Here is a 115343-nt window from a genome sequence, read left to right as displayed (position 1 = left end):
CCGTTACCTAGCGGCTAAAGACTCAAAGAATGCAAAGAAAGCCGCACTGCTTGCTTGTGTGTTGATGTTGTGTGGTGTGTTTATTTGGTTCATGCCTTCTTGGTTCATTGCAGGCCAAGGTGTTGATTTATCAGCGGCTTACCCGAATGCAGGTAAAAAAGCGGGTGATTTTGCTTACCTATACTTTGTACAAGAGTACATGCCAGCAGGTATGGTTGGTCTATTAGTTGCCGCGATGTTTGCAGCGACAATGTCTTCAATGGATTCTGGTCTAAACCGTAACTCAGGTATCTTCGTTAAGAACTTCTACGAAACAATCGTTCGTAAAGGTCAAGCATCTGAGAAAGAGTTAGTAACCGTATCTAAAATTACTTCAGCGGTATTTGGCTTCGCTATTATCCTTATCGCACAGTTCATCAACTCGCTTAAAGGTTTGAGCCTGTTTGATACGATGATGTACGTAGGTGCGTTAATCGGTTTCCCTATGACGATTCCTGCATTCCTTGGTTTCTTCATCAAGAAGACTCCGGACTGGGCTGGTTGGGGTACGCTAGTTGTTGGTGGTATCGTATCTTATGTGGTTGGTTTTGTTATCAACGCGGAGATGGTAGCAGCGGCGTTTGGTCTTGATACTCTAACAGGACGTGAATGGTCTGACGTTAAAGTTGCGATTGGTCTGATTGCTCACATCACGCTAACTGGTGGCTTCTTCGTACTATCTACGATGTTCTACAAGCCTCTATCAAAAGAACGTCAAGCGGATGTTGATAAGTTCTTTGGCAACTTAGATACACCATTAGTAGCAGAATCGGCAGAGCAAAAAGTGTTGGATAACAAACAACGTCAAATGCTTGGTAAACTGATTGCGGTAGCGGGTGTTGGTATCATGTTGATGGCTCTTCTGACTAACCCAATGTGGGGACGCCTAGTCTTCATCTTATGTGGTGTGATAGTTGGTGGTGTCGGTGTTCTACTTGTGAAAGCGGTCGATGATGGCGGCAAGCAAGCGAAAGCAGTAACCGAAAGCTAATACATAGAAACGTTTATAATAGAATGCGACGACTCGAAAGGGCGTCGCATTTTTTATTCTGCGGAACCGGAAAACCGTCAGGTGAAAGATATCTGACCTAAATCACGAAAACTGTACAAAGTGGTTCAATCGAATCGAAATATATTCAATTGTCCTACAATAAGACGTATATTATTGCTAATTCCTTTCAATCAACTTGAAAAATAAGTGAGTTAGAATGAGCGACCAAAAATCTCTTGATGCAATCAGGAAGATGAAGCTGGAAAACGATACTTCAGCAGGTAATCTTGTAGACCTACTCCCTATCGAAGTTCAAACACGTGACTTTGACCTATCATTCCTAGACACCTTGAGCGAAGCACGTCCGCGTCTTCTTGTTCAAGCTGATCAGTTAGAAGAATTCAAAGCGAAAGTGAAAGCTGATGAAGCTCACTGCATGTTTGATGATTTCTACAACAACTCGACAGTTAAGTTCCTTGAGACTGCGCCTTTTGAAGAGCCTCAAGCGTACCCAGCTGAGACGGTAGGCAAAGCTTCTCTATGGCGTCCTTATTGGCGTCAAATGTACGTTGATTGCCAAATGGCACTGAACGCGACACGTAACCTAGCGATTGCTGGTGTTGTAAAAGAAGACGAAGCGCTCATTGCGAAAGCAAAAGCTTGGACTCTAAAACTGTCTACGTACGATCCAGAAGGCGTGACTTCTCGTGGCTATAACGATGAAGCGGCTTTTCGTGTTATCGCTGCTATGGCTTGGGGTTACGACTGGCTACACGGCTACTTCACAGATGAAGAACGTCAGCAAGTTCAAGATGCTTTGATTGAGCGTCTAGACGAAATCATGCACCACTTGAAAGTGACGGTTGATCTATTGAACAACCCGCTAAACAGCCACGGTGTTCGTTCTATTTCTTCTGCTATCATCCCAACGTGTATCGCGCTTTACCACGATCACCCGAAAGCAGGCGAGTACATCGCTTACGCTCTAGAATACTACGCAGTACACTACCCACCATGGGGCGGTGTAGACGGCGGTTGGGCTGAAGGTCCAGACTACTGGAACACACAAACTGCATTCCTAGGCGAAGCATTCGACCTGTTGAAAGCATACTGTGGTGTAGACATGTTTAACAAAACATTCTACGAAAACACCGGTGACTTCCCACTTTATTGTATGCCTGTTCACTCTAAGCGCGCGAGCTTCTGTGACCAGTCTTCAATCGGCGATTTCCCAGGTTTAAAATTGGCTTACAACATCAAGCACTACGCAGGTGTTAACCAGAAGCCTGAGTACGTTTGGTACTACAACCAACTGAAAGGCCGTGATACTGAAGCACACACTAAATTCTACAACTTTGGTTGGTGGGACTTCGGTTACGACGATCTTCGTTTTAACTTCCTTTGGGATGCACCTGAAGAGAAAGCACCATCGAACGATCCACTGTTGAAAGTATTCCCAATCACGGGTTGGGCTGCATTCCACAATAAGATGACTGAGCGTGATAACCATATTCACATGGTATTCAAATGTTCTCCGTTTGGCTCAATCAGCCACTCTCACGGTGACCAAAACGCATTTACGCTTCATGCATTTGGTGAAACGCTAGCGTCAGTAACAGGTTACTACGGTGGATTCGGTGTAGACATGCACACTAAGTGGCGTCGTCAAACGTTCTCTAAAAACCTTCCACTGTTTGGCGGTAAAGGTCAGTACGGCGAGAACAAGAACACAGGCTACGAAAACCACCAAGATCGCTTCTGTATCGAAGCGGGCGGCACTATCTCTGACTTCGACACAGAATCTGATGTGAAGATGGTTGAAGGTGATGCAACGGAATCTTACAAGTACTTCGTTCCTGAAATCGAATCTTACAAGCGTAAAGTCTGGTTCGTTCAAGGTAAAGTATTCGTAATGCAAGACAAGGCAACGCTTTCTGAAGAGAAAGACATGACTTGGCTAATGCACACAACTTTCGCAAACGAAGTGGCAGACAAGTCTTTCACTATCCGCGGCGAAGTTGCGCACCTAGACGTAAACTTCATCAACGAGTCTGCTGATAACATCACTTCAGTTAAGAACGTTGAAGGCTTTGGCGAAGTTGACCCATACGAGTTTAAAGATCTTGAGATCCACCGTCACGTTGAAGTGGAATTCAAGCCATCGAAAGAGCACAACATCCTGACGCTTCTCGTTCCTAATAAGAACAAAGGCGAGCAAGTTGAAGTGTCTCATAAGCTTGAAGGCAACACGCTACTACTCAATGTTGACGGTGAAACGGTTTCAATCGAACTGTAATCCGCTGAAGTAACAGAAGCTAGATACTAAAAACTCCGAGTGAAAGCTCGGAGTTTTTTTGTTTGTCTAGTTAGTTAGTTAGCTAGTTAAGTTGGATAAGTGGCAACCCGATCAGGTTGAAAGAAAACTTGATTGGCCTGGTGGAAACCACCGTCTTAAGTAACTCAAGCACTGAGCCCAGTCTTACAACGGTTTAGTTAGCGTCACGGCGGTTTAGTCAGTTTTACCGTGAACTACCTTCGTCACTGGCTGAGTAAGGGAGTAGTGAACTATACATAGGTAAAGGCGTAGCTTGTTCTTACTAATCGTATGACATTTAACGTATGTTATTTCATCAATAGACGGTTTTTTAGGTGGCATATAGTTCCTGTAAGTACAAAGCGTGCCCCATATTTTCTCGTAAAGTGAACCCCCGTCACAACTTGCGTCTAACCATCAAATCAATGCCCTAAAACTATTGCGAAACGAGAAAGACGTAGTTATTATAATGAGCATATAATCATACAATACTATATTTGGAGTTTGAACATGACTAAACCTGTAATCGGTTTCATTGGCCTAGGTCTTATGGGCGGCAACATGGTTGAAAACCTGCAAAAGCGCGGCTACCACGTAAACGTAATGGATCTAAGCGCTGAAGCTGTTGCTCGCGTTACAGACCGCGGTAATGCGACTGCATTCACTTCTGCTAAAGAACTCGCTGCGGCAAGTGACATTGTTCAGTTTTGTCTTACAACTTCAGCTGTTGTTGAAAAAATCGTATACGGCGAAGACGGTGTTCTTGCGGGCATCAAAGAAGGCGCAGTACTAGTAGACTTCGGTACTTCTATCCCTGCTTCTACTAAGAAAATCGGCGCAGCTCTTGCTGAAAAAGGCGCGGGCATGATCGACGCACCTCTAGGTCGTACTCCTGCACACGCTAAAGATGGTCTTCTGAACATCATGGCTGCTGGCGACATGGAAACTTTCAACAAAGTTAAACCTGTTCTTGAAGAGCAAGGCGAAAACGTATTCCACCTAGGCGCTCTAGGTTCTGGTCACGTAACTAAGCTTGTAAACAACTTCATGGGCATGACAACTGTTGCGACTATGTCTCAAGCTTTCGCTGTTGCTCAACGCGCTGGTGTTGATGGCCAACAACTGTTTGATATCATGTCTGCAGGTCCATCTAACTCTCCGTTCATGCAATTCTGTAAGTTCTACGCAGTAGACGGCGAAGAGAAGCTAGGTTTCTCTGTTGCTAACGCTAACAAAGACCTTGGTTACTTCCTTGCACTTTGTGAAGAGCTAGGTACTGAGTCTCTAATCGCTCAAGGTACTGCAACAAGCCTACAAGCTGCTGTTGATGCAGGCATGGGTAACAACGATGTACCAGTAATCTTCGACTACTTCGCTAAACTAGAGAAGTAATCGACGTACGACCTCGCTAGGGTATCGCTTGTCTTCTGGGCGGCGATACCTTAGCGAGGTTCGTTTTTATCTGCCATATCCAATCCTTTGTTCCCTGTTTAAAATCTTCTACTTCTACTTCTACTTCTACTTCTACTTCAATTCCCTCAGCTACACCTAATCAAAACTCTGTTTAACTCTGCTACTGCCTCAATTCCTGTTTTTTTCTATATCTATATCTATATCTATATCTATTTCTAACGGCAAATTCAAAGCCTTCTAGCACCCACTCGTTCACTCACTTTTCCTCGCAAGCTTAAACCAGTGCACTTAACTGACTGTTGGCGATGGGTTAAAACGGCTCGTATATTGGGTCTGAAAAGAAAGTAAAAAAAAGCCCACACAGCTGGTGACTGTGTGGGCGTATTCGGACTAGCCGTCTGGAAAAACCAATGAACAAGACAAGTAAAATAACGATTAACGAGATCCCCCGACAGTCTCTACATTAAACGTGTTCAATGACCTTAAAGCGCGTTGCTTCAATTACCACTTTGAATTGCACAAAAGCATCCAGAAATAACTTAAGTTATGATTCAAATACACCATACATTAGGGTTTATTGTATTACAAATAAATCTAAGGGTTGAATGCCTTTAGTGAATGGTTGGTTAGTGATAATGTGACTTAAGGCTCACTTTCTAGTCAGCGAGTCGAAATTGATATGAATAATTTAAGTAGAAGCATTATCGGCGAATTTGTTTGGTGTTTATTTAAAAGTCGATCATTTTTCATGATTTACTTGCTCTTTCCCAATCGCGTTAAAAGCCAGGACTCATAAATGATACCTATGTCACAGGGTGGTTTTAGCCAGTTTTAATATGTCAATATCGCTCACAGAAAGTTCCGTTAATTAAACATACAATATTAATTAAAATAATGGTTGTGACGATGAATCGGCATGAACAAGTTTCGCTTCCCGTATCTTCGAAAATGTAAAAAATGACCATTTCATTCGGATGAAAATAATAGACATAGGTTGATGTGGATGATGAGTTTTATGAATTCAAAATTGTCTCTAGGGTTTAAAGGAAAATTGATTTTAATGGTGGCGATCGTCAGTTCTAGTGCGTTGGCATTTACGAACTGGTTTACGCTTGACTTAGCAGCAGACCAGGTAAACCAAACGATTTATAACGAGATTGACCACTCGCTAACGATAGAAATCAATCAAATAGAAAGTACCGTTCAGCGCACTATCGATACCGTAAACTCTGTCGCACAAGAGTTCATGAAATCCCCATACCAAGTGCCTAATGAAGCGCTTATGCATTACGCAGCCAAGCTCGGTGGCATTGATAAAATCGTAGTTGGTTTTGACAACGGCCGTTCTTACACTTCTCGTCCGTCAGAGTCTTTCCCTAACGGTGTTGGAATCAAAGAAAAGTACAATCCAACCACTCGACCTTGGTATCAACAAGCGAAATTGAAATCAGGCTTATCTTTTAGTGATCTGTTTTTCACTAAGAGTACTCAAGTGCCTATGATTGGTGTGACGTACTCATACCAAGATCGCGTCATCATGGCCGACATACGTTTTGACGATTTGGAAACGCAGCTTGAACAGTTGGACAGCATCTACGAAGCCAAAGGCATTATCATCGACGAGAAGGGCATGGTGGTCGCTTCAACAATCGAAAACGTACTTCCGCAAAGCAATATATCTTCCGCAGATACGCAGATGAAACTCAACAGTGCCATTGAACAGCCTGATCAATTCATTGAGGGTGTGATTGATGGTAACCAGAGAATATTGATGGCCAAGAAAGTGGATATTGGCAGCCAGAAAGAGTGGTTCATGATCTCTAGTATTGACCCTGAACTCGCGCTCAATCAGTTGAATGGCGTGATGTCGAGTGCACGCATCCTTATCGTGGCTTGTGTGCTTGGCTCGGTGATATTGATGATTTTGCTTCTAAATCGTTTTTATCGCCCAATCGTGTCACTGCGCAAAATCGTCCACGACCTATCTCAAGGTAACGGAGACCTGACTCAAAGGCTTGCTGAGAAGGGGAATGATGACTTAGGACATATCGCCAAAGACATCAACTTGTTCATTATCGGCTTACAAGAGATGGTTAAGGATGTGAAATATAAGAACTCGGATCTCGATACCAAGGTACTGAGTATTCGCGAAGGCTGTAAAGAAACCAGCGACGTACTGCAAGTTCATACTGATGAAACGGTTCAAGTGGTCTCTGCGATTAACGGCTTGTCTGAAGCATCGAATGAAGTAGAGAAGAGTTCTCAGTCCGCGGCAGAAGCAGCAAGAGAAGCGGCTGTGTTCAGTGATGAGACTAAACAGATTAACACCGTGACGGAAACCTATATCAGTGATCTTGAGAAGCAAGTCTGCACCACTTCTGATGATATTCGCTCAATGGCCAATGAAACGCAGAGCATCCAGTCTATCGTGTCTGTGATTGGCGGGATTGCGGAACAAACTAATTTGCTGGCATTGAATGCGTCAATTGAAGCGGCGAGAGCGGGTGAACATGGTCGAGGTTTCGCGGTGGTTGCTGATGAAGTCCGTGCGTTAGCCAACCGAACGCAAATCAGTACCTCTGAAATTGATGAAGCGTTATCTGGCTTGCAGTCTAAATCAGATGGTTTGGTTAAATCGATTGAGTTGACCAAAAGTAACTGTGAACTGACTCGCGCTCAAGTTGTTCAAGCTGTAAACATGTTGGCGAAGCTAACCGAGCAGATGGAAACAGTAAGTCGTTTCAACAATGACATTTCGGGTTCATCTGTTGAGCAAAACGCCCTTATTCAGAGCATTGCTAAGAACATGCATAAGATTGAAAGCTTTGTTGAGGAACTTAATAAGCTAAGCCAAGATCAGTTGACTGAATCAGCAGAAATCAAAACACTTAACGGTAGCGTTAGTGAGTTGATGAGCAGCTTTAAGGTTTAATCTTTCTAATATTTATATCTAAAAATCAACATACTAAGTTTAGTTGTTGATCTGAGAGCCACTCATTAACTGTCGAGTTTAGAGTGGCTTTTCTGCGTTGTTCTTGAATCTAATTCTACGCAATATCCGTTAATTTCACTTCATTTGCCGCATCTCACATTCTGATAAATAGATAATTGACATAAAATAGTACAAATATACATTATCACTCTACTCTTATGGACAAGTGAGATAAATGTGAATAAGCCAATCATCATCGTTGCGCTCGCTTCGCTCACATACGGCTGCGGTGGAAGCAGCTCAAGCGATAGCAATGACTCTTCTGATAACACCAGTCCAGGTACTTCTTATGGTGTTGTTGCGCCTTATGATATTGCTAAGTATCAAAACATCCTCTCGAGTTCTGACCTTCAGGTATCGGATCCTAATGGCACAGAGGGTAATAAAACTTCTGAAGTTAAAGGTGGGGATTTCGATGGCTACATCAGTGATTATTTTTACGCGGATGAAGAGACGGAAAACCTAATTCAACATGGCGAACTATAAGATGCGTTCAGAGGTTCGTGAGGGAGAAAACTTCGATATCAATGAAACTGGTGTAAGACGAAGCCTGTATGCGGAAATAAGCTTACCTGATATCGAACATGCAATGGCGAGTTCACCCGCTGATCATGATGAAGTGACGTTGCTACAGATACACAATAAGGGCACTGACGAGAATGGTACGGGTTATATCCCTCATCCGCTATTGCGTGTAGTTTGGGAGCAGGAACGAGATGGCCTCACAGGTCACTACTGGGCGGTCATGAAAAACAATGCCATTGACTGTAGCAGTGCTGCTGACTCTTCGGATTGTTACGCCACTTCATATAATCGCTACGATTTGGGAGAGGCGGATCTCGATAGTTTCACCAAGTTTGATCTTTCTGTTTATGAAAACACCCTTTCGCTCAAAGTGAACGATGAAGTTAAAGTCGACGAAGACATCACCTACTGGCAGCACCTACTGAGTTACTTTAAAGCAGGTATCTATAATCAATTTGAAAATGGTGAAGCTACGGCCCACTTTCAGGCTTTGCGATACACTACAACACAGGCCAACGGCTCAAACGATTGGGATATTAATGATTGGAAGTTGACGATTCCTGCGAGTAAAGACACCTGGTATGGAAGTGGGGGTGACAGTGCGGCTGAACTAGAACCTGAGCGCTGCGAATCGAGCAAAGACCTTCTCGCCAATAACAGTGATGTCTACGACAGCGATATTGGTCTTTCTTATTTCAATACCGATGACGGAAGAATGCACTTTAGAGCTGATATGGGATATGGCACTAGTACACAAAACTCTAGCTATATTCGTTCTGAGCTCAGGGAGTTGTATCAAAGCAGTGCTCAAGCGGATTGTAGCACCAGCGATGAAGATACAAGTTGGTATTTGGAGGACACTAGAACGAACGCTACCAGTCACGAGTTAACCGCAAGCTTACGAATTGAAGACTACCCGAACATCAATAATCAAGATCCAAAAGTGGTAGTTGGGCAAATCCATGGTTGGAAGATCAATCAAGCATTGGTGAAGTTGTTATGGGAAGGAGAGAGTAAGCCAGTAAGAGTGATACTGAACTCCGATTTTGAACGCAACAACCAAGACTGTAACCATTGTGACCCATTCAGTGTCGAGTTAGGTACTTATTCGGCAAGTGAAGAGTGGCGATATACGATTCGCGCTGATCAAGACGGTGTCTACTTGGCGACTCATGATTTAGATGGAACCAATACTGTTTCTCACTCAATCCCTTGGGGACAAGATTACCCAGATAAAAATGGGGACACGGTCTCGTTGACGTCAGATTGGACATCGACAGACATCGCTTTCTATTTCAAAGCGGGCATCTACCCACAATTTAAGCCTGATAGCGACTATGCGGGTGAAGTGTTTGATGTGAGCTTTAGTTCTCTAAGAGCAGAGCATCACTGAGTTCTCTGATGTTTGATTAGCCATGTCGGTAATGAAGAAGACCATATTGATTCCTAACAATGTGGTCTTTTTTTGTTTTTGGACACTTACAGTGATGTGTTTGTAGGGACAAATGTTCTGCTTGAACCCTGCAAATACATACGATTACAGCTCGCTTGCTCTGCCCTTGCTAGCTCATTTCGCATTCTAAATTCTTATATATTGTCTTTTATCAATAGGAAATGTGATCCAGTTAAAGTATGGAAAAATCGGAAAGTGTTCCTAGTCTCATTTATCCAACGAAGTGTTTTATTTGTATTATAAGATTACGTAATATTTTCATGTTATCGCAAATACTGATAGGCGAATCGCCTTATAGCTCGTGTTTGCTGATTTAGCTTTCGCTTACGAACGCTGTCTTTGTATTATAATAATGGATTAAATATGAAACAAATTACTCTAAAAACTTTACTCGCTTCTTCTATTCTACTTGCGGTTGGTTGTGCGAGCACGAGCACGCCTACTGCTGATTTTCCAAATAACAAAGAAACTGGTGAAGCGCTTCTGACGCCAGTTGCTGTTACCGCAAGTAGCCATGATGGTAACGGACCTGATCGTCTCGTTGACCAAGACCTAACTACACGTTGGTCATCTGCGGGTGACGGCGAGTGGGCAACGCTAGACTATGGTTCAGTACAAGAGTTTGACGCGGTTCAGGCATCTTTCAGTAAAGGTAATCAGCGCCAATCTAAATTTGATATTCAAGTGAGTGTCGATGGCGAAAGCTGGACAACGGTACTAGAAAACCAACTAAGCTCAGGTAAAGCGATCGGCCTAGAGCGTTTCCAATTCGAGCCAGCAGTGCAAGCACGCTACGTAAGATACGTTGGTCACGGTAATACCAAAAACGGTTGGAACAGTGTAACGGGATTAGCTGCGGTTAACTGTAGCATTAACGCTTGTCCTGCTAGCCATATCATTACTTCAGACGTGGTAGCTGCAGAAGCTGCAATGATCGCTGAAATGAAAGCGGCGGAAAAAGCACGCAAAGATGCGCGCAAAGATCTTCGTTCTGGTAACTTCGGTGTAGCAGCGGTTTACCCTTGTGAGACAACAGTTAAATGTGAAACACGCACTGCGCTACCTCTACCAACGGGCTTACCTGAGACACCTCTAGCAGGTAATGCACCTAGCGAAAACTTTGATATGACTCATTGGTATCTATCTCAGCCTTTCGATCATGATAAAAATGGGAAGCCTGATGATGTTTCTGAGTGGAACCTTGCAAACGGTTACCAACACCCTGAAATCTTCTACACAGCTGACGACGGCGGCCTAGTATTTAAAGCTTACGTGAAAGGTGTACGTACATCTAAAAACACTAAGTACGCGCGTACAGAGCTTCGTGAAATGATGCGTCGTGGTGATCAGTCTATTAGCACTAAGGGTGTTAACAAGAACAACTGGGTATTTTCAAGCGCGCCTGAATCAGATTTAGAAGCGGCAGCGGGTATTGATGGTGTTCTAGAAGCTACCTTGAAAATCGATCACGCAACAACGACAGGTAATGCGAACGAAGTAGGCCGCTTTATCATTGGCCAGATTCATGATCAAAACGATGAGCCAATTCGTTTGTACTACCGTAAACTGCCAAACCAAGCAACGGGTGCGGTTTACTTCGCACACGAAAGCCAAGACGCGACAAAAGAGGACTTCTACCCTCTAGTTGGTGGCATGACTGCTGAAGTTGGTGAAGATGGTATCGCGCTTGGCGAAGTGTTCAGCTACCGCATCGCAGTTAAGGGTAACACGATGACTGTCACTCTAATGCGTGAAGGCAAAGACGACGTAGTGCAAGTGGTTGATATGAGCGAAAGCGGCTACGACGCAGGTGGTAAGTACATGTACTTCAAAGCGGGTGTTTACAACCAAAACATCAGCGGCGACCTAGACGATTACTCACAAGCGACTTTCTACCAACTAGATGTATCGCACGATCAATACAAAAAGTAATCTAACCGAATAACACTTAATACTAAAGCAATCGCAATAGCCTCCAGTCTCAGGGTTTGGAGGCTTTTTTGTGTCTATTGTTTGGGCGTAATATTATGATTTAATTAAGTAAAAGTAGGGAGGCTATCAGTTACACAGAATTTGGGAGATTATCATCAAGCTCATTCATTATTAACTTGAGTCACTATCAGTTTTAGTCACCATTAACCCCCCAAGCGCCGATCACCATTAACCTCGATCATGATTAATCTCAGTTACTAATAGGCCAACTTGTCGCGAATTCAAACCCAAATAATGTCGTGATGTTTATCGAAATCACCATAGCTCGAAAACTTTGACCTCGTTCTCAAGGCTTTGCCAATGCACGAACTTATTATTGTGCGTGGTCTACTTATAAACGTTAGCTCGGCTGACTACTCCCGTACTGTTCTTGAAACCGTCACTTTTGGGTTGTTTAGTAAGACTCCTAGTAACAGCCATAAATAGTGCTTTAACTTTTTCATAATTAGAAGGGTAGGGTTAGCCATCACTCTATTAGCTCTTATGCTTTATGAAATACATAGGTAGGTTCAAGTCGATAATCAAACGACTCTAACAGCTCACGGGTATGCGCTTTAGCGTTAGTTATTTGCAGGCCGTAAATGCTCTGTGACGCTGAATAACAATTTGTGGGTTGAGTATAGAAGTGAGGTTTTTTGTCTATCTATTATAGATGCAGGGCTTTGATAGGGCTAAATATGTCGGCAGGTGTATCCCTTACTAGCAGCATTGGTGCTTATTCAATGTTGAAGTAAAGTTCCGCTGAGTTAGAGAGCTTAACTGAATCGCCAATCTGCTTTTTATTCTTGAGCTGAGAATAAAAAAATCCCTATCAAATTACGTTGATAGGGATTTGTTTTATCTAGCAATCAAGTCAAACTGACTTTCTAGTGAGAACTAGAATAGGTCTGAATCTAGGTTGTCGAAATAGGTGTATGTCCCTTTTGAACCATTGTCACCAGTGTATAGTGCAATAGCGGTTGGGGAACCACCTGCATTTTCAGCTTTTAACCCAGTGTAGTCTGTTCCATCAACATTGACGGTAATGTCTGTATCTACCCATGAAATGGTCACATCTACCCATGTGTCTTTTGAGTATGGCGCAAGGTCAACTTGGCTACCTGTTTCGTTGCGGAATTTAATCATACTAGATGTAAACACAAATTCAGTGAAGCGGCCACTAGATGATGCATCGTTATTAGAACCTAAGAAAATGTATGATGCTTTTACATAGCCATCGCTAGGGATGTATACAGATGTAGAAACAGAGCCAGTTTCCGCTGCGCCATTAGCAAAGTCACGGCCAACGATAGGTTTGTTATTATCAGTGGTTGAGTCCGCACCATCTTCAATGCGTAAAGAATTAGAACCCGACTTGGCAAAGTCACTACTGATCACTGCTGTATTTAAAACCCCATCAACATTTTTTGTTTTGTATACAGAGTTAGCCACATTAATCTGCGTACCTACAGTATAAGAATCGAAGTTGTCTGTCACTTCTCCCGGCTCAGGATCCGGATCTGGTTCAGGTTCTGGCTCAGTACTGCCACCGTCAACAATAACAGTCGCTTCCGCTGTGTTGTTGTACGGATTACCTGACAACAGTTGCCCATTCGGATAGTTATTAAAGTTATCTTCAAACACTAACTCGTCAGTAGTCGTGTCATTCGAATAAACTTTAAAGTTGTCAGCGTTTAACTCGTAGTGTGTTGTGTTAGAAGTATCACCAAGCTTCAATGATACGATAGTAACGGCAGCTTTGTCGAAAGCCTCAAAACCGTTGCCGCTATTGTCGTATACGGTGTCATTGACCTTGAATGTGTAGTAACCGCTCGCCCAACTAATTTCAACCGCGAGATCTTCACCTAAAGTGTAAGTGCCTACAGGCTCATCAGGAATTTGAGGTTTACCGCTACTATCGGTAACCGTGGAACGGTAGAAAATTTCTCCAGAGTTAAAAATGACTTCGCCGTGTAAATTAGTGTTAGAAGTACCAGAAGCGTAGAGACTAATATAAGCGTTGTTACCTGAACCATTCGCTTCTTGCTCGGTGTCTTCATCGACTTGGTAGATTAAGTCAACGGTTACCTTTCCTGATGCGATACTGTCTACTGTTGCCCCTGTGCTGCTGTCAGACAGTTTCAAACGTAGTTCGCCCACATCATTCTTTACACCACCATTGTTGGTGTCTAGAATTTGAACATAACCATTAATGCCACTTGCTTCATTGGCTTCACTTATAGCTTCTTGTACGGCGTCAGTTGCTGTTTGATCAGAGCCAGAGTAGTCAATTCCATTAGTTTTGTCTGAAATACTCAGCACACCTGCGTCATCGAAAGAAAAAACGCCATCTAAAATTTCAAGAGTCGAGGTGCCAGTTTCATAATACGTGAAAGATACTGTTCCGGCTTCTTCATCATAATTATTGGTAGAAGCACTTGCATCTTTAATTGTGTACGTGCCTAAGTCATCATCATCGTCATAGTATTTATGATTACCGTCTTCTTGGAAAACATACACGTTTGGTAGATCTGCGTTAGATGACGCGGATATTGAAGCGGAGTTACCATCACTAATTTGCCAGTAACCTGTTGTTAGTACTGACTCTTGGTTGCCGGCACCAGAATCCGTCGGAATAGGTAAACCATCACTGTTACAACCGAATAATAAACCTGTCGAAAGAGCGACAGCTGTAGCGACTTTAGAAATCTGCATAAAATATTCTCTTTATGATATTAAATCCATATGTAAATCACATAAGAAATAGATAATGAATAGTCGTTAAATATTATTAGGATGAAGCTAATTCTGATTAGAACATCCTAATATTTAAAATAAAGTAATTAAAATATGCCCAAATAAATTACAAGAGGAGAGGGCCATTTTATAGTTTGACTATTTTATTATTAGAATGAGTAAGCAATACCAACACGGTATTTAGCTTCACGATCTTTAGACGATGAACTGATATCAGAAGACCAGATTTCAGCAAAAGGTTTCCAAGAACCGAACTTGTAGTTTACTTTTAAGCCAGCATCCCATTCCCAGTCATCACTATTATAAAGAAGTACGTTATCCAAAGATTTTACATAGTTTGCTTCGTAGGAAAGGCCAAGCTTAGGTAGAGATTCAATTTTGTAAGAACCCGTCAGTGTAACTTTAGACTTTTGAGCTGATTCTAAACGTTCGCCAGTTTCAGAATCTTTGTCACCAAATTGTGTGTGGTTGCGGAAATCAGCATATTCATGACGATAACGAATAGCGGTCGTTAAACCCATGTCTGCTTTATAACCAACGCGGAACTGAGGTTTGAACGTAACCTTCTTCATCTTCCAATCGCCATCATTAGCATTAGGTTCATCCCAATCCCAGGCAATAGGCATACCCATTTGTAGATACCAATTGTTGTCTATTTTGTATGTCGCTGTGTTATCAATCTCAATACCATAGATGTACCAATTGCCATCGTAGAAGCTTTTACTGTTCGCTGATTTAACAGAACCTGAATCTTCATCGTAGTATGAATCATCAGTGTGAAACTTAAGTTCTAGGCCAGTAGAGTGTTTCCACTTGTCTGACAGCTTAAAGCTTTCACCTAGCTTAACTCGGTGTTGATGGCGAGCGTCTACGTGAGCCGTATCACCATTAGTCTTTGTATAATCCGTCGCAGCACGATACTCGTAACGATAATCAAGAGATGCACCAGCAGCTGTGCCCGCTAAAAGAGTACATGCAACAGCTGCAGCAATTTTTGTAACAGAATTCATACCTTTGTCTCACTATTATTTTTTTATTTTGGATACATCCAATGTACCCCTGGCTCACAAACCAATACCTTACGTGGTATTAAATTAATGTATGACAAATATGGTATTTATTCCTAGGGTAGATTTCTGTGAGATCTATCAAAAGTTCCGACTAATGGCCTATTTATATAGCTAAATGTTATGAATATCTCAATTTAAGGCTTACCAATCAAATCAATCATGACTCAGTTCTCATATTAGCAAACCTTGTAAGCTCAGTTGGTTGCATGTGTTAAAATAATACAAATATAAGAATATTCCCACGCTTTCATATCGATATTCTAGTTGTTGTGGTTTAAACATAACGGGGCATGTTGAGGATATAGATATAAACCACCGCCAAATGTTTGGTAAAAGTTAAAAGATGGCGAAATGTAAATTCTATTTATTGGTTGGTTTATTTAAGTCGAAGAGAAAATATTTAGTACTAATTCGTGTTCAAAAGTAGTTTTTGTGCTGAGAGTGTACTCAGTATCTGTTAACAATAAAGGATGAGTCATGTTTAAGAAAAACATATTAGCAGTGGCGTTATTCGCGACTGTACCAATGGTTACTTTCGCAAATAACGGTGTTTCTTACCCCGTACCTGCCGATAAATTCGATATGCATAATTGGAAAATAACCATACCTTCAGATATTAATGAAGATGGTCGTGTTGATGAAATAGAGGGGGTAGCCATGATGAGCTACTCACATAGTGATTTCTTCCATCTTGATAAAGACGGTAACCTTGTATTTGAAGTTCAAAACCAAGCGATTACGACAAAAAATTCGAAGAATGCGCGTTCTGAATTACGACAAATGCCACGAGGCGCTGACTTCTCTATCGATACGGCTGATAAAGGAAACCAGTGGGCACTGTCGAGCCATCCATCAGCAAACGAGTACAGTGCGGTTGGCGGTACACTAGAAGCGACACTAAAAGTGAATCACGTTTCAGTTAACGCAAAGTACCCAGAAAAATACCCAGCGCATTCTGTTGTGGTTGGTCAGATTCATGCTAAAAAACACAACGAGTTAATCAAAGCAGGAACCGGTTACGGTCACGGCAATGAACCACTAAAGATCTTCTATAAGAAGTTTCCTGATCAAGAAATGGGTTCAGTATTCTGGAACTATGAACGTAACCTAGAGAAAAAAGATCCTAACCGTGCCGATATCGCTTATCCAGTGTGGGGTAACACTTGGGAAAACCCAGCGGAACCGGGTGAAGCGGGCATTGCTCTTGGTGAAGAGTTTAGCTACAAAGTGGAAGTGAAAGGCACCATGATGTACCTAACGTTTGAAACAGAGCGTCACGATACGGTTAAGTATGAAATCGACCTGAGCAAGGGTATTGATGAGCTTGACTCACCAACGGGTTATGCTGAAGATGATTTCTATTACAAAGCGGGCGCATACGGCCAATGTAGCGTGAGCGATTCTCACCCTGTATGGGGGCCTGGTTGTGGCGGTACTGGCGATTTCGCTGTCGATAAAAAGAATGGCGATTACAACAGTGTGACTTTCTCAGCACTTAAGTTGAATGGTAAATAGTACATAGCATAACCAATAAGCTAACTAGACGCAGTCCTTAAGGAATATTATCGAAGACCACTTAACCGATTGTTGAGTGGTCTTTTTGTTTTATATGAGCTTTAAGATGACCTTGGTATTAATGTGACCTTGGTGACAATTTGACCTTGGTATCAAAGAGGGTGTACCTGAAGCCTACCAATGAAAAGTACAGCTAAAACAAAACAACCTTGTCAAAAGACAAGGTTGTTTTAGAAAGTTCGAGTAAAGCTCTGGTGGCAATTAGATACGGAGTTTAGTCATACATCAACTCTTTGGCTTTGTTGGCATCAAACTCTTTAAGAGACTTACGAGCCAAGTGACGGAATGGGAAAGCTTTAACTATCTCTTCGAATGGTTGGATAGCAAACGCCCAAAAGATAGAACCGTCTAATCCAAAGATGATCAATGCACACAATGGAATTGAAATTACCCATTGACCAGTAAAGTTGATTTTGAAGACTGCGGTCGTTTTTCCTAGGGCTCTTAATACATTCCCATGAACCGTGTTGTAGCCACGAACAATCGGTAAGAAGATGTAGAGTGGGGCGATAACGGCCAATGCTTGATAGGTAGACTCATCCAAGTTCGGGTAAATGTCACCAATAACCAGACTTAATCCTGCGAACAAGATTGCACACACAAAAGAAATGACAACCGCAATATCAATACTGGTATCGACATTTTTGACTAGGTCATCCATCTTTTTAGAGCCAATCGCTTGGCTGATAGTAATCGCGGAAGAGTGAGCCCAAGCAGTAATAAATTGAGAGACAGCCCTGATCCAAGGCATCACTAAAGTAATCGCAACATACGCGTTGATGTTAAGTTGCGAATACAGTAACTGATAAATCGTTGCGCCAATCAATAGCATGGTTACATTTGCTGCGACAGGGAATATCTCGATAAAGTGACGACGAACGTTTGTCATGAACTCAGATCGCTGGGCGTCTAATTTGAGTGAAATTGCTGAGCTCAAATACACGCAAAGAACCAGATACACAAGGCGAAGGGTGATAGCAATAACACTGCCTAGCGCGGCGCCTTGAACACCAATACCTTCGAAATTCGAAAAGCCGTGAATGAGTCCATAAGAAAGTACAGCGTTGATCGGCAATTCAATCAAATACCCTTTAAACGGTATTTTGGTTCTTCCTAATGCATTAAATAGGGCGATAATCACTTGCGTTAATGCTGTGAAAATGACGAGATACTTTGAGATATCAAGGTAGTGGCTAATTTCTAGGTAAAGGGCTTTATCGTCGGTTAAGGCTTGAATTAAAGGCTGTTCAAAAAAGGTGAGCAGAAACCAAAATATTGTCGCGATACCTAAGTTGATGAACAGACCTGCCCAAAACGCTTTGGATAATGAAGCGGTGATGCCAGAACCCACGGCGCGGCTCAATACTAGCTGAGTGCCGTTTGCCAGCGCCATTTGAATACCGAGTACAAAGGCAACCATAGTCGTCGCAATTCCCATGGCAGCCAAAGGTATTTCACCAAGAGGAGAAACCAGCAGTGTATCGATCATCAACATCGACTGCATCAATATACCGTTTAGGGCTAGGGGCCAGGCGAGAGAGAAATTTTTCCTTACATACGATTGTGTAGACACAAACAACACCTTATGTGTGTAACCGTAAGTTTTCTCTGAGAGGACCCGAGTTCAACATTTAAAGATGAAACACTACGGTAATGGATGGTTAAAAATGGGTGCGAAAACATGACTGACTCGTGTATTGGGATACACGAGTCAGTCTGGTCAATCTTGGTTATGCGATGGCTAATTCAACTCTAGACAGCTTTTGATTTTCATCATCAAGTAAAGCTTGAGAGGCTACTCGAGCCTGATTCGCATTGCCTGACATAATCGCGTCGTATATCGCTTTGTGCTCTTCTAAACAGAAACGACCGCCTTCGGCAGAGTGGTCGATAAATTGTTTGAAAATCGTCGACAGAATGTTCGCGAACGGAATGTAAAACTGGTTACCCGTCGATAAGAAAATCGTTTGGTGAAACAGATGATCGTTGGTTGTCCACTCTTGATAATCAAAGCCGTTTGCCGCGATGGTCATCTTTTGGAAAAGAATCGAAAGCTCTTTGCGTTGCTCTACCGTAGCGTTGGATGCCGCAAGCGCACACGCTTCTGGGTCAATCGCTTTTCTTAAGCCTAAGAATTGAGATAAGAAGGGTTTAGTGTCTTCTAAGTCTTGGATCCAAGACAGTAATTGCGGATCTAAAAAGTGCCATTGCGTTCTTGGTTTGATACGAGTGCCCACTTTAGGCTTTGATTCAATCAACCCTTTTGCTGAAAGCAGCTTAGTGGATTCTCGAAGTGCAGTTCTGCTGACTCCAAAGATCTCACACAGCTCCATTTCGCTAGGTAACTTCTGATTTTCTTTCAACTCGCCAGACAAGATTTTGCGAGCAATTTGTCTCGCGACTTGAACATGAATTCGGCGGCTTGAATCTTCCACCAATGTAAATATTGACATTTAAACCACCTGAAATTGAAACTTTGAAAACAAAAAAAGCCAGACGAATCTGGCGCTTAGTGTCAGTGTATACGTCTAATATAGTGTGAGGTTTTTCCTCATCTACTTGGGTCTGATGACCTTATTTAGTGTGACGATCTTAACGACTTTATATAACTTAATGAGTTTATATAAGTCAGCTAGCTAGGGCGTTATTTGTCCGCCGTTAACATCTAGGATTTGCCCTGTGATGTACCCGCTGCAAGCGTGCGATGCAAAGAAAGCAAATGAAGGGGCAACTTCATCAATATTGCCAAAGCGTCCCATTGGAATATTGTTAGCAATGGTCGCTTTCAGATCGTCGCTCTTGCCATCGTGAAATGCGGTGTCGATAGTGCCCGGTGAAACAATGTTGAAACGGATATTGTCTTGCGCGAACTCTTTCACCCAATTGCGGTGAATGTCGTGTAACCACGCTTTAGATGCGGCATAGATACCAGCACCCACACCACCGCCTTCGCGAGCGGCAATAGAGCCCGTGCTAATCACACACGATGTTTGCCCCGATAGAGCAGCAGATGCACGCAAGTGTGGTATAGAGAACTTAGTTGTCATCAGCGCGGATCGAACATTTAGATTCATCACTCGCTCATAAAACTCGTCATCGATATTTTCTAGACTTGCACGCCCACCAAGGCCACCTGCGTTGTTAATCAACACATCCATGCCGCCAAAATGGTCAGTGAACTCTTTGACTAACCTTTCGCACTCTAATGTGTCCATTAGGTTTGCAGGAAAAAACGCAACATCGCCACCCAATGCGGTGAGTTCGGTAAGAACGTCATCGACTTTTGGGCTGAAAGCACGACTATTGATGCCAATCTTTGCGCCGTACTTTGCAAAAATGCGTGCAGTAGCTAAGCCCATACCAGCAGTAGAGCCAGTAATTAAAATGCGTTTGCCTTTTAAATCGTTAAACATCAGAGTCGCCTATATTGTAGATTATTTGCGTTAATAAATCATACAATAACACTTGCTATATTCAAGAGTGTTCATCTAAAAACTGATCATTACCGACATAAATAGTGAGAGTAAGAGTGGTTTTGTGAGTTCGCGCATACAAAAATGTGTAAATAAGAACTATTTGTATGAATAAATGGGTTTGTTTTGTTTGATGATCTTAACACTTACAAGATTATCAAAATAATGCTCAAGCCTATATTGGTCGTGACCTCACGTTATTCTGATGCTGAGTTGGTAGAGATATTAATCGGTGTTATAGTACGAATTAAATAATACATATCTAATAAGTAAGTAGACACATGGCTGGTCATTTCAATTCTATTTCAGGCTCTAAGCGAAGCCTTCATGTGCAAGTTGCACGTGAAATCGCCCGTGGTATTTTGTCGGGCAATTTGCCTCAAGGTTCTATTATCCCTGGTGAAATGGCTCTGTGTGAGCAATTTGGCATCAGTAGAACAGCATTAAGAGAAGCGGTTAAGCTTCTTACTTCAAAAGGCCTATTAGAATCTCGCCCTAAGATTGGTACTCGTGTTGTTGACCGCGCGTTCTGGAACTTCTTAGATCCACAATTGATCGAATGGATGGACGGTTTAGCTGACACCGACCAATTCTGCCATCAGTTTTTAGGCTTGCGCCGTGCCATCGAACCTGAAGCTTGTGCGTTGGCCGCAAAATTTGCAACTGCGGAACAACGAATTGAACTATCAGAAATTTTCCAAAAAATGGTGGAGATATCTAGCGAAGAGATTCTTGATAAAGAGCGTTGGCTAGATATTGATATGAAGTTCCATAGCCTAATCTTCAACGCGACAGGGAACGACTTTTACTTACCGTTCGGTAATATTTTGACGACTATGTTTGTTAACTTTATTTCTCACTCTTCTGAAGAAGGAAGTACCTGCATTGAAGAACACCGCCAAATTTATGAAGCAATCATGGCGGGGAACAGTGATAAAGCGCGTCAAGCGTCAGCGAGTCACTTGCTAGAAACGAACCACAGGTTACCAATCGCTAGTTAATGGTTTTAAAAAGATTTTTACTTTGAATCTTTGTTGGAACTAATTCATTGGAACTAAAAGGCACACCAGGAAAGCACGTTTAATACGTGCTTTTTTTGTATCTAAATTTGATGGAAACCTGACTGATGTCCAATATTTGACCTATTCTTTGCTGTTTTGTTAAAACCACTAGCAACCAGTCTTGTTAGTTATATAATAATACTAATCAAATTATTGCGAGTGTGATTATGCCTCAGTCTTTATTACCAAATATTCTTCAGTTTATCGGTCAGATAGACCCTTTCGATAAGATCCCTAAAGAAGCGCTGCGTGAACTTGCCTCTAATGTTCAGATAACTTACCTCGGCAAAGGGGATGTGGTTGATCTGTGTGAATCGGGCAAGGAAAAGTCGCTCTATATCATTCGAACTGGCTCTATGGAGCAACGAAAATCGGACGGTGTGCTTCGTGCACGTCTAGGTAGCGAAGACTTGTTCGGTTTTACATTCTTAGATTCTGAAGTTAACGATGAGAAAGGCTACAGAGCCATCGCAATTGAGAACACCTTACTTTATGTGATTCCACACTCGGCACTTCAAACGCTTTTCAAAGCCTTTCCAAGTTGCGCAGAACACTTCGCTTCACAGGCGCAGGTTCGCTTAAAGTCAGCATTGGATGTGGTGTGGTCAAATAAAGAGAAAGGCCTATTCATTCGTAAAGTCGAGGAAGTAGCAAGCGGGCAGGTGGCCATTGTTAAGTCTGAGCAAACCATCCAGTCGGTTGCGGTTGAAATGCTTCATCAACGCTCACCGTGTGCGGTGATCTATGAAGGTGACACCATTGTTGGTTTGATCACCGACCGAGACATGACTAAGCGAGTGATCGCCCACGGTGTCAGCACTGATAGCCTGATCTCAGAGGTAATGACACACTCTCCACTCACAGTGAAGCCGGATGATTTAGTGCTGCATGCTGCATCTATCATGATGCAATTCAATATCCGTAACTTGCCCGTCGTGAAAGAGAATAAGGTCGTTGGTCTCCTCACCACGTCTCACTTAGTTCAAAACCACCGTGTCCAAGCGATCTTCTTAATCGAGAAAATCAAATACGCGGGCAGTGTGAAAACCATGTCTTCGTTTACCCCAGAGCGACAAGCTATTTTTGAAGCGCTGGTGGAAGGCAAGGTAGCACCGGAAACCGTCGGTAAGGTAATGACCATGATCATGGATGCCTACACCCGCCGATTGATTCAGATCGCGATTGATAAGTTAGGCCCACCACCGTGTGATTTCTCTTGGATCGTAGCTGGCTCACACGCGCGTAACGAAGTTCACATGCTGTCGGATCAAGACAGTGCGATTGTACTGGCTGATGATGCGACAGACAGTGACCGTATTTACTTCAAACACTTAGCGATGATGGTGACCAACGGGTTGGCAAGCTGCGATTACCCGTTATGCCCAGGTAAATTCATGGCAGCGACGCCAAAATGGTGTCAGCCACTCAATGTTTGGAAGCACTACTATAAAAAATGGGTCGCAAACCCTGAGTACGAACGCCTACTCAACATCAGTGTGTTCCTAGAGATCCGTACTATTTATGGCAACAGTGAGTTCGAAGGCATTCTTCGTGATGAGCTGCATACCAATATTCGCGGCAACCGTGAGTTCCTAAGTACGCTCGTGAAAGATGCGGTCAATACCAATCCACCTTTGGGTATCTTCAACAGCTTGGTGTTAGAGAAATCGGGTGAGAACAAGAAAACCTTGAACGTGAAGAAATACGCCATCAACTTGATTATTGATTTAGCACGTATTTATGGCCTTGCTGTAGAGTGCGACTTGTCGGCCACTGATGAACGTTTCGCTGCTGCCAATGAAAAAGGCATGCTGAGCGATGACGCATTTAAGAACATTCTGGGTGCTTACCAGTTCATTCTCTCTTTCCGATTTGGTCATCAACTTGAAGCGCTGAAGAACGGGGATGTGCCTGACAACAACATCAACCCAGACAGTTTTGGTAGCTTTGAACGTAAGCACTTGAAAGATGCCTTTAGGATCATTGCTGATCTCCAAGAGGCGGCGAAGATTCGTTTCGGAGCGCGCTAATGAGAGCATTGTTAAATTATTTTCATCCGCTTGAGCGAGTCAAGCGCAAGCGAAAACAATACCTAAACACGGTTAAACTGCCTGAAGCACTACACGATCTTGTTGAACAGCCGTGTCCAGAGATGGCGGACTTGGCCAAAGACAGTGACTATATCGTGTTGGATCTTGAGACCACGGGTCTAGACAGCGAACAAGATCTGATTCTGTCCATGGGTTGGGTCGATGTGGTCAAGGGGCGAATAGACTTAGCGTCCGCCAAGCATATTTACCTGGATAACGATTCGCAGATCAACGCCGAAACCGCCGTGATCAACCATATTACGCCGCAAATGTTGGAAGAGGGCGCTTCTATTCATGATGCGATGCTGACGTTCTTCGAAGCAGCGAAAGGCAAGATTATTGTCGCGCACGCGTGCATGGTAGAAGAGAGGTTCATTAGCCAATATCTTCTTCGTTGCTATGGTTTACGAGCGATTCCTCTGCTTTGGCTAGACACATTGTGTATCGAAAAGAGTATGGAGAAAGCGATCAGCAACCATCAAGAAGTGGATTTGACTCTAGCAGGCACTCGCCAAAGATACGGGCTTCCTGAATACAACAATCATAATGCGCTTGCTGATGCAGTATCAACTGCAGAATTGTTTTTAGCTCAACAAAAGAGAGTTGTGCCTAACGATGACGTGACCGTTGCATTTCTCTATCGGATCAGTCACTAGAGTTAGGAGCGTTAAGTACTCGGCTCTTATTTGAACGAATCGATTTGAAAGGAAAAAAAGCCAGCGATTAAGCTGGCTTTTGTTTAGGTCTAAGAAAATTAGGACAGTAATTATCTTAGATTATTTATATAGCTATCGATTAGAAGCTGTAAGTTAGACCAACACGGCTACGTAGTTCACGAGTCGCTTTAGTCGATGAAGTACTCACATCACCAAACTCTACATATGGTGCCCATTGGCCCATCATGTGGCGAATACTTGCGTTCAACTCGTAGTTGGTGTCGTCGTTGTCGTAGATGTCATATCCATCCGCTTTGTAGTAGTTACCTTCTAAACCAAAGCGCCAGTTTTCCATTGAGTAGTTAACGTTTGCCGTTAGACGGTGGCGACGCTGATTAGAAACGTTTTTATCAACCGTGATTGGTACACCGTCACTATCAACGATAACGTCGCCATTACTATCGAACTGGTACTCTGAGCTGCTCGTGTTTTGTCTCATATCGTAACGGTAACGTGCACTTAGGCTTAAACCGTCAATGCTATCCAATTTATATGTAGCACGAACTTGAGGTTTGTACGTAACACCAGATTCGCGACCTTCAATTGGCATACCGTAAGTCATTGTCCAGTTATCGTTTAGTACATGACGGTAATTTAGACCAAGCTCCCAACCGTTATTCTTCAAATCTTCCATGAATTTACCGTCTTCTCCCTTGAATTTCGCTTCGATATCTACAAGGAAGTTGCCAATGCTATCGCCCAGCTTTACACGAGTAGCGTGTTGATCTGTATGACTCTTGTATTCGTGTCTCATATCGAAAGACGCCGCAGATACAGAGCCAGCAGCGAGTACAGATGCCACAGCAATCACGATTTTAGTTTTATTCATGGTATTAATTCCATATTTATAGGTTGAGTATTGGCCATAATTACAAGCCAAATAGAGTAGTTCTTGTCTTCAATGTATTTTTTTGTTGAAACGATTTCTCAGCCATTTCAAGTTTGTTTTGCATTTAAATAATACAAATATGCTAACGATTTGAAGGTGCATGATCTGTGAATTGGATCGTGTTGTGGAGACAAAACCACTATTTACAAAGGGTTACAAAGTTAGTTTGTCTAGGTAAGTTTATGATTTTTAGTGTTTTATTTGTCTGTTGATAATGGTTTTTAAGGGTTTTGTTCATCAATTAATGTGCGCTACAGCAAAAAATTGAATCTTTAGATGTCATTTTTATTTGTAATACATTATTATTTACTAGCTTTCAGCGGCGATACATATGTTTGACATGTTGAATGTATGCGCATGTAGAGCGTGGATAGGTGAACTGATGGTTCATCTCTGAATTTCCAAGAGTGGATTACAAGTTAAAACGCTTTAAAAGCGAACATGGTTTAAAGGCTCTAAGCGGTTGAAAGGTTATAAAGGTTATAAAGGGTATGAAAGGTGCAAAGCTAAACGTGGTTTAAAAGCTGTAGTGATTTAAAACCTACGGCATTTTGAAACTTAAAGTAGCTTAAAAGCATTCGGCATTTGCTTGAGGTGATTGAAAGCCTCAAACAGAGAAGGATTGAAGTGTAGTAGGCAAGTCAGTGACATAGCCTGCTATATAGGTCTGACTTTGGTGCGATTGGGAACAGTAGCTCTAAACTGATGACAAAAGAAGAAATCGTTGAAATGCTCGTAAGAGCATTTTGATTATTGCTCCCAACTATTCTAATTATAACTTCTGCTTTCCTTTAGAGAGGTAGGAGATGACAGTGAAGATCTGTCTTTGCGCTCATGTTGATACAGGCAACATGGGCGTTTTTTTTGCTTTGAATTCATGGGGTAGTAGGTGGTAGGACTGAGGCGGGATGTTCTTTTAAATTTCCAGAATCATTGGAGTTGATATCGTTGTATTAATATCGATGATTTTGTGTGCTTATTTCACTCTATTAAACTCTATTGAACTAACCGACAAGAAGCACTCATGCGTGATGACATGAATGCGTCTTGGAGTAGGTTTAGTCTATAAAAGGTTAACTTTCCGTCGGCATCCAAACCTGCTTAGACGTGACTTTGTGGTCTTTAAAGGTCAGTTCTTCAACCTTGTCTCCGTTAGCATTCCAGCGAGTGAGTTTCCCGTTTGCTACTTCGCCTTCATCAAATTTCGCTTGGCTGGCCTTATTGCCATTAGGGTAGTAGTCCGTTACCAATCCATCTTTTTGCCCGTCACTGAATTCGGCTGTTAGGCTTTGTTCGCCATTCGGATACCAGCGAGAGGCAACACCCGACAGTTCATTGTCTTTATAGTTGAGCTCCGCTTTTTTCTGTCCGTTTGGATACCAGGTCTCGGCCTTACCTTGCAGTTCACCTTTAACGTAATTCACTTTAGAGGCAACTTGGCCATTTGGGTACCAGTTGGTTTCTAACCCAAGTTCTAGGCCATCGGCAAATTGAGCTTGGGTCGCGACTTGGCCGTTATCGAACTTCTCTTCAAATTGACCAGTAAAGGGTTTTGAGTGGTTTACTTGATAAGCCACACCTTTGCGCATTTGTAAGTAGTCAACAGCATCATCGCTGGTGGCTGCATAGCTCATAGAAGATACCGTACTAAGAGCAATTAAGATTGGAACGTATTTCTTCATAATGACACCTTTTTAATGGACGAGGGGAAAGTGTAACTGGTGTGTTAAAAGCATTTCACTTCCGAGAACCACTGTCAGTATCTAATAATGGTTTTCAAGTTTGCATTAATGACGGACGCATATAGGGAACTTTTTAGAGCAAGTCTTCATTTGTATTTGTAATACAAATGTATCGATGTTATTCATTTTTATAAATTATATTTAGCGATATTTCTGTTGCTTTCCTTCGATCTTTGATCGTGACGAATGATGGTTTTTGTCGATAATTATTCGATAATTATTCGGTTATTAGAGAGATGGTTCATGTTTTTTGGGGTTTTTGTCGAAATTTAGTGCGGATGGCTGCACTCACTTGAGGAAGTATGATCGCAGGCGGTGCAACTTTGAACTCGATCACTTGTATGATTAATTGAGTCTCGGACTGTAAGATCACTGTCACGCATTTGGATTATTGTAGTACAAATGTGCTTGTCATCTATCTATAGTGAACCTAACAAAAAAACATAAATAAAAGGTCTCAAGATGGAACTCAATACCCTGATAGTTGGCATCTACTTCCTATTCTTAATTGCAATAGGGTGGATGTTCAGAACGTTTACAAGTACGACGAGTGATTACTTCCGTGGGGGAGGTAATATGCTGTGGTGGATGGTAGGTGCAACCGCATTTATGACCCAGTTCAGTGCGTGGACATTTACTGGTGCAGCAGGTAAAGCCTTTACTGATGGCTTTGCAGTAGCGATTATCTTCATCGCTAACGCATTTGGTTACTTGATGAACTACCTATACTTCGCTCCGAAGTTCCGCCAACTGCGCGTTGTGACGGTTATTGAAGCGATTCGTATGCGTTTTGGTAAGGTTAATGAGCAAGTGTTTACTTGGTCGGGCATGCCAAACAGTGTTATCTCTGCGGGTATCTGGCTGAACGGCCTTGCTATCATCGCATCGGGTATCTTCGGCTTTGACATGACGACAACGATTATCCTAACGGGTTTGGTTGTATTGGTGATGTCAGTAACAGGCGGATCATGGGCAGTAATCGCATCTGACTTTATGCAGATGGTTATCATTATGGCAGTGACCGTAACGTGTGCTGTAGTAGCGGTCTACCACGGTGGCGGCGTTACACAAATCATTAACGACTTCCCAACTGATTCATTTATCACGGGTGATAACCTTAATTACCTAAGCATCTTCAGCATCTGGGCAGTGTTCATCTTCTTGAAGCAGTTCAGCATCACGAACAACATGCTGAACTCTTACCGTTATCTTGCAGCGAAAGACTCAAACAACGCACGTAAAGCAGCTTTACTTGCCTGTATCCTGATGACGCTTGGTCCAATCATTTGGTTCATGCCTTCTTGGTTCATGGCAGGTCAAGGTGTTGATTTAGCAGCCGCTTACCCTGAAGCTGGCAGCAAAGCTGCTGATTTCGCATACCTTTACTTCGTTCAAGAGTACATGCCTGCAGGTATGGTTGGCCTTCTGATTGCCGCGATGTTCGCTGCAACCATGTCTTCAATGGATTCAGGTCTAAACCGTAACTCAGGTATTTTTGTTAAGAACTTCTACGAGCCGATTCTTCGCCCTAAAGCGACAGAGAAAGAGCTAATGGTCGTTTCTAAACTCACGTCTACTTTCTTCGGCATCGCGATCATCTTGGTTGCACTGTTCATCAACTCGCTTAAAGGTCTGAGCCTTTTCGACACCATGATGTACGTGGGCGCGTTGATCGGCTTCCCAATGACGATTCCAGCATTTTGTGGCTTCTTCATCCGTAAAACACCGGATTGGGCAGGCTGGGGCACGCTAGTTGTCGGTGGTGTGGTTTCTTACTTCGTTGGTTTCGTTATCACTGCTGACATGATCCAAAACTGGTTCGGTTTGAATGAACTGACAGGCCGTGAATGGTCTGACCTGAAAGTGGCTATCGGTCTTATCGGTCACATCATATTTACTGCTGGCTTCTTTGTTCTTTCAACGCTGTTCTACAAGCCATTACCGGCGCACCGTGAGAAAGACGTAGACAAGTTCTTCAACAACCTAGCGACACCATTAGTTGCTGAAAGTAATGAACAGAAGAAACTGGATAACAAGCAACGTCGTATGTTGGGTTCACTTATCGCGGTAGCGGGTGTGGGCGTAATGACTATGTTTGTACTGCCAAACCCAATGTGGGGACGCATGGTATTCGTTCTGTGTGGCTTGATTGTGTTCTCTGTTGGTCTGTTACTTGTTAAAGCAGTCGATGACAAAGTCGAGCAACAAGACGAAGTGACTCCAGCCGAAGGCTAATTTAATACGCATCCTAAATAACATCACGGCCACCTAAATGGGTGGTCGTCATTTTTATAATCCAAACTTTCACGTGAGATGTACGATGAACAAAAAACTATTATCGGTAAGCATTATTAGCGCGTTCACGCTCGCTTTTGCAACTGGCTGTACAACACAAGAAAAAACAGCACCGGTAGTCAGTGTCGCTGAACAAGCTACGCCTGCTATTAGCGAAATCGACCGCAGTTACTTATTGAGTAGTGACCGCTTAACTGAGGTGGATGGCAATACAATAAATGTTGCATCAGAAGAGCAAGTAGCCGCGCTTAAAGCACAATTTGAAAACCTAAAAGATGGCGACGAAGTTGTTATTCCTAACGGTAAATACGCGAACTTAGGTCAAATAACTATTACCGCGAATGACATTACCGTTAAAGCAGAGCAAGCCGGTTCTGTATGGTTAACTGGCCTAGTTCAGTTTGAACTTAAAGGTGATGACATCACGCTAGATGGCTTAGTCTTTACCGAAGGTGGTCCAAACGAAAGATTTGGCGGCGTTCGAATGATGGGCGACAACAACACTTTACAGAATTCAACCTTTTACTACTTTAACCACGCTTATGAATATCAACCCGATGAGCGTCGTTCTGAATACCCGAGATACCTGTGGGTTTCTCTGTGGGGTAAAGACGGCAAAGTGATCAACAACCGCTTTGAAGGCAAACAAAAGCGCGGTACGTTGATTGGTGTACAGAAAGATGATTCTGCAGACAATCACTTGATTGCTAATAACATCTTCATGGATCAGAAACCGAATCAATTTAATGAATTCGACATCAAAGAGGCGATTCGTTACAACGGCAATAGCTGGGAAGCACTTCGTATTGGTGATTCAAAATCCTCTCAGTGGGATTCCAATTCAAAATTCGTTAATAACTTGATGATCGACATGGATGGCGAGCGCGAGCTTGTCTCAGTTAAGTCGGGTGGCAACACAATTTCTGGTAATACAATTTTTGAAAGTTCTGCTTTGATTTCTTTGCGTCATGGTAAAGGAAGTAGTGTTGAAAATAACATTATTCTAGGTAATAAAAAGAACTTAACTGGTGGCATTCGAATCTATGATGAAGACCATGTTATCCGTAATAACTACATTGCGAATACACGTGGGCGTGACGGTGTGATTGAAGGCAATGCTGACCTACGTGGTGGTATTGTGATTAATACAGGTATCATTGATGTGGCAAACGGCGAAGAGCTAGATCAGTCGGTTAAAGGTAAAGAGCTTAACAAACAGTGGACGCCTAAAAACATCACCATCGAGAACAACTCGTTGGTTGATACACAGTGGGGCATTATCTATGGCAATCAAACTCACCGTGTGAGCCTGTTCAATAATGCCGAAGTTGAAAAGATTTATGCCGGTGTTGATATCGCGTTTAATAATAACGTTGTCGACAATTCAGAGTCTCCAGAGTTTGTCAGTGTTCGCGCAACGGAAGATTACCCGTTAGTGGGTGCAACGTATGACAATGAAACATATGTTGGCCAAGTGACAGCATCTGAGCAGATTTCGAGCTACTCGGTTGAGCTGCCAAAAATGACGGTTGAGAATGGCATTAACGCTTACCAAGGCGAAGGTGCAGACGTGTCTAAACTTGCGGTTGTGACGGCTGAAACAGCGGGTCCAGATTACGTGCTTGTGAATACAACTAAGTAACTTATTGGCTAATGCTAAACGTTAAACGCTTAATGGTTTGAGCTATCAAACAAATTTACGATAGCTGTCTGGGTCATTAAAACTTAAAAAGCCTCAACGGGTAATGCCTGTTGAGGCTTTATCGATCTTACATCGTGACCATCTCAATCTTACGTCGTGACTACTGTTATTTATACTTATGCAGCAGATCCCAAGGAATATTGCACAAGTGATGGTCTTCAGGGAACTGGCTAAGGTGATGCTGGTGGATATCGTCACTGGCGATGTATTTGGTCAATGGCAGGATCTCGAGAGCGATTCGGTCTGCATCATCACGAGATGTAATGTAGCACTCGGCTTCCGTTAGGTGCAGGGCGTTAGTGCTGTAAACACCAGTGCGATACTTCTCACCCACATCGACGCCCTGTTTATTGACGCTGTATGGGTCGATGATCTCAAACAGATGTCCCATCAGAATGGTTACTGAAGTGATGCTTGGGTCAAACTCTATCTGGACACACTCCGCGTAGCCATCATAGTCACTATTATTTGATGTACCGTTTTCTGTTGTATTACTTTTTACGGCATCGATTTGTGTCTGTGCGGAGTTTCCATTCGCACGGCCTGCTTCTGTGCTGATGACACCTGGAACGTATTTGATAAATTCTTGTACACCCCACAAGCAACCGCCCGCCAAATAGATTTGTTCCATACTTACCTTTTACTTCTCTGTGTTTGTTGTTCGTTCGATGCGTGAATCAATATAGTGATATGCACATATAAAAAAGCGTGTATACAAAATAAGTGTGCACATAAAAACAAGTGTTTAGGTATTGTAAACCTGTGCGACTGAACAAACATAAGTCTAATAGGATTTGTGATTATATAAGCTAGTATTGCGTTGTCACCACCCCGAATTTCAAGATTAAGTGAGCGTTAACCAACCATGTTTGATCAAATAAAAGATTTCATCAATCCGAGTAAGAATCCAGACCTCACACAGGCTCAGGAATACCAACGTAAGCATCTGCCGACGCTGTGGCTGTTGGGCAAAACGGGGGCGGGCAAGTCGTCGTTTATTCAAGCGGTCACGGGTGATTCCTCTATTGAAGTGGGGAATGGCTTTGCTCCATGCACTATGACGGCAATGTCGTATGAGTTTCCTCAAATTAAGCCGGTAATGCGATTCCTCGATACCAGAGGGTTGGGTGAGGCGGATTATGATCCTAAAGAGGATCTAGAAGAGATCGGCCAAGCGGGTAATGCGTTAGTCGTGGTGATGAAAGCTGATGAGCCTGAACAGTCTGCCGTACTTACAGCTCTGAAACAGATTAAGAAACAAAAGAAAATTAAACACTTGTTGCTTGTTCATACTGCAGTTTTGTCTTCCAATGAAACAGACCGCGCAAGACAAATTCAATTCAACATCAACCAAGTAGAAACGGTTTGGGGTAAGGGATTGGAATCGGTTGCGGTGGATTTCGAAACGGATGACTTGAGCAATAACAGTGGCTCAGTTTACAACTATGACGTTTTGTTAGAAAAGCTGACCAACATCCTTCCTGTTATTGGAATGATGGTGGTAGACAAAGAGCATTCCACTCAAGAAGAAGCCAACTTTGACCAAGTCGAAAACGAAGTGCTTTGGTACGCGGGAAGCGCAGCGGCGAGCGACCTGATTCCGGGTGTTGGTTTAGTGTCTGTACCTGCGATTCAAGCGAAAATGCTTCACAGTTTGGCGAACCAATATGGGGTTGAATGGAACAAGAGAGTCTTCAGTGAGTTGATAGGCACTTTGGGAAGCAGCTTTGCTTTGCAATACGGAATGAAGCTGGGCACTCGACAGCTGATAAAATTGATTCCGGTTTATGGTCAAACGGTCGGAGCGGTTGCAGCCGCAGCCATGAGTTTCGGTACCAGCTATGGTTTAGGTCGTGCGGCTTGTTTTTACTTCTATCATAAGAACAAAGGCGAAGAAGTCTCTGAAAAAGAGATGCAAAAGATTTACAAAGAATCCCTGAAAAAAGGTAAGGCGGCGTCGGGCTATGAAGAAAATTAGAAACCTATTTCGATTATTGGCCGTTCTGTCTAGTGGACGTTGGGGCATTGCTCTGATTTCGGCCATCTTCCCGAGCATCATCATGATGGCCTTTGGTCTTTTCTTGGCGATCAAATATGGCTACCTATTGGAAATGTCGATTGCCATTGCGGTGAGTACCTTGGTGTTCACCATTCCTTTATTCATTTCTAGTCGCTTTTCGCGTAAACCAACTTATAGAGACTCTTCTTCACATGATGAAAGTGACGTTCAACCTGAAGCCGCAGCATCGCCCAAGAATTCAGACATCAATGATGCGCTGGTTAAAGCGTCTGATGAATGGTCTCAAGCAGAGCTATCAATCTGGAACGCCTCGAAACACCATGTACGACAACAGTTAATGGTCGACATCGAGTGGGGTAATCTCGACCAAACCGGTTTAGAGGTACTTGAGTTCGTCGCCAAAAAGTTTGATAAGAAATCACTCGATTTTTCAATCCCTGAAGGGCTGAAGCTGTTTGAAGAAGTGAGCCGACGATACAAGTTAGTGGTACGGGAACATATACCGGGAATTGAGTATCTTAAGGTTTCCTATATCAAAGCGGGCTACGAAGCCTATGACAAGTACGGTGAGCTAGGGCAGAAGATCGTTAAAGCCGCTATCTGGGGCAATCACCTTAAGAATCTGTATTTGAACCCGCTAAAAGTTGTTTCTGATTTAGGTCGAGAGCAAGCGACATCATCTATGACCAAAGGCGTGGTGGATGACATGCAATACGCCGCGAAACAAGCCTTACTCGATGAGGTGGCCGCGGTAGCGATTGATCTCTATAGCGGTCGATTCAGCATTGAAGATGAAGCATTAAGAGCATCTGATGTTTCTGAAATAGATGAACAACGCTTTGCACCAGAATTAGAGCCAGTAAGAATTGTGCTGGTGGGGCAAACAAGCTCAGGTAAATCGTCACTGATTAATGCGCTCAAGCAAGAGCTCGTTGCCGAGGTGGATGTATTGCCATCAACCGACACTTCAACCGTATACAACGCGTTTGTCGATGACAATGATGTTCGAGTGGTTGATCTTCAAGGGCTGGATGGCAATGCCAAAACCGAAGCTCTGATGCTTAAAGAGATGACCCAAGCCGATGTTGTGCTTTGGGTTCTTAAAGCCAATCAATCGGCTCGTGAACTGGATAAGCAATTGAAGGGCAAGTTTGATGCTTTTTATGACGATCCTAAAAACATCTCACGCAAGAAGCCAATCGTTGTTTCGGTTGTGAATCAGGTCGATCGATTAAAGCCTGTTGATGAGTGGCAGCCTCCGTATGACTTAGAGAACCCAACATCGGCCAAAGCGAAGATCATTGCTCAAGCACTCGAATACAATCATATATTGCTGCAGTCTGATATCGTGTTGCCGCTCGCTATTGCGCCAGAAAAGACGATTTTTGGTTTAGAAGCACTCAAGCAGATGCTAATCGAAGGCATAGCTGATGCTAATAATGTGCAAAGAAACCGCCAACGTTTAGAAGCCATGAAAAGAGGGACGTCGGTTAAAGGCCAACTGAACAAAGTAGTGAAGGCCGGTAAGAAGGTAGCACCAAGTGCACTGAAGGCAGCGACACCAAAACTGGCTGAAATGGCCATCAAGCAAGTTGTGAAGAAAAAGTAAGTCATTCACTGCGAATACGGTTCTGGTGGGGCTTGAGGCTCATCAGAACTTAGCTATTCTAGATCGGCGAGTTTTAGTACTTGGCTTTATTAGATGAGAGCTTTTTAGAAAACAGCCATCTTCGCCCCTTATTAGATAAGTATTGAGTTTAAAAGAGATTCGATATTATTAAGTAACTCAACGAACTAGTTTAATAGTATATAAACTGATGGGATTCACAATTTATATGACACGCTATGGTATTTAATTGCCATTCTAAATATTGATCACATTTATACTTTCTTTCGCTGTATTTATAAAACAATTACACTATATTTAAATTTCGGATCACCTTGATTTCAACGTAGGGATATATTGTGAACATGTATCTGAAATGGCAATCAACCACATGGCTAACCTTGTTAGCTTGGTATACCTTAGATCACCAACTCTCGTTCCGCCTTTCTTCAGAGTAGTACCCTCTAGGCGTCACGCGCCAGCAGAGCTCTTGAGCTTTGCCAATCCTGTTAATTTTATCTTTAAGAAACTTCGTAACCCATGCGGCCGCTATTTGTGTTGTTGTGCATGAAGTTCTTATCTATTCGTTATTATTAATTGGATCCTAATCAATACGTTATTGATTAATAAATTATTTCTAGCTATTAATTTTTCATCGTAATTATCACGAGAGTGATCGTGCGTGAAATTAAATTAATGGTGATGACTCGTGACATTTAAAAATAATGAATTTGGCTTTTCCCGTTTAGGCTGAATTTGTTGAAAGGTACTATTATGGAAAACTTCAAGCATCTACCAGAACCGTTTCGTATTCGCGTTGTAGAGCCAGTAAAAAGAACAACCTCTGCATATCGTGAGCAAGCCATTGTTGACGCGGGCATGAACCCATTCTTACTGGATAGTGATGATGTGTTTATCGATTTACTGACCGACAGTGGTACAGGTTCTATTACTCAGCGTATGCAAGCAGCGATGTTAATGGGGGATGAAGCTTACAGTGGTAGCCGCAGTTACTATGCATTGTCGAATGCGGTTAAGGATATCTTCGGTTACGAGTTGACGATTCCAACACACCAAGGGCGCGGCGCCGAGCAGATCTACATTCCTGTTCTTATCAAGAAGCGTGAAATGGAAAAGGGATTGGATCGCAGTAAAATGGTCGCTTTGTCGAACTACTTCTTCGATACCACGCAAGGCCACACTCAAGTGAACTGTTGTGTAGCGAAAAACGTCTACACCAAAGAAGCGTTCGATACTTCAGTGAATGCCGACTTCAAAGGCAACTTCGACGTTGTGAAACTGGAAGAAGCGATCTTAGAAGCGGGCGCTGTCAACGTTCCTTATATCGTGAGTACCATTACCTGTAACTCGGCTGGTGGACAGCCGGTATCAATCGCGAACTTGAAAGCTGTGTATGACGTGGCTCAGAAGTACGATATTCCAGTGATTATGGATTCTGCACGCTACGCTGAAAATGCCTTTTTCATTCAACAGCGCGAAGCGGGTTATCAAGATTGGACAATCGAGCAAATCACGCGTGAGTCTTACAAATACGCGGATGGTTTAGCGATGTCTGCAAAGAAAGATGCGATGGTGCAAATGGGTGGCTTGTTGTGCTTCAAAGACGATTCTTTCATGGATGTGTACACAGAGTGTCGAACACTGTGTGTAGTTCAAGAGGGCTTCCCAACCTATGGTGGCTTAGAAGGTGGCGCGATGGAGCGTCTTGCGGTTGGCCTGTATGACGGCATGCGTCAAGATTGGTTGGAGTACCGCATTGGCCAGGTTCAATATCTCGTTGATGGATTAGAAGCAATGGGTATCGTGTGTCAGCAAGCCGGCGGACATGCTGCGTTTGTGGATGCGGGTAAACTGCTTCCTCATATTCCGGCTGGTCAGTTCCCAGCACATGCTTTGGCGTGCGAACTCTATAAAGTAGCGGGTATCAGAGCGGTTGAGATTGGTTCATTGCTGCAAGGCCGCGACCCCGCAACAGGTGAACAGCACCCATGCCCTGCGGAGTTATTGCGCCTTACCATTCCTCGCGCTACCTATACACAAACACACATGGATTTCATTATCGAAGCATTTGAGAAAGTAAAAGAGAATGCTGGGAAAGTAAAAGGGCTCGACTTTACCTATGAACCGCCTGTGTTAAGACACTTTACAGCGCGCTTGAAAGAGGTAGAAACCAGTATCAAACAACCTATAAAGAAGAGTAAACCAGAGCTAGAAGAAGCTTAAAGTACAAGGAAATACATTAAGGTCTGTTGAATTTTCGAACTGATTTTTCAGTGAAAGCTAAACAGTCATTAACACAAAGGCTCCTATTGGAGCCTTTGCTTTTTTTGAGCAAGCAGAACTAAAACCGTAGGATTACTATTGTTTTAATACTGAGCTCAGCGTATCAAAAAGCCATTGATTCAATGGAGCATCTTTCTGAGAACGACGGCAACTCATCACATAACTCACATCAATCGTGAGCTTTTCTGGTAAATCAATGCTGCGACACCCTTCTGGCACACTGCCATCTAGGGTGATTCCAAAATAATCGGACTTCAGCACAATATCGTGGATCATTGCGGGGTGATCGGCTTCCACTTTTGGATCGATATGAAATCCGATATTTCGAAGGCGATCGAGAATAGGGTATTTATTGTCATTCCAGCCCGGGGTTTTAAATAAGATGATTGGATAGTTGACGAGCGATTTAAAGCTTTGTGCTTTATGATCTTCTCTCACAAAGAATACGACTTTTCCTTTTCCAATCTCTTTCTGTGAAATGGACTGCGGCAGGCTTTCATCAAAGTAGTGAACGGCTATTGCGTCTTCACCCTCGATGATTCTGTTTTTTACATTAGTGCTCCATCTCTCCAGTGAGAAGCGAACATGCGGGGCTCCTTTACTCAGAGTGAGATAAAGCTTAGAACCAAAGCGCTCCCAAAAAAGTGTATTGGCGTAGATTTTCACATCCCCCTGATAAGATACAGGGCAGAACTCTTGATGCTTTATCGCCTCGACACTGCTTAGTATCTGCTCAAAATTATCAATATTGTTTTCAATAAATGTCGTTGGTTCGAACCCATGCTTGGTTTGAATGAACAGTGGGTCGTCCAGTTGTACTCTTAATTTCGAAAGGTTCTTACTGATCGCCCCTGGGGTTTTTCCTAGCGATTCTGCAACTAAGCCAACATTACGAAGCTCATACATACGTTTGATGACCAAGATATTCTGAATATCGAGATTGATGTCCACAAGCACTCCGAATTGCTTAGATGATAACGATGCTAATCTTTGGCGCAGTGAAAGCCTAAAGATCATCTGACTCTAATATCATAATCATCACTGCCAGTTTTTAAGACAGCACAACGTCAAGATGTGAACTATTTCTTTGATTTATCAACGAGTTTCCATTTAGTAAATATTGGTTTTCCTCGAAAAGCAGATATTCGGTTGTTAAAGTTATTTCAACAAAGAAACACAACAACCAAACAAATATAATATTAAAAAATCATAAGAGGTGATGTATGAAAAAGTTAATCGCACTAGGCTTGATGGCTATCTCAATGAATACTGCTTTTGCTGCTGATGGAACTTATACAGGAACCATCGATATGACAAGAAGCGAGGGTAATCAGGTAAACGCAGAGCGTGTCGAGTCTGACCTTACTCTTGAAGGAAGAAATGAAGCGGCTAATGGTGGAATAAAATTCCAAAAGAACGTTGATCAAGACCAAGCGATTCAGTTGAATGGCCGTCGAGATTAATGTATTAACCTTACGATCATTGTCATAAGAAATGCTGCGCCCTCGGGTGCAGCATTTTTTGTTTTGGGATTTGGAGTGTTTTATAAACCCTAGTGATCTAGCCTTGGCATGTTGTGTAACGTGTGGCATTTTGTTCTCTAACTCTAACTCTAACTCTAACTCTAACTCTAACTCTAACTCTAACTCTAACTCTAACTCTAACTCTAACTCGCAATAAGGTGTTGGTTAAGCATTACAAGCCAGTAAGCGAACGATTCGAAAAGGACAAGGAATGACTCAAAAAGAAACGGGAATGATTCGTCATATTCTACTGATTAAGTTTAAAGAAAACGCAGAGGCTTCAGAGGTTCAAAAACTAAAGATGCTGTTTGAAGCGATGCCAAACAAGGTTGAAGGTGTGACTTCAGTGGAGTGGGGGTTAAATGACAGCCCAGAGAATAAGAACCAAGGTTATACCCATTCCGTTTTAATGACGTTCGCAGATGAAGCGGGGCGTCAAAACTATCTTCCGCACCCAGAGCATGATGCGCTGAAAGATGTATTTCGTCCTTTGTTAGATGACATCATCGTGTTTGATTACTCCCTGTAATTGGTCCTCTCTGCATGCTCCCCAAAGCCTAAAGCCTAAAGCCTAAAGCCAAAGCCTAAAGCCTAAAGCCAAAGCCTAAAGCCAAAGCTAAAAGCCAAAAGCGATAAAAGCGTATATACCTAAAGTTTATTTACACAAGGTATATACGCTGAGTCATCTCGAATAACGAAGCGTTAGGGCTTGTGTGGCAGAGCCCTAACCGAGAAAGCCCTAATCAAGAAAGTACCAACTACTCTGTAGGAGAGATAGTCACCGGGGCGAACGAAGCTACTGCATTTCCGCCGGCACCTGGGTGATCAACATAAGAGGTGTTTTGCATTAAGGTGTAGTACACGTCCACAAAGTCATCATCATTCACTAATACACCATCAGGTATCACATCGATAATCTTGCCAGTAATCTGAGGGATGATCGCATAACCCTGAACTTCAGGATCAGGAATCATCTTCAGTATCTCTTCTGCGGCTTGAACTAAGAGTTTTGCTAGCGCTTTATAGTCTGTTCCATCATCGTGCTCCATTAAGATCATATCCGCAGCTCCCCAGCGGTAGCGAGGCCAGAAAATGACCGTTTGATTTGGATAATAAGTCTGCTTGTCATAATCCAGATAAGGCATTTCTACTAGATCTATTTGTGGCTCTAAGCGGCTTGAATCTACACCTGTCACAATGGCGTAGATTTCAGCTTTGCCAGAGATCCACGGTTCTTGGTCTACAGCCAAACGGATCTTTTTCAACTGAGTGGTATTCAACGGCTCAGGTTCTGACATAGCCATGGAGCGCGTAGCCTTACCAATAAATGTTTGTGTCTTAGTGCTACGGCTTTCATTGTTGCTGCTTGTGTTTTTGGAGCCTGAATTAATTTGTGTTGTTGTACCCAGCTTCTGCATTTCAGCCTGCATTGCCATTAAGCCTGCTTTGAGCTCTTCAGCACCGTTGCTATCGACGACAAATACTGGGACGTCTGGCATTTGGTACACATCGAGTTCATGAACCTGTCCGTACACGTCATACGCTTCAATGTATTGCCAATTCGAATCATCACCTGATGGTTCAAACGCAAATAATGGGCTTTCGCCGTTTTTCCAGGCTTCAATCATCGCTTCATCAGCCATGCGAATTTCTAACACAGAGTCGCTGAATTCGTTGATCCCTTTCATCTTGCGATAACCAAGGTCCGCTTTCTGCATCCTGCTTGAAAATGCAGAGTAGGGCTGAGTAGAGCTCAATTTATCGACAGGCGTGGACAAGTTCTTTTCTGAGATTTGAGCCTTTAGGGAAAGCTCAAGATCGGAATAACGCTCGCTGATTTGTAAAGCCAAAGATTGCTTTTGTGCTGAGGCGTTCTCCGAAAGAGAGCGTGAGTTTACTGTGTCGATATTGTTTGCATAGGACTGGAAGCCAACCACTGTCGTTGCAAGCACCATACTGATAGGAAAAGATGGTCTCATAAATAATCCTTATTTTAGTTTTTATCATTAATAGAGCATTTGCCCTATAAGGATTAACCTATCAGTAACGTGAATGTGTTCAAAAGTTAGTCAGTTATTTTTGTTTCGTTGTGCAGCACAGGATCTCAATTTAAACTGTTTTTATAAAACAACGCCTAAGTAACCTTGATATTTATAAATTAATAAACGTATCAGTAAATAATTTACAATATTATTAACTACACTGGTGTTTCACGAAAAAACCTACTCAAAGTGAGTAGGTTTTTATTTCGCGGTTAACCGCTAGTTCTTCGTTTTATAACCTGTTTAAGAGGCTCGCTCTAACTCAATCTAAACGTAATGTTAGCCCTGAGTAGTTCGAGTATCCGCGCAGTAACACATGATAGGTTACGCCCGGTAGCGCGCTCACACTGCACTGTTCGTTGTTTCCAGCACGATAAGGGCGACAGTCGTAACTTGATGTGGTTGGCTTGCTTCCCGATTTCACATAAAGGTCAGCATCACCTGAGCCGCCAGACATTGAAACCGTCACGTTTGATGCCGAATCAACGGTGAACGTGTAGAAGCTCTCTGAAGATTGATTCCCGCTTAGGTTCGCAATCGGTGTGCCTTTCGTTAATACATTGCCAGTTGGAGGCGTTCCACCACAACTTGCATTAACGCCTACCGTGTTAAAAGCATCTTCAACATCAGCAACCACATAACCCATGTCTGCTGCGGCTTTCGCTACGCCACAAGCACCAGCGTCAAAGGTACTGTTTGCCGTCCAATACAATTGGTTTGCGACCGTGAATATTTCAAAGCCCTTACGTACATTCCAACCCGATTTGTTCGCTAAAAGGTAAAAGGCACGGTTGTAAACACCGCTAGATAAGTGAACGTTCAAACCATCGTAGTATTGAGAGGCATGGTCAATCGATCGACCATCTTTTGAAGGTTGATCGAAGTAACGCAAACCACCTTCAGATTTGAAGATATCGCTACCGACCACCCAATCCACATTGCCACGTAAGTAGTATTCAGCGGCTTCACCCGCAATATCGGAGAACGCTTCATTGATACCGCCTGACATGTTTTGGTACACAAGGCCGGAGTTTTGCTCAGTGAAGCCGTGGCTGACTTCGTGAGCACTCACGTTGATATCGACCAATGGGTAAAAGGTATTTTTTCCATCTCCAAAAGTCATTGATGTACCATTCCAGAAAGCATTTTCATAATCGGTACCGTAATGAACACGCATCGTCAGCTGGAAAGTCAAAGGCGATGTGTTCATCCACTCTTTGTACATATCGAATACGACATTACCAAAATAGTGCGCATCGTTAAGAGGCGAATAAGCCCCGTTAATGTATTTATGATCGGTGTAGTTGGTGCCGTCGGCACAGTTGTAACTGTAGGCTGCGCTGCCGGAGGTTCCGTTCCTCAAATCGACGGTCTTAACTGAATCATTTTCTAACGTACAAGTCGTGCCTGTTTTGTCGATGGGAAAGCTAGGGAAGTCGCTGCCATATTCATATCGAGTGGTTTTGAGGTTGCCACCTGGGCCAGTACCTAATGCTTTAGCGTGGTTTAGTCCATTCCATTTTTGGAGTACATCGCCAGTCGTGGCATCAATAAAGTAGAAAGGGCGCTCTGGCATTGAGGACGCGATAAAGAAATCGACCAGATACACCACTTGGGCGACTTGGTTCTCATCCAATCTCACCATCAGTTTCGCGTTTTTATTTTCAATGGACTTTTTGCCGACGGTAAACGTGCGATGAGCGGACAGTGCGGCTTCTATAGCTTGTTCCTGATTCAACTTCGGTGCGATGCTGGATAGGTCACCACTGATCCCCTGTGCCATGGAACCGAACACTTGAGTGGGTTGGTTCTTGGAAAGGGTGGCCACGACCGAAGTATCAAAGACGGGTAAACCTAAGTGAGTTTGTTGATAGCGGACTTTGGTTTTTCCATTGGGCAGTACCACCCGTTTTACTTCAGAAAAACCCAATTCAAGTGGGGCAACACTCTTCGACTGCGCGACGAGGCTTTGTTGTAGTAATGCATCATTATCGACTCTGACCATTTCTGCAGCGTGTGCATTAAAGCCAAAAGATGTACCTAGAATAGCTGCTATTTTCCAGCTTAGTTGACGTTGTTGGTTCATTTCTCGTTCCTGATTTTAATATAAACTCCTTCTTCCCAACGGCTTTATAGGAAGTCTATATGCAACACGCTAATGCCATGTGTTGCGAATCAAGATTGGAAGAGCATTTGAAATTATGACAAGTTTATCAGGGAGATTTATTTTTAGAGTATGTAATTCAAAGTTTACAAAAGTTCTTATTGATCAAATTGTTTTTATAAAATTAAATTTTATTATTTGTCGTAACTCGATGATAGGGCGGGAGTTATTAAAATCCGCTTTGTTTTAATTTATAGAATGAATTTCTCTAAGTTAATTTCGATATTTCTTTGTTTTTACCTTAACTACAAATGAGTAAATAAGCCTATTTTTGGAAGTGATGATATTGTCTTTATTGTCAATAGCAATCTTGTTTTAACAATACTCTCCAGATAAGTTATCAAGTTTTCTTCATTTAGTTTTTTTAGATAGAAAAATCCTTACATTTCCTTGTTCAATCACAAATCAAGAGTGATAAGTCGTTGTTATAAATAAAGTAAGTCGATTAATATATACGGCATAGGAAGTTAGGGACTTTTGGGATGCAGAATATGAAGAAATCGCTTTTCGCGAACAAGTTTCAAATGCACTATTACTTTGGTGATGATTCACACACCATGGATGCTTTAGTTCGTAATCGTTGTGAAGCTGAAATCATAGCAATACTTACGGAAATTGCTAAAACACTAGATGAAAAAATCCTCATTGAATGTGAAGCACATAGAGAAGGCGGACTGCGTGATATATGGAAATTAACTAATGCTAATGCTGGAGTACTTTCTGTCATTGTCGGTGTTGCAGCTATCGCTGTCCCATTACTCCCTAAATCCGACTCCGAATTAGAGAGGCTACAAAAAGAAGATTTGCGCTTAAGTATCGAAGAGCGCAAGTTAAGGGTTCAGAAGCTTAGGGCTGAGATCAAGACTGATAGTGTTCAGACTGAAACAGTTGCAGAGGTCGCTGAAGTAGTAAATGAAAACTATAAGGTTATCACTCGACGTTCCAATTTATTTAAACACTTAAGTACTTATAACAAAGTTACTAAATTAGGTGTTAATAGTTTATTACCTAATGGGCAGGAGATGAATCCAGAGTTTGAAATTGCTCGCGGCAACTTCAAACGCTTCATATTAAGCTCAAATGTATTACCAGTTGAAACAGTTGAAGAGGCTATCATTGAAATTGTTTCGCCTGTCCTGAAGCGAGGTAATTATAAATGGAAAGGTATTTTTGATGGTGAAGCCATTAGCTTTTCAATGAAAGACCAAATTTTCAAACAAGACGTACATGATGAGCGAATTAGTTTCCAACATGGTTCATCTATAAAGTGTGCTTTGAACATTCATAGTAAATTGGACGAAGTTGGTGAAATAGTAACAACTGGGTATTCAGTAGAGACTGTGCTCGACAATATTAATGGGCGGGAAATCAACCAAACCTCTCAAGGGTTAGCTTATAGGCACAAAAGGACTTTACAAAAAGCGCAAGGAGATCTGTTCGCAAGCTAAATAAAGCCTCTAACAAGCACTTCAAGCTGACAACCAACGCGTGGCACTTTCGTTTTCAGTCAGTTCAGTGCTATGGCGTTTTCTTTTAGCTCTATACTGCGTTGGTTGTAGTTAAAATGGGCGTTAACTGTCTTCATTAGAATAATATGAAAATTAAAGGAAAATTATGAAATCACAAGTTCAAAACTTGTACAGAAGAACCGGTATTACTAAAGAAAGTTGTTTTCAAGCTGCGCGTAGGCTCGATACTCATAATACTTTGTCTTTGTGGTCACTCACTACATTAGCATTTAGCTTGATAGTGATATCTTTAATTACTCAGTTATACGCAGATAATCATTTTATTATTGAGTATGAGCGTTTCTTGGACTTTGCAATAACAACACTTTCAGTTTTTGCTATGGTGATTTCGGTAGTTGTCCAGAAAAGTGACTTCTCGCTCAGATCGGATAACTTTCGTAGACAAGCTATGGAAATTAACGAGTTACGTATATCCTTCCGTCACCTAAAAGACAAAGATTGCGCAACCTCGGAAGAAACTGAAGAACAGCAGGAATTGTATGAAACTAACTCTAAACTTTATTCGGGCATACTTGATAGAAACTTAGTTCATGGTCAGATCGACTACTATGTTTCAGCTACGGCGGGCGTTGAGCATAAGTACCATTTTACTAAGTTAGTAGTGACTCAGTATCTTGGTTATCTGCTAATAATTCTTTCTTCCATTAGCTTGTTAGCATGGTCATGTTGGAATACTTATCTAAATACGATACTAGCTACCTAATAAAGCAATTAAGTTCGTGTCGACTCTTTTAGGGATAAATATAGCATGCGTCCATTCACCGCTTATTTCGGTTTTAGATAGCAAGAGGCAAATTTGAAGTACATAGAAAGAACATTAATTTGGATGCTGTTGGTTTTATCGACATTATTGCTCTTTAAATCCTCTGATGAAAGTGTAATTTCCTTAATTAAAGATACGACACTAGCTCCAGCTTTCTATCAATTTGCAAACGGTAACTCGATAATTTTTAACCTAAGTGTAGGTTACATAGTCAGTGTGATGTTCTACATCATAGTCGTAGTCATTCCGGAGCGTCGAGAAAAGCAAAGCTTAAAAAATGAACTGGGGCAGGCAGTTTCATTTGTATTTGAAGCATTTTTTCATGACAGGCGAGATCTAGGTATTATGTACCATTGGAGTAAGCACATCGTTCATTGCAAGCCGATTGGTGAGCATCTAAAAGTAATCGATAAGTTTAAATCTGATTCGAGTTATGAACGTTTGGATGCAGCAAAAGCAAATATGCTTGTTCAATCAGTTCATGAAGTTGTTCCAACTTTTGAGCAACTCGTGCCTGTAGCTTTTCAAATTTCCCATCGCCATGCAATGCTTTGGCTGAGTATGACTAACTCATTACGTCAGATAGCATCATTATACGAAATTCCTGTAGACGAACGTGATTGGGGGATTTTAGATCTCAACTTAGGAGAATTTGTAGGATATGTAGGTGAATTTTACGAGGTTAGCTAACAAGCGCTTCAAGTAAGATTTTGCAACGCTTGGATTTGTAATGTTTGGTCTTCGTTTAATATTGAACGTGGTGTGTTTCTATTGCATTGGTTGCACCTATTTAGGACGTTATGTGTTTCATGAAATTGGAGGTAGATCTTGTTAGATAAGCTAATTGTTGTGGTATTGGGTGGTCTAGTTGGTTTCTCATTAACCCTCGTAAAGGAATCACTTGCAGCAAGAAAGTCTAAAGCCGCAGAGACGCACTATCTAGCTATTATCGTTACTAGTAGTCTTGAGCGTTTTATTATTGGTTGTCGAGAAGTTGTCACTGATGAAGGCTATGAAGATCAGCAAGGTTTAATGCGTTCAAATTCCCTAATTCCGACGTTCGAACCGCTAGAGTTAGAGGTTGACTGGAAAATACTCCCTCAAGATTTACTCTACAGCTTGTTAAGCCTCCCTCAGTTAATCAACGAAGCTAATGTATATATCTCTGCAACCAGTGAGTACGTGGCGACACCTCCTGATTATGAAGAGTATTTTGAAGCCAGAAAGACGAAGTATGCTTCTTTAGGTATGTTGGCTATTCAAATGTCTGAGCAACTTCGGCTTTTAGGTAACTTGCCTAAACGGAGAATAGAAGAGTGGGGAGATAAACAGGCGTTCCTACTGGCGCTAAAGGAGATCGGAGAAAGAGAGGTTGAACGGTTAGAATCTCGAAAGAGAATGTTCGATTCATTAAAAGCTCAAGAATACGGAAAATAAACTGTTCAGTACTAAGATCCAACGCTTAGTACTATCCATTTAAATCAGTGTTTCTCGATTAATAGAGTATTCTTGCATAGATGATAGCGCTGCTTGCACCTCTATTCATCATCAGTTTCAAGGAGGAAACATGACAAGCGACCAACTATTGGAAAAGGCGCTTTATAGCAGTGCCAGTATCCACCAACCTCATTCTCTAAAAGCTTATTTGGCTGCGAATTATCTGAATGGGTATTTCGCTAAAACAGACAATGTGTGGCTTAAAACGAGTGAGCTGATAGACCAAACTGAGATTGAAGTTTTAGGTGAGTACTCTACAACGCTAAAAGCGCCCAAGTTCTCAGATTTTCGTATTCAAAGGATATTGGATAACGGGGTATACCCAGCGGCGTATGCTGCTTTAACGCAGTGGCATGAGAATAAGGGCTTTCAAGATATCTTCTCGCATTACGTTTCACAGGCTTCTCAAACAAGCGAATACCTTTCCCACAATGTGACTATCCTATTGGCGCTGAACCGTGTTTACAGTGGTTTAGAGCCGTCTCAAGTTCCAGCATTCCTTAACCGCTTCACTGAATTTGTCACATCGACCCGTTCTGACGGCGACCGAAGCGCTGACACAAGTGAAGTCGTAGAGCTCGACAAGGTATTACAAGCATGCTGCAAACAGTTTGGTTTCTTTGGACACAACCTAATTACGCTTACGTGGATATTGCGTTGTAAGGAAGATCTGTCGAAAGAGCAATATGACTCGATGCTTTCTAATCTTTATCGACAGGCCAATAGCCCATTGGAAGATCCTGACGATGAGATTGATCAAGCTATCTTAGCGCAGTGTCAAAGCTCAGATAATTCAAATGAGCTCTATGACAATATCCACCGATTGGTTTTTGGTTATACATCGAATCTACACCAAATAACGCTAGCGGATGCATTGTGCTTTCTTCACGAACAATTCCCTGCACATACATCGGAGCTAAAGCACATTGCCGAGTATCAGTGTCGTCTGTTAGAAAAGTGAGTTTAATTAGGACGTTGCATTTAACTTATGCAACGTTATCAGTCTAGTTAGCGCAGAAATACAACTTACACGCGAATCAGATCTCAAATTGAAAAAAGCGCTACTCGATAATGCAGCTATGTTCTTTATTTCTGAAAGCCAGTCAGGTGCCAAATTTGGCTCACATATTACGGATCTCCCACGCCAAAGCGAACGTTTGCTTTTTGTTTCTCGGAATTTAATTGCAACAGTAAATGACACACAAACGTAGAGGTAGCGCACAGAAACGAAAAAGGGGATATCGCGATTACGTAATCATTGATCTAGCCGATAGTGAGATAGTGATAAGAGGTCGATAATTCGTTGTCGGATCTAAATTAGAACTTTAAATCTAATTTCTAAGTAGTTGTTATCTCAGGAAGAGTTTTTGTGCTATGCGCCCCTATATTAAATACATTATCCCTATTTTAATTCCTTTCATTATCCTCGTAATGCCGCTATCAGCGTTTCCATTTGAAGGCCTTACGATTATTCAACAACGCGTTATCGCGATCTTTTTATTAGCGGCATTGTGCTGGGTGTTCGAGCCTATCCCGATCTACGCGACGTCTGTTGTTGTTATCGTTCTGCAATTGTTGATGTTGTCGGATAAAGGGCTGATCTTTTTAAGGTTTGAGCATGGGCAGGAACATTTTGGTGAGTTGTTAAAATACAGCGACATCATGGCGACATTCGCCAGCCCAATCATCATGCTGTTTTTGGGCGGTTTTTTCTTAGCGATGGCCGCCACTAAGTATCGATTAGACGTAAACTTAGCCCGTGTATTATTGAAGCCATTTGGACAAGACCCAAAGTTTGTGATGCTCGGCTTAATGCTGATCACTGGTATCTTTTCGATGTTTATGTCTAACACGGCAACAACGGCAATGATGCTATCTATTTTAACGCCGGTACTGGCTGTGTTTGGCCCGAAAGACCCCGGTCGTATAGCGTTTGCGCTTTGTATCCCTGTTGCCGCGAATATCGGTGGCATTGGTACCCCGATCGGTACCCCCCCGAACGCTATCGCACTTAAATATTTAGTTGGCGATAACCTCATTACGTTCGGTGAATGGATGGCATTTGGTGTGCCGTTTGTCGTTATTATGATGGCGTTAGCGTGGTTTTTAATAGGCTTTATGTACAAAGCTGACCAAAAGAAAATCGAGCTAAGCATCAAAGGTAAATTCCTTAAAACGCCCAAAGCCATTGCGGTATACGTCACTTTTGCGCTGACCATCATTCTTTGGTTAATGGGCTCAAGCCATGGCATGAACTCTTATACCGTCGCTCTGATTCCTGTCGCTGTGTTCTCACTCACAGGGATCATCAATAAAGAAGACCTAAAAAAGATTTCTTGGGACGTATTGTGGCTTGTATCAGGTGGTATTGCGCTTGGTTTAGCTCTCGATAAAACTGGCTTAGCAAGGCTCGTGGTACACAGCATTCCGTTTGATGCTTACTCACCATATGTGGTGTTGTTCGGAGCGGCGTTCTTGTGTTTGGTAATGGCAAACTTTATGTCTCATACCGCAACGGCTAACTTGTTAATGCCAATTATGGCTGCATTAGGTTCGTCTATGGCTTCACTCACGCCACTAGGCGGTGAGTTAACGTTAATTCTGGTTGTGACTTTTGCCGCTTCATTAGGTATGTCGCTGCCAATCAGTACGCCACCGAATGCGTTGGCTCATGCCACTGGTCATGTGCAAAGTAATCAAATGGCCAGAATCGGTATTATTTTGGGTGTGGTTGGTGTGCTACTGAGTTTTGTTATGGTGTGGGTGCTACATTCAATTGGTCACATAGGATAACGATACGTGTATCAACAAAAGCTAGAAGCACTTATCGATCGTTATTTTAATCAGACAGAACGTCGGGTGACGTGCCGTGCCGGTAACACCATTATTGAACAATCAGCGTTAAACACTCGTTTGTATTATGTGTTTAGTGGAGAACTGGAAGGGTTTTATTCCGAAGCGAATACACCGCAAGTGCGAGTGTTTAGCGCGGGTAGTGGGGCTTTTATAGGTGTTCATAGCTTCTTTTCAGGTAATTGGACAGCATCTTCAACGGTTGTTGCCAAAACCGATGTTGAGTTAGCGTGGATCGATAAAGATACGCCGGCAGAAGATGAACGTAAATTTGGCCCTCTTACCGCACAGTTTACACCTGTGATTGTCAATGAGTTGTCGCGTCGTCAACGCCGAGCAACACAAGAAGCGATAGCGAAACAAAAAGCGCTAGAGAAGTTACATACTGCTGAGCAAATGACGACCTTGGGTCAATTGGCTGCAGGGATTGCCCATGAGCTTAACAACGCTATTGGTGTAGTAAATAGTAAATCTGGTCGACTTGAAACGGTCATCATGGAGCTACTTGAAGAAGTGCATCCAGAAGCCAGTCAATTTTTCGATTTTGGGTTAATGCATGGTCAGAAAACGTCGTCGTCAGAAGCACGAACACGTGGGCGACAATTTGAAAGAAAATATGGTTTAGACAAAAACATTGCACGCTCTCTTGCAAAGGCGATTCCAATTGACGCTTTATCTGCAACAGACGTTATTTCAAAACATTGGCTGAAAAACCCAGAAGAAGCGATTCGCTTTTGGCAGATGGGCTGTGATTTACATGATTTACGTTTGGCATCTAGACACACTGTTGGCATCGTAAAATCGGTTAAACAACTTGGCAGAATTGATATTGACACCGAAGAGGCGGTTGATATTAACGACTCCATTAACCATGCCTTATCGTTGTTACAAAGTGAGTTACGTAGAGTGTCTGTGCGATTGAGCCCAGCAGATTTGCCGACTTTTAAAGGCTCGAAAACAGAGCTCGTTCAGATTTGGGTCAACATTGTAAAGAATGCTTGTGATGCAATGTCGAATTCAGACGATGCTGCAATAGAAATTCAAACCAGATTAAGTAAGAAAAGAATATTAGTTACGATCGCGAATAACGGCCCCGAGATAGACGAGGGGACTCGTAGAAAGGTATTTCAGCCCAACTTCACCACGAAAAAAGGTGGTTTATCGTTTGGATTGGGCTTGGGTTTATCAATCGTTAAGCGGATTGTGGCGGGTTATGGCGGAAGTATCATTGTGAAAAGTGATGCTTCTAAAACTGTATTTAGAATCAAGTTACCAGTAGAGGGTGAACATGGAGAAGCTTAATTTAATCTGTGTCGATGACCAGAGAGAAGTACTGAGCGCAGTGGTACAAGATTTAGAGCCGCTGGCGAGTTGGCTGAATATTGAAGATTGTGAATCAGCGCAAGAAGTGCTTGATCTCATTGATGAACTTGACGCAGAAGGCGAACACATTACCGTCATCGTGTCTGATCATGTGATGCCAGGGAAAACGGGTGTGGAGTTACTCACTGAAGTGTTCCATGACAGCCGCTTTCCGAATACAAAGAAAATTTTGCTTACGGGGCAGGCCACTCATACCGATACCATCAATGCGATTAATGCAGCAGGCATCGACCGTTACTTTGAAAAGCCTTGGCAAGCAAGCACATTAGTTGAGTGCATTCGTACTCTTGTCACTGAGTACATATTTGATCAAGGGCTTGATTACACGGACTATCAGAATGAGCTCGACCAGCAGGTTGTGTTGAGACGCTTGCGTTAGTCTCTTATGTTAGCGACTTACATTAGTCACTAATGTAAGTCGCTTGAAATTATATGCACCGAAGGACGCTTTCTGAAGGATTTTGTCTTTGAAAGATGTAATTATTCGGTGCATATATTGCTCCTCTCATTTTAGTCTTAAATGAGACCTCAACCTGCTTGGTTCTGCGACTGATGCTGGTGTAATGTGGACAACTTAATGGAACATTGGCAAGTCTAAATATCGAGTCGATAAATCCTTGCAGCGCTCTCAGTGGTATAGAAAAAACTCGCTTCGCCATGAACGCAGTCGTGATAGCTAAATCACTGAACCGACGTGGCCTCCCGTGCTTATTATGTTTGCTTTTCGCCCACCCGCTTATCGCCTCTTCACCAATCCAAACGGTCAGAGATCCGCGGTTAATGAGTGATTGGTTGTATTGCTTCCAGTTGGTCGTTTTGTTATGAGGTTTAGGCATGGTCAAGGTATGGTTTTTGAATTCCCTGGAGGTTCAGTTGATTCCGGTGAGTCGGGTAGCCAAACCGCAATTAGAGAATTGTGGGAAGAAACGGATCTTGAAGATTTACAACTGCTCGGCACTCATCAAGCTCTGAATAACGTCGGTGGTGAGATTCATTATGTGGTTTTGAATACGGATCAGAATGATGAGCCTAAAATGGTCGAAGCAGAAAGACAGCAAATTTTCTATTGGCTAGAGCCCTCAGCTATTTCTCTTGATGATTTTTATCGCGCAGATATCGAGTTTATAGAGCACCATTTGAGCCGGTTTGCTTCTCAAATACGCTAGTCACATCACCACCATCTTTATTCATCGTTAGTTTCACGGAAGAAACATGACAAGCGACCTTCGGTTAACGCGAGCGATTCGCAGTTTGTACTTGTTCTATTGAGTGAAAATAAGTCTGGTGGACGGATGTGAATATCTAACTGGGACTTACCACATTAACGCCGATATATATGTTTTGAAGTGAGGCTGGATTCATAATAGGCTAACTCGTCGTGCTTGCGTAATACGGGCTCACGTCTCAGTCGATTTTTGTGTGTACGATGAAACAGTTGATGTGGATGTGTCTCTCACTAACGTGACGTTAGCACTAAGAGCCATACTACAAGGAGGTTTTATGTTTCCATTAGATATATTTGTTACTTACACGCTGGCTTGTTTACTGTTAGTTATCTCGCCGGGGCCGGATAATTTGCTTGCTATAGGTCGAGGTTTAAGCCAAGGCCGATTGGCAGCAATAATGTCAGGTATGTCTTCTGGGGTGGGGATTCTATTTCATGTCGTTGCCGCGACCTTTGGGCTTACCCTTCTCATTCAAACTTCTGAAGTAGCGTTTTACGTTGTTAAACTCGTTGGCGCAGCTTACCTAATTTGGTTGGGTGTGAGAGTGCTTCGTACGAGAAATTTGTTCACATTAGAACCAGCGAAAAAACAGCCTCTAAAAGTTATCTTTTCTACGGGTTTTCTATCTGCCGCGCTTAATCCAAAGCCAGGTATGTTTGTTCTTGCTTTTGTACCTCAATTTGTAAACCCAAGTTTAGGGTCAGTGACAACTCAAATGATCGGTTATGGCGTTTGGTTTGCTTTATTAACGGCAGTTGGCTTTAGCTTAATGGGTGTTTTCTCGTCTCAATTATCAGAGTGGTTCAGGAATAAGCCTAAGTTAGTATCAGGGTTGAATATTGGTGCAGGTATTACATTTGTATCTTCTGGGTTAGCTGTGGCGTTTATGAAGCAGCGATAATCTGTGCGCTAGGCATTGATTTGGTAAGATTCACAACGTTTGGCATTTTTACTTTGGGTGCCAATCGTTTTAGTTGGTAGTCGTAATCACAATTCAACAGAGCGCTCGGCTGCAATGTGATTTAAACAAAACAGATAGGATATTTTATGGACAATGAGCAATTAGGGTATGCAGGCTTTTGGGTGCGATTAGGAGCTGCGTTGATTGATACCTTCCTGTTCTTGCTGGTGACTATGCCTTTATTGTATTGGGTATATGGTGATTACTACTTTGATTCAGATGAGTTCATCTTAGGCGGCTGGGATGTGTTGTTAAATTGGGTGTTCCCTTTTATCGCAACGGTTATATTCTGGGTTTATCGATCGGGCACTCCAGGCAAAATTGCTTTGAAGCTTCAAGTTGTGAATGCGGAGACCGGAGAGGCACTTTCTACGGGCAAATCAATTTTAAGGTACCTTGCGTATTACGTAAGTATTCTTCCACTGTGTTTTGGCTTTGTTTGGATTGCGTTTAGCGCAAAGAAACAAGGTTGGCATGATTTAATTGCCAATACAGTCGTTGTTAGGCCTACAAATAAGGGCATTGAACCCGTAAAGTTTGGAAAGTGAGCTTAAGAATAATTCCAACTGATAGTTAATGCATGATGTTTTGTTGTTCCAACTTGGTTTGGTGTAATTGGTATAACTATCGTTCTGCATACGTACCGACGATTTGCATACGTAGTGGTCCTGATGACTTCGCCAGACCGCGGTGCCTTTGATTTAGGTTAGTTCTCAACTTCTAGCGAATTATGTATTGCTCTATAATGATCGCGCATTACATGAGAAGAAGATATTGATGAACAATAATAGAGAAATAATTACATACCTCCGCGAGAGTATTCCAGTTTTTGAATGCGTTAAGGGCTGTCATGATTGTTGTGGGCCAGTAACGACTTCTTCTGAAGAAATGTCGCGGCTACCAGTGAAGTCTGACGCCGAACATGAAGCTGCCTTAGATGAATATAACTGTGTGCATTTAGGGCCTAATGGGTGCGAAGTGTATGAAGAAAGGCCACTAATCTGCCGATTGTTTGGCACAACACCTCGTATGGCATGTCCAAATGGGTGTCGTCCAACAGAGATGGTCGATTTAAAAATTGAACGTCAGGTGCATTACTTCATCAGGAATACTCGTCAGGTTTTAGTGTAGTTGGCTCAATAGCCAACAGAGTACCCACAATCACATAAGCATTAAAGATAGCTCACTTAATAGCATTTGTAGTTTCGTGCTTACGGTGGCTTTGTGTGGAAATAGTGCTGCTAACGGCGATTTAATAAAGCGCTAATCGATAGATATTAAATACGAAGGTCGATCATGAAAGGTAAAATCATCGAATGGAATGATGACAAAGGTTACGGTTTTATTTCCTCCCTAGGAGGAGAGCTTAAAGTATTTATTCATGCATCGTCGGTTAAGAATTCAAGACGCCGCCCCGCGTTACATGACAACGTGACTTTTGAAGTAAAGGAAGATAGTAAAGGCCGATTCAATGCCCGAAATGTAGTGATTGAAGGGGCAAATGGCTTTCCATTTACAGTATTGTTTGGTTTTAGCTTTTTGGTAGCGGCAAGCGCGTCGATAGTTGTTTTTGATGGGTTATTGATACTAATCCCCGCATATTTAGTTTTGAGTCTATTTACTTACCTGATGTTTTCTTGGGATAAGCAAGCAGCCCAAAAGGGAAATTGGAGGACACCAGAGAAAACCCTTCACTTGCTTTCATTATTCGGAGGTTGGCCTGGTGCGTTATTGGCGCAATTCCAGTTACGGCATAAGTCGAGTAAGCAGCCCTTCAAATTTGTTCTATGGGTTACCATCATACTAAATATTTGTGGTTTTATATGGTTACTTACAGGCGCTGAAGTCAGTTTTATAAACAGCATTCTGAGTAGACTTTAACTCGTGTTTAACTGTTTCCAAGCGAGCTAGTAGGGTTGGATATACCTAGGTAAGTGAGCAATAAGTTCATTTACGAGTGTTTGGTGAGAACCCCGCCATTAAGCTTTATCAATCAAAAGGTTTTACAAAGGTTTCTGAAGTTAAAGGGCTCGTTGAAATGGAGCTGCTTTTAGGGTCATCATTGAGAGGGTGTCATGGATAACCGTATCCAATTAAATTTTGTTAAATATACACTGTTTGAGTTCGCACTCGCTGCGTTCTTATTGTTGTCTGTTTATTGGTTATTTGATGGTAACCCTCAATCACTGCCTACTATTGGGTTGATACTCAGTTCTGTTGCGGTATTAAAAGTCGTGACGCTATGGTGGCAGTTTCGCAATCGCTCTTTTGAAATATCGAACAACCATGTTTGTTTCGATGGTCACGCTTGCGATATCAAGTTACAGGGCAGTATTCTTCCTTTTGGTATCGGTTCCGTTATCAAGCTTTCATACACGAAAGGAGCGATGCAAAAACGCAATATCTACCTTCCTAAAGGTGCTATGAACCAAGAAGAATGGAAGCGTGTGTTAGCGTGTCGGACATAGTTTTACGGCTTTAGTTTGTGTTGTGTGTCAGTTTGTATTTCGGATGCGGTTCGTGTGCTAGTATCGCCTTTTTTGCATCGAGCTAATCTATGACTAACGATCATTTCAAAGGTAAATATGAGGTTGAGCTGAAGTATCAACTTAGCTCTAAGTCTGAGTTCTTGAAAACTTTGAACCTAATTCCTCATGAAATAATGCTGCAAGACAACCTAGAATGCGATTGGTATTTCGATAGCCCTGATAGAAGCTTACAGGCTCAGAACAAAAGCTTGTGTATTCGTACTATGGAGCCGTCGGGCATCAAGTTATGGATTGTAAAAGGCCCTGAGCCTGATCGATGCGAAGCGACAAATATAACCGATGCGACGAATGCCAAGAGCATGCTAGAGAACTTGGGATACGATGTGATTCTTAAAGCGCAGAAAACTCGCAGTATTTACTTTGTTGGAGAGTTCCATATCACGGTCGATTCTCTTGCGGGTATCGGTGATTTTGCTGAGTTTGCAATCATGACGAATGATGAGTCTAAGCTATCCGCCTATAAAGATGAACTTGAGTTATTGGCGAGTCAATTTGGGCTAAGGCGATCTGCGTTACAGACTAAATCATATAAGCAAATGTTTGAAGAAATACTCGCATAGCAAAGCGTTTCAGAGGGAAGTATGGATACGATTATCAAACAAGCAATCGAATTGCGAAAAGAAGAAAAGTATCAAGAGTCTCGTGACTTATTGGCGACGCTGCTAAGCGATAAAAGTTATGCAGCGAAAGCACATTTACAGATTGCGTGGTCTTACGACAACCAAGGTAAAGAGCAACAGGCCATAGAGCACTATGTGTTGTCTCTGTCTGGTGTGCTTTCTTCAGTAGAGCGTTTTGATGCGCTGTTTGGCTTGGCCGAGTACTTATCGAAGCCTTGGCCTTTATGCAGAGGCTTTAAGCTATTTCGAACAGGCTATGGCTGAGTATCCTGACTCGATAGAAGTGAAACCTTTTTACGCAATGTGCTTGTACAATTTAGGTCGCCATAAAGAGGCGACATCGCTGTTACTTGAGCTTTTGGTTTCCACGACTAATAGTGAAGCGATCAAAGAGTACCAACGAGCGATCTCTTTATATGCTCAAGACCTAGATAAAACCTGGTAAACAGCCGCGTATAAAGCTCATCTGTTTGCTTAAACATGATGGTCTTAGCCTTGTTTTATCTTCTTAGGGCGAAACTTTTTGCCATCCATAATATTCAAAGACATCAGTGTTAGGTTGGTCGCGCCTGCTATCAGTTCTAAAACCTGAACGCCATAAAACACTGAGTCGAACTCTCCTAAACTTGCCCATTGATTCAAAAAGTACGCGGCCGGAATCAAAATAACGATCCCGTTGAACGCGATAATTGGCATGCGTTTACTTTTACGCTCAACTATTTTCCCTTTACGTTGTTTTGCCATGGCTGCGCCGGTCGCACCTGTGATAGCAATGGCTGGGACAAGAATAAACAAGCCGGGAAAAACGATCATCGACTTGACTAGCTTCACTGATTCCAAAGTGCCAAACAGTTCTACAAGCAATGTGCTGGTAAAGAATGTCGCGACGCACAGTGTTGCTATTAATGCTGCTGTTCTGTGGATTATTGGTTTCATATCATTTGCGCCTTTAATTTGGTAACATGTTGTCAACTTGGTTTAAGTTTAATTTAATGACAGTATGTTGTCAAAGTGAGTGTTATGGATACGAATGGAGAAGTTTTCACAAAGATCGCACTTGAGATCTTTAAGGTCAGTGGTCTATTGAATGCTGAGGGTGACAAATTAACCGAAGAGTTAGGGTTAAGCAGTGCCAGATGGAAGGTGATGGGTGCGATCGAAAAGTCGGATGATTTGGTCACGGTTTCTCAAATTGCTCGTATTATGGGGCAAAGCAGGCAAGCGACTCAGCGTGTTACCGACATCATGGTGAAAGATGGCCTGCTAACTTGGCTTGATAACCCGAATCACAAAAAAGCAAAGTTAGTTAACATGACTGAAAAGGGCAAGGAAGCGTATTCGCTATTAGATAAAAAACAGGAAGTATGGGCTGAAAGTGGCGCTGAAGGCATTGAAAGAGACGAGCTTGATAAGGCGCTAATCACTCTGAAGAAGATGGCTACCTTCTTAGATAAATAGATAAATAGATAAATAGATAAATAGATAAATAGATAGAGAATGGCAGTTGAGAAGAGTACGGAAGCCTAAGCATCAATGTGATACTTAGGCTTCAGGACATAGTTTTTGTTCGTTAGGGAAGCGTTACGCTGAAAGCTCTTTACGAACGATCTCTGCGCCAGCACTGAGCGCATTAAGCTTCGCTGAGGCAATTTCGCGAGGCAGGGGAGCCATGCCACAGTTGGTGCAAGGGTAGAGCTTATCGGCATCAACGTACTTAAGTGTTTCTCTAAGAGTGCTAGCCACTTCTTCCGGTGTTTCAATCGAGTCGGTTGCCACATCGATTGCACCGACCATCACTTTCTTACCTCGTACCAGTTCAAGTAGCTCAAGGGGTACATGAGAGTTGTGACACTCTAAAGAGATGATATCGATATTCGATTGCTGCAGCTTAGGAAATACTTCTTCGTATTGGCGCCATTCGGTGCCTAGTGTCTTTTTCCAATCCGTATTCGCTTTAATGCCGTAGCCATAACAAATATGCACTGCTGTTTCGCACTTAAGCCCTTCAATGGCTCTTTCCAAACAAGCAATGCCCCAATCGTTCACTTCATCAAAAAAAACGTTAAACGCAGGTTCATCGAACTGAATAATATCAACGCCTGCTGCTTCTAACTCTTTCGCTTCTTCGTTGAGGATCTTCGCAAATTCCCACGCCAGTTTTTCACGGCTTTGGTAATGCGCATCGTAAAGCGTATCTATCATCGTCATAGGCCCCGGCAGAGCCCATTTGATCGGTTGGTCGGTTTGCTGGCGTAAGAACTTAGCATCTTCGACAAACACGGATTTCTGACGAGAAACAGGGCCAACGACTGTCGGTACACTTGCATCGTAACGGTCGCGGATTTTAACGGTTTCACGCTTTTCAAAATCAACGCCATTCAAGTGTTCAATGAAGGTCGTTACAAAGTGCTGACGTGTTTGCTCGCCGTCACTCACAATATCAATGCCTGCTTGCTGCTGCTCGTGCAGGGAGACACGCAGCGCATCTTGTTTGCCGTCTGTGAGTTCGTCGCCTTGAAGTTTCCATGGCGACCAAAGCGTCTCTGGTTGTGCAAGCCAAGACGGTTTCGGCAAACTGCCCGCTGTTGAAGTCGGTAATAGTGTTTTCATAATAATACTGCCTATCCTTGGATGATTTGAGCGCGCAATAGACGATTAAAGTGCGTAATTTGCCGACCAGTTATCGAGAACTGATTGGTATGGCTTAATGAAATTCTCTTCTGCGAATTTACCTTGTTCAACCGCTAACTGGCTTCGCTCCTCACGGTCGTACACGATTTGAGTTAGCGAGTGATCCAAGTTTTTCAAGTTTGGTTGGTAACAGTTGCCCGCAACCGCGTTCGCGTTGTAAATCTCAGGACGGTAGATTTTCTGGAACGTGCCCATGGTACTGATGGTGCTGATAAGCTCTAGGTTCGAGTAATCGTTCAGTAGATCACCAAAGAAATAGAAAGCCAAAGGTGCAACACTGTTTGGCGGCATGAAATAACGAACCTGTAAGCCCATCTTCTTAAAATATTGCTCAGTTAAAGAAGACTCATTGGGCTGGTATTCAAAGCCTAATACTGGGTGTTGGTTTTCAGTGCGGTAATAGGTTTTATTATCTGACACACTTAAGCAAATAACAGGTGGCTTATTAAAGTTCTTTTTGTAAGCTTCAGAGTTAACGAAATATTTAAATAGCTTGCCGTGTAAATCACCAAAATCTTCTGGAATGCTGAATTTATCTTGGCCTTTATTATGATCCAATAGACGTACGCTAAAGTCATAATCTCGAACATAAGAAGAGAAGTTATTTCCGATAATGCCTTCAATGCGCTCGTTCGTTTTACGGTCTAGAATATTGGTTTTCAGCACTTCAATTGAAGGGAATGCTTCGCCGTTGCTTTCAATGTCCATATCAACAGAAATGATTTCAAGCTCAACAGAGTAACGGTCACCCTTAGGGTTGTCCCAGTGTGCTAACGCGTTGAAACTGTTATCGATCATTTGCAGTGCATTACGCAAGTTTGCTTGACGACTGTCGCCTCTAGCCAAGTTAGCAAAGTTGGTTGTGATACGCGTGCTGTCTGCAGGCTGGTAGTTTTCGTCGAGGCTAATGCTCTTAATCGTAAAATTAAATTCTTTATTCATGCTGATTTGGTATCCCAATTTGTTTTCTGATTCTCTCGGTCTTTAGTATTAAAACGGCTTTTATTTTTAGCTTGTGACCGGATTAAGAATCGAAGGCTATGCTGTCTGACATTAATGCTTAGTAGAATTAATGTCGTATAAAGTTAATCGCTTAAGGTTTTTATACGTTGATAGGTTCACCATTAACAATGGTATTACTTCACATTGAACATGAGGAATATTCATGATCTATTCTGTTTGAATAATTAAGTCGGTGTCAGTTATATTAATTAGCTTGATGGAAATATAACCACATTAATAGTGTGTTATTTAAGACAATTAATTTAATTAAGAGATGGATGAAATGAGTGAATTGCTGTTGTTGATTTTATACTGTGCATTATTAGGCAGTGGTGTTGGTTTTCTTGCCGGGCTTTTGGGGATTGGCGGAGGGCTGATCATTGTTCCGGTGCTAAGCAGCATTTTACTTCACTTAGAGATTCTACCTGCGGATCAAGTGGTTGTTGCGGCCATCGCTACCTCGTTGGCATCGATACTGTTCACCTCAACTTCTTCTGCACTTGCTCACCACAAGAATGGAAACGTGCCTTGGGATTTGGCGCCTTGGATCATGCTCGGTGTTGCTCTTGGCGCATTAGTTAGTGGCTTTATGGCGGCTTTATTGCCAGAAAAAGTTGTTCGTATTGTGTTTGCAATGAGTGTGGTTCTTATTGCGATCAAGATGTTCTTAAGCAGTAAAAATGATGCACCTAAGGAACGAAAACTGCCAAATAAGGGCATCTTAACCGTCTTGACAACGATCACGGGCGGCTTGTCTGCGATGATTGGCATTGGTGGTGGTGCATTACTGGTTCCGCTGTTGACGTTCTTCTCTGTCGATATGAAAAAGGCTATTGGCTGCGCCTCAGCTTGTGGCATTGTGATCGCGTTGTTTGGCTCGATAGGTTACATCAGCTCAGGCAGCAGCCACTTTGCTCTATCAGACGGCTTTGCTGGCTTTGTTTATCTGCCTGCGCTGCTGGGTATTGTGTGCACGTCTTGGTTTACGGCTCCTTTAGGCGCAAAAGCCACCAATCATTTACCGGTTCCAACGATTAAGAAAATCTTTTCAGTATTGTTGGTGGTTATCGCGGCAAGCATGGTGGCGCGTTAATTAAAGACCGCCCTCTGGCCTGTACTGATTCAGTTTCTTTATCAATTAGACATTTAGGTGCGAGAAAATGCATGTAAATGTCTAATTGCGATCTGAGTCTATCAATCGCCGCATTAACGCCTTTTAATGCATCATGGCTCATAATAGAATTGTCCTGTTTTATAAATATTTTAAATTTGATCAAACACTTACCCAAAGGAATTTATGATGCCGCGGGAAATCTCCAACATGAGTTATAAAACAAAGCTTAAAAGGGCATTTTTGCAACTCCAAGCCGCCAAAATTCTAAAATGGAACTACAACCCGCCATTGCATCAATGGTTAAGAAAGGCAGGACTTAAGTTAAGGCCGCCTTATTATGTGTCTTTTGGACGAAATGTAGTGGTGCGCTTTGTCGAATTCTTTGTCTTTTTCCTTCCTTTGATATCGCTGTTAAGTATATCGAGAGAGGGAGTGACCCTTTTAAACTTGCTGTACGAATCATTCATCGCTGGTGCATTTTATTCTGTTTTTATGAGTGCGTATTACCTTTGGACATATCGGAAGTGCGATCTGACAAATTGGGAAGAGTTGTAAGCTAATAAAGCGATATAGAAGTAAGAACTATCGTTAAATTCAAACAAAAAGAGCAGTCACGAGGCTGCTCTTTTTTGTTTGCCAGTCTACATTTATACGATTATGTATATGAGTATGTTGATGAAATCTTGTTGTTTAACGGGATTCACTGCTATAGCTAAATGTATCTTGTTTGATTCAACGGAATGCTATCAATGAGTGGTTTATGGATCCTTTAACGCAGGGCGTATTAGGCGCTTCTTTGTCACAGTCGGCAAGCAAAAAACAGAACTTGGTTGTCGCTGGGGTATTAGGTCTACTCTCTGGATTGGCTCCAGATTTAGATGCACTGATTAAGTCACAGACTGATCCTTTGTTGGCTTTGGAGTTTCATCGACAATTTACCCATTCACTCTTCTTTATCCCCATTGGCAGTTTGATCTGTGCCTTGGTTTTGCATCATCTCATTGCAAAAAGGCGCGGGCTTTCTTTCAAACAAAGCTGGCTGTTTTGTACTCTAGGTTACGGCACTCATGCACTGTTAGACGCTTGTACCACTTATGGCACGCAGTTACTTTGGCCTTTGACCAACGCGCGTTTTGCTTGGAATACCATATCAATAATCGATCCTGTTTATACGCTTCCCATCTTAATTTTACTTGTGTTTGCAACGTTGAAACGAGCACCTTGGCTAGCACGTGTCGCATTTGCTTGGGCTTTGGTTTACCCAACATTAGGGATGATTCAGCGAGATAGGGCAGAGGCGATTGGGTGGCAATTAGCGGAAGAAAGACAACACACGCCGATTCGATTAGAGGCAAAACCGAGCTTTGCTAACATCTTGGTTTGGAAAGTAGTGTACGAAACAGAGGCTCATTATCATGTAGACGCAGTGCGGGTTGGTACATCGGTAAGCACGTATCCCGGAGAGTCGATCGCTAAGCTGAGCGTTGGCAGGGATTTACCTTGGCTTGACCTTGATTCTCAACAAGCCAAAGACATTGAACGTTTCCGCTGGTTCTCGAATGGTTATATTGCTCAGGACCCAACAGACGATCTGCGTATTATCGATGTCCGATATTCAATTGTACCGAATCAAATGAAAGCACTTTGGAGCATCAAGCTATCAAAAGCAGTTGATGCAAACACGCATGTAAGATACGAAACTCATAGAGACAACACACCTGAGTCGAGACAGTTCTTCTTCGATATGCTCACTGGCGATAAATGAGCTAGTTTTAAAAAGTAAAAAGGCTGAGTCAGATAATCTGCTCAGCCTTTTTTATTCGTCTATTCCCTAGTTTTCTTTGTTCGAAAACTCTTTAATAAAACACTAAAGGTAACGATTTCTCAAATGATCTTTGAAGTATTGCGCATTCAAGGTTTCACCGGTTGCGCCTTTCACCAAGTCATCAGTGGTCAGCAGGCTGCCTTTGCTCCAAATGTTCGATTCTAGCCAAGCGAAGATAGGCGATAGGTCACCGCTTTCAATTACTGAGTTCACATCTACCGTTTTCTTCATTGAAGCCATGAACTGCGCCGCGTACATCGCCCCTAGTGTGTAAGATGGGAAGTAACCGAATGCGCCGTCTGTCTGGCGAACACTCATCACTATTTTATTCTCTATATGCGCATGATTTATATACAGACTTTAACTAGGGATTGTTCCTAGAGGAGTGGTTGTAAAAGGGTTCTTAGCACTAATGTAAAAACTATAAATCACCTAGAAAAACTTTTGACAATCAAGGCAACATGCGATAGGGTTAAGTTGCTTTCTGAGAAATCTCTCTAAAGCACTGAATAATATAATAATAGTTAAAAATAATAACGATAAAAATATAGGCTGTAAAAAGCCTCAAAAAGTTATTACTTAAACTCATTGTATTATTCGGAGGAAACATGAGAGAGTTGAAGGTCACATCATATAAGCTGAAACACATAGTTCATTACTATGTGTCTTTACGCGATAAATCAAGACCACTACAAGATTTTTATCCTTTTCTGCTTACCATAAGCAGACTTAATGATTTATACAGAACTCCATTGCGTAATTTAATAAACGTTGGGGGCCTGTGTCATGTTTAAGCCCAGCCCTTATCCAGAAGTTTATTCTTACAGAAGATTTTCTAACATCGAGCAAGAAAAAGGTTCATCTTTAGCTCGACAAGATAAATATGCTTACGACATTGCAGAAAAATATGGTCTGACAGTCAATAAAGATTTAGTCCTTACTGATAAAGGCTTGTCAGCTTTTCATGCTGAGCATAAGACAAAGGGGTCATTTGGTGTATTTCTGAGCTTAGTTAAATCTAAGCATGTTAAGTCAGGTTCATACCTTATTGTTGAGTCGATGGATAGGATGAGCAGAGAACAAGTCTTTCAAGCTCATGCGACTATGACAGAACTAATAATGGCAGGTATAACCGTAGTCGTAGCTAAAGAGGGCAAGGTTTTCAATCGTAAAACAATGAGTGCTGATCCCCTCGGTACAATGTTGTACGCAATACTGGAAATGCAACGCTCTCATGAAGAGTCTCTGAGAAAACAGGGCTTTAGTGTTGATTATATATATCAACAAGTCGCTAATTTTAAAGGTGGATTGGTCTCTGATGTCGCTGGTAGTCTTCCTTTTTGGTTATCTCGTAAACCTAAGCCTCACCCTAAAGTCAAAACAGGCTTTGAGCTAAATGAACACAAAATTACAGCTTTGATGATAGTGTCCCTATATCTGAATGAGAGAATGGGGCTTGGTGCGATCAGACAAGAGCTTAGGCGTTTAGGTATTAAGTCGCCAACTGGAAAAGCTATTTGGGGTGTTTCGACAATCAGTAGTGTATTAGCCAATCCGACACTGTGTGGAAGAAAAGTATTTAGTATCAGTTACTTGAAGTATGGTGAGACTGAAAATGAAAACTTCGACCTTCATAATTATTATCCTGCCTTAATCTCTGAAGATGAATATGAAGCAATTCAAGCGTTAAAGAAGCGAAAGTACAACGCTATGAGTGGTGATAAGTCGGCTGTATCGGATGATGCTTTAGTATATTTGCTTACAGATTACGGTAATAAGTCATTTTGTTCAAAGTGTGGTAAGAGCATTGGTTCTCAACCACAAAAGCAAAAATATAGGATTAGAAGACGATTAAATTGTAGCACGGAAAAAGAGTCAAAAAATTGCTGTAAGAGCATTATTCAAGACTACTTGGAAGATGCTTTTTTGGTGGCGGTTTCAAGACATATTGATTATGACTTGATTAATAAAGATATAGATAGCACAGCTAAATTAACTATAGATGAGAAAATCAAAGAAATAGATCAACAAATGAATAACATATTAGATACTTTGACGATTATCTCACATGGAGAAAAGAGGGCTACTGAAAAAGCAAAATACCAAGATCTTGAGAAGAAAAAAGATGAACTGAAGAAAGAGTCTGGTGAATTTGAAACATACCGCATTAGCTCGGAATCGATTAAAGCATTTATCTCTAATGTACAAGCAGCTCGTGACTATCAAAATCGTGATGCTCGTTTGATTGTAAAAGATGTTTTGGTGAAATCAATCAAAAAAATATCTGTTCATATGGAGGCAGAACCACTGTCATTTTATGGGTACGAGAACATTTTGGATAACAGTTTGGTCAATGTCATTGATGTTGAGTTTTACTCAGGTCGAGAAATATCGATTTTTGTATCGAGTAATAAAGATGATAGTAAATTGCTGTTTACTCGTATCCATGATGATTTTGTTGATGACGCCCGTGGTAGCTATACGTCAGCACAGCTGGATAACTGGAATGAGCATGGCTTTGATGCATTACTTGAATGTTTAGATGAAGCCCAAATAACGAATGATCCGAGCGACCCTGAAAACATTTGGGGTGGCTATGATCTGGCGGGTGCTCTTGCAGAGATGGTTACTGAAGAATTGATAGACAGCGAATAAAACAAGGAATGAAAATGAGTAAATATGCAATTAATGAAGACCTGGTTTTCTCAGACCGTTTCGCTGGTTTCTGCAATCATGATTATTCAATAATAATGAAGTTTGGACACTAAAATTATCAAAAAATGTAAGGTAAATAAATGAATTATATAGTAGAACTAATAGAAGATTGTTATCGAGATGCGGGATATGATGAGGGTTATATTCGCTCAAAAGTCTCTAAAATGAAAGATGATGAATCAAAATATCATACGTTAGCTCTTAGAGGGGCAAATCTGGATATGCAGAATAGAGAGCGTCTTGCTCATAAAATGAATGTAGATCCGAGAGAGTTGAGTTTTGTAATCGATTTTATCGCTCAGCGAGTGTGAGACGTTTGCATCACATTGAGTATTTAGTGTGATGCATGTGTCCTAATTTGTGCTATTTGAAACCTAATCTGACAAATTACCCACTTTTTGACTCAGTAGCTGTTGGTTTAAGAAGCAGCCTTGATGTAACGATACAACGTAGCAATACCCACTCCCGCAGCTTTCGCTGCCTTTTCTTTGCTCATGCCGTGCTCAACATAGCCAATTGCTTCCTGGCACTTTTTCTCCGTTTCTGGAGATGCTTGTTTACCTTTGTACTTACCAGCCGCTTTTGCCTCAGCTATTCCAAGAGCTTGTCGTTCCAGAAGTAGCTCTCGTTCCATCTGAGCAACAGAAGATAGAATGCCAAGAATCATCTTTCCCGATACAGATGACGTATCAATACCGATATTCAGGATCTCAAACTCAACTCCCTTGGCTTGATACTCTTCGATCATTAGCATCAACTCTCCTTGAGAGCGTCCAAGGCGTGACATTTCTCTTACTACGACTTTGTCACCACTAGCGAGGGTATTGAGTAGTTTTTGAAGAACAGGGCGGTCAATACTTTTACCAGATGCTTTCTCTCGAACGATACTTGCACCTTCGTACTTATTAAGAATTTCATTCTCTTGAGCTGTAGTAGATTGTTCTTTAGTGCTGACTCGTACATATCCATATATCGTCATTGATACTCTCTCAGTCTATCATTTAGGATTCTTAAGATAATACTATCATATAAGTTCTTTTGTTTCTATAAGATAGGTGTGGGGAGAGCTATATGATAGGTATACCCAAATGATAGGGTAAGGTAGTAAATTGGCGATAAAAATGATTAGGTAAGAGTTACATTAGTGGTAACGAAAATGAGGTATAAGTACTTCAACAGAAAATCGTTATGCTGGCTTTAACTAGAGCAATCAAAACCTCTGGTTTTGATTTAAAGCTACATTTGATGGAGAGCAAATTAATTCTTTTTGCTATAAAATGTAACCATCTCACTCATTGAGTTAAATCGCCTGCCTACCTGCTTCCATACACAACTCCCGCAAAGAAGTCCTTTGCCATAGCTAGCGCTATTGCTGTTGCAGCATACGCAAATAGATGTGTTGCCGTTCGGTGCAAGCTTTTCTTCGTGTTCAGATGCTTCAGCTTGCTCTGTCGTTGATTCAGGCCAGCGAAGCATTTCGACTAGGTCTTCCCAATGATTTAAGAGGTAGTTGAATACTTCTTCAGAGTTTAAGAGTTTAACTGGGCTTTTAGATGGGTAAAGCTGCCGAGCCATCATGTGTGTATCCACCTTTAGGATTATGTCGATATCTTTTGGGACAGCTTCTGGTAATAAATCAGGGCTGCTCTCAAAAGGGATATCCATTATTACCGATACATTAGAGGTTAAGTCCTTAGTGTATGCGTCAACTTGAATGCCATGCTTAGTGCATTCAATGTCCCATTGCACATCATTGAAGTCCCACTCATCTAAATCAAAGTTAACTAGGGTTGGAAGTTGCTGTCTTACAATTAATGCCAGCGCTGTAACGGGGGAGAACTCACATTCAGAGCTTGTTGTATTATTATCGGTGCGGTGAGCAAAGTGCCACTGATTGATGTTACCCAACCTCGCTGTTACAGGAGTTCCACATGACAAACAGTGGCAGTTACAGCCATCACCACGCTTCACTTGCTCAATTCCTACTATTTGGTTTGAGCTGTTACTACGAGCAAATGGCATCAATACTTGAAATGAAGACATACATAACCCCTTTATACAGCTTGTTTTAGATGGTCAGTAAACTCGATCTGTTTGATAGATGGGTCTGTGTTGGGTGAGTTACTAATGGATACGCCCCACGGATAGGGAATTTTGTGATCTTTTTCGTATTGATAAATCGTAATCTGAGGAAGATTTCGTCTGTCATACGCTTGACCAAATCTGAACGCTACACTGTTTTGAGAGGCTAATATGAGGTGTATATCATCATAGCCTTCTTCCATGATTTTTTTAACTTCTTCAATGAAATCATAAGCTAATCGAGTTTGTTTTTTGTTCGACCAGTGATTATCAAAACGTTTTTCTTTTAGTTTTAGGTGTACCTGTGGAATGTTTGGAAAGCAAAGGTTAATGGCTTCTTCATCTACATGGTAGGAGAATGAGACAGCAAGAACGATAGAACCTTTGTGGCCAGCATGGTTGGTTGTTTTCTCGAACTTCTCATTATCGTCATTAATAGGATCGAGTTCTTTCCAGCTTGATAGTTGTCGATCCCAGTCGAGCACCTCAATTTTTGATTCATCATCCAGCATATATCCTGATAAGAAAGCAAAGGGAATAGGAACTAAACCACTATAAATAATGTGAAAATCTTTAGCCGAAACACTATTCCTACGCTCTGCAACTGAATGTTCAAGGTTGAGGAATTTCTTAAGTGCTAATGCAGGTTGGCTGACAGTACCGTTCGCAAGATTATCTCGAATATCTATCACAATTTCTGAGATGCTTTTTCCTTTATGTTTCTTCTGAATGTAATCAGATAGGGGAGAATCTGATGTGTTTACCAAGCCTCTTTGCTCAATGGCGAACACTAATTTTTTAGTGAGCCTTCTGTGCTCTATAATTGAACGTACTACTTCCCAAATTAATCCAATTAGTATCAGGACTGTACCAAGAGCGAAACCGCCAAAAACGAGTACTGTAGGTACATCAGAGCCAGCGACATCGAGTTTGATAAGTTGAGTAGCCGTTTCATACTGAACATTGAATGCCATGCCTCCCACTAGCGCTATCGGGATAAAAGAGGCTCCAGTTCTGAAAACTAACAAAGCAGGAGAGCGTTTTCTGAATAACCAGTTGATGGTTTGAACAATGATATAAGTTAGCAGCTTCATAGCGTTCCCTTATTTTGTGCCTGATGAAGAGAATTTTTTTGTTGTGCAATGTATTGTTCTATCGTGAGTTCTCCAGGGTGAACACCCCCACCACGCCATTCACCATCCGAGAGCCACAGCTCCCAGTACCAAAGCCATTCTTGTGTCCAGGGGATGATTGATTCGGCAATTAACATATTGGGAGTCCAGTCCTTGGAACTACCGTTATTAAACATGAGACACGGCTTGGTATTTCCTTTGGAGAAGAATTCATGAGGTGAACGCTTTCCTCCTGATAATTCTTTAAGGTTTGGGGACAGTATTTCTACTTCTGGGAGGCAACCTAATCCCGCCCAGTGGACGAGTACCGAGTATTCTCGGCTAAGTCTCGAAGGTTGCAATTTCTGTCTCCATTCTAGCTTTAGGCCTGTTTTGCTTTTAGTAATTCGGCCTTTACCACCTTGATAACGCTTTTGTAGGGCATCAAGCTGTTTGCTGAGGTCATAACTCATCGATTACTACCGTAGAAATCATGTTTAGGTACGGATTTTGCCGTTGCTGAATTAGATAGACCTAAGCCTACAGAGGACACGGTTGCACGTTCCATAGCTCTGCGAGTGGTGAGAGTATCTGCCAATTTTGTTTCTAAACCTTTCGCAGCTTGGTTACCAAACATTGATTTCGTACGTGTGATCGTATGGTCGAGGCCTTGCCCGAATTCTAGCAGTGCAGTTAAGTCACGAGTAGCTTGCTGATACCAAGCTCTAAATGCCTGAGCTAGCATTGGTTTTTCATGCCATTTGTCAGCAAAGTTTTCTGTCGGTAAAGCTGGATTGAGAATCGTATAGGTTAGAGTTCCATCGGACTGGCACTGCTGGGAAATATAACTTGGCATAGCTTCAAGCACGTCAAGCATCAGATCAAATGGGTTCTCGTATTCTTTTTTTGACCTTGAGCATTGCTCATAAGCAAGTCCTGCAAGTGTGGTAATGATAATGCTGATAGGTGCGTACTGGGCGTACACGTTATTCATGTCCTTCTTCCACATATCTCTATGTCTCTTAAGAAGTTGAACAACGATCTGAAGTACGGTCTTTCTTCTTTGTCCAGGTAGTTCTTCTACAGTTCCAGCATAAATCTGGCGTTGGGCTTTATAGCTACTCTTCCTGCTCCATCGAATATCTTGACTACACGCACTCCGAAACCAACTTCTATAGCCATAAGGGTGGGACGGGCTATTCGCATCTTTAATATCAGCAACTCTTACGTTGTTCTTATAATTAGGAAAGTCAGCGTTTTCTGGCATGCTAGGAGTGATATCCATGTGAAACCCTTGACCTTCAATACCACCATATTGAAGAGTTACACATCTTCGTTTCGGCAAGCCTTCAACTTTGTTGCCATACCGCTGCGAGTGCTTTAGGACATGGATCACACTGAAAAGTAATTGGTTCGCTTCATCTGTGGTCAATGGATACTCTTCGTTTGGTAAATGGAGTACAAGGTCTATATCCATGTCAGAATCTTCATCGATTGGTTTCACTGAAGTCCCAATCCCGACACTTCCCTGAGCATAAACATGACAATCAGCGAACTTACCTCCTTGGTTAGCTAGATAGGAGCCGATTGCACGATAGGCTGTCGTTAGTTGTGATAATTGCGTTTCCGTAAGATCTAAGTTGGATGTGATCTTTGATATCATCTCGAAACAAAACTCTTTATCACTTGAATTTAGTTTTCTTAATGATTTGAAGTCTTGGTTTTGCACAAAAATTCCCTCGTCAAATTTGGTTTAATAATGACCATCGGCTCGATAGGGTTTATATTAACAGATCGAAATGATACGTTTCAATGATCTTTTTGTGTATTTTGGTTGTATTTTTATTGCACGTAGATCGTTTGTTGTTATGATGTTAGTAATGATTAGATAGTGATGGAAAACATCATGGAAAACAGTTCTCAACCTGACATAACAGTAGAGACAACTTCTACGAATGCTCGACTGGCGTATATCGACTTTAAATTGCTTTTCACAGGGCGTGTTACTAGAGCGGATCTTAAAGAAGCCTTTGGGATTGCAGAAGCGGCAGCATCTCGTGTTTTAAGTGAATACTCTAAACGTAGGCCTAATAACAAGACACAGAAAACGAATGCTATTGTGAGAAGTTCATTTTCACCATTAACTAATATTGATGGGGAACTGGCTTTGGGAATGCTTGCTAACGGTTTTAATAGCAACAAAATTTTCGGTGTAACAGAACTTGCTTACGAGAAGATTGGTAAAATCCCGAATCAATTAAACACGAATGAAGTTGCCATGATTACCCGTGCGATATCTGGAAAATATGCGATTTCATGTAATTATTATTCTGAAAATAGTTCTAACCATCAAATGAGAACTCTTGTTCCTTTAGCCGTTATGCATGATGGGACAAGTTGGATGTTTAGAGCGTATGATCGCTCTGAGAGTAAAGAAAACAAGTTTAAGAACTTTCACTTTGCTCGTGTTAGGAATGTGACGGAAGAACATGATAGCAAGGAATTTAAACAGCATGCTTACGAAGCTATATCACAAGATCAATTATGGAATTTGAGGTTACCTTTAATCTTGAAGTTACATCCTTCTCTATCAGAAGTAGAGAAAACCAAAGTCAGGATTGACTTTGGTATTGCTAGCGATAAGGATGAAATCTGCATTACAGAGAGAGCTGCTTTTAGATGGATTCTAGAGAAGAAATGGTATGTAGATGCTCGAACAGCCGAAGAAAAATCAAACAATCAACAGAATCGTTTCTACAAGTTTGAGTTGAATAATTTGGACATGATTAAAATGATGGAGCAAGCTACCAATTGATTTTTCGGTCACCATATTCTTTTAAACCGTAAGCATTACAGGTCACGGACTTTCTATGCGTTTTCATTCATGGGTTCAAGTAGTGAGAAAAGAAACATATTACATAGTGCTTTTTACGCAATTATCAACTTAGCTAGATTAGTCTTAACCGATCAAGACTAAAATTAGTTTGTAGAAGATCGGGTTTCTACATAAGAGTTAGATTATCGACCAAATTCAGTGGCTAAATAATCAGTGCGCAATAGAAACCTCGAACTGGAGCTAAAAGTAAGATTAACTTCAAGTACGAGCGGGTAATCGAAAATACCAAGCGTAGTATCCCTTTAATAGTGATATCTCATGCTTTCCAGTTTCGTTTCGCTCACCGTATAGCAGCGTGCGGCACACTTTAATTTAGCTAAGTTTTAACAGGGTATTTATGTTATCTGTAGAAGAGAAAAAAAGGCTTGAAGAGCTTGATGATTATGGTATTGAAGAGCTTTTTACTAGTCAATGTGAATCATGGTTCACCGCAGATGTAGCATGTTGTGAGCTATGTGTTGATGATTATTTAAAGTCTTGGCCTTTTTCTGCAGGGACTGAAGACTTTCAAAACAACGCTATGGATATCGAACATTTTTATGCATCCACAATTTTACGAGACTGCTATTCACTTGAAGACTATAAGCAACTGATGCAGTTAGTAGAGTGTCCTAGATGTGATGAGGCACTTACAGGATATTTCTATCCATATAGTTTTCCATTTCAACCTATTGATTTTTTTGAGGATATTCTTCATGAGTTGAGTGCGCTTGCTCACAAATCGCCGTTTGTTATGTTGAAGCACTATTTTGCGTCTCAAATTTTAGAAGCTATCGGAGAGTTGTCAGAGCAAGCTATAGCTACTTCAATCGTAGGAAACTTGTTCAGAGCACGTGTTGCTTCTCAGATAGCAGACCCCAAAGCTGATGATTTTGATATTACACCCAAGCAATATGCGTCTGAGGGGCGTTATAATCATGCAGGGTTACCTGCATTTTACTTAGGTAGTGACCAGCAAACTTGTTACGAGGAAATGCGCCAAGAAAATTGTTATATCGCAGAAATTAAGATCAATAAACAAGTAAAAATCTTAGATCTTTCTGCTACATACGACAATCATAAGAAACATAGTGATATGCTAGATACCATGGTTCACTCAGCTTTAGTGAGTGCCAAGCATAATGATGAAGGGCAATATAAGCCGCAATACATTTTTTCTAGATTCGTTGCTGATTGTGCGAAATTTTCAGGTTTTGATGCTATAAAGTATCCATCAACTAGAACAGTTCATGGTTGTTTTAATATTGTATTTCTCAATGCTGACTTTGGGCTTGGTAAAGGCTGTGAGCTAGTAGAGATACATAATTATCCACCTAAAAAATAAATCATATAAAGGTCTAAGCGGAGTTAGGTTAACCAATAGGAGCTGTCTAGATGCAACGTCCGATTATAATTGAAAACAACATGTTAGAAAGTGACTCAGAGCATCACTTCAGAGCTGTTTTACCTAGAGGTTGGACTGCACATAAGCCTAATCCTGATATTGGTGTAGATCTGGTCGTTGGGGTTATTGAAAACAACCGCGCTTCATCAAGAGAATTGCTCGTGCAATTAAAAGCATCACAAGAATCGAATGTAACCGCTGATGGGGCATATGAACGAATTATATTAGATGTATCAACGTATAACTATTTATGGGATCTTTTGCCAGTTGCGCTACTTGTGAAATATGTAGCTTCTGAACAAACGGCTTATTGGCAGTTATTGAGTCAAGTGCCAGCTCCCAATCAAGATAACTTGACCATGACAGTCAAGATACCTAGGAATCAGGAGCTTGATGAAAGTAGCTGGCAGATTATTCGTAGGTATGTAGAAGCGGTTCACTTGAGGAAACTAGGTGCTAGAGAGAGAGTTAATTTGTCAGAGTACACCTAATAAATTATTGTCCAGCTGTGACTTACACACGGGTGTCTAAGCTCGGGAGTGAGTCACTATACCTTTTAGTCCTCATCAAGTAGATCTATCCTGTCTTCAGGCAATAAGTCATTCACATCGCACTCCAACACGCGTGCAATCATATATAGTTTCTCAACCGTAATTCTTACCCCGTCTTTTTCTACTTTATTCATATAGCTGCGGCTAAAGCCCGCTTGGAGGCTAAGCTGTGTACTTGATAGGTCAAGCATCTCTCTTTGGCGCTTGATGTTTTGAGCGATCTCTTTAGCTAGTTGATTCATTGATTGTTTTGAAGTTTTATTATTTCCACTACTTTATGATATTTGGTTGACTAATACTATAGTGCATAATATATTATGCAATGTCAGCAGTGGAAAGGAGTTCGTGAAGATGAGAATAAGCACCTACAAGTTGTTTAAGATTGGCACCAGTTTGATAGATAAACTCGAAGAGGGTGCTAATTTTGATTTGTACTATTTTCAGTCACTGTTGAAGCCGCTCATCGAGCCTTACTACGATCCTGATAAGCAGCTTGACCGATTTCGCAATCATTCATATCGTATGATGAAGGTACTCGAAAGGAAAGGGATTGTGATACGTTTGAGTGGAGCTTGTGTTAATAATGCCAAATACTCGATTATTGCAGAATCTTCTCAACTTGAAGTTGAGTTTGAAACGGAGAAAAGGCCTACTATTATAAGTGAAGAGTTATCGTATCAAGCCCAATTAAGGTCAAGTAAACTGCAATTAAATCATTTAGTTATTGCACATAAACAGCTCTTAGAGAAGTTCCCTTGTCATTCTGCCTATCTCAATGAAGAACTAGTAAAGCTTGAAAAGGAGATCTCAATATTAGAGTGTAAAGCTCTCGTAATTGGAAAAATAATTAAGCGCAATGAAAAAGGGGCTGCCCTTTAAACTCGCTGTAGAGCTGTAATTTAAACATAAATTAATTGTAGCAGCTATTTTTGAAGAGGCCTGGAACACTGTTCTAAGTGCGTTAAGTATAGAGTTCACACTGCCGTGGCAGTGTGATTATCGTGAAAAAGCCAAGAAATTTTATGGTAGGGTATATCATGATTGTCTGAGGTGATTTTTGAGTGCTATTGTCCATATCTACGTTCTATATAGAGTTGTTATTATATAAGCGATCATTTGGAGGTTTAAATGGAAAAAAAGCTGATCAAAATTGGAAATTCGACAGGGTTGACAATTCCTTCGCAGTGGCTGGCAGAAATGAATTTAAGTTCTGGATCTAAAGTCACGTTAACCCGTGAGTGTGGGGGAATTACTGTTAAGGCATCAAATGTAAAGACAAAGCCCAACCTAGAAGATCTTATGGCGAACACTGATTTCGAAGCACAGCGCAACGATCCACACCTTCAGGCTTGGGCTAATAAGCACAAGAATGGTCGTGAAAATTCATAAAATATCAGCTCCAAGTGTGGAGCTGATTGATCGTAGATGCAAAAATGCTATACCGTTAATTAGCGTTGTTTTCTACTGATCCAAACTTAGCTATTGAAGAGTTGACTACACTCGATCAAGGTGTTGTCTTTTGGCATGCGTATGCACAGTGTATTCTAAACTTCGTAGCAGAACGTTATCCACAAACATCCAAGCAACTACCTAAGGTTGTTGGTGGCTTGAGCTTTGATTGTCAGTTTTACAAAGATCTTGGGCGATGTCCGTAGTGAAAACTGGATCTAACTCAGGAAGTCAGGTCGATGCTTCTAAGCATGCGATTACAAATAGACTACTCGAAGAAAAAGAATTAGATAACTTAATTTCTGTTTCTTATATCGCAAAATAGTCAGATTTATTACGACCCGCTATATATAACATAGCTGAAAATAGGAAAGTATAATAATGTTTCAATTAATACTATAAATAGTATTAATGTTCGTAATTGTTTCCATTTTTAAATTTTTTAAGATCTATTATAAAAATATTACCACTGAAATAAATAATTTGATCTATTTTAGATCTTCATTCCCTCAAAAAAATGTGTTATAACTATTATAACTGTTATAACTATTTTAAAGTTATAATTTTAATATAAGGCTCATTGAAAAAATCCTTAATTAAATTCTAAAACATGTCAATTTTTTTTAAAAAAGTAGTGCGTCAAAACGCACTTCTAGTGCGCGAAACAGCATTTCCACTGCGTGAGAGCGCATTTTTAGTGCGTTATTAAGTACTTTGCTCAAAGCGGCACAATAATTCGGAAAATCTGTGTTGCTATACCCTATAGCGAACACCTTTGATGTGTCGCTTAGGTAGTAAGCGTACAGTTTATTTCTGTTGCTTTAAATTTCCATTTAAATAGGTGAGAGTTTATTTGTTTTTCTATAAGGAAAGCTTATCTTTAATGTTTAAGTGATTGACCTATCTGGTCACTAATATCTAATAAGAATAGAAAAATTTAAACCTGTTATTGTTTCATAAACAGTGATTTTTGGTTTAGATAAATCATTAAGGCACATAGAACACTGTTCACAGATTTGTTGATTTATTCTTTTATCGATGTCTAATAAAAAACAAAAAGATTCAGTTTATTAAGTACACTAAAACAGTGTTCAAGCTCTTTTCTGGACAAAGGCGTGTTAGTGTAATAACACTAACACAACCATAGTAGACTTAGAAAAAGTACCGTAGACCTAAGCAGTTGGTTCGGCGATTGTTTCTTCGGTGGACTCTTCTTCCGCGCTAACATCACCACTTGAGATACCAAGCATTAAATTTATCATTTGTACTAGGGAGCATGCCTTTTGCCCATCCTCCCAAGCCAACTCTAACGCATGTGATACTGCTAGAGGGTTTTTCAATAGACCTTTAGCTTGACCATATTTAGATACCGCTGAATCTCTATGTCCTTTCCACTTTTCACCTAATTCTTCTTCGAGCAAGTCTGTTATATTTGTTTTCCAAATGGTTATATTATCGAGAAAAACATGCTCTTCTGTAGGCCACTTGAACCCTTCAGGTTGCCCACAAAGTTGCAATATTGAGCCATTATCTTTTTTGTGTTTAGTAATCTCCCCATTTAGGAAATTAGCCTTATCGGCTTTTTCTGGATCATCCTTGATAGCATCATATGATGTTTGTTTATTTGTATCGCCATCAATTAGCACAAATGTCGGTATGTCCAGCAACCGAGCAATACATAGAGGTCTTAAAATCTCGCTTTTCCCATGTACTGGCACAATATGACCACCTTGACGCCTAAATTCTCCATATACACCCATTAAATGCATATAGGTCGTCAATATAGAAACGTCTTCTACGCCTTCAACAAATATTATCTTTTGTGAAAAGAACATTTCATTCAATTCAGGGCTTAATGTTGGTGATACCTTAGCGACTAAAGCTGAAGGGTTAGTTGGCTTAGATTCTACCGTATTTAATTTGTCAGCGATTTCCTGATAAGTAACTCGCGAAATTATTGATTCACTTGGATTTCCAGTTTCACGAACCATTCGAATACTTGAAACATTATTCGATGGTACAAAGTATGGGCTATGGGAACATAGTAAAACCTGAGCTGTATCCTCAGAAAGTTTGAACAGGGTTTCAGCTAAATACCTAACTTGAGGAGGGTGTTGATACAACTCTGGTTCTTCGATTGCCATCAATAGCTTGGGACTTTCCGAGCTATCTATGTTTACAAGCTCTTGTAGCAAAGCAAAAATGTACGAGCGCTGCATTCCATGTCCGAAGCGTGCCAATTCACCTTCATATCCATTATCTCCAATAACTACTTGTGCTATAGGTTCCTCGACCTTAATTGTTTTTTGCTCTTCATAGTTCCATTTTACATAAGCTTGTATATCGGGCTTCGACCATATTTTTAGTCGCTCCTCTATAGAATTGGAGACAGATGCAAGCACACTTTGTTGCGCTGCTAACATTTGATTATATGCACTTCGAGCATCGTCATAAATTTTTGCCAACTCAGTATCAAATGTAATTTGAGAGCGCACAGTCCTGTCTAGCAATATGCCTAAGGCTGAGTTTTTAGATTCTTCTGCTTCCTTTGAAATATCCTTAGTTGCAGGGATAAATACCCACTGTATATGAGTAGCAAGACGGTTACTGCCTTTTGACGCACCATAGAACTGATCTTCACTAGGAACATATGTACAAAGTAGAGGATTTGCCTCTTCAAATTCACGAAGTGCAGCTTCCATATCCGCCTTTGTTTTAACATTAGCCAAAGTGCTGAACGGTGACTGTGCTTTAATACCCTCATATATAGATTTTAGAACAGGTACTTTTTCACCAGACTTTTGAGCTGAAAACCAAGAGGCAAAGTCAGCAATTACTTTTCTTTGACCGTATTGTTTTACCACTGCATTGCCGCTATTGGCGTCATAAGTAGCTTCGGCAGTAATCGTGAGTTCGTCTTGGCGAACATAAGCCGAAAGATCATCTTTAGCTTGATCCGAAAGCTCTCCAAACGTTACGGTAATTCTTATTGGATCATTTGTATTTTTGTGGTGGAAATCATCTTCTGAAAGTTTAATCAAATCGGTTTGCGAGTTTTTGTTTTCTCTAAAGAAAAGGTTTAGCGCATTAATTACCGTTGATTTACCTGAACTATTTGCCCCAATGAAACAACTATAATCAGATATATCCACCTCTTGTTCTTTAAATGCTCTGAAGTTCTCGATTTTTAATTTTGTAATTTTCATGATAATCCCTAACAAAACATGCTGATTTATGAGAGCGCCTAACGCTCTTGCATAATGTCCATGGTGAAGATATTGGTTATGAAACTCAATGATTTACTATCTATATTGTGAGTCTAGAGCACAGCATAGGATGAAACCGTACTTGGATTAGATAAATGAGACCAAGCAGTAAGCTGTAGAACTACTGTGTGAGTAACTAATCTCGCAAACTTTGGGGAAAAGGTGAGTTTATTGAAGACTCAGATCAAAGTTGAACAGTGTTCATAGGCTGCATTAAAAATTTATCTCAATGAAGACTCTAAATCTCAACGTGATTGATATTTAGAATCAATACCCTTTAAGAAGGGGGCTGTTTGCCTAATTCTTCCATGGAAGCTCTCTCAGAATATATGAGTTTATAATCATCAAGACGAGTTGAGTGCCTCTTCTAATTTATCAAGCCCTGAACGCCTTGCATTCATGCATATCATAATGTTTGCTAGACATACCATTGCTTGCATGGAGTGATTGATAAACTATTCTTCGAGAAAACGAACTCTTCAAAAAAGCAAGAATCAGAAACATATTCGCCATCAGCAAAAGTGTGTTCAAAAGCACTTTTACCATGCAATGTGCGATGTAGTCCGTCATATCGGAAGACCAGATGTAGGATAGGGGATAATTTCTAAGATTGACGGTCATAATTGCGATGTCTTATTTTCTAAAGCAGAGCGGTACTGTAAAGCCTAGTCGATTGAGTAATAACTGAAAGGTCGACAGCACCTTCATGAGCTGAACTTTACCCGTGGCATTTCCTAGCACGAAAATGTCCCCAAGCTTGCTACAGCAATATTGTGAATGATTTACTGACCTACAAAGTCGACCAAAGTATGGTACTACGGCAAAATATGCTGCAAGCGTCTGGTTTTCTGAGTTATTTTCTGATGAACTGAAGGTAAAGAGGATAAACTAAACTGATTTAACTTTGATGATTAGTGAATTGCAACGCATAAATCAAAAGTATACGGGCGAATTATGAGCGCGAAAAAACAAACAACAGCTCAAAGTAAGTTAATCGGTGAACATCCTAAGTCGGGTTTGTTTTTTGATTGGTTTGAGTGTGAAGATACACTTGCAACAGCCAACAAAAAACATAGAAAGCTTACAAATAAAGGTATAAGCAGCGCTACTCTAGTTGAGCATTTGTCGCAATGGGTAATTAAACATCATGCAACCGAAGCTCGTATCGCTAGGATAGAGAGGAAAAAACAAATCCTAGCTAAGCATGGCTTCGCTCAGTATATGGAAGGAAAAGTTCCTTTTCCGATTAAGTCTGCAACTACGCAAAAAGGTAATCTAGGCGAAATAATCCTTGCAGAATACCTTACTGAAACATCAGGTTTAGAAATCCTTGTGTACAAACTGAGGTACAACCCGAATGTAGAGCAGTCTATGAAAGGAGACGATTTATTACTATTTGAAAAACAGAATATTCAAAATAGAGTAATAATGGGAGAAGCAAAATTCCGTTCGACTAAAAACAAAAAAGCTTTAGATGATATTGTTGAATCGTTATCGAATAAAAATTTACCCATATCTTTGACCTTTGTTAGTGACAGACTGGAAGAAATGGGAGATGACCTTTTAGCAAACGAAATTGATGATTTGATCACGAACCTCCATACCCAAAAAACTCCAGTTACATATGTTGGCTTTTATCACAGTGAAGCTTCTACATATAAGACTATAGAGAAACACTTAAACTCTAATAATAAAAACCTTGTCATAGTATCTTATGGTGAAGATAACCCAGCTCAGCTTGTTAAGAATAGCTTTGACGAAGCACTAAAAATGGTGATGGAGTAGAAATGGATACCGTAAAAGCTCAGAAGCTGTTTGATAAGCTTGAAAACGATGAATTCGCTCAGAACTTAATTGCGCAATCCAACGCGAAGAATATTCTTTTAGCTGTCAAAGAAGATGAAGCTAACTTTCCAAATTTTACAGAAGGATTAACGGATAGGGTTAATAGTATTGCCTTCGCATATTTGTCTATAGGTTGTGCCATAACTGAAAAAAGTGAAATTGATGATGTTGCTCTGCAAGCATTTGAGAAAGCAGGCGACATTATACATTACATTCACGCCCCTAATACTGAGCTTAGCAAGAAAAGTAGCTTTTACTTAGTTGTTAGTAGTTTATCTTTTTACCTAGCTTCTCAATATTCAAAATCGTTTATAGCGATTAAAAATGTCAAAGCTGAAACGCCATTAATTAATCTATTTAGCAGTTTTCTGAGAAAAGATCTGCAAGCACTTATTCACGAAATTAACAACATTCAGTTTGACGATGAATATGATAAAGTTTCTGAGGACGAACTGGAACAGAACAACAAGCATTATGCAATTATCTTATCTAAATCCCTCAATTTAGTGCTGGAATACATTTACTCGGGCAAAGAAGAATATCTTTATCTCGGACAAGAATCTTTAACTGACTTGAAAGAATTGGCTTCTATTGATGACGAACCTGCTATTTGGTGGTTATCGAGGTTGTTAATAATATTGCTTGATGTATTCAAGCAGTACTCATTTTGGAATGTGATACCAAAATTAATTAAGAGTGATATTACAAATGATTATGTAGCACAACTAGCATTACGAACACCACCAATTACGGAGTTATTCTTTGCTCAATATAATGCACTACAGGCGATGCAAGATGAAAATGATATTGTCCTGAGTCTACCAACAAGTAGTGGCAAAACCAGAATAGCTGAGATCGCTATTTTGGAAGCTTTGATTGATAACCCTTTTTCCAAAGTACTATATCTTGCTCCATTCCGTTCATTATCTTATGAGGTAGAGGAATCAATGGAGAAGACATTAGCCCCCTTGGGGTTTTCTACTACGTTCCTATATGGCGGAGGACAATTTAGTAAGCTAGATAAAGCACTAATCGAAAACTCAAATGTGATTATTGCAACCCCTGAAAAAGCCAAGGCGATAGTCAGGGCAGATGAAGATATCGCCAATGGAATTAGTTTGCTTATTATTGATGAGGGTCACCTTCTTGGGGCAGAAGAAAGGTTAATTAAAATTGAGTTGTTTATCGAAGAGCTAAAGCATCACGTCAATAAAAATGATGGCAAGATTATGCTTCTTTCCGCTGTCCTACCTAATACAAATGATATTGCCCAATGGATAGCCGAGGATAGTAGCAGTGTTTATCAAACCGATAAGACAATTGCAGACAAGCGATTTGGAACAATTAAGTGGACTCACGCTAAAAATGTAACAATAGAATGGTTTGGCGAACCAACCTCATTTAACAAAAATTTTGTCGAAAAGTTCTTACCACCTCGGGCAAGAACTAAATATTTTCCGAGTGACAAAAATGAAGGAATTGCAGCTACAGCATTAAAGCTATCGCAACTTGGGACTGTCTTGATGTTTGTTGCTCAGGCCAGATATGTTGTATCTTCAGCTAATAGGGTACTGAAGGCAATGGGAGGTACTCCCGAATTACACAACTATAACAATGAAGTACTTTTTGAGTCATTTAGGCTCGCTTGCGATGAAGCTGGTGTTAGTAACATATATGAGCTGGCTCGATATGGAATTCTATGTCATTTCGGAAAATTACCTACCGATGTCCGAATTTTGACTGAGCAACTAATGCGAACGGACAATGTTAAGGTTATTGTTTCGACCACTAGTCTAGGGCAGGGAGTTAATATAGGCATATCAACAGTAATTTTTTCTGATGTATTTATGAATCACCAAGACGAAGTGAAAATAGATTCAAAAGATTTTTGGAATATTGCTGGTCGAGCAGGAAGAGCCTTTACAGATATTGAAGGAAAAGTATTGTATTGTATTGATGAGACTAATTGGAGTTATCAAAGGGATCTTGGTTTTTGCCATGAATACTTTGACTCATCGAAAATGGAACATGCAAAGAGTGGATTGCTGGCACTAGTAAAATATTTAAAGAATATATCAACAGAATGTAATGTTAGTTTTGAATTATTGTTAGATTTAGTTGCTACTAATGATTTCTCTCAGTTTAAATCTGATAATAAAGATTACTCAAATATATTTCCGCAAGTATTCGACTGGGTTGATGACACACTGTTAGCATTAGACTACAAAAATAAAGCACACGAATTACAAGATCCTTCGAACTGGATTGACACAGTTTTTAGGAACTCATTGGCTTATATTCAAGCAGGAGATGATGAGGTGGTATCTCAAGAAGATATCATTAATTTTCTTAAAAGCAGAAATAGAGCAGTGATCAACATTGCTGGTGATTATGTGAATTGGGAAGGTATGGTTAAGTCTGGCATTCCATTAAGCTCGTCAAAAGCATTAGACGATTATATTGACCCAATAAAAGAGAGCATAAAGGTTTACAAAGAGTCAGAAGGTTGTGCTACTGACCTAGCTGAATTTTCAAAAAGTATTGAAAAGATAGTTCAACAACTCCCAACAGTTACTTTTAAGCATGATTATGAAGAAGCAGAGTTGGATGAAGTCCGACTGAAATGGTTTAGCGCAAAACCACTGTCACAAATAGCTATTCACGAGAATGGTCAAGAGATATGTGTTTCCTATTTTTCAATGACGCTACCTTGGGCTATTAATGCAATTACAAGAAAGTTATTTGATTTAGAACTAGATGACGAAGCTAAATTGCTTGAAGAATTAGCGCTTTATTGCGAAATAGGCGTTCCTAATATGGATTCGGTGAAGATCTATTTGGCGGGATTAAAATCACGAGTAGCAGCATTCGAACTTTCTAATATACTCGTAGGAAAACTTACCAGTTTAAAAAAACTAAAGTTAGTCAAGTTGCTAAAAGATAATTCAGTAAACATTGAATTACTCTGCGATGAAGTAACAAAAAAATGGGTAGAGTTGTTTACTAGGGAGCAAGATGGCAAAGAAGAAGATGAATTGACTCAAATTAGTAATTTTGTTTTAAAAAATACTGAGCCTGAAAGCCATCAGCTAAATGTTCGTAGTTTCAATGGTAGCCTATATTTATGCAATGCAGATTTGACTGAGAAAATATTGATATCTTCCAGTAAAAAATTCCCGTTTAAATCCATCGCTGACAACCCTAAAGTCTACTTTGAAAAAGAAGCCTCGTACTGGGCTATGAGAGTCAGAGCCAGTCGGAACTAAACAATATAGTATTGAAGTCTAAAGGTGTCTTCTCCAGTGTATATCAAATGAGTTAGCTTTTTTCTAACTCTCTCTTTTTTTGTCCAGAATCGATTTAGGTTCTAATTCTCGCTGAACAGGAAGGGGTGGGTTTCAATAAATCTGGAAGAGAAGCTCGCTTCTCTTTTTCTATCCATAGTCGTACGATTGATTTCTACTGAGTATTTTGGGCAGAAGTTGTTTCATTTAGCTCATCATTATAGATTGTTGCTGAGTTTATGTTGAGTATTGAGATGGTGTTCACAATTACTTAAGCTAGTCTGTGTTTTCTTGGTTACATAATCACTCAAATAATTATGCATGTTATACGAATGCCAACCCAACCAATGACGGGTTGTGTCTCACACAGCACGCAGAATAACCCCAACCTATGCTGGGGTTATTTAAACTATAAGTAACGATTCCTTAAGTGCTCCTGGAAATGCATAGGGTTTAAAATTTCACCTGTAGCTTGTTTAACTAACTCATCAGTAGTTAGCAACGACCCTTTCGACCAAATATTTTCTGATAGCCACGTAAAGATTGGAGTCATATCTCCAGAGCGAATCGCCTCATCAACATTAACGGTTTGCTTCATTGATGCCATGAATTGAGCCGCATACATAGCGCCAAGCGTGTAGCTTGGGAAGTAGCCAAAACTTCCATCGCACCAATGAATGTCCTGCATGCAACCATCTCTATAATTATGTTTTATAAGTCTTTTATCTGATTTTGAAGAGCTTGATAAATTAGTGTTTAGTGTTCGCTCGCCGTCTGTCCAGTGAATATCCTGCATACAACCATTAGTGAAATTGCCTTGAGTGCTTAAGCCAAGGTATGACTGCATCTTGGTATTCCATAACTCTGGAACGTCGGTGTGTTTGATCTTTCCGTTGATCAAATCACGTTCAATTTCGTAACGTAAGATAACGTGTGCAGGGTAGGTCAGCTCATCAGCATCGACACGGATGAAATCTTTCTTCACGCGAGTGTAGATCTTCTGGAAGTTCTCTTTCTCAAACTCTGAGCCTGAGAATTGCTGACCAGCGAGGTTTGCTAAGTGCCCGATGAACGGGTCGCTACGACCAACTTGCATCTCGAAGAACAAAGATTGAGATTCGTGGATACCCATAGAGCGAGCTTCGCCAGCAGGTTGGCCAGCTAGGTGTTTTGGTAAGCCTTGTTCGTAACGCGCGTGTCCTGTTTCATGCACAATACCCATTAAGCTTTGAACGAACTCCGCTTCGTCGTATCGGGTTGTGATGCGCACGTCTGAAGGCACGCCGCCACAGAATGGGTGAACACTTTCATCTAGTCGACCGTGTTCAAAATCGAACTGAAGCAGCTTCATGACTTCTAAACCAAGTGCTTTCTGTTTCTCGGCCGAATAGATACCCGATGGCGCATTGAATGGCTCGCTCGACTGTTTTTCGATCACTTCGTCGATCAGGCTTGGTAGCCATGTTTTAACGTCTGCAAATAAGGTATCAAGTGAAGCAGAGCTGGTGCCCGGTTCATAAATATCCAGCATGGCATCATAAGGCGTTAGGTTCGCTGCGTCGGCACGGATCTGCGCTTCTTCACGAGATAGCTCAACCACTTCACGCCAGTTCTTTTCGAATCCAACCCAGTCGTTGTTACCACGTTGGCTGCGCCATGCATGTTCACATTTTGAACCCGCTAGAGATTTCGCTTCAACCAGTTTTTCTGGAAGTAGGTTCGCTTGTTGCCATTGGCGTTTAATTTCACGTAGAGACGATTGTTGCTGGCCATTTAGCGCTTCGTTTTCAGCGTCTGCAATCCAATCGCCAAGCTGTGGTTGCGTCATCAACCCGTGAATATGAACCGAAAGTTCGGCCATCGCTTCACTACGAGCTTGGTTACCACCGGCAGGCATCATGGAAGCTTGGTCCCAACCACAAATAGAGGCTAGGTGTTGAAAGCGTGAACATTTTTGAGAGTTCTCGACTAGTTTTTTGAATGCGCTCATTTGACTACTCTTAATTTGGTTTCTTTAAATGATCCCTAGGACAGCGTCAGCTTTAAGGTTCATCTCTGGTGTACTTTGATTATGGCTCTGCTTTTTAATGACGCTGACCTTCGCAGTCGAAGATATAGCGATAAAAGCATGAGGCAGTACGATGCCTAGAATTTACTATTTCTTAACAAATCAAACTGTTCCATTCTGCACAAAATCAGTGACTTGTATAGCAGATGGCAATTGTTGCTTGCGAATTGTTCAGATAAGCGGTATTGATGATAGATCGCTGAACAACAATGACAATAATATGGATATTTTGAACTTTGAGGCATTTCTAATTGCCATCACTATTTTAACGCTAACGCCGGGCTTAGATACGGCTTTGGTGATTCGCAACACGAGCCGCTCGGGTTTATCTGACGGTGTAATGACCAGCTTTGGTATTTGTAGCGGCCTTTATGTACACGCCTTTTTCTCTGCTGTGGGTATTTCTGCAATTCTTGCCCAGTCTGCTGAACTCTTTCAAGCCGTTAAGATGGTAGGTGCAGTTTACCTCATCTGGCTTGGCTTAAGCAGTCTACGCGCTTTGATGAAAAATGGCGGTGGGATGCAGGTCGGGGAGCAAGCTAAGCAAGCATACAGTGCCAAGCGCTCTCTACGCGAAGGCTTCTTATCTAATGTGCTGAACCCGAAAACGGCGGTTTTCTATTTGGCTTTTCTGCCTCAATTCGTAAACCCTGAAGGATCGCCTTTATTGCAATCTATGCTGATGGCTTCGGTGCACTTTATGATTGCGATGGTGTGGCAATGCAGTTTGGCTGGGGCATTGAACTCCGCTAAAAACTTGCTTAAGAACGCGAGCTTTATGAAGTGGATGGAAGGTGTGACGGGTATGGTGCTGGTGGGGCTGGGTGTTAAGCTTCTGATGGAAGAGCCAGTATAAGCTGAACCGTTTTGGGTATAGGTTATTGAGAGTCGTCCTAAAGGCTCTACACAATTGAATTAAAAAGAAGAAAGCCCACGTTAGGTTTGTATATAAACACTGCCGTGGGCTTTTTTTTGGTTCATCGCGGATTAGCGGGAACTAAAAACAAAAACGGTAGTAAGTGATATGGTTTAGTCGCCAAACAAAAATCATACACAAACTACCGTTTCTATGCCGAATCATACTTTCCTATCTTCATTCTGGGAAGGCTTTCAAATAGTAAAGTCTCTCCAGACAGCATCACTTATTACCCTGACTCTTAAACCTAGCTCTGAGGCTAAATGCCTTTGTGGTCTTGAGGCCGAGGCTATCCATGAGTATCAATGGCGTCACGTAAAGGATGCCATGTTGCTCGGTGTGCCTGTTGAACTTTCCGTTCAAACTCGAAGGATTAAGTGTCGTGACTGCGGCATAAAAACAGAATCTCTCTCTTGGTTAGAGCCTTATGCTCGTATAACAAAGCGCCTAAAAAGCTATATAGAACAACTGCTACCCCTGCTTCCCATTAAGCATATATCCCAAATTACGGGCGTTCATTGGCACACCATTAAAGAAATAGATAAACGCCGACTTCGACAAGTGGTGCCGCCAGTGAAATGGGGTGAGCTAAAGCAGCTCGTGATGGATGAGTTCGCCATCTTTAAAGGGCATCGATATGCCACCGTCATCGCTGATGCGAAGACTCATCAAGTCATTTGGGTTGGATTAGGCCGCAGCCGCAAGGACATACGGCCGTTCTTCGAGCAGCTAGGCGAGAATGGGGTAAATATCGAAGCAGTAGCGATGGACATGAATACGGCTTTTGACCTTGAAGTTCAAGCGCACTGCCCGAACGCAAAAATCGTTTACGACTTATTCCATGTTGTTGCTAAGTTCGGTCGCGAGGTGATGGATAGAGTCAGAGTCGACCAAGCCAACAAACTCAAGCAAGATAAAAAAGCGAGGCAATGGGTGAAGCGCTCACGGTGGGTACTGCTGAAAAATAGAGGCAACTTAAATACACGTCAAGATAGCTATCTTACTGAAATATTGAATATCAATAAGGACTTAATGACCACTTATATACTCGGAGCCCAACTCAAAGAGCTTTGGTATTGTGAATCCGAAGGGCACGCGAAGGGGCTCTGGGACACGTGGTGGGAACAAGTGCAAGAGAGTGGAATTAAGCCATTGAAAGAGTTCGCACGAAAACTGAGTCCTTATCTTCACGGCATTATCGCATCGGCAAGTTATCCGTTGAACACCTGCACACTGGAAGGGATAAACAACAAGATAAAGTTAATCAAGCGAATGGGGTATGGGTATCGAGATACAGACTACTTCTTCTTGAAGATAAAAGCGGCTTTCCCCGGAAAGCCGCGATGAACCATAAAAAAGCCCGCATTTATTGCGGGCTTGGTGTTCAATCAATTCAAGTTATGCTTCAACGGCTTCACAATCATTTGAAGAAGTTAAAGGTTTGAAGAATAGCTTTGTTTCTTCGATGACAACGTGGCGTAACAAGATAAGACCGATTAGGTTAGGAATAGCCATTAGGCCGTTCACGATATCAGCCATCAGCCAGATCATGTCGAGCTTTAGGAATGCACCAGAGGCAACCAACGCAATGAAGATGATTTTGTAAGGTAGTACGGCTTTGGTACCTAGTAAGAAAACAACACAGCGCTCACCATAGTAGTTCCAGCCTAAAATCGTTGTAAACGCAAAGAAGATTAAGCCAATCGAAACTAACATTGAACCTAGAGTATCGGCGTTTAAACCTACAGCGAATGCATGAGTGGTCATCGCAGCACCAGAGAGGTCGGTTTGCCAAGCACCCGTTAAGATAAGCGCCAAGCCTGTCATCGTACAGATGATGATGGTGTCAAAGAAGGTACCTGTCATCGAGATAAGGCCTTGCTTCACGCACGAGTCCGTTTTAGCCGCTGCTGCTGCCATAGGCGCACTACCTAGACCAGATTCGTTCGAGAATACACCACGAGCGATACCTGATTGGATAGCAAGCATGATGCTTGCACCAAAGAAACCACCGGTTGCAGCGGTGTTGGTAAACGCAGAGGTAACCACAAGGGTAATGGCATTCAGTAATTGGTCTGCATTTGAAACCAGCACGCTCAAACACGCGACGATGTACATAATTGCCATGGTTGGAACCACTTTTCCTGCCACCTTCGCGATAGATTGAATACCACCAAGGGTTACAACTGCCACCAGTATCGTAAGAACGACAGCAGATATCTCACGAGAAGCACCAAATGAAATTTGAGTTGCGTCTAAGATAGCGTTGACCTGTGGGAAGGTACCAATACCGAAGCAGGCAACACCTAACGCGAAGACAGCGAACATTACCGCTAAGATTCGTGAGCCGACACCGTATTGCAGGTAGTACATTGGGCCGCCAACCATTTCGCCATTGCTATCGGTTCTGCGGTATTTAACGGCAAGTAGACATTCTGCATATTTGGTCGCCATACCAAATACAGCGGCAAGCCACATCCAGAATAGGGCACCAGGGCCACCAATCTTGATTGCGGTCGCTACACCAACGATGTTACCTGTACCAATAGTTGCTGAAAGTGCTGTACACAAAGCGGCGAAACTCGATACGTCACCCGTGCCGGATTTGTCTTTGGTGAACACCATTTTTAGTGCGGTTGGGAGGTGTCTAAACTGGAGTAAGCCTAAGCGAAAAGTAAAGTAGATCCCCGTTCCCACTAGCAGAATAAGCAGTGGTGGTCCCCAAACGAATTGGTTGATGGTTTGTAGTGTAGCTTGTAGGTGGTTCATAGATTCCCCTTAATAAATATAAAATTTAAGGAGAAGAGGGAAGGCAGTGCGGATCTCAGGGATCGATAGCACTACTTAATACAGACGGATTTCTAGATAGAATTCTTTTGTTAATTAAGGCTGTTGCTTTCCACTCCTCTGTCCTTTTGCCTGAGAGTTTCACTTAGCGAATCACTTATAGATAAGTAACGGGCACTAAGCTTGCTCCTTCGGCGACCGCTTGCTACAAAAAAAGTAGTACGGTTCTCTCCAGAGGTTCCTCCAACGACAGTCCTCACTTTTCTGGATTTCTCCAGCATAAAGCACCTGAAAGATTTACTTCTTCGGCGGGTCAATCTAACTAAATGTTAATATTTAGTTAAAAACCACTCTCCTGCAGTCTTCATCGGAACAATTACCTAAATAATTAGGTAATCTGTAGACGTATCCTAGATCATATAAAATGTGATGTCAGCTACAAAATATCTGTTTGCTTAAATGTTGTTCAACTAAATGATCAAACAACGAGTCTCTGACGTAACTTGCTTATTTAAATGGTATAAAATAGAGAAACAAGGAGGAGTTATGACTCGATTAATAGCGATTGTTTTTTTATTGGCTTTGGCATTTGTGCTGTTTCGTTACCGGACAAACGAAAAACTGCAAAAATGGGTAGTGATTGTTATCGTTAGCAGCTTCCTTTTGTATACTGCCAGCCTGATGATTTCGGAGTTAACTCGTTAAATCTGTCTGTGAGCAGATAGGATAAACGTGTTAGCAAAGCTCAAGTGCTTCTGGCTTGGGCAATAGGTTTAACTGAGCTTAAAGTATCAGTATCAGTATTAGTGACCGTGTAACGTTAAACAAATTTTTGGGAGTACCCGCTAGTGAACCAGCAATCTGGACAAAGCGAACAAGATGAAGTGGTTGTTATTGAAGAACGCGATAAGCGCAGTCAGCTTTATATCGGCATTGCTGCGGTTATAGGTTTGGCGTTAGGTGGCTTGATCGGTTCTACAATCACGGCTTCGAAGTGGGAGTCCACTTATCAGGTACTCGAAACTCGTTATCAAGAACTGCATGACAGCAAAACACAGTTGATGACATCCGTTGAAACTAAAGTGGCAAAAGTCGATACCGAAATCGATGCAAAAGTAGAAGCCGCTCTAGTAAAACAAACAGAAGAACATCAAAAAGAGCTCCAAGACCTAGCGAAGCAGTCTTCGGTTTTGGAGAAAGCGAACTACTCATTAGAGCAGCAGCTAAACGAACAGAAGCAAACGTTAGAGCAAACTCAGCAAGACAACCAGAAACTTAATCGTCAAGCTGATATGCAATCGACCTTGTTTGAGCGTTCGCGTGAAGTTTTCCGAAAAGAATTACAGATCTCTCAAGAACTTGAAAAGCTTGAGAAAGAAAAAAATGAACTTGAGCAGAACCTTGGTTCTCTGAAGGAAGCGTGCGACGTTTTCTTAGATGGCACATCATGGGATGCTAAATCTGACGCGTGTGAGAAGCAGGATAACGCTAACTCTCGTCTGAGTGATATCAGACAAATGATTGAAGTCCACACCATGGATCTTAAGCAGATCAAAACGCTCACTGAAGAGATGGGTCTATAAGCCACAGGCTTTAATCAACCCAAAGATAGTTTACAGTAAATATTGAAACGCCCACATCACACACGTGATGTGGGCGTTTTGCGTTTTCTCGGGAGCATAGAACCGGTGCTTTCTCATTATTGATTATTTGAGTGTTTTCATTGTTTTCTTAGATATTTGTGAATAGTTACGTATATCCGCAGTGATATGTTACTTGTTGTCTATTAAATGACTTTGCATACATATTTTTAGATCAGAGTCGCTGCATAATAGTGTTGTTCAGGATGAACACGCAGTCGATTGCTAGCTCGCATTTGGCTGCTTTGACGACAAGGGATGAAGTGATGCCAGAGTACCTTTGTGAGAACTGTACCGTAGCTTATTGTTTCGATGATTGTTGTTCGCCATTAGCGCAAAAAGATATGATCGAAGTAGAAGAATTAGTTCGTCGTTTCGACGTTGAACACGATGATGAAAAGAGTGAAAAGAGTGAAAAGAGTGAAAAGAGTGAAAAGAGTGAGCAGGGCATTGAGGATAGCAAATAGCCCAACCATTTAGGCATAAAAAATCCCCACAAGCAAAGCTAGTAGGGATTTGGATAAGTTGCAGTCCTGTTCTCGCTTTCTCAAGCAAAGGGTCTTACAAAAATTTTTAGAACAGTCTCGTTTATTAGAACTGTATCGTTATGAGACCTAAACTAGTTATCAGATCAACATCATTCCACTAAACGTTATTTATCGTAAGTTTTGATTTCACCTGATTTCACACGAGCAACAAATGATTGCAGTTCTTTCTTCACAACAGGCATTAGGAAGTACAGGCCAAGAATGTTGAAGATAGACATCGCAAAGATGGCTGCATCAGAGAAGTCGATTACCGCGCCAAACTGAATCGTCGCACCAATAACAACAAACACACAGAACATCACTTTGAAAATCAGTTCCGTTGTTTTGCCTTCACCAAATAGGTAAGTCCAAGCCTTAAGACCGTAGTACGACCAAGAAATCATCGTCGAGAACGCAAACATGATTACCGCGAGAGCAAGTGTGTATTTGAACACTTCTGCCGTTTCAGTAAACGATGCAGCAGTCAGCGTTACGCCCGTTAAACCTGTTCCATCATATGGACCTACGTTTAAGCCAGCGATAGTGATTACCAATGCCGTCATTGTACAAATGATTACCGTATCAACGAATGGTTCTAGTAGTGATACAAGACCTTCAGTGATTGGTTCTTTTGTTTTTACTGCTGAGTGAGCAATTGCTGCTGAACCTACACCTGCTTCATTTGAGAATGTTGCACGTTTTAGACCTTGGATTAGGGCACCAATGAATCCACCAACCACACCTTCACCGGTAAATGCACCTGTAAAGATTGCGCTGAACGCAGGGCCAACTTGATCAAGATTAGAACCGATAACAATCAGAGCCATACCGATATACAGAGCAGCCATCCAAGGAACAACTTTTTCCGTTACAGATGCGATAGAAGGCATACCACCAACAATCACAGAGAAAACTAAAGCAGCGAGTACAAGGCCAGTGATCACACCGTATTCACTCGGTACATCGAATGCGTAAGTTAACATGGCATGTGCTTGGTTAGCTTGGAACATGTTACCGCCGCCCAACGCACCTAAAATACACATTAACGCAAAACCAATTGCAAGGGCTTTACCTAGTCCACCGAGTCCTCTTTCGCTTAGGCCTTGGCTTAGGTAGTACATTGGACCACCTGAAACAACACCGGAAGGTAGAATAGTTCGGTATTTCACACCTAAGGTACATTCACAGAACTTAGACGCCATACCCAGAAGACCACACAAGATCATCCAGAATGTCGCACCAGGACCACCAATTGCGAGTGCAGCACCCACACCGGCAATATTACCAAGCCCAACAGTTCCAGAAAGCGCGGTTGTTAACGCTTGAAAGTGAGAAACTTCCCCTTCGTGTTTGGAGTTAGGGTCTGTGTACTTACCTTTAATAATGTCTATTGCCATCCCGACACGTTTAAATTGAACAAAGCCAAAGTAAACAGTAAAGATGATCGCAGCGAGCAATAGCCAGCCAACAATGATTGGGAAGTTTGCTTCACCAAGTGGAACACTTTTAAATATTAATCCAACGAACCAACCTGTGTAGTCATTGAAAAAACCATCAACACTTTGGCTCAAGTTACTGATACTTTGACTAAATGATCCTTCTTCTGCAAATGCACTGGAACTAAACAATAATATAAACCCAAAAAATAATTCACGTAAGTTTTTCATGGTTTTCCCTGTCTTTTTATTAAATTATGTTTGCTGCTGTTGTGTTTGTTTTTTATTTGATTTTTTACATTTCAGTGATTTATCTACTTCATTCGACGGCAACATAAACGGCTGTAGCTAGGTCGAAAAACGAAATAAATATAAGTACTGATCTTGCTTTGTATGGATATCCTTTTGGTATGTGAACCAATAAGACTATGGTATTCGGCCTACCAAGCCCCACTGATAATCCTATACATAAAAATAATACCCTCAAAGAAATTTTTACAATAAATTTACAATTGTTCGGGTTTTGTCATTGTTTTGGAATAAGTCGGTGCTTTTTAGGTTGCAAAAGGCATATGCAGTAGCTGTTATAGCGACGGGCTAAGGTGAATTATAGTGGGGGGATCACAGGGAAGTCGGCGAGTTTGAATATTCGATATGTGCTTGTGAAGTGTTTAAACAATTGATGGCTGAAGATGGAATCAGGCCAGAGGGTATTAAAAAGGCCCTTTATCAGAGCCTTTTTAATGGTTTACGATGAACATGAACATGAACATGAGGCTTAGCGTTTAGAGACTAGAGTTAAACGGATCTAGTAATACGTTTACTCGACTTGTGGTAAAGCTTTAGTGCTAATAACGAACCCCATAAAGCGACTTGTCCCCATAGCAATGTCCATTGAGACGCCACTTCTTGCCAAGATGCACCCATCTGATTAAGCGCTAAGAAACCTTGGATAGCTGGTGTGCTTGGGAATAACTGTGACAGCAGTACTAACCATTCAGGCATCATTTCAACAGGCCAGATAAAACCTGAAGAGAAGATCAGCGGCATTGAACTGATTAACACCACAACCGTGACTAATTCTCTTCTTGGCACTAGCTCACCAATAAAAATCCCGATCAAACAGCTGGCCAATAAGAAGGGCAGCAGTAAAGTCAAAATCTGTGTCGTTGAGGCGAGCAAATTTATTCCATACATCGAAAAGCTCGCGCCGAAGTAGTACATCGACAACAAGTAATAAATGCCGACTAAGGTACAACAACGAGCAAGCATCAGTTTTGCCGGAGAGGTCTTACTCCAATAGCCAAACGTAGATTGAGCGTTTTGGGTTGCCCCAACTAAACCAGAAGCCATGGCTAAGGTTTGTTGCAGGATCAACACAAAGACGGCTGGAACTACGTAATCGATGTATCCCATGCGGCTATTGAACGTTGGTTTTAGGTTCAAGCTAAACGCGCTGTAGCCTTTGGCTGCGGACTCTAAAGGTACTCCTTCTACTAACAAGTGACTGACCTTAACTTGTGCAGCTAACGTGCCACCCGCCTTGGCAAGCCCTTCAACAATGGTTCCATACACTAAGAAGTAAGAAGCATCGCCGGCGTAAGAAAGCGTCGGGCTCTTACCGAGCAGCAGGTCTTTATAGAAGTCTTCTGGAATGACGAGGAACCCACCGATCTCTTGGTTAAGTACGGCTTGTTTTGCATCTGCGATGCTGGAGTCTCGACGTACCAATTCGATTTGAGAGGTGGCATCCACCATTCGTTCTAATTGGTAGCTGCTTTGACTCTTGTCCAAGTTTACTACCGAGGCTCTAAGCTGCTGAGGAACTTGGTGCGCGTAAGGCAATGGATACAAGAATGAATAGAAGACCACACCACCAAATACCGTAAGAAGTACAACAGGGTTACGCAGTACCGCTAAGAGTTCTTGCTTGAGCAGTTGAGTAAAGCTCATCGTTTTACTCCTTGTGGTGCTGATTGGTCAGATTTCTCTTGCTGTGTTGAAGGTGTTGAAGGTGTTGAAGGTGTTGACGGCGTCGCTTTTGCAGATAGAGCTGCTTGGGCTGTTAGATCCGTTTGTGCAGACAGATTCGATTGCGCCAAGTGTTTCTTAATCAACAACATCACCACGAAAGCAGGAATCGCATACCAAAACATTGAGGAGAGGCTGATAAGCGACTGTGCCGCGCTCACGCCATAACTAGACTGTGCCGTTTGTACTTCGATGTAGTGACTCACGGGCAATAAGCTTCTCCAGATTTGCGCTGCTGTGTTCATGTCGGTTACTGGAAAGGTAATCCCCATGAACGCAAAGCTTGGTGCTGTAAAGGCGCCAGCGAAACTCATCGCCCTTGCAGGATCAAGCGTTAAGAAGAAAAATAAACAACCCATGATGATACAACTGATGACGGTAAGCAGTTGGGCGACAGTCAGTGCCACAAAACTGCCGTTAAACGGCCAGTCTAAGAGGACATAGAACCAAAAGCTAAACGCGATACCAAACATCAAAAACAAGACAAGGTAGGGCGCTAGTGTTGATGTTAGTGATTTCATCGGGGCGTTGGATAACCAAGCATGAAGACCACGAGCTCTAACGTTCGCCGTCAAAACCAATATCGTGCCCACCACAATCATGATCTGCCATAGTGCAGGAATAACCGCAGACACCAAGAACTGAGCATAACTGGTGTTCTTGTTGAACAGTGGCGTGATCTGGCTTTGCACTGTTACTGCTTGGCCTAGTGCGGATTGCACCGTGGTATCACCGTGTGATAACTGCTTAACGACCTCAAGTTGCGCGTTAAAAGTCCCCTGAGCCTGCAACAACGCTGAATTCACTAGCTTACCTATCAAGATAAATTGGCTGTTGTAGAACACAGACACTTGCGGATTCAATCCGAGCAGAAGGTCTCGGTCAAAATGCCTTGGTATCACAACATAACCGTAGATATCGCGTTCAATCATCGCTTTCGCCGCTTCACTCGCCGAGCTGTATTTCTGAGTGACTTGCAGCGTTGGTGATGCATCAACAAGACGTGTGAATTGTTGCGAAATTTGGCTGTGTTCCAAGTCAACAACCGCAACCGGTAAGTCACGAGCGATCCCTTGCGAAAAAATCAGCCAAATACTGGCAGCAAGAAGCAAAGGTATCCAAGTTAGGCAAGACAACAACCATTTGTCTTTGCGGACAATCGCCCACTGCTTAAGCAAGGTATTCTTCGCTCTATGATGCTCAGTTGATTGCGATCTTCTAGATTGCGAGGCTGTAGATCGCGAGCCTATCGATCGAAAGTTAGCAGACATACGTCACCTAAAGCTCAACCACTAGGCTCATGCCCATACGCAGTGTTTCGCTCGTATCGACAGGGTGCGCTTCTACTTCAAAAGTACGTAAGTCGAAGCCTTGTGCTGCGTCTGTTGAACGCCAAGTCGCGAAATCACCCATTACGGCAATGTGTGTCACTTGGAAAGTTAATGATTTATCCAGAGCCGGTAGGTACGCCTCAAACTGGCTGCCTTTTTCGAAGTGCTTAAGCATATCTTCACGCACGTTGAGCACGGCCCATGCATCCTTGCTGTCGATAACAGTCACAACAGGGAAACCTTGTGGTGCGAGCTCACCGCTGCTTAATAGCACCTGAGACACTTCGCCATTAAACCAGCTGTGGATCTGCGTGTCTTTTGCGTAAGCTTCAACTTCCGCCACCGCGCCTGCCGCCATTAACGCTTTTTGAGCGGCTGCCACTTTGGTTTCGTCACGAGCGCCTTCTCGTGCTAATTGATACATTTGGAACGCAGCGCTTTCCGTGTACTTCGCTGCTTGCCACTGTGTTTTGGCTTCATCGCGTTTTTGCTCGGCAACCACACCATCGTTGTAAAGGTTATTGACACGTTGATAAGTTTTGTCCATGAGAACGGCGGCTGCTTTTGCCTTCAACCACTGGTCTTTAGCAGCTTGGATCTGTTGAGTACGCGCACCATTCTCAGCTTGTTTTGCTAATGCGCCCGCAGCTTTTTGACCTGCTTTTGCTTGTTCTAGCTTCGCGTCAATCTCAGGGCTAAGAAGAGAAAAGATCAATTCGCCTTTTTCAACCGAATCGCCTTTACGCACGAATATTTCATCAATTCTGCCAGGTACTTTCGATGAGATGCTGTATTGCTGCGCATCGATTTGACCTTGAAGCTTAACCGGCTGAGGTTGGTAAGCTTGGTAGAAACTGTATCCGACCCAGCCAATAACGCCGATACCAACTAAAGATAGAAGAAGGGGCTTAATAGGTTTCATGAATTATCCTTTTGACTGGCTATCGGTGTCTGTTTTTGAGTCGAAGTCAGACGGAACAGAAGAGGTTAAGTAACTCGAGTAAGCATTCATTTCGCTGGTTAGCGCTAATAGCTTGTTCAGAGAGATTAGGTATTTGAATCGCGCAGCAGATTGCTGGGTTTTGATGCTCGCAAGGTAGAGCTCTGCATCAACCACTTCTAGCGAGTTCGAGAGTCCTTGAGTGAAGGCTTTTTTACGGAGTAATAGGTTTTCTTGAGCCAAAGCCAAGCTTGAGTTGAGGCCTTGAACCTCTTCAATTGCTTGGTTTGCTTCAAGGTAAGTCTTCTGTACCAACACGGTTAAGTCTTGCTTAGCTTGCGACTTCAGGAATTGAACCTGTGAGACAGCACTGTGAGCGGCGGCTACTTTGTCTGAACGGCCAGAAGTATCAAGCAGCGGCACATTCACACCAATGCCAACTAACCAATCGGGTTTCATTTCGCTGGCGAGAGAGTCATCTTCATACAGGCTGTAATCACCGTAAAGGTACACTTCTGGATAGTATTTACCTTTCTCAGCTTTAATTAAGCTGCTTGCTTGTTTCTCTTTTGCATCAAGAATTTTAAGGCCGGGATAGGTCATGAGTGTTTGATCAATGAACACATCCATATGAGGCAGGTTCTTATTGATAAACAGTTGCTCTGAAGGTTCTACACTTTGGCTCTGGCCAAGGATTTGAGTCAGCGCTAATTGAGCAATCTTAAGATCGTTTTGAGCTTTAGTTCGCTCGACAACTGCTTTGTCTAGTGAAGCATCCGCTTGCAAGCGTTCTACTCGTGCGATTTGCCCTTGTTGTTCAAGCTTGATGGCGAAATCACGATGCTGAGTTAAGCCAGCTTCAACGGCTTGACGCGTTTTCACGACGTCTTCCGCTAAGATCACCGAGAAGTAATATTTACTTAAGTCTTCGTAGCGAGCTTGTCTTTCCATCAACAACTGGCTTTGCGCTTCTTCGCTTTTACCTTCAGCAGCATTTTGCGCAGCGGTAATTCGCCCGCCTGTGAAGATAGGCCAAACCGCGCGAATGGAAGAGCTAAAGATGTCTTGTTCTGTAATGGTTGAGGTAACGCCGCCAAGCCCACTTAATATAGGCTGAAGAATACCTCCAACTGCGCCTAAATTTGGCACGCCACTTAAGCTGTCAGTGAACTGCTCACCATTAATCGTCACGTCACTATCAAGGTGCGTGTAGTTAGCCCCTAAGGTAATAGAAGGCAAGTTGAGGCTACTCGTTGAGTTCTGAAGGTGTTGATAACGTTCAACATTGGCTTGTTGAGCCGCAAGTGAGTTGTTGTTTTCTTGTAATATTTGCCACGCTTCAGAAAAAGTGAGCGGGGCAGCATAGCCTGGCGAAGTCACAGTGCCGAGAAGCATACTGGCGATCGCAAGGTATCGAAATTTTGGTTTGGTCATCTGCATTAAATACCAATTAGAGTATTAACTCTAATGTTAACAGGGAAATAGTCATTTGTCTTGATTAGATTCTCTCACACTTGGAGACAGTCTCATAACTCGTTAACCAAGTGTAAATAAGATTGAGTGATGAGGGTATCAGAGATAAATGAAACTTAAAAAGCACGCATAAGCGTGCTTTTTAAGTTCAGTATAGAAGCGTTTTTACAAAATGAAATGGCTTATTTAAAGCCAGGACAATGGTGATCGGCGCGCCACACCAATTGTCTCGAGCCTTGCATTGTTTGTAATAAATCTCTGCCCGACATTTGCGGGAACGCTAACAATACCTTGAGATCGAGAGGGGAGGTACCGTCTTTCTCATAGGCTCTTACGTGAGTAAAAGTCGATTGCAAGTGTTTGAACAGCATGGTCTTAGTAAGACAAATTCCAAAATTATCGCGTTTCATTGCCTGGTTTCCTTTTCAACAATGTTTATACGTTATGTTTTTAATCCTGTTTCTATTGGACGTTGCCACTGATCGATACTTCCTGCTCATCAATGTTTTATTATTGGGCGCTGCTTTATCAGGCACCTCTGAGTTGTCATGCTGGCCTATAGTGTGAATAGAGATGTATGAATGAGGTTAGGTTGATAACCTGTTTGTTCAACAACCCTAGCGGCGAGCGTGCAACGTTTCGTTATAGATACGTCCAGTGAGCGAAGAGTTGTTGTCTTTTTGTTAACCGAAATTTCGATTTAAAGCAGAGTCTGAAAATCATGACTGATGGCTTGGCAACAATAAACTTCTTCATATGCAACTATTATAATTGTATTTATTTTAAACAACCTAAAAAACACCTAAAAGCTTAGTGATCTAGCTCAATATTTATTCGTTTATTTTGATTTTTAAGCTAATCCGTTCTAAAAGCGAACGATTAATCGAGGTGAACAACGTAAAGGATTATCAATTAATAATCTGCTCAATTATTTAGTTGAGTAACTGTCACAAATTCACGTACGTCGAAAGGTCATCTAATTAACTTGGTGTTAACATTGCTCGTCTAACACTAGGGACGGTGGAATATGAAATGGAGTAGTATCAGCTTCCGTAAAAGGCTGCTGATTATCATGACGGTCACTGGTCTTGTTGAACTTTTGATACTTTCAGCGGCTGGTTTTTATTATATCAAACAATCTCAAGAACAAGAGATGGGTTTGAAAGCGTTAGGCGTTGCTGAATTTCTGTCTGAATCGCCACTTGTCGCCAGCATTATTCAAGAAAATGGAACGATGGGCCCTAATGGAGTTTCCTACGTTCTGTCTGAAGAAACTCAAGTTAAATTTCGAAACCTTACCCAGCTCATTGGCGCGGCGTTTATCGTTGTGGGAGATGACAAAGGTATCCGCCTGATTCACCCTTATGATGACAGGCTTGGTAAACCAATGCGCGGTGGTGATAACCAAAAAGCATTGGTGTTGGGTGAATCTTATGTGTCGACGGCCAAAGGATCACTTGGTTTTTCTGTCCGTGGTAAATCCGCGGTGAAAGACCCACAAGGCACCGTTATTGGAGTGGTGTCGGTTGGCTACTTATTGGATTCTCTGCAAGACCGAATCGAACCTTATTTAGCCTTTTTGATTGTGATGGCGTTGCTGGTGGTTGCGGTCAACGCTTTGATTTCGAGTTATGTATCGCGCCGTTTTCAGCGCGCTATCTTGGGCTTTGAGCCTGAAGAGATAGGTCGCTTATATGTAGAACTTGATGTGACTATGAGTACCGTGAAAGAAGGTATCTTGAGTATTGATAAGAACGGTATTTTGCGTTCAATAAACAAAAGTGCTTGCGATATTTTGTCTATCGATAGGGAGTCTGCACTCAACCAAAAGCGCCTTTCTGATGTATTAGCGGGCAGTGACTTAGAACTGCTGTTAACGACTGGCGATACCGATCATGATGTTGAGCTGTACCTGAACAATAAGCGAATCGTTGCCAACCTCAGCCCAATTATCGTGGCGGGTGAAGTCGTCGGTGCGGTATCCAGCTTCCGATTGCGAGATGAGATTAACGATTTAACCGATCAGCTTTCTCAGACTAAAGAGTATGCAGATTTACTTCGTTCGCAAACGCATGAACATCAAAACAAGCTCAATACGATCAGTGGCTTGATTCAAATGGGTGAGCTGGACTCTGTTCAACAATTGATTGGTCAAGAAACCGCTCATTACCAGAGCTTAATTGAATTCTTAAGAGAGACGGTGAAAGACCCTCTTATTGCAGGCATGCTTTTAGGAAAAACAGAGCGAGCTCGAGAGATTGGGTTAGAGCTTAAAGTTGAAGAGGGATCAAGGCTTGAGGCATTACCCGCTTGGTTAAACGCAGAGGATGTCGTGACGATTCTTGGCAACCTGATAGATAACGCCTTTGATGCCACTATGACGGCTATTAAGCAAGAGGGTCAAATTACTCCAGCGCGTCGAGTTATTGAAGTTTCAATCAGTGATTTTGGTAATGAAATTATCGTAGAAGTAGAAGACAAAGGGTGTGGTTTGCCGAAAGACTTGGCGACGAAAGCACTCACCGAAAAAGGCGTATCAAGCAAAGCGAAACAGAATCGCGGCGTCGGTTTGTATTTAATAAAGCAACTGGCAGACCGATATCAAGGACAGCTTGAAATGGTCGACAACCACGATTTTGGTACGCGAATGACGGTTTATCTGCCAAAAGAAGCACAATAATAATTAAGCGCGAAGTGATCGAGTGAAGATCATCGTGACGGAAAAAGCATGGTTAAAGGAAGAACATAAATGAGCGCAATCACGAGAGTCATGGTCATTGAAGATGATATTGCGATTGCAGAGCTACACCATCGTTATTTAGAACAGATGGGTGGCTTTGATGTGGTGGGGATTGCGACTACGCAGTCTGAAGCGTTAATGCAATTAGACATATTAAAGCCTGACTTGGTTTTGTTGGATGTGTATCTGCCGGATGGATGCGGGCTTGATATTTTGAACCACGTTCGTGGTAGTAATCAGGGTTGTGATGTGATTTTGATTACTGCTGCGCGAGACGTCGATACCTTGCAACAGGCAATGCGCGGTGGAGTCGTGGACTATCTGCTGAAACCTGTGATGTTTCCTCGCTTAGAAGCGGCGCTGAAAAAATATCAATCGCAGCTGCAAGAGTTTGAAAGTGTGTCTGATTTGAACCAAGGTTTGGTCGATAAGATGCTGCAAGCCAACGCGAAAGCGGACTCAGGAAAAGTGTCTACATTACCCAAAGGGATTGATGGCGTAACGCTTGATAAAATTAGAGCCATTTTTCAACAAGCCGACATTGCTGATATTACAGCAGATGAAGCAGGTGAACGGATTGGAGCGAGTCGAACCACCGCTCGACGCTATTTGGAATTTCTAATCACGACTGGCGAGTTAGTGGCTGACTTAAATTACGGGTCAGTAGGCCGCCCAGAACGCTGCTACAACAAAGCTAGAAGATAGATTTAGCGACAACAAGTTACAAAGACAAACGCGATGCTGTCAAATAAATATAAAGCCAGTTGAATAGGCTGGTTTTGCCTTTCTCTCCATTTCCTATTATTCACTCCACCGACCAGATACCGTTCTTTCTTGACTACAATGTTTGAGAATACCGATTTGTTTCACTCTCGGGCTCGGCTAACTGAGCTATCGATTAGAATTTGTTCGAAATGAGTCAATATTTAATCGATTGCTTTCACAGTGGTTGATGTAAATCAAATACTCATAGACAATACTGTCCCGAATAGAGGTGATAGCTTTCACCCTCATTTACCAAACGCATTCTCAAGTGTAATAGGCACTCGCTATTGATGTAATAGCCAAGACCTATTATCTATTTTCGTATGTCGCTGATACCTTTGGCGAATACTAAAAACCTTGTTTTTATAGGAAAGATGATGGTAATACCTGAAAACAGCAGCATCGTTATTTTTGGTGCATCGGGAGATCTAACTTACCGCAAGTTAATTCCTGCTTTGTACCACCTGTATGCTAGCAATCAACTACCAAAATCCTTTGCGATTCTTGGAGTGAGCCGTACTGAGTACAGCGATGAGTCTTACCGTGAGAAGCTGAAGAAGTCTCTTCAGGAAATGGAAAAAACTGAGCCAGAGACGCTGAATGCATTTATTGAACATCTGCATTACCAAGCGATCAACACTTCAGATGTAGACGACTACGCTCGTTTAGCACAACGTCTAGACAAGCTTGAGCAAGACTACCAATTCGAAAACCATAACACATTGTTCTACTTGGCAACCCCGCCAAGCCTATACGGTGTGATTCCAGCAAACCTTGCTGCGCATGGCCTGAACGATGAAAAGAACGGCTGGCGTCGTCTGATCATCGAGAAACCATTTGGTTACGACTTAGCATCAGCTCAAGCGTTAGATGAAGAGATCCATCATCACTTCCAAGAACACCAGATCTACCGTATCGACCATTATCTTGGTAAAGAGACGGTACAAAACCTTCTAGTGCTTCGTTTCTCAAACGCGATGTTTGAACCACTGTGGAACCGTAACTTTATTGAATACGTTGAAATCACAGGTGCTGAGTTCCTTGGCGTTGAAGAGCGTGGCGGGTACTACGACGGTTCTGGCGCAGTTCGTGACATGTTCCAAAACCATTTGCTACAAGTATTAGCAATGGTTGGCATGGAGCCACCAGCTCAAATCAATGCGGATTCAATTCGTGACGAAGTGGTTAAAGTACTTCAGTGTCTGAAACCACTGGAAGAAGATGACCTACGTAAAGACTTAGTATTAGGTCAATACACAGCATCAGACGTTCGTGGTCAGCACTTGCCTGGTTACCGCGAAGAGCAGGGTGTCGCAGATGACTCTCGCACTGAAACGTACATTGGTCTTAAAGCACACATCAACAACTGGCGTTGGAATGGGGTTCCTTTCTATGTACGTACAGGTAAACGTTTACCAACACGTGTGACTGAAATCGTTATTCACTTTAAGAACACGCCACACCCAGTGTTTGGTCAAGATGCACCAGAGAATAAGCTGATTATCCGTATCCAACCGGATGAAGGTATTCAGATGAGTTTTGGTTTGAAAGAGCCGGGTGCAGGTTTCAAAGCAAAAGAAGTGAAAATGAACTTCTCTTACTCTGACTTGCCTGAAACTCAAATGCTAACGGCTTATGAGCGTCTTCTTCTTGATGCACTGAACGGTGATGCGACTCTGTTTGCACGTACTGATGCAGTAGAAGCATGTTGGAAGTACGTTCAACCAATCTTAGACTTTAAACAAGATCCTCAAGCACTGTTTGGCTATGCTTGTGGTACTTGGGGCCCGCAAGAAGCGGATGAGCTTCTGCAACGTGATGGCCGCGCATGGCGTTTCCCATGTAAAAACCTAACAGACACGGATTACTGCGAACTATGATCAACCACAAGATCTTTGCAACGCCAGAATTGGTCGTTGAAAACCTAGCAAACGAAATGAAAGCATACAGCGAGCAGGGCAAACCTGTTCACATTTCATTGTCGGGTGGCAGCACGCCAAAAATGCTTTTCAAGCTTTTAGCTCAAGCACCATACGCAGAAGGCATTCAATGGAATAACCTTCATTTCTGGTGGGGCGACGAACGTTGCGTGGCACCAGACGATGCAGAAAGCAACTTCGGTGAAGCAAACGCATTGTTGTTTACACAAGTAAACCTGCCTGCTGAGAATATCCACCGCATCCGTGGTGAAGATGAGCCTAAAGTAGAAGCAGAACGTTTCGCAAAAGAGATGGCAGACGTGATTCCAACAGAAAACGGCACGCCAGTTTTTGATTGGATTCTGCTAGGTGTTGGCGCAGACGGCCACACAGCTTCACTATTCCCGGGTGCAACTGACTACCAAGATGAGAACCTATCTGTATTAGCTTCTCACCCAGAGTCGGGTCAAATCCGTGTTTCTAAAACAGCGAAAGTTTTAGAAGCAGCAAAACGAATCAGCTACCTAGTGCTTGGCGCAGGTAAAGTCGAGATCGTTAAAGAAATTCATACAACTCCTGCTTCAGAACTGCCTTACCCGGCAGCGAAAATCCAGTCTAAAACTGGCGAAACAGAGTGGTTCCTAGATTCAAATGCAGCAAGTGCTATCGCATAAGTGCGAATAGCCGCAAGGAGATATAAATAATGAAAGGTGATATCGGTGTAATTGGCCTAGCAGTAATGGGTCAGAACCTTATCCTAAACATGAACGACCACGGCTTCAAAGTTGTGGCTCACAACCGTACTGCTGCGAAAGTAGACGAGTTCCTAGAAGGCCCAGCTAAAGGTACTAACATTGTTGGTGCTTACTCTCTAGAAGAGCTAGTTGAGAAGCTAGAAGCGCCACGTAAAGTGATGCTTATGGTTCGTGCTGGTGACGTTGTAGATACGTTCATCGACAAGCTTGTACCACTTCTAGACAAAGGCGACATCATCATTGATGGTGGTAACACTAACTTCCCGGACACTAACCGTCGTGTTGCTGCTCTTCGTGAGAAAGGCATCCACTTCATCGGTACTGGTGTTTCTGGTGGTGAAGAAGGCGCTCGTTTCGGTCCTTCTATCATGCCAGGCGGTTCTCCTGAAGCTTGGGAAGCGGTTAAGCCTATTTTCCAAGGTATCTCTGCGAAAACTGACGCGGGTGAGCCTTGTTGTGATTGGGTTGGTAACGACGGTGCTGGTCACTTCGTTAAGATGGTTCACAATGGCATCGAATACGGTGACATGCAGCTTATCACTGAAGCATACCAGTTCATGAAAGATGGCCTAGGTATGAACCACGACGAAATGCAGGCTGTATTTGCTGACTGGAACAAAACTGAGTTAGACAGCTACCTAGTAGAAATCACTGCTGACATCCTTGGCTACAAAGATGAAGACGGTGAAGCGCTAGTTGAGAAAATCCTAGACACTGCTGGCCAAAAAGGTACAGGCAAATGGACTGGTATCAACGCACTAGACATGGGTATCCCACTGACTCTAATTACTGAGTCTGTATTCTCTCGTTGCCTATCTGCACTTAAAGATCAACGTGTTGAAGCTGAGAAACTGTTCGGTAAGACTGTTGCTCCAGTTGAAGGCGATAAGCAAGAGTGGGTTGATGCAATCCGTCAGGCTCTACTTGCTTCTAAGATCATCTCTTACGCTCAAGGTTTCATGCTAATGCGTGAAGCGTCGAACGAAAACGGCTGGGATCTAAACTACGGTAACGTTGCACTTATGTGGCGTGGCGGTTGTATCATCCGTTCTGCATTCCTAGGCAACATTCGTGATGCTTATGAAGCGAACCCAGAGATCGCATTCCTAGGTTCAGATGCATACTTCAAAGGCATCCTAGACAACTGCATGGGCGCTTGGCGTAAAGTTGCAGCTAAGTCTATGGAATCAGGCATCCCAATGCCATGTATGACTTCTGCACTAACGTTCCTAGACGGCTACACAACAGCTCGTCTTCCAGCGAACCTTCTACAAGCTCAACGTGACTACTTCGGTGCTCACACTTACGAGCGTACTGACCGTCCACGTGGTGAATTCTTCCACACAAACTGGACTGGTACAGGCGGCGACACTGCTTCTACAACTTACGACGTATAATCGTTAGTTAGAATCAGTAGAGAACAAATTTGTTCTTTCAGCTGCAAACTAGAAAACAAAAGGATGCCTCAGTGGCATCCTTTTTTGTTGGTTTACGTTCTCTTACTTAGGCTTGAATAACAAAGAAGCCATAGTTTAAGCTGTCATTAAGTGCGGCTGAGCATCGTCATTGTATTGCTCCCGAATTGCCATAAAGCCGTCTAGGTTCTGTTTAAGAGCCACAACACACTCTGGGTCGAACATTGAACCGTTCTGCATTTCAATGTATTCCATCACTTCGTCGAGTGTCCACGCGTGCTTATAAGCTCTTTTGCTCATCAGCGCATCGAATACATCGGCTAATGTCACTATTCGAGCTTCGAGTGGTATCGCTGTGTTACTCAAAGCATCTGGTAATCCAGAGCCATCAAACCGTTCATGATGGTGGCGCACAATATTCTTAATGAATTGAATCTCTTCACTGCACATCGAGCTGTGGTGGGAAAGGGCAACCACGTCATCAATCATCTCTTCGCCATACAAGGTGTGATTGTTCATGATGTTTCTTTCTTCTTCGTTGAAACGCGCGCTACTGAATAGCACCTTATCTGGAATTCGATACTTTCCTATGTCGTGAAAGGGTGCATACAACCGGATTCGATGAATGAATTGGTGGGTGATTTCTCTTTTGGTGTGCGACAGAGTGCGAGCAATTTTTTCACTGTATTTACCCATGCGAATTAGGTGTTCTTTGGTTTCTGGATCTCGAGCATGACCCATGTTTAAAGCTATCGCTAAAGAGGATTGAAAGTGACGTTGGCGCTCAAACCACTGAACGAAAAGGCTAGAGATGACTTGAGTGAGATAGGCGATATCACACTGAATAGTTTGGTTAGCAAAAAATCCTGTTGATGAAGCATTGATAAATACAAACCCAAGATTACTTTCTTGATGATGAATCGGTGTTGTATAACTACTTTGATGACCGAGATCGAGCAGGTGAGATATTTGTTTGGTTGAGCTAATGGTGGTGAGGTCGTTGATGATCCGGGTATCTAAAGACTCAGCCATGCGCGACAAAGCCGATTCTGGCGTAAGTTCTTGCTCAACGTAGCGATGTTCGGCTTCTTGGCACAGAGTGTCCGAAACAAAGTAATTCGACGCTCTATTTTCGTTGCATAGCACAACCGAGAGCCTAGACAGAATGGGGTAATGTTCGCGAGCTAGCCGAAAGAGATCATCAACGATGGCGATAATGTCTTTATCTTGGGCGGCTACTCTGCTGATTTTTGAGTAGTCAAACATGGTCAAAGCCAACCTTTATTTATAATTATATCATTGTTTAATATCGTTATTTGTAGGTTTCTATACCACTTCTAACATAGCATCGTGCTGTTAATTAGCAATACTGCGTTCTAATAAATTCATAATTCATTACTTAAATTATGGATATTTCATGCTTCTATCATGGTTTTTGTTAACTTGAACGAATTTGGTCGAAATCTAAGAGAGGCAATAATCGGGAGTACATGGCGGTATTGCACGCGACATTAGGATAGTAAGTGACCATTTTAAAATTAAATTGAAAGATAAATAGGATAACGAGCATGCTTTATGCCATCATAAAGGCATAGATAAGGGCAATGGATGTAATGCCCAAATGATTGAGCTAGATATGGTCAGTGATGACGGTGTTCTAGAGTATATTCAAGGCCGTGAGCTGCCTTGGAAAAGGTAAAGATATGACTGAAGACGAAAGAATCGAACTGCAACAAAACAACCCACTGCACGGCTTAAAGCTAGATACTATGATCACTGAATTAGTGGATCATTACGGTTGGGAAATTTTGGATGCAGCAATGCGCATGAACTGCTTTAACACTAAGCCAACGGTGGCAAGTGCTGTTAAATATCTGAAGAAGACTGAATGGGCTCGTGAGAAGGTTGAAAACTTCTACCTTTACCGTTTCAAGCGTATGCCTAAAGCATCTGATATTGAATACCAAATGCCTCCGCGTTCACGTACGTTCCGCCACGGGTTAGAACCTCGTGAGCCAATGGAATTGACGGTTGAATCGATTCTAGCATCACAAGCTAAAGCAGCGTCTGCATTTAAAGAGCGCCGTGGCGGTAACGGTCGTAACTTTCGTCGTTAATAGAAAGGCGTCGCTAGCAAAAGGGCGTCGTTAATAGAAATACGTCGCCAATAGAAAGGCATCGCTATAAAAACCGTCGAAATAGCGTAATCAGCTAAAACGATAAGCATAAAATACAAAAGGAGCCTAAGTGCTCCTTTTTTAATGCGTGTCGCTTTAGTCGTTTGCCTTAAGCTTCGCGATTCTTTCTTTGATTCTTCCAAAGGTCAACGACATAGACAATGGCGCTGATCAGTAAGAATAACGCTGACACAGAAAACAGAGCGGGCATTTTTAGGATCCACGCAAATGTGGCAGCAAGAAAAGCGACAAAGCAAATGAGTCGACTTGATGACATGACATGACCGAGTTTAATGTTCATAACGCCTCCTAATGAAGTCTCACTTTCGACAGGAGAATTATCCCACCTTTGGTAAAATAAAGGCTAAAAAACAGTCTAAATTGTTATCAAATTTGCTAATTGAAGGACTCGCCTCACATATTTCACCTTGGCTATTTTATGAGCAATGAAATAGCGAAATAGGTATTGAGAGAGTGGAGTCTTTTCGGTCTGTCTTTCATGTTGAAAGCCTTATTGAACTGAACGTCTAGTTAGCATAGAAAAAGTAAGCGGTGATCAAAAAGCTAGCGATGATCACTGTGGTACGAACATATTGTTGTGGGATACGGCGAGAGATTTTTGCTGAATAATAACCACCAACCAATGTACCAAATAATACAGCCATGCCAGACGGCCAATCAATCGAACCATTCACAACAAAGAACACGATTGCCGCGAGTGATGCACACGCAGACACCAACAATTTGATGCCATTCATTACATTAATGTTGGTGTAACCAGCCAGAGCTAAGTAACTCAACGTTACTATCCCCAAACCTGCATTAAAATAACCACCATAAATACACACGATCAAAAGTAATACAGCTGAAAATAATACCCCTGCGCTGGTGGCGTGTTTGTGTTTAGCCGTAACTTTTTTGAGCCATTTATTAAGCGTTCCGCCAAAGGTGAATAGAAGTGCTGCAAAAAGTAGTAACCAAGGAACGGATTGAGTAAATAGGGCTTCTGGTGTGTGCAATAGTAAAAACGCACCAATACCTCCACCAATTACACACAAACCAATGGTCAGTTTTAGCTGCTTAGTACCAGATTGAATTTCGTGGCGTAGAGCGTAGGCTCCGCTCATGTAGCCAGCGCATGAAGCAAAGGTATTGGTCGCGTTGGCCGCTATTGGTGGAACACCAGCAAATAATAGAGCGGGGAAGGTGATGAAGCTGCCGCCGCCCGCAATTGAGTTAAGCACACCGCCAATCACCCCTGATAAGAATAGAATCAACCAATCCATAGTTTTAGAATCCAATACGTTAACTAGCTGGTTACCTTACTTGAATTTGTTATGAATATCAGCGCCGAGTGTGTTGTAAAGGTAGGTTTGTGAGTTTGCTACCATCTTTAATCGCTAGTTCTAATTGAGGTCCTAAATGAAAAAAGGAGCCAATGGCTCCTTTCGTTGAGGTTTCGTTGAATTGGTAGAGTTTTACACTTCTACTGGCTTCGATTTAAAGCTTCTAAATAGTTTTACTAAGATTGGGCTAGATAGTACCAGCACAGCTAGAATAGTGAATGTCATGGTGATTGGTCGTTCCCATAGGAAGCTCAGCTCGCCATCGCTGATCATCAATGCACGTCGTAGGTTCTCTTCCATTAATCCACCAAGGATAAAGCCTAGGAGTAATGGGGCAAGTGGGAAGTTAGCTAACCTCAGCGCAATCGCAACCATCGCAACAATGAGCATTACAAAAACATCCATCGTGTTGAAAGACACCAAGTACACGCCTGTGATTGAGAAGAAGATAATCATTGGCAGTAGTACCGTTCTTGGTACCGCGAGCAGTTTAGAGATGTAAGGGATTAAAGGCAGATTCAAGATAACCAGTACGATGTTACCAAAGTACATCGAGATAATTACTGACCAAAATACATCTGGGTGTTCAACGAACAAGCGAGGACCCGGCTGGATACCGTAAGCGATTAGGGCGCCAAGCATGATTGCGGTAGTACCAGAGCCGGGAATACCAAGCGTCAGTAGCGGAACGAATGAACCACTTGAAGCTGCGTTGTTTGCAGATTCAGGAGCAACAAGACCACGAATACTGCCTTTACCAAACTCTTTCTGTTTGTCTTTTGGCGCAAGGCTACGTTCCATACCGTAGCTTAGGAATGCCGCAATAGTTGCACCTGCGCCCGGTAACACACCCGTAAAGAAACCTAGAATAGAGGAGCGAATCGAAACTGGTGCCACTTCTTTGAACTCTTCTTTGGTAATTTTCATGCTACCAATATCAGCCATCTTTTGGCTTTCTTCGCCACTAGTGTCTTTCTCTGGTTTCAAAATACCCATTAAAGTCTCACCTAAAGCGAATGTTGCCATAGCAAGAAGTAGGAAACTAAAGCCATCCATCAGATCCGTTAGGCCGAAAGTGAAACGTTCAACACCAACCCCTTTATCGATACCAACAGTAGATAGCATCAAACCAAGAATGGTCATCATCCATGCCTTGATCACCTGACCTGGGCCCGCAAACGCCGCTACTGCCGATAAACCTAAGAGCATCAATGCGAAGTAGTCTGAAGACTGAAAGCTCAATGAGACGCTTGCTAAAGCCGGAGCCGCAATCAAAAGCATGATTGCCGAAAGCGTGCCGCCAGTGAAGGAAGAGTAAGCCGCGAGTGCAAGTGCTTTACCAGCTTGGCCTTTTTGTGCCATCGGGTAGCCATCGAATGCGGTTACTACCGTTGAAGAACAACCTGGAGCGTTGATTAATATTGATGACGTCGAGCCACCAAATACAGCGCCGTAGTACACACCAGCCATCAAGATTAGGCCAGAAGAAGGGTCTAGGCCGTATGTAATCGGGATCATCAACGCGATTGCTGAAATTGGACCGAGTCCCGGTAGCATTCCAATAAAGGTACCAACAAAACAGCCAACAATTACCATCATGATGTTCATTGGCATCACGGCGGTCGAAAGTCCTTGTAAAATTCCGTCTAACATAATGTTATCCCTACCAAAGAGTGAAGATTAAACCAGGCTCTAGGTAGATATCTAAGCCTTGAGTTAATAAAAGAAAGAACGCGATAACGAAAGGAAACGACGCGCCAAATAAGACAGCTTTGCGGCGCTCACCCAGTAGGTAAAAGCCTGCAAGTAAGAAGAAGCTGGTTGCTAAAACAAAGCCAAGATAAGTCAGCCCAACACCGTACAGAGCCATTAACACCAAGAAGCCAACAAGTAGTTTCCAGTTCAGCGGCGTAGTGTCGCATGTGACTTTTTTATCCGGCTGTCCGGTTATAAGCAGGATCAACGAAAGGCCAATGCCGATAAACGTTAGCAGGATAGGTAAGGTTCTTGCTGTGAAGGGTTCGTACTCGTCACCGGGGAACAAAGGAATCAGCGTGGTTTGGTAGCCATAGCATAAACATGCAAGCATAAAGAGCATGGCTCCGATGCGATCCTTCGAAAGCAAAGATTCCTTACTCAGAAATTTGGTTGGTAAGTCCGACATATCCAACTCCATTTGGGGTGGTATAAAAAATAAAAAAGCCGTACATGAGCGAGTCAATGAAATGTCTGGGATCACTAACCAAAGGTAAGCGAATTACGGTACTGGTTTATCAGCCACTTGCGTTTACAACGAATCGGCAAGCGTTAGTAATACGTCTACGAATAAACAAAGGAGTTTGAAGTTAACTCATGTACGGCGAAACAAGGAAAGAGTAAGAGGGCACATAGGCCCTCTATGGTTGTTAGTTATTTCAAGAAACCAAGCTCACGCATTAGGTCGCCCATCTGTTTTTCTTGATCTTCTAGGAAGGCGTAAAAATCTTTGTCAGCTTTGTAGTTGTCGATCCAACCGTTACGGTCACGAACCACTTGCCACTCATCGGTTTTGTACATTTTGCCAAGCGCTACATTCCATTCGTCAATCTTCGCTTGGCTTGTGCCCGGTGCTGCAAAGAAACCACGCCAGTTAGCGAATACGGTTTCGTTGCCGTACTCAGTCAGTGTTGGGATGTTAGGTGCAGCGTCAAGACGCTTTGGTGCCGTTACAGCAAGCACTTTCACTTGGCCAGATTTAGACATCTCTAGCACTTCACCAAGGCCAGTAGAAAGAAGCTGTGTTTCGCCAGACAGTAGCGCTGCCATTGCTTTGCCGCCTGCATCGTAGGCGATGTAACGTACTTTCTTAGCGTCGAAACCTTCGCCTTTGAACGCCGCTGCTACCACAAGGTGATCCATGCTGCCACGAGCTGAGCCGCCAGCAATTTTTACTTTACGTGGGTTGGTTTCGAACTCTTTAACGACGTCTTCCCAAGTGTTGTACTTCGAATCAGCAGACGCCACGATTGCACCGTAGTCGGCAATAGTTGCTGCAACGGGTGTCAGGTCTCGGAAAGATTGTGGGAAGATACCCGTTAGTGAACGAACAACGATAGGCGTTGAGTTCACCATCAACGTGTCTTCTTGGCGTTGAGCTGTTTCGATTAGGTGTGCAATGGCTTTACCGCCGCCGCCACCAGACAAGTTTTGGAAAGAGACATTTTCTACGATGTCTGATTTCACCAATACATCACCCGTACCACGAGCTGTCATATCCCAACCGCCACCAGCGCCGCCAGGGATTAGGAAGTGGATTTTTTCTAGGTCAGCAGCAAAAGTGTTGAAAGAAAAGGTTGCTGCGATAATAGAAGCCGCAAGAGTAGGTTTCAGTGCCTTGAACATGATTCACGTTCCTTATGTAGGGGATCTCTTCAATGGAGAGAAACTTATGTTTTATTTCCAGCTACTAAGCAGATGAGTAGGATATTGCTTAGCAGATGAAGCTAAAGTTAACGGTGTGTTAATGAAATGTCTATAATGCGGCGATATTGAGAATAAAGAACATTGGATTAATATTGTTCATAAAGTTCACGGAGGCGTGGCTATAGGACTCTTCCAGGGCTTTGTTGCGTAATTCAATGGAACTAAATCAAGAGCCTACGATCTGATCAGCTACGTTCACTCCTTCTCGTAGCTCTATGCCTAAACCTCGTTACAAAACAACCAACTGGAAGCAATACAACCAATCACTTATTAACCGTGGCTCTCTGACCTTTTGGATTGATGAAGAGGCAATAAACGGGTGGGCGCAAAGCAAACAGAGTAAGCGCGGGAGGCCACGTCGGTTCAGCGATTTAGCTATCACGACAGCGCTCATGGTGAAACGAGTTTTTTCTATGCCACTGAGAGCTCTGCAAGGGTTTATCGACTCAATATTTAGGCTTGCCCATGTTCCATTAAGTTGTCCGCATTACACCTGCATCAGTCGTAGAGCAAAGCAAGTTGAGGTCTCATTTAAGACTAAAGCGAGAGGAGCAATACAGCACCTGGCCATTGATGCAACTGGCCTAAAGGTTTATGGCGAAGGTGAATGGAAAGTCAAAAAACACGGGACAGATGGCAAGCGTAGAGTTTGGCGAAAGCTGCATATTGCCGTTGATACAAGCACTCATGAAATTATCGCAGCCGAGCTAAGTTTATCGACGGTTACAGATGGAGAAGTCCTCCCGAACTTACTGAAACAAACACGCCGAAGTATCCTTGAGGTGTCTGGTGATGGAGCTTACGACACGAGATTGTGTCATGCTGCTATTAAGAGTAAGGGAGCCATTGCGCTTATTCCCCCAAGAGAAGGGGCAGCCTTCTGGGAGCGTGGTCATCCTCGAAACCTCGCCGTGGGTTGCCAGAAGTTATACGGCTCAAATAAGTATTGGAAAGAGCGGTATGGGTACCACAGACGTTCACTATCAGAAACAGCGATGTATCGAGTTAAACAGTTACTAGGAGGACGATTGAGCTTAAGACATTACAATGCGCAGGTGGGTGAGACTTACGCGATGATAAAAGCGTTGAACAAGCTTACTGGGTTAGGTATGCCTGAAACTTGTCGTATTGACTAAGAAACACACGAAATGGGGTAGCTCTATCTATAAATTTAATTACGCAACAAAGCCCTCTTCCAGCAATAATAACTAGGTTTTTCTTGAGTTTATGTGAACAATTTTTTGACTGCTGGTCGCTTTATACTGCTGTGTATCATTAAAGAGGGTACTTATTGCGACACAAAGAGTGATATGGAGAGGCGCTCTTTAATATATAGAATAATATGTTGCTAGGTGTGCAGTGCTACTGTAATAATATGATTATAGCTGGCACGTTACATTTCTGAGCTAGTGGTTATTCAAGGATCGAATAATGACAGACAAAAAAATTTCGTTACGATTTACTGTTGGAGGAATGTTTTTACTCGCGACATTTCTTACCGCTGTTGTTGCGGTTTCACTGCAATATTACTTCAGTAAAAAAATGGCGACTGAGAATACCCTATCAAAGTTGACGATGGTGTCCCAAGAGCTGAGTAACTATATCGGCGCGGTTGATTCTGACGCAGCCAATACCGCGCGTTTACTTTCTTCAGTGAAACGTTCTATAAGTAACAAAATATCTAAAGAAGAGTCACGTACTATTCTTTCAGAAGCAATTAAAGATAACCCTCTCTTTTATAGTATTTACATTGGCTCGTCTAATGAAAACTTCTTCCAAATTATTAATCTAGAATCTGCCCCTGTCGTTAGAGAAAAAATCGGTGCACAACAAACGGACCGTTGGGTTGTGGTTGAGATTCATAATATAGGGGAGGAGCGCGTCCGTACGACGAAATATTTTGACCAAGAGTTTACGCTAAGAAACTCAACTACGGAGCAGAGCAACTACCTTCCAACGACCAGGCCTTGGTATGTTTCTGCTAATGTTCAGTCGGTCGAAAAAACTCAGCCATATCTTTTCCAGCATTTACAAATTACCGGGCAAACTTATTCTTTAGCGTTTGATTCAAAAATAGAATCTGAAGTTCAACATGTGATTGGTATTGATATTGTGTTGTCTTCTTTGGCTAGCAAACTATCAAGTGCGGCGCTTGGCTTAGCAGAAGACAGTAAGGTGGAGTCTTTCTTATATTCGAAATCGGGTAATATTATTGCGTCTAACCTCAAGGTTAACAATCAGGAATCGGAGTTTGATGTACCAACATTGATGCTATCGTCTGAGCAGCAAGC

The 115343-nt window shown here is 42.1% G+C and carries 92 protein-coding genes, 5 pseudogenes and 1 riboswitch (2 of these 98 running past the window's edge); of the genes and pseudogenes, 60 read left to right on the top strand and 37 right to left on the bottom strand.

What is annotated here, in order from left to right:
• The 6 genes and pseudogenes from AC3CHU_RS09360 to AC3CHU_RS09335 all read left to right on the top strand — a co-directional run.
• On the top strand, nt 1-1030 hold the 3' portion of the coding sequence (locus AC3CHU_RS09360; RefSeq protein ID WP_017092953.1) for a sodium:solute symporter family transporter. Its footprint begins 749 nt before the window's first position; only the last 1030 of its 1779 coding nucleotides appear in the window; its start codon lies off the left edge, out of view; its stop codon occupies nt 1028-1030.
• A 217-nt stretch (nt 1031-1247) separates the two neighbouring features.
• Nucleotides 1248-3326: a DUF4962 domain-containing protein gene (locus AC3CHU_RS09355; protein WP_488524411.1), complete on the top strand. Its 2079-nt coding sequence runs from the start codon at nt 1248-1250 to the stop codon at nt 3324-3326.
• A gap of 528 nt (nt 3327-3854) precedes the next feature.
• Complete coding sequence (locus tag AC3CHU_RS09350; protein WP_004733521.1) at nt 3855-4736, top strand: NAD(P)-dependent oxidoreductase; 882 nt, start codon at nt 3855-3857, stop codon at nt 4734-4736.
• A gap of 1081 nt (nt 4737-5817) precedes the next feature.
• Nucleotides 5818-7689: a methyl-accepting chemotaxis protein gene (locus tag AC3CHU_RS09345; protein ID WP_488525484.1), complete on the top strand. Its 1872-nt coding sequence runs from the start codon at nt 5818-5820 to the stop codon at nt 7687-7689.
• A gap of 237 nt (nt 7690-7926) precedes the next feature.
• A pseudogene (locus AC3CHU_RS09340) lies at nt 7927-9667 on the top strand (polysaccharide lyase family 7 protein).
• Nucleotides 9668-10090: 423 nt separating this feature from the next.
• On the top strand, nt 10091-11659 hold the full coding sequence (locus AC3CHU_RS09335) for a polysaccharide lyase family 7 protein (RefSeq protein WP_146456703.1): 1569 nt from the start codon (nt 10091-10093) through the stop codon (nt 11657-11659).
• A gap of 936 nt (nt 11660-12595) precedes the next feature.
• Here AC3CHU_RS09335 and AC3CHU_RS09330 read toward each other — a convergent pair.
• Nucleotides 12596-14413 carry a hypothetical protein gene (locus AC3CHU_RS09330; protein WP_488524410.1) on the bottom strand — a complete coding sequence of 606 codons (1818 nt, stop codon included), beginning with the start codon at nt 14411-14413 and terminating at the stop codon, nt 12596-12598.
• Nucleotides 14414-14604: 191 nt separating this feature from the next.
• Complete coding sequence (locus AC3CHU_RS09325; RefSeq protein ID WP_171308736.1) at nt 14605-15465, bottom strand: oligogalacturonate-specific porin KdgM family protein; 861 nt, start codon at nt 15463-15465, stop codon at nt 14605-14607.
• 537 nt (nt 15466-16002) lie between these two features.
• On the opposite strand from AC3CHU_RS09325, the gene AC3CHU_RS09320 reads away from it, so the two are divergent.
• Nucleotides 16003-17040 carry a polysaccharide lyase family 7 protein gene (locus AC3CHU_RS09320; RefSeq protein ID WP_171308735.1) on the top strand — a complete coding sequence of 346 codons (1038 nt, stop codon included), beginning with the start codon at nt 16003-16005 and terminating at the stop codon, nt 17038-17040.
• A gap of 274 nt (nt 17041-17314) precedes the next feature.
• On the opposite strand, the gene AC3CHU_RS09315 is transcribed toward AC3CHU_RS09320, so the two are convergent.
• From AC3CHU_RS09315 to AC3CHU_RS09305, 3 genes are all read right to left on the bottom strand, one after another.
• Nucleotides 17315-18682 carry an MATE family efflux transporter gene (locus AC3CHU_RS09315; RefSeq protein WP_488524409.1) on the bottom strand — a complete coding sequence of 456 codons (1368 nt, stop codon included), beginning with the start codon at nt 18680-18682 and terminating at the stop codon, nt 17315-17317.
• A 148-nt stretch (nt 18683-18830) separates the two neighbouring features.
• Nucleotides 18831-19553 carry a FadR/GntR family transcriptional regulator gene (locus AC3CHU_RS09310; RefSeq protein WP_488524408.1) on the bottom strand — a complete coding sequence of 241 codons (723 nt, stop codon included), beginning with the start codon at nt 19551-19553 and terminating at the stop codon, nt 18831-18833.
• Nucleotides 19554-19736: 183 nt separating this feature from the next.
• Nucleotides 19737-20513, bottom strand: coding sequence for an SDR family NAD(P)-dependent oxidoreductase (locus AC3CHU_RS09305; RefSeq protein WP_017092960.1), 777 nt, complete (start codon nt 20511-20513; stop codon nt 19737-19739).
• Between the two features lie 341 nt (nt 20514-20854).
• Here AC3CHU_RS09305 and AC3CHU_RS09300 point away from each other — a divergent pair, with 341 nt between their 5' ends.
• The 3 genes from AC3CHU_RS09300 to AC3CHU_RS09290 all read left to right on the top strand — a co-directional run bounded on the left by AC3CHU_RS09300 (nt 20855) and on the right by AC3CHU_RS09290 (nt 24380).
• Nucleotides 20855-21574: a FadR/GntR family transcriptional regulator gene (locus tag AC3CHU_RS09300; protein ID WP_054547416.1), complete on the top strand. Its 720-nt coding sequence runs from the start codon at nt 20855-20857 to the stop codon at nt 21572-21574.
• A 227-nt stretch (nt 21575-21801) separates the two neighbouring features.
• Entirely contained in the window at nt 21802-23664 is a 1863-nt protein-coding gene (locus AC3CHU_RS09295; protein WP_065204762.1) for a DUF294 nucleotidyltransferase-like domain-containing protein, read from the top strand.
• Nucleotides 23664-24380, top strand: coding sequence for a 3'-5' exonuclease (locus AC3CHU_RS09290; protein ID WP_054547418.1), 717 nt, complete (start codon nt 23664-23666; stop codon nt 24378-24380). The genes AC3CHU_RS09295 and AC3CHU_RS09290 overlap by 1 nt, the downstream gene beginning before the upstream one ends.
• A 139-nt stretch (nt 24381-24519) precedes the next feature.
• On the opposite strand, the gene AC3CHU_RS09285 is transcribed toward AC3CHU_RS09290, so the two are convergent.
• Nucleotides 24520-25269: an oligogalacturonate-specific porin KdgM family protein gene (locus AC3CHU_RS09285; protein WP_065204761.1), complete on the bottom strand. Its 750-nt coding sequence runs from the start codon at nt 25267-25269 to the stop codon at nt 24520-24522.
• Nucleotides 25270-26402: 1133 nt separating this feature from the next.
• Nucleotides 26403-27011, bottom strand: a complete 609-nt coding sequence (locus AC3CHU_RS09280; RefSeq protein WP_017081006.1) for a toxin-antitoxin system YwqK family antitoxin — start codon at nt 27009-27011, stop codon at nt 26403-26405.
• A 522-nt stretch (nt 27012-27533) separates the two neighbouring features.
• On the opposite strand from AC3CHU_RS09280, the gene AC3CHU_RS09275 reads away from it, so the two are divergent.
• Together AC3CHU_RS09275 and AC3CHU_RS09270 are read left to right on the top strand one after the other, a co-directional pair.
• Nucleotides 27534-29306 (top strand): sodium:solute symporter family transporter, encoded by a 1773-nt coding sequence (locus AC3CHU_RS09275; RefSeq protein ID WP_065204759.1) that lies wholly within the window; start codon nt 27534-27536, stop codon nt 29304-29306.
• Nucleotides 29307-29391: 85 nt separating this feature from the next.
• Entirely contained in the window at nt 29392-31008 is a 1617-nt protein-coding gene (locus tag AC3CHU_RS09270) for a polysaccharide lyase 6 family protein (RefSeq protein WP_428786107.1), read from the top strand.
• A 166-nt stretch (nt 31009-31174) separates the two neighbouring features.
• On the opposite strand, the gene AC3CHU_RS09265 is transcribed toward AC3CHU_RS09270, so the two are convergent.
• Nucleotides 31175-31699 (bottom strand): peptide-methionine (S)-S-oxide reductase, encoded by a 525-nt coding sequence (locus AC3CHU_RS09265; protein ID WP_102554452.1) that lies wholly within the window; start codon nt 31697-31699, stop codon nt 31175-31177.
• Nucleotides 31700-31933: 234 nt separating this feature from the next.
• Here AC3CHU_RS09265 and AC3CHU_RS09260 point away from each other — a divergent pair, with 234 nt between their 5' ends.
• The 3 genes from AC3CHU_RS09260 to tnaA all read left to right on the top strand — a co-directional run bounded on the left by AC3CHU_RS09260 (nt 31934) and on the right by tnaA (nt 36938).
• Entirely contained in the window at nt 31934-33046 is a 1113-nt protein-coding gene (locus tag AC3CHU_RS09260; protein WP_146456717.1) for a YcjF family protein, read from the top strand.
• A complete protein-coding gene (locus AC3CHU_RS09255; RefSeq protein WP_146456719.1) occupies nt 33033-34697 on the top strand; it encodes a GTPase family protein in 1665 nt (554 codons plus the stop codon). The genes AC3CHU_RS09260 and AC3CHU_RS09255 overlap by 14 nt, the downstream gene beginning before the upstream one ends.
• A gap of 771 nt (nt 34698-35468) precedes the next feature.
• Nucleotides 35469-36938, top strand: a complete 1470-nt coding sequence (gene tnaA, locus AC3CHU_RS09250; RefSeq protein WP_146456721.1) for a tryptophanase — start codon at nt 35469-35471, stop codon at nt 36936-36938.
• 135 nt (nt 36939-37073) lie between these two features.
• Here tnaA and AC3CHU_RS09245 read toward each other — a convergent pair whose 3' ends face one another.
• Nucleotides 37074-37949 (bottom strand): LysR family transcriptional regulator, encoded by an 876-nt coding sequence (locus AC3CHU_RS09245; protein WP_146456723.1) that lies wholly within the window; start codon nt 37947-37949, stop codon nt 37074-37076.
• A 272-nt stretch (nt 37950-38221) separates the two neighbouring features.
• Here AC3CHU_RS09245 and AC3CHU_RS09240 point away from each other — a divergent pair, with 272 nt between their 5' ends.
• Entirely contained in the window at nt 38222-38461 is a 240-nt protein-coding gene (locus AC3CHU_RS09240) for a VPA0252 family protein (protein WP_146456725.1), read from the top strand.
• A gap of 271 nt (nt 38462-38732) precedes the next feature.
• On the top strand, nt 38733-39050 hold the full coding sequence (locus tag AC3CHU_RS09235) for a Dabb family protein (RefSeq protein ID WP_146456727.1): 318 nt from the start codon (nt 38733-38735) through the stop codon (nt 39048-39050).
• Nucleotides 39051-39279: 229 nt separating this feature from the next.
• Here the strand turns inward: AC3CHU_RS09235 and AC3CHU_RS09230 are convergent, their stop codons facing one another.
• Complete coding sequence (locus tag AC3CHU_RS09230; RefSeq protein ID WP_146456729.1) at nt 39280-40500, bottom strand: DUF3103 domain-containing protein; 1221 nt, start codon at nt 40498-40500, stop codon at nt 39280-39282.
• Between the two features lie 325 nt (nt 40501-40825).
• Entirely contained in the window at nt 40826-42649 is a 1824-nt protein-coding gene (locus tag AC3CHU_RS09225) for a M4 family metallopeptidase (RefSeq protein WP_146456731.1), read from the bottom strand.
• Nucleotides 42650-43218: 569 nt separating this feature from the next.
• Between AC3CHU_RS09225 and AC3CHU_RS09220 the strand changes: the two genes are divergently transcribed.
• The 8 genes from AC3CHU_RS09220 to AC3CHU_RS09185 all read left to right on the top strand — a co-directional run bounded on the left by AC3CHU_RS09220 (nt 43219) and on the right by AC3CHU_RS09185 (nt 51131).
• Entirely contained in the window at nt 43219-44175 is a 957-nt protein-coding gene (locus tag AC3CHU_RS09220) for a hypothetical protein (RefSeq protein ID WP_065104109.1), read from the top strand.
• Nucleotides 44176-44341: 166 nt separating this feature from the next.
• Nucleotides 44342-44959: an SLATT domain-containing protein gene (locus AC3CHU_RS09215; protein ID WP_488524407.1), complete on the top strand. Its 618-nt coding sequence runs from the start codon at nt 44342-44344 to the stop codon at nt 44957-44959.
• Nucleotides 44960-45052: 93 nt separating this feature from the next.
• Nucleotides 45053-45709: a hypothetical protein gene (locus AC3CHU_RS09210; RefSeq protein ID WP_428786526.1), complete on the top strand. Its 657-nt coding sequence runs from the start codon at nt 45053-45055 to the stop codon at nt 45707-45709.
• A gap of 138 nt (nt 45710-45847) precedes the next feature.
• Nucleotides 45848-46456 carry a hypothetical protein gene (locus tag AC3CHU_RS09205; RefSeq protein ID WP_229647034.1) on the top strand — a complete coding sequence of 203 codons (609 nt, stop codon included), beginning with the start codon at nt 45848-45850 and terminating at the stop codon, nt 46454-46456.
• Between the two features lie 130 nt (nt 46457-46586).
• Complete coding sequence (locus tag AC3CHU_RS09200) at nt 46587-47477, top strand: hypothetical protein (protein ID WP_488524406.1); 891 nt, start codon at nt 46587-46589, stop codon at nt 47475-47477.
• Nucleotides 47478-47890: 413 nt separating this feature from the next.
• The gene (locus tag AC3CHU_RS09195; protein ID WP_237290966.1) at nt 47891-49309 is read left to right on the top strand and encodes an SLC13 family permease; all 1419 of its coding nucleotides are present in this window, start codon (nt 47891-47893) and stop codon (nt 49307-49309) included.
• A 6-nt stretch (nt 49310-49315) separates the two neighbouring features.
• Nucleotides 49316-50671 (top strand): ATP-binding protein, encoded by a 1356-nt coding sequence (locus AC3CHU_RS09190; protein ID WP_488524405.1) that lies wholly within the window; start codon nt 49316-49318, stop codon nt 50669-50671.
• Nucleotides 50658-51131 carry a response regulator gene (locus AC3CHU_RS09185; protein WP_017062404.1) on the top strand — a complete coding sequence of 158 codons (474 nt, stop codon included), beginning with the start codon at nt 50658-50660 and terminating at the stop codon, nt 51129-51131. The genes AC3CHU_RS09190 and AC3CHU_RS09185 overlap by 14 nt, the downstream gene beginning before the upstream one ends.
• Nucleotides 51132-51246: 115 nt before the next feature.
• On the opposite strand, the pseudogene AC3CHU_RS09180 reads toward AC3CHU_RS09185, so the two are convergent.
• Nucleotides 51247-51588 (bottom strand): annotated as a pseudogene (locus tag AC3CHU_RS09180) (transposase); the annotation flags it as partial.
• A 9-nt stretch (nt 51589-51597) separates the two neighbouring features.
• Between AC3CHU_RS09180 and AC3CHU_RS09175 the strand changes: the two are divergent.
• The 9 genes and pseudogenes from AC3CHU_RS09175 to AC3CHU_RS09135 all read left to right on the top strand — a co-directional run bounded on the left by AC3CHU_RS09175 (nt 51598) and on the right by AC3CHU_RS09135 (nt 56553).
• The gene (locus AC3CHU_RS09175) at nt 51598-51918 is read left to right on the top strand and encodes an NUDIX hydrolase (protein ID WP_488524404.1); all 321 of its coding nucleotides are present in this window, start codon (nt 51598-51600) and stop codon (nt 51916-51918) included.
• A 334-nt stretch (nt 51919-52252) separates the two neighbouring features.
• Nucleotides 52253-52879 (top strand): LysE family translocator, encoded by a 627-nt coding sequence (locus AC3CHU_RS09170; RefSeq protein WP_171316163.1) that lies wholly within the window; start codon nt 52253-52255, stop codon nt 52877-52879.
• 146 nt (nt 52880-53025) lie between these two features.
• Nucleotides 53026-53487 (top strand): RDD family protein, encoded by a 462-nt coding sequence (locus AC3CHU_RS09165; RefSeq protein WP_488524403.1) that lies wholly within the window; start codon nt 53026-53028, stop codon nt 53485-53487.
• A 229-nt stretch (nt 53488-53716) separates the two neighbouring features.
• On the top strand, nt 53717-54070 hold the full coding sequence (locus tag AC3CHU_RS09160) for a YkgJ family cysteine cluster protein (RefSeq protein WP_171308714.1): 354 nt from the start codon (nt 53717-53719) through the stop codon (nt 54068-54070).
• 165 nt (nt 54071-54235) lie between these two features.
• On the top strand, nt 54236-54820 hold the full coding sequence (locus AC3CHU_RS09155; RefSeq protein ID WP_237290963.1) for a DUF1294 domain-containing protein: 585 nt from the start codon (nt 54236-54238) through the stop codon (nt 54818-54820).
• Nucleotides 54821-54890: 70 nt separating this feature from the next.
• Nucleotides 54891-55022 (top strand): annotated as a pseudogene (locus AC3CHU_RS09150) (GNAT family N-acetyltransferase); the annotation flags it as partial.
• Nucleotides 55015-55407, top strand: a complete 393-nt coding sequence (locus AC3CHU_RS09145) for a hypothetical protein (protein WP_473575518.1) — start codon at nt 55015-55017, stop codon at nt 55405-55407. The pseudogene AC3CHU_RS09150 and the gene AC3CHU_RS09145, both read left to right, overlap by 8 nt.
• Nucleotides 55408-55496: 89 nt before the next feature.
• Nucleotides 55497-56048 carry a class IV adenylate cyclase gene (cyaB, locus tag AC3CHU_RS09140; RefSeq protein WP_473575516.1) on the top strand — a complete coding sequence of 184 codons (552 nt, stop codon included), beginning with the start codon at nt 55497-55499 and terminating at the stop codon, nt 56046-56048.
• Nucleotides 56049-56069: 21 nt separating this feature from the next.
• A pseudogene (locus AC3CHU_RS09135) lies at nt 56070-56553 on the top strand (tetratricopeptide repeat protein).
• Nucleotides 56554-56597: 44 nt separating this feature from the next.
• Here AC3CHU_RS09135 and AC3CHU_RS09130 read toward each other — a convergent pair.
• Nucleotides 56598-57044: a hypothetical protein gene (locus AC3CHU_RS09130; RefSeq protein ID WP_488524402.1), complete on the bottom strand. Its 447-nt coding sequence runs from the start codon at nt 57042-57044 to the stop codon at nt 56598-56600.
• A gap of 84 nt (nt 57045-57128) precedes the next feature.
• On the opposite strand from AC3CHU_RS09130, the gene AC3CHU_RS09125 reads away from it, so the two are divergent.
• Nucleotides 57129-57566 carry a MarR family winged helix-turn-helix transcriptional regulator gene (locus AC3CHU_RS09125; RefSeq protein WP_017072718.1) on the top strand — a complete coding sequence of 146 codons (438 nt, stop codon included), beginning with the start codon at nt 57129-57131 and terminating at the stop codon, nt 57564-57566.
• A 123-nt stretch (nt 57567-57689) separates the two neighbouring features.
• Here AC3CHU_RS09125 and AC3CHU_RS09120 read toward each other — a convergent pair whose 3' ends face one another.
• Together AC3CHU_RS09120 and AC3CHU_RS09115 are read right to left on the bottom strand one after the other, a co-directional pair.
• Nucleotides 57690-58718 carry a methionine synthase gene (locus tag AC3CHU_RS09120; RefSeq protein WP_050621147.1) on the bottom strand — a complete coding sequence of 343 codons (1029 nt, stop codon included), beginning with the start codon at nt 58716-58718 and terminating at the stop codon, nt 57690-57692.
• A gap of 45 nt (nt 58719-58763) precedes the next feature.
• Complete coding sequence (locus tag AC3CHU_RS09115) at nt 58764-59741, bottom strand: DUF1852 domain-containing protein (RefSeq protein WP_488524401.1); 978 nt, start codon at nt 59739-59741, stop codon at nt 58764-58766.
• 343 nt (nt 59742-60084) lie between these two features.
• Here AC3CHU_RS09115 and AC3CHU_RS09110 point away from each other — a divergent pair, with 343 nt between their 5' ends.
• From AC3CHU_RS09110 to AC3CHU_RS09100, 3 genes are all read left to right on the top strand, one after another.
• Entirely contained in the window at nt 60085-60894 is an 810-nt protein-coding gene (locus tag AC3CHU_RS09110; RefSeq protein WP_428785529.1) for a sulfite exporter TauE/SafE family protein, read from the top strand.
• A 228-nt stretch (nt 60895-61122) separates the two neighbouring features.
• The gene (locus AC3CHU_RS09105; RefSeq protein ID WP_488524400.1) at nt 61123-61470 is read left to right on the top strand and encodes a DUF6404 family protein; all 348 of its coding nucleotides are present in this window, start codon (nt 61123-61125) and stop codon (nt 61468-61470) included.
• Nucleotides 61471-61675: 205 nt separating this feature from the next.
• Complete coding sequence (locus tag AC3CHU_RS09100) at nt 61676-62680, top strand: metal-dependent hydrolase (RefSeq protein ID WP_428786321.1); 1005 nt, start codon at nt 61676-61678, stop codon at nt 62678-62680.
• A 102-nt stretch (nt 62681-62782) separates the two neighbouring features.
• On the opposite strand, the pseudogene AC3CHU_RS09095 reads toward AC3CHU_RS09100, so the two are convergent.
• Nucleotides 62783-63046 (bottom strand): annotated as a pseudogene (locus AC3CHU_RS09095) (carboxypeptidase M32); the annotation flags it as partial.
• Between the two features lie 480 nt (nt 63047-63526).
• Here AC3CHU_RS09095 and AC3CHU_RS09090 point away from each other — a divergent pair.
• Both AC3CHU_RS09090 and AC3CHU_RS09085 read left to right on the top strand, forming a co-directional pair.
• Nucleotides 63527-65395 carry a recombinase family protein gene (locus AC3CHU_RS09090; RefSeq protein ID WP_102538405.1) on the top strand — a complete coding sequence of 623 codons (1869 nt, stop codon included), beginning with the start codon at nt 63527-63529 and terminating at the stop codon, nt 65393-65395.
• 140 nt (nt 65396-65535) lie between these two features.
• Entirely contained in the window at nt 65536-65766 is a 231-nt protein-coding gene (locus tag AC3CHU_RS09085; RefSeq protein WP_102538406.1) for a hypothetical protein, read from the top strand.
• 107 nt (nt 65767-65873) lie between these two features.
• On the opposite strand, the gene AC3CHU_RS09080 is transcribed toward AC3CHU_RS09085, so the two are convergent.
• From AC3CHU_RS09080 to AC3CHU_RS09060, 5 genes are all read right to left on the bottom strand, one after another.
• A complete protein-coding gene (locus AC3CHU_RS09080; RefSeq protein WP_102538407.1) occupies nt 65874-66434 on the bottom strand; it encodes a recombinase family protein in 561 nt (186 codons plus the stop codon).
• A gap of 278 nt (nt 66435-66712) precedes the next feature.
• A complete protein-coding gene (locus AC3CHU_RS09075; RefSeq protein ID WP_488524399.1) occupies nt 66713-67498 on the bottom strand; it encodes a competence protein CoiA family protein in 786 nt (261 codons plus the stop codon).
• 11 nt (nt 67499-67509) lie between these two features.
• Nucleotides 67510-68631 (bottom strand): SAVED domain-containing protein, encoded by a 1122-nt coding sequence (locus AC3CHU_RS09070; RefSeq protein WP_102538409.1) that lies wholly within the window; start codon nt 68629-68631, stop codon nt 67510-67512.
• Nucleotides 68628-69122, bottom strand: coding sequence for a type II CBASS E2 protein (locus tag AC3CHU_RS09065; protein WP_102538410.1), 495 nt, complete (start codon nt 69120-69122; stop codon nt 68628-68630). The genes AC3CHU_RS09070 and AC3CHU_RS09065 overlap by 4 nt, the downstream gene beginning before the upstream one ends.
• Nucleotides 69119-70378, bottom strand: a complete 1260-nt coding sequence (locus AC3CHU_RS09060) for a cyclic GMP-AMP synthase DncV-like nucleotidyltransferase (RefSeq protein WP_193838552.1) — start codon at nt 70376-70378, stop codon at nt 69119-69121. Before AC3CHU_RS09060 ends, AC3CHU_RS09065 begins: the two co-directional genes overlap by 4 nt.
• 177 nt (nt 70379-70555) lie before the next feature.
• Between AC3CHU_RS09060 and AC3CHU_RS09055 the strand changes: the two genes are divergently transcribed.
• From AC3CHU_RS09055 to AC3CHU_RS09045, 3 genes are all read left to right on the top strand, one after another.
• Nucleotides 70556-71464: a BrxR family helix-turn-helix transcriptional regulator gene (locus AC3CHU_RS09055; protein WP_017088325.1), complete on the top strand. Its 909-nt coding sequence runs from the start codon at nt 70556-70558 to the stop codon at nt 71462-71464.
• 418 nt (nt 71465-71882) lie between these two features.
• A complete protein-coding gene (locus AC3CHU_RS09050; RefSeq protein WP_102538412.1) occupies nt 71883-72869 on the top strand; it encodes an RES family NAD+ phosphorylase in 987 nt (328 codons plus the stop codon).
• 50 nt (nt 72870-72919) lie between these two features.
• A complete protein-coding gene (locus AC3CHU_RS09045; protein WP_102538413.1) occupies nt 72920-73420 on the top strand; it encodes a DUF4365 domain-containing protein in 501 nt (166 codons plus the stop codon).
• A gap of 65 nt (nt 73421-73485) precedes the next feature.
• On the opposite strand, the gene AC3CHU_RS09040 is transcribed toward AC3CHU_RS09045, so the two are convergent.
• Entirely contained in the window at nt 73486-73722 is a 237-nt protein-coding gene (locus AC3CHU_RS09040; protein ID WP_102538414.1) for a helix-turn-helix domain-containing protein, read from the bottom strand.
• A 109-nt stretch (nt 73723-73831) separates the two neighbouring features.
• Here AC3CHU_RS09040 and AC3CHU_RS09035 point away from each other — a divergent pair, with 109 nt between their 5' ends.
• Both AC3CHU_RS09035 and AC3CHU_RS09030 read left to right on the top strand, forming a co-directional pair.
• Nucleotides 73832-74359, top strand: a complete 528-nt coding sequence (locus tag AC3CHU_RS09035) for a hypothetical protein (protein WP_102538415.1) — start codon at nt 73832-73834, stop codon at nt 74357-74359.
• 249 nt (nt 74360-74608) lie between these two features.
• Nucleotides 74609-74869: an AbrB/MazE/SpoVT family DNA-binding domain-containing protein gene (locus AC3CHU_RS09030; RefSeq protein ID WP_102402344.1), complete on the top strand. Its 261-nt coding sequence runs from the start codon at nt 74609-74611 to the stop codon at nt 74867-74869.
• 1232 nt (nt 74870-76101) lie between these two features.
• On the opposite strand, the gene AC3CHU_RS09025 is transcribed toward AC3CHU_RS09030, so the two are convergent.
• Nucleotides 76102-78135, bottom strand: a complete 2034-nt coding sequence (locus tag AC3CHU_RS09025; protein ID WP_193838553.1) for an ATP-dependent nuclease — start codon at nt 78133-78135, stop codon at nt 76102-76104.
• A gap of 1014 nt (nt 78136-79149) precedes the next feature.
• Here AC3CHU_RS09025 and AC3CHU_RS09020 point away from each other — a divergent pair.
• Together AC3CHU_RS09020 and AC3CHU_RS09015 are read left to right on the top strand one after the other, a co-directional pair.
• A complete protein-coding gene (locus AC3CHU_RS09020; protein ID WP_193838554.1) occupies nt 79150-79980 on the top strand; it encodes a Hachiman antiphage defense system protein HamA in 831 nt (276 codons plus the stop codon).
• Nucleotides 79981-79982: 2 nt separating this feature from the next.
• Nucleotides 79983-83306: a DEAD/DEAH box helicase gene (locus AC3CHU_RS09015; protein ID WP_488524398.1), complete on the top strand. Its 3324-nt coding sequence runs from the start codon at nt 79983-79985 to the stop codon at nt 83304-83306.
• A 427-nt stretch (nt 83307-83733) separates the two neighbouring features.
• Here the strand turns inward: AC3CHU_RS09015 and AC3CHU_RS09010 are convergent, their stop codons facing one another.
• A complete protein-coding gene (locus AC3CHU_RS09010) occupies nt 83734-85314 on the bottom strand; it encodes a carboxypeptidase M32 (protein WP_488524397.1) in 1581 nt (526 codons plus the stop codon).
• A gap of 298 nt (nt 85315-85612) precedes the next feature.
• Between AC3CHU_RS09010 and AC3CHU_RS09005 the strand changes: the two genes are divergently transcribed.
• Both AC3CHU_RS09005 and AC3CHU_RS09000 read left to right on the top strand, forming a co-directional pair.
• Nucleotides 85613-86248: a LysE family translocator gene (locus AC3CHU_RS09005; protein ID WP_171330706.1), complete on the top strand. Its 636-nt coding sequence runs from the start codon at nt 85613-85615 to the stop codon at nt 86246-86248.
• Between the two features lie 213 nt (nt 86249-86461).
• On the top strand, nt 86462-87655 hold the full coding sequence (locus tag AC3CHU_RS09000) for an ISL3 family transposase (RefSeq protein ID WP_488524348.1): 1194 nt from the start codon (nt 86462-86464) through the stop codon (nt 87653-87655).
• Nucleotides 87656-87706: 51 nt separating this feature from the next.
• On the opposite strand, the gene AC3CHU_RS08995 is transcribed toward AC3CHU_RS09000, so the two are convergent.
• Entirely contained in the window at nt 87707-89077 is a 1371-nt protein-coding gene (locus tag AC3CHU_RS08995; protein WP_488524396.1) for an alanine/glycine:cation symporter family protein, read from the bottom strand.
• A 128-nt stretch (nt 89078-89205) separates the two neighbouring features.
• Nucleotides 89206-89340: riboswitch (glycine riboswitch) on the bottom strand.
• A 301-nt stretch (nt 89341-89641) separates the two neighbouring features.
• On the opposite strand from AC3CHU_RS08995, the gene AC3CHU_RS08990 reads away from it, so the two are divergent.
• From AC3CHU_RS08990 to AC3CHU_RS08980, 3 genes are all read left to right on the top strand, one after another.
• Nucleotides 89642-89800, top strand: a complete 159-nt coding sequence (locus AC3CHU_RS08990; protein WP_004733573.1) for a hypothetical protein — start codon at nt 89642-89644, stop codon at nt 89798-89800.
• Between the two features lie 143 nt (nt 89801-89943).
• Nucleotides 89944-90678 carry a chromosome partitioning protein ParA gene (locus tag AC3CHU_RS08985; RefSeq protein ID WP_171316187.1) on the top strand — a complete coding sequence of 245 codons (735 nt, stop codon included), beginning with the start codon at nt 89944-89946 and terminating at the stop codon, nt 90676-90678.
• A gap of 263 nt (nt 90679-90941) precedes the next feature.
• Complete coding sequence (locus tag AC3CHU_RS08980; protein WP_488524395.1) at nt 90942-91202, top strand: hypothetical protein; 261 nt, start codon at nt 90942-90944, stop codon at nt 91200-91202.
• A gap of 185 nt (nt 91203-91387) precedes the next feature.
• Here the strand turns inward: AC3CHU_RS08980 and AC3CHU_RS08975 are convergent, their stop codons facing one another.
• From AC3CHU_RS08975 to AC3CHU_RS08950, 6 genes are all read right to left on the bottom strand, one after another.
• The gene (locus AC3CHU_RS08975; RefSeq protein WP_054547673.1) at nt 91388-92929 is read right to left on the bottom strand and encodes an alanine/glycine:cation symporter family protein; all 1542 of its coding nucleotides are present in this window, start codon (nt 92927-92929) and stop codon (nt 91388-91390) included.
• Nucleotides 92930-93496: 567 nt separating this feature from the next.
• Entirely contained in the window at nt 93497-94651 is a 1155-nt protein-coding gene (locus AC3CHU_RS08970; RefSeq protein ID WP_171330698.1) for an ABC transporter permease, read from the bottom strand.
• Nucleotides 94648-96000: an ABC transporter permease gene (locus tag AC3CHU_RS08965; RefSeq protein ID WP_488524394.1), complete on the bottom strand. Its 1353-nt coding sequence runs from the start codon at nt 95998-96000 to the stop codon at nt 94648-94650. The genes AC3CHU_RS08970 and AC3CHU_RS08965 overlap by 4 nt, the downstream gene beginning before the upstream one ends.
• A gap of 7 nt (nt 96001-96007) precedes the next feature.
• On the bottom strand, nt 96008-96982 hold the full coding sequence (locus tag AC3CHU_RS08960) for an HlyD family secretion protein (protein ID WP_488524393.1): 975 nt from the start codon (nt 96980-96982) through the stop codon (nt 96008-96010).
• A 3-nt stretch (nt 96983-96985) separates the two neighbouring features.
• A complete protein-coding gene (locus tag AC3CHU_RS08955; RefSeq protein WP_054547677.1) occupies nt 96986-98440 on the bottom strand; it encodes a TolC family protein in 1455 nt (484 codons plus the stop codon).
• Between the two features lie 215 nt (nt 98441-98655).
• The gene (locus AC3CHU_RS08950) at nt 98656-98883 is read right to left on the bottom strand and encodes a hypothetical protein (RefSeq protein ID WP_004733582.1); all 228 of its coding nucleotides are present in this window, start codon (nt 98881-98883) and stop codon (nt 98656-98658) included.
• Nucleotides 98884-99500: 617 nt separating this feature from the next.
• On the opposite strand from AC3CHU_RS08950, the gene AC3CHU_RS08945 reads away from it, so the two are divergent.
• The 5 genes from AC3CHU_RS08945 (at nt 99501) to gnd (ending at nt 106049) form a co-directional block, all read left to right on the top strand.
• Nucleotides 99501-101153, top strand: coding sequence for a sensor histidine kinase (locus AC3CHU_RS08945; protein ID WP_488524392.1), 1653 nt, complete (start codon nt 99501-99503; stop codon nt 101151-101153).
• Between the two features lie 69 nt (nt 101154-101222).
• Nucleotides 101223-101918, top strand: a complete 696-nt coding sequence (locus tag AC3CHU_RS08940; protein WP_004733584.1) for a response regulator — start codon at nt 101223-101225, stop codon at nt 101916-101918.
• Between the two features lie 437 nt (nt 101919-102355).
• Nucleotides 102356-103858: a glucose-6-phosphate dehydrogenase gene (gene zwf / locus AC3CHU_RS08935; RefSeq protein ID WP_171313547.1), complete on the top strand. Its 1503-nt coding sequence runs from the start codon at nt 102356-102358 to the stop codon at nt 103856-103858.
• The gene (pgl, locus tag AC3CHU_RS08930) at nt 103855-104571 is read left to right on the top strand and encodes a 6-phosphogluconolactonase (protein WP_488524391.1); all 717 of its coding nucleotides are present in this window, start codon (nt 103855-103857) and stop codon (nt 104569-104571) included. The genes zwf and pgl overlap by 4 nt, the downstream gene beginning before the upstream one ends.
• A gap of 29 nt (nt 104572-104600) precedes the next feature.
• The gene (gnd, locus tag AC3CHU_RS08925) at nt 104601-106049 is read left to right on the top strand and encodes a decarboxylating NADP(+)-dependent phosphogluconate dehydrogenase (RefSeq protein ID WP_004733587.1); all 1449 of its coding nucleotides are present in this window, start codon (nt 104601-104603) and stop codon (nt 106047-106049) included.
• A 135-nt stretch (nt 106050-106184) separates the two neighbouring features.
• Here gnd and AC3CHU_RS08920 read toward each other — a convergent pair whose 3' ends face one another.
• Nucleotides 106185-107345: an HD-GYP domain-containing protein gene (locus AC3CHU_RS08920; protein WP_114633608.1), complete on the bottom strand. Its 1161-nt coding sequence runs from the start codon at nt 107343-107345 to the stop codon at nt 106185-106187.
• Nucleotides 107346-107770: 425 nt separating this feature from the next.
• On the opposite strand from AC3CHU_RS08920, the gene AC3CHU_RS08915 reads away from it, so the two are divergent.
• A complete protein-coding gene (locus tag AC3CHU_RS08915; RefSeq protein WP_054547682.1) occupies nt 107771-108184 on the top strand; it encodes a VF530 family protein in 414 nt (137 codons plus the stop codon).
• Nucleotides 108185-108353: 169 nt separating this feature from the next.
• On the opposite strand, the gene AC3CHU_RS08910 is transcribed toward AC3CHU_RS08915, so the two are convergent.
• The 5 genes from AC3CHU_RS08910 to AC3CHU_RS08890 all read right to left on the bottom strand — a co-directional run bounded on the left by AC3CHU_RS08910 (nt 108354) and on the right by AC3CHU_RS08890 (nt 112971).
• Complete coding sequence (locus AC3CHU_RS08910; protein ID WP_004733590.1) at nt 108354-108545, bottom strand: hypothetical protein; 192 nt, start codon at nt 108543-108545, stop codon at nt 108354-108356.
• Nucleotides 108546-108771: 226 nt separating this feature from the next.
• Nucleotides 108772-109530, bottom strand: coding sequence for a sulfite exporter TauE/SafE family protein (locus AC3CHU_RS08905; protein ID WP_488524390.1), 759 nt, complete (start codon nt 109528-109530; stop codon nt 108772-108774).
• Nucleotides 109531-109722: 192 nt separating this feature from the next.
• Nucleotides 109723-111243: a tripartite tricarboxylate transporter permease gene (locus AC3CHU_RS08900; protein ID WP_004733593.1), complete on the bottom strand. Its 1521-nt coding sequence runs from the start codon at nt 111241-111243 to the stop codon at nt 109723-109725.
• A 10-nt stretch (nt 111244-111253) separates the two neighbouring features.
• Entirely contained in the window at nt 111254-111754 is a 501-nt protein-coding gene (locus tag AC3CHU_RS08895; RefSeq protein ID WP_171308697.1) for a tripartite tricarboxylate transporter TctB family protein, read from the bottom strand.
• 245 nt (nt 111755-111999) lie between these two features.
• Nucleotides 112000-112971, bottom strand: a complete 972-nt coding sequence (locus AC3CHU_RS08890; RefSeq protein ID WP_488524389.1) for a tripartite tricarboxylate transporter substrate binding protein — start codon at nt 112969-112971, stop codon at nt 112000-112002.
• Between the two features lie 296 nt (nt 112972-113267).
• On the opposite strand from AC3CHU_RS08890, the gene AC3CHU_RS08885 reads away from it, so the two are divergent.
• On the top strand, nt 113268-114188 hold the full coding sequence (locus AC3CHU_RS08885; RefSeq protein WP_488524388.1) for an IS5 family transposase: 921 nt from the start codon (nt 113268-113270) through the stop codon (nt 114186-114188).
• A gap of 295 nt (nt 114189-114483) precedes the next feature.
• On the top strand, nt 114484-115343 hold the 5' end (the start) of the coding sequence (locus AC3CHU_RS08880; protein WP_488524387.1) for an HD domain-containing phosphohydrolase. It continues 2311 nt past the right edge of the window; only the first 860 of its 3171 coding nucleotides appear in the window; the start codon lies at nt 114484-114486; its stop codon lies off the right edge, out of view.

Source organism: Vibrio sp. QJM3NY_39, from assembly GCF_057785895.1.
This window is presented reverse-complemented; position numbering and strand designations above follow the sequence as displayed.

Excerpts from the sequence above, each read along its gene's own strand:
- AC3CHU_RS09355 (WP_488524411.1), top strand. The coding sequence starts at position 1,248 with ATGAGCGACCAAAAATCTCTTGATGCAATCAGGAAGATGAAGCTGGAA.
- AC3CHU_RS09350 (WP_004733521.1), top strand. The coding sequence starts at position 3,855 with ATGACTAAACCTGTAATCGGTTTCATTGGCCTAGGTCTTATGGGCGGC.
- AC3CHU_RS09345 (WP_488525484.1), top strand. The coding sequence starts at position 5,818 with ATGGTGGCGATCGTCAGTTCTAGTGCGTTGGCATTTACGAACTGGTTT.
- AC3CHU_RS09335 (WP_146456703.1), top strand. The coding sequence starts at position 10,091 with ATGAAACAAATTACTCTAAAAACTTTACTCGCTTCTTCTATTCTACTT.
- AC3CHU_RS09330 (WP_488524410.1), bottom strand. The coding sequence starts at position 14,413 with ATGCAGATTTCTAAAGTCGCTACAGCTGTCGCTCTTTCGACAGGTTTA.
- AC3CHU_RS09325 (WP_171308736.1), bottom strand. The coding sequence starts at position 15,465 with ATGAATTCTGTTACAAAAATTGCTGCAGCTGTTGCATGTACTCTTTTA.
- AC3CHU_RS09320 (WP_171308735.1), top strand. The coding sequence starts at position 16,003 with ATGTTTAAGAAAAACATATTAGCAGTGGCGTTATTCGCGACTGTACCA.
- AC3CHU_RS09310 (WP_488524408.1), bottom strand. The coding sequence starts at position 19,553 with ATGTCAATATTTACATTGGTGGAAGATTCAAGCCGCCGAATTCATGTT.
- AC3CHU_RS09305 (WP_017092960.1), bottom strand. The coding sequence starts at position 20,513 with ATGTTTAACGATTTAAAAGGCAAACGCATTTTAATTACTGGCTCTACT.
- AC3CHU_RS09300 (WP_054547416.1), top strand. The coding sequence starts at position 20,855 with ATGGCTGGTCATTTCAATTCTATTTCAGGCTCTAAGCGAAGCCTTCAT.
- AC3CHU_RS09295 (WP_065204762.1), top strand. The coding sequence starts at position 21,802 with ATGCCTCAGTCTTTATTACCAAATATTCTTCAGTTTATCGGTCAGATA.
- AC3CHU_RS09290 (WP_054547418.1), top strand. The coding sequence starts at position 23,664 with ATGAGAGCATTGTTAAATTATTTTCATCCGCTTGAGCGAGTCAAGCGC.
- AC3CHU_RS09285 (WP_065204761.1), bottom strand. The coding sequence starts at position 25,269 with ATGAATAAAACTAAAATCGTGATTGCTGTGGCATCTGTACTCGCTGCT.
- AC3CHU_RS09280 (WP_017081006.1), bottom strand. The coding sequence starts at position 27,011 with ATGAAGAAATACGTTCCAATCTTAATTGCTCTTAGTACGGTATCTTCT.
- AC3CHU_RS09275 (WP_065204759.1), top strand. The coding sequence starts at position 27,534 with ATGGAACTCAATACCCTGATAGTTGGCATCTACTTCCTATTCTTAATT.
- AC3CHU_RS09270 (WP_428786107.1), top strand. The coding sequence starts at position 29,392 with ATGAACAAAAAACTATTATCGGTAAGCATTATTAGCGCGTTCACGCTC.
- AC3CHU_RS09265 (WP_102554452.1), bottom strand. The coding sequence starts at position 31,699 with ATGGAACAAATCTATTTGGCGGGCGGTTGCTTGTGGGGTGTACAAGAA.
- AC3CHU_RS09260 (WP_146456717.1), top strand. The coding sequence starts at position 31,934 with ATGTTTGATCAAATAAAAGATTTCATCAATCCGAGTAAGAATCCAGAC.
- AC3CHU_RS09255 (WP_146456719.1), top strand. The coding sequence starts at position 33,033 with ATGAAGAAAATTAGAAACCTATTTCGATTATTGGCCGTTCTGTCTAGT.
- tnaA (WP_146456721.1), top strand. The coding sequence starts at position 35,469 with ATGGAAAACTTCAAGCATCTACCAGAACCGTTTCGTATTCGCGTTGTA.
- AC3CHU_RS09240 (WP_146456725.1), top strand. The coding sequence starts at position 38,222 with ATGAAAAAGTTAATCGCACTAGGCTTGATGGCTATCTCAATGAATACT.
- AC3CHU_RS09235 (WP_146456727.1), top strand. The coding sequence starts at position 38,733 with ATGACTCAAAAAGAAACGGGAATGATTCGTCATATTCTACTGATTAAG.
- AC3CHU_RS09230 (WP_146456729.1), bottom strand. The coding sequence starts at position 40,500 with ATGAGACCATCTTTTCCTATCAGTATGGTGCTTGCAACGACAGTGGTT.
- AC3CHU_RS09225 (WP_146456731.1), bottom strand. The coding sequence starts at position 42,649 with ATGAACCAACAACGTCAACTAAGCTGGAAAATAGCAGCTATTCTAGGT.
- AC3CHU_RS09220 (WP_065104109.1), top strand. The coding sequence starts at position 43,219 with ATGAAGAAATCGCTTTTCGCGAACAAGTTTCAAATGCACTATTACTTT.
- AC3CHU_RS09215 (WP_488524407.1), top strand. The coding sequence starts at position 44,342 with ATGAAATCACAAGTTCAAAACTTGTACAGAAGAACCGGTATTACTAAA.
- AC3CHU_RS09200 (WP_488524406.1), top strand. The coding sequence starts at position 46,587 with ATGACAAGCGACCAACTATTGGAAAAGGCGCTTTATAGCAGTGCCAGT.
- AC3CHU_RS09195 (WP_237290966.1), top strand. The coding sequence starts at position 47,891 with ATGCGCCCCTATATTAAATACATTATCCCTATTTTAATTCCTTTCATT.
- AC3CHU_RS09185 (WP_017062404.1), top strand. The coding sequence starts at position 50,658 with ATGGAGAAGCTTAATTTAATCTGTGTCGATGACCAGAGAGAAGTACTG.
- AC3CHU_RS09175 (WP_488524404.1), top strand. The coding sequence starts at position 51,598 with ATGGTTTTTGAATTCCCTGGAGGTTCAGTTGATTCCGGTGAGTCGGGT.
- AC3CHU_RS09170 (WP_171316163.1), top strand. The coding sequence starts at position 52,253 with ATGTTTCCATTAGATATATTTGTTACTTACACGCTGGCTTGTTTACTG.
- AC3CHU_RS09165 (WP_488524403.1), top strand. The coding sequence starts at position 53,026 with ATGGACAATGAGCAATTAGGGTATGCAGGCTTTTGGGTGCGATTAGGA.
- AC3CHU_RS09160 (WP_171308714.1), top strand. The coding sequence starts at position 53,717 with ATGAACAATAATAGAGAAATAATTACATACCTCCGCGAGAGTATTCCA.
- AC3CHU_RS09155 (WP_237290963.1), top strand. The coding sequence starts at position 54,236 with ATGAAAGGTAAAATCATCGAATGGAATGATGACAAAGGTTACGGTTTT.
- AC3CHU_RS09145 (WP_473575518.1), top strand. The coding sequence starts at position 55,015 with ATGGATAACCGTATCCAATTAAATTTTGTTAAATATACACTGTTTGAG.
- cyaB (WP_473575516.1), top strand. The coding sequence starts at position 55,497 with ATGACTAACGATCATTTCAAAGGTAAATATGAGGTTGAGCTGAAGTAT.
- AC3CHU_RS09130 (WP_488524402.1), bottom strand. The coding sequence starts at position 57,044 with ATGAAACCAATAATCCACAGAACAGCAGCATTAATAGCAACACTGTGC.
- AC3CHU_RS09125 (WP_017072718.1), top strand. The coding sequence starts at position 57,129 with ATGGATACGAATGGAGAAGTTTTCACAAAGATCGCACTTGAGATCTTT.
- AC3CHU_RS09120 (WP_050621147.1), bottom strand. The coding sequence starts at position 58,718 with ATGAAAACACTATTACCGACTTCAACAGCGGGCAGTTTGCCGAAACCG.
- AC3CHU_RS09115 (WP_488524401.1), bottom strand. The coding sequence starts at position 59,741 with ATGAATAAAGAATTTAATTTTACGATTAAGAGCATTAGCCTCGACGAA.
- AC3CHU_RS09110 (WP_428785529.1), top strand. The coding sequence starts at position 60,085 with ATGAGTGAATTGCTGTTGTTGATTTTATACTGTGCATTATTAGGCAGT.
- AC3CHU_RS09105 (WP_488524400.1), top strand. The coding sequence starts at position 61,123 with ATGAGTTATAAAACAAAGCTTAAAAGGGCATTTTTGCAACTCCAAGCC.
- AC3CHU_RS09100 (WP_428786321.1), top strand. The coding sequence starts at position 61,676 with ATGGATCCTTTAACGCAGGGCGTATTAGGCGCTTCTTTGTCACAGTCG.
- AC3CHU_RS09090 (WP_102538405.1), top strand. The coding sequence starts at position 63,527 with ATGTTTAAGCCCAGCCCTTATCCAGAAGTTTATTCTTACAGAAGATTT.
- AC3CHU_RS09085 (WP_102538406.1), top strand. The coding sequence starts at position 65,536 with ATGAATTATATAGTAGAACTAATAGAAGATTGTTATCGAGATGCGGGA.
- AC3CHU_RS09080 (WP_102538407.1), bottom strand. The coding sequence starts at position 66,434 with ATGACGATATATGGATATGTACGAGTCAGCACTAAAGAACAATCTACT.
- AC3CHU_RS09075 (WP_488524399.1), bottom strand. The coding sequence starts at position 67,498 with ATGTCTTCATTTCAAGTATTGATGCCATTTGCTCGTAGTAACAGCTCA.
- AC3CHU_RS09070 (WP_102538409.1), bottom strand. The coding sequence starts at position 68,631 with ATGAAGCTGCTAACTTATATCATTGTTCAAACCATCAACTGGTTATTC.
- AC3CHU_RS09065 (WP_102538410.1), bottom strand. The coding sequence starts at position 69,122 with ATGAGTTATGACCTCAGCAAACAGCTTGATGCCCTACAAAAGCGTTAT.
- AC3CHU_RS09055 (WP_017088325.1), top strand. The coding sequence starts at position 70,556 with ATGGAAAACAGTTCTCAACCTGACATAACAGTAGAGACAACTTCTACG.
- AC3CHU_RS09050 (WP_102538412.1), top strand. The coding sequence starts at position 71,883 with ATGTTATCTGTAGAAGAGAAAAAAAGGCTTGAAGAGCTTGATGATTAT.
- AC3CHU_RS09045 (WP_102538413.1), top strand. The coding sequence starts at position 72,920 with ATGCAACGTCCGATTATAATTGAAAACAACATGTTAGAAAGTGACTCA.
- AC3CHU_RS09040 (WP_102538414.1), bottom strand. The coding sequence starts at position 73,722 with ATGAATCAACTAGCTAAAGAGATCGCTCAAAACATCAAGCGCCAAAGA.
- AC3CHU_RS09035 (WP_102538415.1), top strand. The coding sequence starts at position 73,832 with ATGAGAATAAGCACCTACAAGTTGTTTAAGATTGGCACCAGTTTGATA.
- AC3CHU_RS09030 (WP_102402344.1), top strand. The coding sequence starts at position 74,609 with ATGGAAAAAAAGCTGATCAAAATTGGAAATTCGACAGGGTTGACAATT.
- AC3CHU_RS09025 (WP_193838553.1), bottom strand. The coding sequence starts at position 78,135 with ATGAAAATTACAAAATTAAAAATCGAGAACTTCAGAGCATTTAAAGAA.
- AC3CHU_RS09020 (WP_193838554.1), top strand. The coding sequence starts at position 79,150 with ATGAGCGCGAAAAAACAAACAACAGCTCAAAGTAAGTTAATCGGTGAA.
- AC3CHU_RS09015 (WP_488524398.1), top strand. The coding sequence starts at position 79,983 with ATGGATACCGTAAAAGCTCAGAAGCTGTTTGATAAGCTTGAAAACGAT.
- AC3CHU_RS09010 (WP_488524397.1), bottom strand. The coding sequence starts at position 85,314 with ATGAGCGCATTCAAAAAACTAGTCGAGAACTCTCAAAAATGTTCACGC.
- AC3CHU_RS09005 (WP_171330706.1), top strand. The coding sequence starts at position 85,613 with ATGGATATTTTGAACTTTGAGGCATTTCTAATTGCCATCACTATTTTA.
- AC3CHU_RS09000 (WP_488524348.1), top strand. The coding sequence starts at position 86,462 with ATGCCGAATCATACTTTCCTATCTTCATTCTGGGAAGGCTTTCAAATA.
- AC3CHU_RS08995 (WP_488524396.1), bottom strand. The coding sequence starts at position 89,077 with ATGAACCACCTACAAGCTACACTACAAACCATCAACCAATTCGTTTGG.
- AC3CHU_RS08990 (WP_004733573.1), top strand. The coding sequence starts at position 89,642 with ATGACTCGATTAATAGCGATTGTTTTTTTATTGGCTTTGGCATTTGTG.
- AC3CHU_RS08980 (WP_488524395.1), top strand. The coding sequence starts at position 90,942 with ATGAACACGCAGTCGATTGCTAGCTCGCATTTGGCTGCTTTGACGACA.
- AC3CHU_RS08975 (WP_054547673.1), bottom strand. The coding sequence starts at position 92,929 with ATGAAAAACTTACGTGAATTATTTTTTGGGTTTATATTATTGTTTAGT.
- AC3CHU_RS08970 (WP_171330698.1), bottom strand. The coding sequence starts at position 94,651 with ATGAGCTTTACTCAACTGCTCAAGCAAGAACTCTTAGCGGTACTGCGT.
- AC3CHU_RS08965 (WP_488524394.1), bottom strand. The coding sequence starts at position 96,000 with ATGTCTGCTAACTTTCGATCGATAGGCTCGCGATCTACAGCCTCGCAA.
- AC3CHU_RS08960 (WP_488524393.1), bottom strand. The coding sequence starts at position 96,982 with ATGAAACCTATTAAGCCCCTTCTTCTATCTTTAGTTGGTATCGGCGTT.
- AC3CHU_RS08955 (WP_054547677.1), bottom strand. The coding sequence starts at position 98,440 with ATGCAGATGACCAAACCAAAATTTCGATACCTTGCGATCGCCAGTATG.
- AC3CHU_RS08950 (WP_004733582.1), bottom strand. The coding sequence starts at position 98,883 with ATGAAACGCGATAATTTTGGAATTTGTCTTACTAAGACCATGCTGTTC.
- AC3CHU_RS08945 (WP_488524392.1), top strand. The coding sequence starts at position 99,501 with ATGAAATGGAGTAGTATCAGCTTCCGTAAAAGGCTGCTGATTATCATG.
- AC3CHU_RS08940 (WP_004733584.1), top strand. The coding sequence starts at position 101,223 with ATGAGCGCAATCACGAGAGTCATGGTCATTGAAGATGATATTGCGATT.
- zwf (WP_171313547.1), top strand. The coding sequence starts at position 102,356 with ATGGTAATACCTGAAAACAGCAGCATCGTTATTTTTGGTGCATCGGGA.
- pgl (WP_488524391.1), top strand. The coding sequence starts at position 103,855 with ATGATCAACCACAAGATCTTTGCAACGCCAGAATTGGTCGTTGAAAAC.
- gnd (WP_004733587.1), top strand. The coding sequence starts at position 104,601 with ATGAAAGGTGATATCGGTGTAATTGGCCTAGCAGTAATGGGTCAGAAC.
- AC3CHU_RS08915 (WP_054547682.1), top strand. The coding sequence starts at position 107,771 with ATGACTGAAGACGAAAGAATCGAACTGCAACAAAACAACCCACTGCAC.
- AC3CHU_RS08910 (WP_004733590.1), bottom strand. The coding sequence starts at position 108,545 with ATGAACATTAAACTCGGTCATGTCATGTCATCAAGTCGACTCATTTGC.
- AC3CHU_RS08905 (WP_488524390.1), bottom strand. The coding sequence starts at position 109,530 with ATGGATTGGTTGATTCTATTCTTATCAGGGGTGATTGGCGGTGTGCTT.
- AC3CHU_RS08900 (WP_004733593.1), bottom strand. The coding sequence starts at position 111,243 with ATGTTAGACGGAATTTTACAAGGACTTTCGACCGCCGTGATGCCAATG.
- AC3CHU_RS08895 (WP_171308697.1), bottom strand. The coding sequence starts at position 111,754 with ATGTCGGACTTACCAACCAAATTTCTGAGTAAGGAATCTTTGCTTTCG.
- AC3CHU_RS08890 (WP_488524389.1), bottom strand. The coding sequence starts at position 112,971 with ATGTTCAAGGCACTGAAACCTACTCTTGCGGCTTCTATTATCGCAGCA.
- AC3CHU_RS08885 (WP_488524388.1), top strand. The coding sequence starts at position 113,268 with ATGCCTAAACCTCGTTACAAAACAACCAACTGGAAGCAATACAACCAA.